At 44.2% G+C, this 115,343-nt stretch carries 98 protein-coding genes, 1 tRNA gene and 3 pseudogenes (1 of these 102 cut by a window edge); 24 read left to right on the forward strand and 78 right to left on the reverse strand.

The genetic code is table 11. The annotated features are described in order from the left end of the window. Positions 1 to 261 precede the first annotated feature (261 nt). Both V9W66_RS07695 and V9W66_RS07700 read left to right on the forward strand, forming a co-directional pair. On the forward strand, positions 262 to 456 hold the full coding sequence (locus V9W66_RS07695) for a DUF3173 domain-containing protein (RefSeq protein WP_011861908.1): 195 nt from the start codon (positions 262 to 264) through the stop codon (positions 454 to 456). Positions 457 to 492: 36 nt separating this feature from the next. Further along, complete coding sequence (locus V9W66_RS07700) at positions 493 to 1,677, forward strand: site-specific integrase (RefSeq protein WP_144092072.1); 1,185 nt, start codon at positions 493 to 495, stop codon at positions 1,675 to 1,677. A gap of 80 nt (positions 1,678 to 1,757) precedes the next feature. Here the strand turns inward: V9W66_RS07700 and guaA are convergent, their stop codons facing one another. Continuing rightward, positions 1,758 to 3,335 (reverse strand): glutamine-hydrolyzing GMP synthase, encoded by a 1,578-nt coding sequence (gene guaA / locus V9W66_RS07705; protein ID WP_144092074.1) that lies wholly within the window; start codon positions 3,333 to 3,335, stop codon positions 1,758 to 1,760. 171 nt (positions 3,336 to 3,506) lie between these two features. Between guaA and V9W66_RS07710 the strand changes: the two genes are divergently transcribed. Further along, a complete protein-coding gene (locus V9W66_RS07710) occupies positions 3,507 to 4,676 on the forward strand; it encodes a PqqD family protein (protein WP_243121560.1) in 1,170 nt (389 codons plus the stop codon). Beyond that, positions 4,666 to 6,435, forward strand: a complete 1,770-nt coding sequence (locus tag V9W66_RS07715; RefSeq protein ID WP_144092078.1) for a peptidase domain-containing ABC transporter — start codon at positions 4,666 to 4,668, stop codon at positions 6,433 to 6,435. Before V9W66_RS07710 ends, V9W66_RS07715 begins: the two co-directional genes overlap by 11 nt. 440 nt (positions 6,436 to 6,875) lie before the next feature. On the opposite strand, the gene V9W66_RS07720 is transcribed toward V9W66_RS07715, so the two are convergent. Continuing rightward, entirely contained in the window at positions 6,876 to 7,256 is a 381-nt protein-coding gene (locus V9W66_RS07720) for a hypothetical protein (protein ID WP_144092080.1), read from the reverse strand. Between the two features lie 272 nt (positions 7,257 to 7,528). Here V9W66_RS07720 and V9W66_RS07725 point away from each other — a divergent pair, with 272 nt between their 5' ends. Then, positions 7,529 to 7,993: a S24/S26 family peptidase gene (locus V9W66_RS07725; RefSeq protein WP_144092082.1), complete on the forward strand. Its 465-nt coding sequence runs from the start codon at positions 7,529 to 7,531 to the stop codon at positions 7,991 to 7,993. 2 nt (positions 7,994 to 7,995) lie between these two features. Here the strand turns inward: V9W66_RS07725 and V9W66_RS07730 are convergent, their stop codons facing one another. Together V9W66_RS07730 and tnpA are read right to left on the reverse strand one after the other, a co-directional pair. After that, positions 7,996 to 8,259, reverse strand: coding sequence for a PqqD family protein (locus tag V9W66_RS07730; protein WP_186289958.1), 264 nt, complete (start codon positions 8,257 to 8,259; stop codon positions 7,996 to 7,998). 111 nt (positions 8,260 to 8,370) lie between these two features. Further along, positions 8,371 to 8,775: pseudogene (tnpA, locus tag V9W66_RS07735) on the reverse strand (IS200/IS605 family transposase). A gap of 84 nt (positions 8,776 to 8,859) precedes the next feature. Between tnpA and V9W66_RS07740 the strand changes: the two are divergent. Next, on the forward strand, positions 8,860 to 9,999 hold the full coding sequence (locus tag V9W66_RS07740; RefSeq protein WP_144092087.1) for an RNA-guided endonuclease TnpB family protein: 1,140 nt from the start codon (positions 8,860 to 8,862) through the stop codon (positions 9,997 to 9,999). 190 nt (positions 10,000 to 10,189) lie between these two features. Next, positions 10,190 to 11,383: a nucleotidyltransferase domain-containing protein gene (locus V9W66_RS07745; protein ID WP_144092089.1), complete on the forward strand. Its 1,194-nt coding sequence runs from the start codon at positions 10,190 to 10,192 to the stop codon at positions 11,381 to 11,383. 33 nt (positions 11,384 to 11,416) lie between these two features. Here the strand turns inward: V9W66_RS07745 and V9W66_RS07750 are convergent, their stop codons facing one another. The 24 genes and pseudogenes from V9W66_RS07750 to trmB all read right to left on the reverse strand — a co-directional run bounded on the left by V9W66_RS07750 (position 11,417) and on the right by trmB (position 41,940). Continuing rightward, complete coding sequence (locus V9W66_RS07750) at positions 11,417 to 12,784, reverse strand: DUF4832 domain-containing protein (RefSeq protein WP_144100456.1); 1,368 nt, start codon at positions 12,782 to 12,784, stop codon at positions 11,417 to 11,419. Positions 12,785 to 12,842: 58 nt separating this feature from the next. Further along, positions 12,843 to 15,197 (reverse strand): hypothetical protein, encoded by a 2,355-nt coding sequence (locus V9W66_RS07755; RefSeq protein ID WP_144092093.1) that lies wholly within the window; start codon positions 15,195 to 15,197, stop codon positions 12,843 to 12,845. A gap of 12 nt (positions 15,198 to 15,209) precedes the next feature. Then, positions 15,210 to 16,262: a glycosyltransferase family 2 protein gene (locus tag V9W66_RS07760; RefSeq protein ID WP_243121561.1), complete on the reverse strand. Its 1,053-nt coding sequence runs from the start codon at positions 16,260 to 16,262 to the stop codon at positions 15,210 to 15,212. Then, positions 16,259 to 17,806 (reverse strand): lipopolysaccharide biosynthesis protein, encoded by a 1,548-nt coding sequence (locus tag V9W66_RS07765; RefSeq protein WP_243121562.1) that lies wholly within the window; start codon positions 17,804 to 17,806, stop codon positions 16,259 to 16,261. The genes V9W66_RS07760 and V9W66_RS07765 overlap by 4 nt, the downstream gene beginning before the upstream one ends. Before the next feature lie 70 nt (positions 17,807 to 17,876). Next, positions 17,877 to 19,175, reverse strand: a complete 1,299-nt coding sequence (locus V9W66_RS07770; protein ID WP_439362987.1) for a DUF4832 domain-containing protein — start codon at positions 19,173 to 19,175, stop codon at positions 17,877 to 17,879. Continuing rightward, positions 19,150 to 19,935, reverse strand: a complete 786-nt coding sequence (locus tag V9W66_RS07775) for a glycosyltransferase family 2 protein (RefSeq protein ID WP_144092099.1) — start codon at positions 19,933 to 19,935, stop codon at positions 19,150 to 19,152. The genes V9W66_RS07770 and V9W66_RS07775 overlap by 26 nt, the downstream gene beginning before the upstream one ends. Positions 19,936 to 19,958: 23 nt before the next feature. Further along, a complete protein-coding gene (locus tag V9W66_RS07780; protein WP_144092101.1) occupies positions 19,959 to 21,206 on the reverse strand; it encodes a glycosyltransferase in 1,248 nt (415 codons plus the stop codon). Continuing rightward, positions 21,203 to 21,523, reverse strand: a complete 321-nt coding sequence (locus V9W66_RS07785) for a hypothetical protein (protein WP_288631595.1) — start codon at positions 21,521 to 21,523, stop codon at positions 21,203 to 21,205. Before V9W66_RS07785 ends, V9W66_RS07780 begins: the two co-directional genes overlap by 4 nt. Positions 21,524 to 21,589: 66 nt before the next feature. Beyond that, positions 21,590 to 23,035, reverse strand: a complete 1,446-nt coding sequence (gene pelG / locus V9W66_RS07790) for an exopolysaccharide Pel transporter PelG (protein WP_144092105.1) — start codon at positions 23,033 to 23,035, stop codon at positions 21,590 to 21,592. A 23-nt stretch (positions 23,036 to 23,058) separates the two neighbouring features. After that, positions 23,059 to 24,525, reverse strand: a complete 1,467-nt coding sequence (gene pelF / locus V9W66_RS07795) for a GT4 family glycosyltransferase PelF (protein ID WP_144092107.1) — start codon at positions 24,523 to 24,525, stop codon at positions 23,059 to 23,061. 12 nt (positions 24,526 to 24,537) lie between these two features. Further along, the gene (locus V9W66_RS07800; protein ID WP_243121564.1) at positions 24,538 to 26,328 is read right to left on the reverse strand and encodes a DUF2194 domain-containing protein; all 1,791 of its coding nucleotides are present in this window, start codon (positions 26,326 to 26,328) and stop codon (positions 24,538 to 24,540) included. 219 nt (positions 26,329 to 26,547) lie between these two features. Then, entirely contained in the window at positions 26,548 to 27,711 is a 1,164-nt protein-coding gene (locus V9W66_RS07805) for an RNA-guided endonuclease InsQ/TnpB family protein (protein WP_439362988.1), read from the reverse strand. After that, a pseudogene (locus V9W66_RS07810) lies at positions 27,659 to 28,165 on the reverse strand (IS607 family transposase); the annotation flags it as partial. The gene V9W66_RS07805 and the pseudogene V9W66_RS07810, both read right to left, overlap by 53 nt. A 39-nt stretch (positions 28,166 to 28,204) precedes the next feature. Then, the gene (locus V9W66_RS07815) at positions 28,205 to 30,544 is read right to left on the reverse strand and encodes a hypothetical protein (protein ID WP_243125583.1); all 2,340 of its coding nucleotides are present in this window, start codon (positions 30,542 to 30,544) and stop codon (positions 28,205 to 28,207) included. A 20-nt stretch (positions 30,545 to 30,564) separates the two neighbouring features. Next, positions 30,565 to 31,473, reverse strand: coding sequence for a hypothetical protein (locus V9W66_RS07820; RefSeq protein ID WP_243121611.1), 909 nt, complete (start codon positions 31,471 to 31,473; stop codon positions 30,565 to 30,567). Further along, positions 31,458 to 33,647 (reverse strand): NAD-dependent epimerase/dehydratase family protein, encoded by a 2,190-nt coding sequence (locus V9W66_RS07825; protein ID WP_144093190.1) that lies wholly within the window; start codon positions 33,645 to 33,647, stop codon positions 31,458 to 31,460. The genes V9W66_RS07820 and V9W66_RS07825 overlap by 16 nt, the downstream gene beginning before the upstream one ends. Positions 33,648 to 33,822: 175 nt before the next feature. Continuing rightward, a pseudogene (locus V9W66_RS07830) lies at positions 33,823 to 34,269 on the reverse strand (RNA-guided endonuclease InsQ/TnpB family protein); the annotation flags it as partial. A gap of 520 nt (positions 34,270 to 34,789) precedes the next feature. Next, positions 34,790 to 36,217: an IS110 family transposase gene (locus tag V9W66_RS07835; RefSeq protein ID WP_144096022.1), complete on the reverse strand. Its 1,428-nt coding sequence runs from the start codon at positions 36,215 to 36,217 to the stop codon at positions 34,790 to 34,792. A gap of 100 nt (positions 36,218 to 36,317) precedes the next feature. After that, positions 36,318 to 37,055 carry an RNA-guided endonuclease InsQ/TnpB family protein gene (locus V9W66_RS07840; RefSeq protein ID WP_144100492.1) on the reverse strand — a complete coding sequence of 246 codons (738 nt, stop codon included), beginning with the start codon at positions 37,053 to 37,055 and terminating at the stop codon, positions 36,318 to 36,320. Beyond that, positions 37,003 to 37,434: a MerR family DNA-binding transcriptional regulator gene (locus V9W66_RS07845; protein ID WP_144100494.1), complete on the reverse strand. Its 432-nt coding sequence runs from the start codon at positions 37,432 to 37,434 to the stop codon at positions 37,003 to 37,005. Before V9W66_RS07845 ends, V9W66_RS07840 begins: the two co-directional genes overlap by 53 nt. Positions 37,435 to 37,545: 111 nt before the next feature. Then, complete coding sequence (locus V9W66_RS07850) at positions 37,546 to 38,577, reverse strand: Stealth CR1 domain-containing protein (protein WP_144095049.1); 1,032 nt, start codon at positions 38,575 to 38,577, stop codon at positions 37,546 to 37,548. 131 nt (positions 38,578 to 38,708) lie between these two features. Then, the gene (locus tag V9W66_RS07855; RefSeq protein ID WP_144095047.1) at positions 38,709 to 40,250 is read right to left on the reverse strand and encodes an alanine/glycine:cation symporter family protein; all 1,542 of its coding nucleotides are present in this window, start codon (positions 40,248 to 40,250) and stop codon (positions 38,709 to 38,711) included. A 547-nt stretch (positions 40,251 to 40,797) separates the two neighbouring features. After that, positions 40,798 to 40,870: transfer RNA gene (locus V9W66_RS07860), tRNA-Lys, on the reverse strand. Between the two features lie 413 nt (positions 40,871 to 41,283). After that, positions 41,284 to 41,940: a tRNA (guanosine(46)-N7)-methyltransferase TrmB gene (trmB, locus tag V9W66_RS07865; RefSeq protein ID WP_144095045.1), complete on the reverse strand. Its 657-nt coding sequence runs from the start codon at positions 41,938 to 41,940 to the stop codon at positions 41,284 to 41,286. Between the two features lie 328 nt (positions 41,941 to 42,268). Here trmB and V9W66_RS07870 point away from each other — a divergent pair, with 328 nt between their 5' ends. From V9W66_RS07870 to V9W66_RS07910, 9 genes are read left to right on the forward strand one after another with little or no spacing between them, the layout of a single operon-like run. Continuing rightward, complete coding sequence (locus tag V9W66_RS07870; protein ID WP_119239435.1) at positions 42,269 to 42,589, forward strand: hypothetical protein; 321 nt, start codon at positions 42,269 to 42,271, stop codon at positions 42,587 to 42,589. Positions 42,590 to 42,608: 19 nt separating this feature from the next. After that, positions 42,609 to 43,652, forward strand: coding sequence for a V0D/AC39 family V-type ATPase subunit (locus V9W66_RS07875; protein ID WP_144095043.1), 1,044 nt, complete (start codon positions 42,609 to 42,611; stop codon positions 43,650 to 43,652). 18 nt (positions 43,653 to 43,670) lie between these two features. After that, positions 43,671 to 45,611, forward strand: a complete 1,941-nt coding sequence (locus V9W66_RS07880) for a V-type ATP synthase subunit I (protein WP_144095041.1) — start codon at positions 43,671 to 43,673, stop codon at positions 45,609 to 45,611. A 38-nt stretch (positions 45,612 to 45,649) separates the two neighbouring features. Then, positions 45,650 to 46,081 carry an ATP synthase subunit C gene (locus V9W66_RS07885; protein WP_015525392.1) on the forward strand — a complete coding sequence of 144 codons (432 nt, stop codon included), beginning with the start codon at positions 45,650 to 45,652 and terminating at the stop codon, positions 46,079 to 46,081. 1 nt (position 46,082) lies between these two features. Continuing rightward, positions 46,083 to 46,391 (forward strand): V-type ATP synthase subunit F, encoded by a 309-nt coding sequence (locus V9W66_RS07890; protein ID WP_119239433.1) that lies wholly within the window; start codon positions 46,083 to 46,085, stop codon positions 46,389 to 46,391. A 12-nt stretch (positions 46,392 to 46,403) separates the two neighbouring features. After that, positions 46,404 to 46,991 (forward strand): V-type ATP synthase subunit E, encoded by a 588-nt coding sequence (locus V9W66_RS07895; RefSeq protein WP_144095039.1) that lies wholly within the window; start codon positions 46,404 to 46,406, stop codon positions 46,989 to 46,991. After that, positions 46,984 to 48,753: a V-type ATP synthase subunit A gene (locus V9W66_RS07900; RefSeq protein WP_144095037.1), complete on the forward strand. Its 1,770-nt coding sequence runs from the start codon at positions 46,984 to 46,986 to the stop codon at positions 48,751 to 48,753. Before V9W66_RS07895 ends, V9W66_RS07900 begins: the two co-directional genes overlap by 8 nt. A 15-nt stretch (positions 48,754 to 48,768) precedes the next feature. After that, the gene (locus tag V9W66_RS07905) at positions 48,769 to 50,151 is read left to right on the forward strand and encodes a V-type ATP synthase subunit B (protein WP_015525388.1); all 1,383 of its coding nucleotides are present in this window, start codon (positions 48,769 to 48,771) and stop codon (positions 50,149 to 50,151) included. 12 nt (positions 50,152 to 50,163) lie between these two features. Beyond that, complete coding sequence (locus V9W66_RS07910) at positions 50,164 to 50,787, forward strand: V-type ATP synthase subunit D (RefSeq protein WP_144095035.1); 624 nt, start codon at positions 50,164 to 50,166, stop codon at positions 50,785 to 50,787. A gap of 657 nt (positions 50,788 to 51,444) precedes the next feature. On the opposite strand, the gene nagB is transcribed toward V9W66_RS07910, so the two are convergent. The 6 genes from nagB to V9W66_RS07940 form a co-directional block, all read right to left on the reverse strand. After that, the gene (nagB, locus tag V9W66_RS07915; protein WP_144095033.1) at positions 51,445 to 52,188 is read right to left on the reverse strand and encodes a glucosamine-6-phosphate deaminase; all 744 of its coding nucleotides are present in this window, start codon (positions 52,186 to 52,188) and stop codon (positions 51,445 to 51,447) included. 104 nt (positions 52,189 to 52,292) lie between these two features. Next, the gene (locus V9W66_RS07920; RefSeq protein ID WP_144095031.1) at positions 52,293 to 53,603 is read right to left on the reverse strand and encodes an alpha-L-fucosidase; all 1,311 of its coding nucleotides are present in this window, start codon (positions 53,601 to 53,603) and stop codon (positions 52,293 to 52,295) included. Positions 53,604 to 53,633: 30 nt separating this feature from the next. Further along, on the reverse strand, positions 53,634 to 54,479 hold the full coding sequence (locus V9W66_RS07925) for a carbohydrate ABC transporter permease (RefSeq protein WP_243121808.1): 846 nt from the start codon (positions 54,477 to 54,479) through the stop codon (positions 53,634 to 53,636). Between the two features lie 20 nt (positions 54,480 to 54,499). Next, entirely contained in the window at positions 54,500 to 55,420 is a 921-nt protein-coding gene (locus V9W66_RS07930; RefSeq protein WP_144095029.1) for a carbohydrate ABC transporter permease, read from the reverse strand. A gap of 90 nt (positions 55,421 to 55,510) precedes the next feature. Beyond that, positions 55,511 to 56,866, reverse strand: coding sequence for an ABC transporter substrate-binding protein (locus tag V9W66_RS07935; protein ID WP_144095027.1), 1,356 nt, complete (start codon positions 56,864 to 56,866; stop codon positions 55,511 to 55,513). A gap of 64 nt (positions 56,867 to 56,930) precedes the next feature. Beyond that, on the reverse strand, positions 56,931 to 58,295 hold the full coding sequence (locus V9W66_RS07940; RefSeq protein WP_279231615.1) for an alpha-L-fucosidase: 1,365 nt from the start codon (positions 58,293 to 58,295) through the stop codon (positions 56,931 to 56,933). A gap of 245 nt (positions 58,296 to 58,540) precedes the next feature. Here V9W66_RS07940 and V9W66_RS07945 point away from each other — a divergent pair, with 245 nt between their 5' ends. Beyond that, positions 58,541 to 59,605 (forward strand): LacI family DNA-binding transcriptional regulator, encoded by a 1,065-nt coding sequence (locus V9W66_RS07945; RefSeq protein WP_144095023.1) that lies wholly within the window; start codon positions 58,541 to 58,543, stop codon positions 59,603 to 59,605. Positions 59,606 to 59,608: 3 nt separating this feature from the next. Continuing rightward, positions 59,609 to 60,625 carry a LacI family DNA-binding transcriptional regulator gene (locus V9W66_RS07950; RefSeq protein WP_144095021.1) on the forward strand — a complete coding sequence of 339 codons (1,017 nt, stop codon included), beginning with the start codon at positions 59,609 to 59,611 and terminating at the stop codon, positions 60,623 to 60,625. Positions 60,626 to 60,811: 186 nt separating this feature from the next. Here the strand turns inward: V9W66_RS07950 and V9W66_RS07955 are convergent, their stop codons facing one another. From V9W66_RS07955 to trxB, 11 genes are all read right to left on the reverse strand, one after another. Continuing rightward, positions 60,812 to 63,295, reverse strand: coding sequence for a transglutaminase domain-containing protein (locus V9W66_RS07955; RefSeq protein ID WP_144095019.1), 2,484 nt, complete (start codon positions 63,293 to 63,295; stop codon positions 60,812 to 60,814). Then, the gene (locus V9W66_RS07960) at positions 63,295 to 64,041 is read right to left on the reverse strand and encodes a copper homeostasis protein CutC (RefSeq protein ID WP_144095017.1); all 747 of its coding nucleotides are present in this window, start codon (positions 64,039 to 64,041) and stop codon (positions 63,295 to 63,297) included. The genes V9W66_RS07955 and V9W66_RS07960 overlap by 1 nt, the downstream gene beginning before the upstream one ends. A 28-nt stretch (positions 64,042 to 64,069) precedes the next feature. Further along, a complete protein-coding gene (locus V9W66_RS07965) occupies positions 64,070 to 64,831 on the reverse strand; it encodes a DeoR/GlpR family DNA-binding transcription regulator (protein WP_144095015.1) in 762 nt (253 codons plus the stop codon). Positions 64,832 to 65,251: 420 nt separating this feature from the next. Next, the gene (locus V9W66_RS07970) at positions 65,252 to 66,565 is read right to left on the reverse strand and encodes a M28 family metallopeptidase (RefSeq protein WP_144095013.1); all 1,314 of its coding nucleotides are present in this window, start codon (positions 66,563 to 66,565) and stop codon (positions 65,252 to 65,254) included. A gap of 205 nt (positions 66,566 to 66,770) precedes the next feature. After that, positions 66,771 to 67,460 carry a C40 family peptidase gene (locus tag V9W66_RS07975; protein ID WP_144095011.1) on the reverse strand — a complete coding sequence of 230 codons (690 nt, stop codon included), beginning with the start codon at positions 67,458 to 67,460 and terminating at the stop codon, positions 66,771 to 66,773. 426 nt (positions 67,461 to 67,886) lie between these two features. Further along, positions 67,887 to 68,744 carry a YitT family protein gene (locus tag V9W66_RS07980; RefSeq protein WP_144095009.1) on the reverse strand — a complete coding sequence of 286 codons (858 nt, stop codon included), beginning with the start codon at positions 68,742 to 68,744 and terminating at the stop codon, positions 67,887 to 67,889. Positions 68,745 to 68,922: 178 nt separating this feature from the next. Further along, entirely contained in the window at positions 68,923 to 69,765 is an 843-nt protein-coding gene (locus V9W66_RS07985; protein WP_144095007.1) for a Cof-type HAD-IIB family hydrolase, read from the reverse strand. A 160-nt stretch (positions 69,766 to 69,925) separates the two neighbouring features. Continuing rightward, positions 69,926 to 70,483, reverse strand: a complete 558-nt coding sequence (locus V9W66_RS07990) for an alpha-amylase family glycosyl hydrolase (RefSeq protein ID WP_243121807.1) — start codon at positions 70,481 to 70,483, stop codon at positions 69,926 to 69,928. Continuing rightward, positions 70,480 to 71,445 (reverse strand): PTS sugar transporter subunit IIC, encoded by a 966-nt coding sequence (locus tag V9W66_RS07995; protein ID WP_144095005.1) that lies wholly within the window; start codon positions 71,443 to 71,445, stop codon positions 70,480 to 70,482. The genes V9W66_RS07990 and V9W66_RS07995 overlap by 4 nt, the downstream gene beginning before the upstream one ends. A 361-nt stretch (positions 71,446 to 71,806) precedes the next feature. After that, positions 71,807 to 72,844 (reverse strand): LacI family DNA-binding transcriptional regulator, encoded by a 1,038-nt coding sequence (locus V9W66_RS08000; RefSeq protein ID WP_243121806.1) that lies wholly within the window; start codon positions 72,842 to 72,844, stop codon positions 71,807 to 71,809. Beyond that, positions 72,831 to 73,769, reverse strand: a complete 939-nt coding sequence (gene trxB, locus V9W66_RS08005; RefSeq protein WP_144095001.1) for a thioredoxin-disulfide reductase — start codon at positions 73,767 to 73,769, stop codon at positions 72,831 to 72,833. The genes V9W66_RS08000 and trxB overlap by 14 nt, the downstream gene beginning before the upstream one ends. A 168-nt stretch (positions 73,770 to 73,937) precedes the next feature. Here trxB and V9W66_RS08010 point away from each other — a divergent pair, with 168 nt between their 5' ends. Next, positions 73,938 to 75,710, forward strand: coding sequence for a DUF885 domain-containing protein (locus V9W66_RS08010; RefSeq protein WP_243121805.1), 1,773 nt, complete (start codon positions 73,938 to 73,940; stop codon positions 75,708 to 75,710). A gap of 10 nt (positions 75,711 to 75,720) precedes the next feature. Here V9W66_RS08010 and V9W66_RS08015 read toward each other — a convergent pair whose 3' ends face one another. From V9W66_RS08015 to V9W66_RS08025, 3 genes are all read right to left on the reverse strand, one after another. Then, on the reverse strand, positions 75,721 to 76,002 hold the full coding sequence (locus tag V9W66_RS08015; protein ID WP_186290098.1) for a hypothetical protein: 282 nt from the start codon (positions 76,000 to 76,002) through the stop codon (positions 75,721 to 75,723). Positions 76,003 to 76,007: 5 nt separating this feature from the next. Continuing rightward, complete coding sequence (locus V9W66_RS08020) at positions 76,008 to 76,421, reverse strand: acyl-CoA thioesterase (RefSeq protein ID WP_022426656.1); 414 nt, start codon at positions 76,419 to 76,421, stop codon at positions 76,008 to 76,010. A 66-nt stretch (positions 76,422 to 76,487) separates the two neighbouring features. Then, the gene (locus tag V9W66_RS08025) at positions 76,488 to 76,718 is read right to left on the reverse strand and encodes a hypothetical protein (protein ID WP_059086280.1); all 231 of its coding nucleotides are present in this window, start codon (positions 76,716 to 76,718) and stop codon (positions 76,488 to 76,490) included. A gap of 295 nt (positions 76,719 to 77,013) precedes the next feature. Between V9W66_RS08025 and V9W66_RS08030 the strand changes: the two genes are divergently transcribed. Further along, the gene (locus tag V9W66_RS08030; protein ID WP_144100615.1) at positions 77,014 to 78,222 is read left to right on the forward strand and encodes an IS110 family transposase; all 1,209 of its coding nucleotides are present in this window, start codon (positions 77,014 to 77,016) and stop codon (positions 78,220 to 78,222) included. Positions 78,223 to 78,311: 89 nt separating this feature from the next. Here the strand turns inward: V9W66_RS08030 and V9W66_RS08035 are convergent, their stop codons facing one another. Beyond that, entirely contained in the window at positions 78,312 to 79,037 is a 726-nt protein-coding gene (locus V9W66_RS08035; RefSeq protein ID WP_144092601.1) for a hypothetical protein, read from the reverse strand. A gap of 836 nt (positions 79,038 to 79,873) precedes the next feature. Between V9W66_RS08035 and V9W66_RS08040 the strand changes: the two genes are divergently transcribed. Beyond that, complete coding sequence (locus V9W66_RS08040) at positions 79,874 to 81,430, forward strand: CapA family protein (RefSeq protein WP_439362989.1); 1,557 nt, start codon at positions 79,874 to 79,876, stop codon at positions 81,428 to 81,430. A 149-nt stretch (positions 81,431 to 81,579) separates the two neighbouring features. Here the strand turns inward: V9W66_RS08040 and glgB are convergent, their stop codons facing one another. From glgB to V9W66_RS08065, 5 genes are all read right to left on the reverse strand, one after another. Beyond that, positions 81,580 to 83,466, reverse strand: a complete 1,887-nt coding sequence (gene glgB, locus V9W66_RS08045) for a 1,4-alpha-glucan branching protein GlgB (protein ID WP_144092599.1) — start codon at positions 83,464 to 83,466, stop codon at positions 81,580 to 81,582. Between the two features lie 211 nt (positions 83,467 to 83,677). Further along, entirely contained in the window at positions 83,678 to 85,081 is a 1,404-nt protein-coding gene (locus tag V9W66_RS08050; protein WP_144092597.1) for a polysaccharide deacetylase family protein, read from the reverse strand. A 226-nt stretch (positions 85,082 to 85,307) separates the two neighbouring features. After that, a complete protein-coding gene (gene tig / locus V9W66_RS08055) occupies positions 85,308 to 86,642 on the reverse strand; it encodes a trigger factor (protein WP_144092595.1) in 1,335 nt (444 codons plus the stop codon). A gap of 78 nt (positions 86,643 to 86,720) precedes the next feature. Continuing rightward, positions 86,721 to 88,220 carry a polysaccharide deacetylase family protein gene (locus V9W66_RS08060; protein WP_243121587.1) on the reverse strand — a complete coding sequence of 500 codons (1,500 nt, stop codon included), beginning with the start codon at positions 88,218 to 88,220 and terminating at the stop codon, positions 86,721 to 86,723. A 53-nt stretch (positions 88,221 to 88,273) separates the two neighbouring features. Continuing rightward, a complete protein-coding gene (locus V9W66_RS08065; protein ID WP_243121586.1) occupies positions 88,274 to 89,758 on the reverse strand; it encodes a polysaccharide deacetylase family protein in 1,485 nt (494 codons plus the stop codon). 252 nt (positions 89,759 to 90,010) lie between these two features. Here V9W66_RS08065 and V9W66_RS08070 point away from each other — a divergent pair, with 252 nt between their 5' ends. After that, complete coding sequence (locus V9W66_RS08070; protein ID WP_021653070.1) at positions 90,011 to 90,451, forward strand: type IV pilin; 441 nt, start codon at positions 90,011 to 90,013, stop codon at positions 90,449 to 90,451. Positions 90,452 to 90,550: 99 nt separating this feature from the next. Here the strand turns inward: V9W66_RS08070 and V9W66_RS08075 are convergent, their stop codons facing one another. From V9W66_RS08075 to V9W66_RS08115, 9 genes are all read right to left on the reverse strand, one after another. After that, positions 90,551 to 90,997, reverse strand: a complete 447-nt coding sequence (locus V9W66_RS08075; protein WP_144092593.1) for a DUF1934 domain-containing protein — start codon at positions 90,995 to 90,997, stop codon at positions 90,551 to 90,553. A 32-nt stretch (positions 90,998 to 91,029) separates the two neighbouring features. Next, a complete protein-coding gene (murI, locus tag V9W66_RS08080) occupies positions 91,030 to 91,851 on the reverse strand; it encodes a glutamate racemase (protein ID WP_144092591.1) in 822 nt (273 codons plus the stop codon). A gap of 56 nt (positions 91,852 to 91,907) precedes the next feature. Beyond that, positions 91,908 to 92,147 carry a hypothetical protein gene (locus V9W66_RS08085; protein ID WP_021653073.1) on the reverse strand — a complete coding sequence of 80 codons (240 nt, stop codon included), beginning with the start codon at positions 92,145 to 92,147 and terminating at the stop codon, positions 91,908 to 91,910. 105 nt (positions 92,148 to 92,252) lie between these two features. Beyond that, positions 92,253 to 93,938, reverse strand: a complete 1,686-nt coding sequence (locus V9W66_RS08090) for a GerAB/ArcD/ProY family transporter (protein WP_144092589.1) — start codon at positions 93,936 to 93,938, stop codon at positions 92,253 to 92,255. A gap of 5 nt (positions 93,939 to 93,943) precedes the next feature. After that, the gene (locus V9W66_RS08095) at positions 93,944 to 95,440 is read right to left on the reverse strand and encodes a spore germination protein (protein ID WP_022427304.1); all 1,497 of its coding nucleotides are present in this window, start codon (positions 95,438 to 95,440) and stop codon (positions 93,944 to 93,946) included. A gap of 135 nt (positions 95,441 to 95,575) precedes the next feature. Further along, on the reverse strand, positions 95,576 to 96,277 hold the full coding sequence (locus V9W66_RS08100) for a GntR family transcriptional regulator (protein ID WP_144092587.1): 702 nt from the start codon (positions 96,275 to 96,277) through the stop codon (positions 95,576 to 95,578). Next, positions 96,267 to 97,148: a 4-(cytidine 5'-diphospho)-2-C-methyl-D-erythritol kinase gene (ispE, locus tag V9W66_RS08105; protein WP_144092585.1), complete on the reverse strand. Its 882-nt coding sequence runs from the start codon at positions 97,146 to 97,148 to the stop codon at positions 96,267 to 96,269. Before ispE ends, V9W66_RS08100 begins: the two co-directional genes overlap by 11 nt. A gap of 90 nt (positions 97,149 to 97,238) precedes the next feature. Next, positions 97,239 to 98,807 carry a DUF3794 and LysM peptidoglycan-binding domain-containing protein gene (locus tag V9W66_RS08110; RefSeq protein WP_186289974.1) on the reverse strand — a complete coding sequence of 523 codons (1,569 nt, stop codon included), beginning with the start codon at positions 98,805 to 98,807 and terminating at the stop codon, positions 97,239 to 97,241. Positions 98,808 to 98,810: 3 nt separating this feature from the next. After that, positions 98,811 to 99,266 carry a protease complex subunit PrcB family protein gene (locus tag V9W66_RS08115; protein WP_114001930.1) on the reverse strand — a complete coding sequence of 152 codons (456 nt, stop codon included), beginning with the start codon at positions 99,264 to 99,266 and terminating at the stop codon, positions 98,811 to 98,813. 147 nt (positions 99,267 to 99,413) lie between these two features. Between V9W66_RS08115 and V9W66_RS08120 the strand changes: the two genes are divergently transcribed. Further along, positions 99,414 to 100,154: a lysophospholipid acyltransferase family protein gene (locus V9W66_RS08120; protein WP_015525341.1), complete on the forward strand. Its 741-nt coding sequence runs from the start codon at positions 99,414 to 99,416 to the stop codon at positions 100,152 to 100,154. Positions 100,155 to 100,209: 55 nt separating this feature from the next. On the opposite strand, the gene pflA is transcribed toward V9W66_RS08120, so the two are convergent. The 7 genes from pflA to V9W66_RS08155 form a co-directional block, all read right to left on the reverse strand. Continuing rightward, complete coding sequence (pflA, locus tag V9W66_RS08125; RefSeq protein ID WP_144092583.1) at positions 100,210 to 100,959, reverse strand: pyruvate formate-lyase-activating protein; 750 nt, start codon at positions 100,957 to 100,959, stop codon at positions 100,210 to 100,212. 8 nt (positions 100,960 to 100,967) lie between these two features. Continuing rightward, a complete protein-coding gene (gene pflB / locus V9W66_RS08130; protein WP_243121585.1) occupies positions 100,968 to 103,229 on the reverse strand; it encodes a formate C-acetyltransferase in 2,262 nt (753 codons plus the stop codon). Positions 103,230 to 103,727: 498 nt separating this feature from the next. Beyond that, positions 103,728 to 105,053, reverse strand: coding sequence for an IS4 family transposase (locus V9W66_RS08135; RefSeq protein ID WP_186290058.1), 1,326 nt, complete (start codon positions 105,051 to 105,053; stop codon positions 103,728 to 103,730). 184 nt (positions 105,054 to 105,237) lie between these two features. Next, positions 105,238 to 105,960 carry an amino acid ABC transporter ATP-binding protein gene (locus tag V9W66_RS08140; protein WP_144095655.1) on the reverse strand — a complete coding sequence of 241 codons (723 nt, stop codon included), beginning with the start codon at positions 105,958 to 105,960 and terminating at the stop codon, positions 105,238 to 105,240. Beyond that, positions 105,953 to 107,455, reverse strand: a complete 1,503-nt coding sequence (locus V9W66_RS08145; RefSeq protein WP_144095653.1) for an ABC transporter permease subunit — start codon at positions 107,453 to 107,455, stop codon at positions 105,953 to 105,955. Before V9W66_RS08145 ends, V9W66_RS08140 begins: the two co-directional genes overlap by 8 nt. Positions 107,456 to 107,470: 15 nt before the next feature. Next, a complete protein-coding gene (locus V9W66_RS08150) occupies positions 107,471 to 108,328 on the reverse strand; it encodes a PfkB family carbohydrate kinase (RefSeq protein ID WP_144095651.1) in 858 nt (285 codons plus the stop codon). 37 nt (positions 108,329 to 108,365) lie between these two features. Next, positions 108,366 to 109,334: an SIS domain-containing protein gene (locus V9W66_RS08155; protein ID WP_144095649.1), complete on the reverse strand. Its 969-nt coding sequence runs from the start codon at positions 109,332 to 109,334 to the stop codon at positions 108,366 to 108,368. 291 nt (positions 109,335 to 109,625) lie between these two features. On the opposite strand from V9W66_RS08155, the gene V9W66_RS08160 reads away from it, so the two are divergent. Then, the gene (locus tag V9W66_RS08160; protein WP_186290118.1) at positions 109,626 to 110,348 is read left to right on the forward strand and encodes a GntR family transcriptional regulator; all 723 of its coding nucleotides are present in this window, start codon (positions 109,626 to 109,628) and stop codon (positions 110,346 to 110,348) included. Between the two features lie 146 nt (positions 110,349 to 110,494). On the opposite strand, the gene V9W66_RS08165 is transcribed toward V9W66_RS08160, so the two are convergent. From V9W66_RS08165 to V9W66_RS08200, 8 genes are all read right to left on the reverse strand, one after another. Then, positions 110,495 to 111,490 carry a D-alanyl-D-alanine carboxypeptidase family protein gene (locus tag V9W66_RS08165; RefSeq protein ID WP_330575436.1) on the reverse strand — a complete coding sequence of 332 codons (996 nt, stop codon included), beginning with the start codon at positions 111,488 to 111,490 and terminating at the stop codon, positions 110,495 to 110,497. Positions 111,491 to 111,742: 252 nt separating this feature from the next. Further along, entirely contained in the window at positions 111,743 to 112,438 is a 696-nt protein-coding gene (gene rplA / locus V9W66_RS08170; RefSeq protein ID WP_015525334.1) for a 50S ribosomal protein L1, read from the reverse strand. Positions 112,439 to 112,533: 95 nt separating this feature from the next. Beyond that, positions 112,534 to 112,959 carry a 50S ribosomal protein L11 gene (gene rplK / locus V9W66_RS08175; RefSeq protein ID WP_015525333.1) on the reverse strand — a complete coding sequence of 142 codons (426 nt, stop codon included), beginning with the start codon at positions 112,957 to 112,959 and terminating at the stop codon, positions 112,534 to 112,536. 68 nt (positions 112,960 to 113,027) lie between these two features. Further along, positions 113,028 to 113,549 (reverse strand): transcription termination/antitermination protein NusG, encoded by a 522-nt coding sequence (nusG, locus tag V9W66_RS08180; RefSeq protein ID WP_015525332.1) that lies wholly within the window; start codon positions 113,547 to 113,549, stop codon positions 113,028 to 113,030. Between the two features lie 15 nt (positions 113,550 to 113,564). Continuing rightward, positions 113,565 to 113,771: a preprotein translocase subunit SecE gene (secE, locus tag V9W66_RS08185; RefSeq protein ID WP_118515828.1), complete on the reverse strand. Its 207-nt coding sequence runs from the start codon at positions 113,769 to 113,771 to the stop codon at positions 113,565 to 113,567. A gap of 25 nt (positions 113,772 to 113,796) precedes the next feature. Then, positions 113,797 to 113,946 (reverse strand): 50S ribosomal protein L33, encoded by a 150-nt coding sequence (gene rpmG / locus V9W66_RS08190; protein WP_044961412.1) that lies wholly within the window; start codon positions 113,944 to 113,946, stop codon positions 113,797 to 113,799. 256 nt (positions 113,947 to 114,202) lie between these two features. Next, positions 114,203 to 114,940, reverse strand: coding sequence for an SDR family NAD(P)-dependent oxidoreductase (locus V9W66_RS08195; protein WP_144095645.1), 738 nt, complete (start codon positions 114,938 to 114,940; stop codon positions 114,203 to 114,205). Between the two features lies 1 nt (position 114,941). Continuing rightward, positions 114,942 to 115,343, reverse strand: the 3' portion of a protein-coding gene (locus V9W66_RS08200; protein WP_144095643.1) for a thiamine pyrophosphate-binding protein. It continues 1,416 nt past the right edge of the window; the window shows 402 of its 1,818 coding nt (coding positions 1,417-1,818); its start codon lies off the right edge, out of view; its stop codon occupies positions 114,942 to 114,944.

Raw genomic sequence — 115,343 nt, forward strand, 5'->3', positions numbered from 1 at the left:
CGTACAGCCTTAGTCCGTGTGATGATGTAGCACCGCTGGCAAAGGGTACGGCTGGATGAGAACCATGCAGGGGTGAGATTCCCATGAGCTTTAGCGAAAGCTGTTCGGTTTGCTTAGATACCATTTGGAATTAGAATTTTTCATTCAAAATCAAATAACTATTTGCAGGAAATACAATCTTAATATTACTTTTGCCACAAAATCTGATATAATATAGACAGATATTGAGGGTTCCATATCTGGTCTATGGAAAGGAGGAACATGATTACAGTAACAAAAAAAGACTTAATAGAACTGGGTTATGGAACTTCATTCGCAGCAGACATCATAAGAGAAGCCAAAAAACTTATGATTTCAAAAGGGCATACCTACTATCAGTCACGCAAACTGGACAGGGTTCCCAGAGAAGCTGTGGAAGAATTGCTAGGGATTACTTTTACTGATAAATCAAACTGATTGTACTTCTTGCACATTTATGTAAGGAGTGAAATCATGGCAAAAGACCCTATTAAGAAAGCAGAAAACGGAACTTATTATTTTAGAGCAAACTTAGGTTTGCATCCGATTACCGGAAAACAGATTCAGAAATACAAAAGTGGATTCAAGACAAAAAAAGAAGCCAGAGAAGCATATTCAAAACTTATGCTGACATCCACAGAGGAATTAACAGAAAAGAAACAGCAGCTATCTTTTCAACAGTTTATTGAGGAAACTTATCTTCCTTGGTATAAAACACAAGTAAAGGAAAGCACCTATCTGAACCGCCGTTCTACCATTCAGAAGCATTTTTCATACTTTTACAAAATGACGGTGGATGAGATAGAACCCATTAACGTCCAGAACTGGCAGCTTGAACTCGCAAAAGAATTTAGTCCAAACTATATCCGTATTGTACAGGGTATGCTCTCTATTGCCTTTGACAGAGCAGTTGTTCTCGGTCTTGCAAAGAAAAATCCATCACGAATGATAGGAAACATCAAGAGCAAGAAAACAAAAGTGGATTTCTGGACACTGGATGAATTTCAAAAGGTAATTTCCCTGCTCTACAAGGGAGATTATTACGAACATTACCTTTTCATTTCATACTGGCTCCTGTTTATGACCGGAATGAGAATCGGAGAAGCCGCAGCCCTGCAATGGTCGGACATCAACTTTGAAACCGGACTTTTAAGTATAACAAAAACGCTGTACTATAAAACAATGGACGAATACAAATTTGTGGAGCCAAAGACACAAGCCAGTATTCGCACTATCTATATTGACACAGATACCATCAAAGAATTGAAAGCATGGCAGGAAGTACAGCAAAAGGTTTTAAAGGGCTGCGACCTTGTACTAAGCTACAATGGGATTCCCACCAGTAAGCACACCCTCCCACGGGCATTAGAAAAACTTGCTGGATTGGCAGGCGTACACCGTATCAAGATTCATGCACTCAGACATTCCCATGCTTCCCTGCTCATCAGTATGGGTGAAAATCCTTTATTGATTAAAGAACGTCTGGGGCATGAAAAGATACAGACTACGTTAGGAACCTATGGACATTTATATCCCAACACCAACGTGGAAGTTGCCAAAAAATTAACTGGTGTTCTCACTTATACTCCGGCAACAACCAGTGTTGCCGATTACACCAGCAATCAGCATACAGCAATCTATCACAGAACAGTTGAATAAAAAAATGCAATCAAAATGCAATTCTAAAAGGAAAGAGCCTCAAAACCCTTGAAAATAAAGGCTTTGAAGCTCTGCTCCAACTATTCAAACTCGATCGTTCCAGGCGGCTTACTAGTAAGATCATAGAATACGCGGTTTACGCCCTTAACTTCATTAATAATACGGTTCATCACCTTATTAAGCACTGCATAAGGAATCTCAGCAGATTCAGCAGTCATAAAGTCAATAGTCTTAACGGCGCGGAGCGCCACTGCATAATCGTATGTTCTGAAGTCTCCCATTACACCTACGCTTCGCATATTTGTAAGGGCTGCAAAGTACTGGTTCGGCATCCAGGATGGATCTTCTCCGTGTTCTTTTTTGTAGTCGGCGGCTGCATTGTCGACTTCTTCACGGTAGATGTAGTCTGCATCCTGTACGATGCGTACTTTTTCCTCGGTGACTTCACCGATGATACGGATTCCAAGTCCCGGGCCCGGGAATGGCTGACGGAATACCAGTCTTTCCGGAATTCCAAGCTCAAGGCCGGCTTTACGGACCTCATCTTTAAAGAGGTCGCGGAGCGGCTCGATGATTTCTTTGAAATCTACGAAATCAGGAAGTCCACCTACATTGTGATGGGATTTGATCACTGCGGATTCTCCGCCAAGACCGCTCTCTACAACGTCCGGATAAATGGTTCCCTGTGCAAGGAAATCTACAGCACCGATCTTCTTGGCTTCCTCCTCGAAGATACGGATAAATTCCTCACCGATGATCTTACGTTTCGCCTCAGGCTCTGTAACGCCTGCAAGCTTGTCATAATATCTCTGCTGTGCATTGACACGGATAAAATTCAGGTCAAACTGTCCGTTCGGTCCGAACACACCCTCAACCTCATCTCCCTCATCTTTACGAAGAAGTCCGTGGTCTACAAATACGCAGGTAAGCTGCTTGCCGATTGCTCTGGAAAGAAGTCCTGCTGCTACGGAGGAATCTACACCGCCTGAAAGAGCAAGGAGAACTTTTCCACCGCCGACTTTCTCACGGATCTCTTTGATCGTGTGCTCAACAAAAGCATCCATCTTCCAGTCTCCGGCACATTCACAGACACCAAGTACGAAGTTGGAAAGCATTGTCTTTCCTTCTACTGTGTGCAGTACTTCCGGATGGAACTGGATCGCATACAGTTTCTTCTCTTCATTCTGTGCAGTTGCTACCGGACAGTCCGCTGTGTGTGCAGCTATCTCAAATCCAGGTGCAGTCTGGGAAATATAGTCTGTATGGCTCATCCAGCAGATCGTTCTGTCGGATACATTCTTAAAGATTCTGGAATCCTTCTTATCAATAAGAAGCTCTGTCTTGCCGTATTCGCTGACATCTGCCTTCTCAACTTTTCCTCCAAGGACATGCATCATAAGCTGTGCTCCATAGCAAAGTCCCAGCACCGGAATTCCAAGCTCAAATAATTCTTTCTGATAAGTCGGTGAATCTGCCTCATAGCAGCTGTTCGGTCCACCGGTGAGGATAATTCCCTTAGGATTCATCGCTTTAATCTTCTCAAGATCTGTCTTATAAGAATAGATCTCGCAGTATACATTGCATTCTCTGACACGTCTTGCAACCAGCTGATTGTACTGACCGCCAAAATCAATGACAATAACTAATTCTCTTTTCAAGGCTTTCCTCCTGTTTTTTATAACATCTTTAGAATCTGTTACTCATTATAAATGAGTAACAGATTTTTTACAATGTCTATTTTCAACTCATCGAGAGATTTTGCTGATTTTTGTGTTATAATCTGTTTTGAAAACTTTGACTTTCAGAAAGAGAAAGGAAACCTTTTTATTATGTTCAGATGTCAACCCGGATATACCCTCCGGAAAATCAAAGATACCTGTTACCTGCTGCCATATGGCCAGCAGATCGCAGACCAGAAAAAAAGCTTTATCCTCAATGAGACCAGCTCATTTTTATGGAATATTCTGCAGCACAATGAAGAAGCAGAACCAGAGGAGCTGGTAAAACTGCTTGCCAGGGTTTATCAGCTGGATGAATCTTTTTTCCCTGAACTGCGCAGTGATGTGATGGATTTTCTTACACAGCTTACAGGCCTGGGAATGATCACAGAAGATCTCCATCCGATTTCCAAAGAACCTTCCGGCTCTATGGTCATTGCCGGGATCACAATGAAGCTATATGGTCCCCGGGAACTGTTTTCCACATGTTTCGAACCCTTTTATAAAAAGTTTTCTGCGGAACCAGATCAGATACTTGAGCTGATCACTGCACCTCCGGCCAGCCGCTGTTATGAGCAGGTTCTTCTGCAGAATTCCGAAATGACTATCTTCGAAAATTCTGACCGCTACGTTGTTCTTTTTCCTCAGATGCAGAATATTTACGAAGCTCACATGCTCAAGGATGGTTCCTATGTGCGGATCCACTGCCATGCCCAGGCAACTGAGCTTAATACAGACAACCTGTTCCACGCAATACGCCTGTTTTTTCTTTTTATTGCGCAGAAAAACGGGCTCTTTGCCATTCATTCCGCATCCATTCTTTACCATGATAAGGCCTGGCTTTTTTCCGGGCATTCGGGAATGGGAAAATCAACTCATACAGCTTTATGGCATGAGCTTTTTGGCACGCCGTATCTGAACGGGGATCTGAATCTTCTGGGATTCGAAGACGGTCATATCACTGTTTACGGAATTCCCTGGTGCGGAACCTCGGAGATTTTTACTACAGAACAATATGAGCTCGGAGGGATCGTGCTCCTGGGGCAGGACTCGCAGACAGACCGGCTGGAAAAATTACCTCCTTCGGAAAAAATCCTCCGGGTTATGCAGCGTATGATTTCTCCTGCCTGGAAAGAAATTCAGCTTACCAGAAACCTGTCCTTTGCAGAAAAAATCGCAGACTGCGTGCCAGTGCTCCATTTTCTGTGCACAAAAAATCCTTCTGCTGCCCACACTATGAAGAACGCCATTGACCTGCGGAGGAACTGCAATGAAAGATAAAATATTTCTGGTCTGGAAGCATCTGAAACAGGGCACCTTGAAAAAAATGTGGAAACAGACCTTATGGATCTATCAGTACGGCAAACGTTACTGGAAAGCTATGATCCTCTATACTTTGCTTGGAATTACCGGAACCGGCGTTTCCCTGATCTCCAGCCTGATCTCCAAAGATCTGGTCGATATCATCACCGGCCACCAGACCGGAAAACTTCTGAGTACTTTTGCTGCAATGATCGGTTTTTCCGTAGCCAATATCCTGGTTTCACAGGCTTCCGGATATGCCTCCACATTTATTAATTTAAAGGTGGATTCAGAGATCAAAAACGATATTTTTTCCAAAATGCTGGTGACTGACTGGGAATCTCTTACGGATTACCATACCGGCGATCTGGTGACACGGTGGAGCTCCGATGCTTCCAATATTTCCAGCGGAATCCTGAACTGGATACCAAACCTGATCATTTATACGTTCCGTTTTATCAGTGCTCTCGCAATCGTACTTTACTATGATCCTACCTTTGCGTTGTTCGCACTGCTTGGAATACCGTTCAGCGCACTGCTTTCCAGACCGCTTCTTCGGCGTATGCGGGATAATAACCAGCGAAGTGCTGCCATGAATGCAAAGCTCTACGGATTTAACCAGGAGGCTTTTTCCAATATCCAGACCATCAAAGCTTTTGACCTGATCCATTTTTACACGGATAAACTGAAATCTCTTCAGAAAGATTATATCGATATGAGGCTGGATTTCCAGAAAATGTCCATCCTGACCTCTGTCCTTATGTCCATTATCGGTTTTATCGTATCGTACAGCTGTTATGGCTGGGGAATTTACCGTGTGTGGAGCAATGCGATCAGTTACGGAACCATGACCATGTTTCTTTCTCTTTCCGGCACGCTGACAAGTGCAGTGAATTCCCTGGTCAGCCTGATTCCTTCTGCGATCTCGCTGACGATCTCTGCCGGCCGACTGATGGATATCGTGGAAATGCCCCAGGAGGATTACAGCCAGGATTCCGCTGTCCGAAGCTTCGAAAAGCAGTATCGGGAGGAGGGAATCGGTCTGAATATGCAGGATCTCAGCTATACTTATCATAACGGAACTTCTGTTTTTGCCAACGCTTCCATGGAGGCTTATCCTCATGAGATCGTTGCCCTGGTTGGGCCTTCCGGCGAAGGTAAGACAACTATGCTGCGTCTGATTTTGTCCCTTCTGACGCCACAGACCGGTTCTTTCCATGTCTGCGCGGGCAAAAATCACTCGAATATGCTGGATATGTCACCGTCTACCAGAAAGCTGTTTTCCTATGTGCCTCAGGGAAACACCATGTTTTCGGGAACGATTGCTGAAAATATGCGAAATGTGAAGCAGGACGCCACAGATGAAGAAATTATCGAGGCACTGAAACTGGCCTGTGCATGGGAATTCGTGGAAAAGCTTCCGGATGGAATCGAAAGCGTCATTAAAGAACGGGGCGGCGGTTTCTCAGAGGGCCAGGCCCAGAGACTTTCCATTGCCAGGGCACTCCTCAGAAAATCTCCGATCCTTCTGCTGGATGAAGCAACTTCCGCGCTGGATGTAGCCACAGAACGTAAAGTTCTCAGAAATATCATGCAGGATACTTACCCCAGAACCTGTATCGTGACAACTCATCGGCCTACGGTCTTAAATATCTGTACGCGGGTTTATGCGATACGGGATAAGAGATGCGAGGTGCTTGGGGATGGGGAGATTCAGAAGATGGTGAAGGAGTTCTGATCTGCGATGTATCAGCCTGATTTTTAATCTTTAACTTGTCAAATGTGTTAAAAAATCCCCCACAGAAATAGTTGCCTGTTTCTGTGGAGGATTTTTTATATTTGAATTAATCTTGATCTAATTAATCTGTAATGTGGATTATGAAGTATATCCTGCATCTGTAACAGAAACTAATGTCGCCTTCGTAACTCTTCATCGCCAATTCGACCTACAAGGCATACACACCCTCAGCCATCCCTGCATCAACAGAAACCACCGGTTTCTCGTATACCTTCACGTTAATCTTCCTCCCACATCTTACACGATCAAATAAAACAGATATTCACCATCCATCTCACTGAATATTCATAAATCCAATCTTTCAGCATTCGTGTCAAGTGAATAAAATCATCTGTATTCGATACATAGCTCTGCACCGAATAACTGATTCACAGATTCAGTTAGTTCACAGAATATGTAAATCCAGTCATCTTCAGATCATCAATATTTGTTCCGTGATTCAGATGAATTCCGATCGTCAGTGGATTCTTTGCTGTACTTGCGAATGTAAATGTCGCTGTCTTTCCTGACCAGGAAGTCTGTACAGATGCATCGTCTGTCTCTGCCTGATCCACAGTATCATTAAATGTAACATTCAGTGTGATCGTTCCGTTAAGATCAGACCAGTTGGCCATCGCAAGGCCTTTACCGCCATTGGTTCCCCAGCGATCCCATACACCATAATATGTTACATTCAGTGTACCCTTTGCACCGCTTGCCGCATATACACCTTCTGCCAGTCCCTCATCAACAGTTACTATCGGTTTTTTATACATTTTCATAGTTTATTTTCCTCTCTTATGCCATCAAAAGCTAGTAATTTATCTGTTTCATCTTTCCTTTTATAATATCTATCAGGCCCTTGAAAGTCAAGTATTATTATAAAAAATATCGTGCTATTTCTGACACGTTTCTGTCAGTTATTGTTGTTCTTTATTTACAGGAATGCTATAATACGCACTAGCCAGGCAGACAAAATTCTCTTCATTGAGCAGATAACTTGCCGGACACTACCAAACACACCAGTATTATACCAAATTTAAGGACGATCACCATGAACAATACATCCCAAACATCACCGAAAATCGATCTGGAACAGCTTCTCCGTGACGGAAATATCATCCGCATCAAACCACAGGGCTACAGCATGTACCCTCTTTTTATTCCCGGCCGGGATGAAGCCCTGATCCAGCAGACATCTTCCACAGACTGCCGCAGAAATGATGTAGTTCTTTACCGCCGTGACCGGAGTATCCTTGTGCTCCACCGCATCGATAAGATCACAGAAGAGGGATTTTTTATGGTTGGTGATAATCAGTGGGAAATTGAAGGCCCGCTTCGTTCTGATCAGATTATCGGAAAACTTGTAGCTTTTGTACGCAATGGACGGGAGATTTCCGCACAGAATCCTTTTTATCGTTTTCTGTCCTCTGTGTGGCTTCTGATGCTGCCGGTTCGTCCTTTCTGTTTTCGTTTAACTGCATTTTTTCGCCGGATCTTCCGAAAGCCAAACTCTTAGGCTCACAGAAGAATTCCTTTTTCCCGGAAAGTTTTTACCGCATTTTTCACATCCTCGTAAACCTCGGATGCTTCTATCCCATATTCGTTTCCAACCATCTGCGCCAGTCCTTCAATATCTTCTGCCTGATCTGCATGGATATAAATAAATCCTGCTGTTTCGCTTAAGGAGATCACCTCATTGACTTCCTCAGTTCTTTTTCCCACCGGAAGCACAATATACTCATCTTCCAGCTCTTTTACAATATATCCTTCTGTCTTTTTCATTTTCCCTTCCCCTTTATTTCCAAATATATTCATAAATAAATCCTTTCGTTTGTCATAGGCAGAAACCCACTGCCTTTAGGCGGTGGGAGGAGCCTTGTAAATCGTTATCTATTATCCCTGATTCTCAATATATTTTTGTATAGTTACTGATGACACTTCTCCAATGCTACAAGCAAAATAACCATCTGACCAAAATGTTTTTTTCTTCCAATACTGTTTTGATAAGACCGAATTATACTTTTACCATAAGCAGTAGGTTGTTTCCTGCTTTACAATTTTAACAATGTCGCATACTCTATCCGTTGCATCATAACTTAACAAAAAATGTATATGGTCTTTGTCTGTTTCCATAGCAATTATTTCGTAGCCACGAGTATTAGCTATATCGAGAATCTTTTGTTTCACATCATCAGCAATAGAGCCTTTTAGTAGTTGTTTGCGGTATTTGGTTACAAGAACTATATGTACTTTCAGACTGTATTTTCGTCTGTTATGACGATTATATCTATGATCCATAAATCACCTCTGATAGTTATTGACATTCACTAATCATTAGTATACACTATTATTAGTGAAGCATCAATGAGAGGAGTACATTTTATGGAACAGATAACTATAACTGCAAAAGTTCAGATAGTTGCAACTGATACAGATAAAGTTTTGCTTAATAAAACAATGTCTGTTTATTGTGATGCCTGTAATTATGTTTCAGATTATGTATTCCGCACACATGACCTAAAGCAGTTCTCACTCAATAAAATTTTGTACTCTGCTCTAAGGGAAAAGTTTAGTCTTAAATCACAAATGGCGCAGTCTGTTTTTAAGACGGTTATCGCAAGATATAAGACCATTCTTGAAAATCAGCATGAATGGATAAAACCATCTTTTAAAAAACCTCAGTACGACCTGGTTTGGAACAGAGATTATTCTTTAACTCAAAACTGCTTTTCCGTCAATACTCTTAATGGTCGTGTGAAACTTCCTTATTTTGCTGAGGGTATGTCTGAGTATTTTAAACATTCTATTTACAAGTTTGGTACTGCCAAACTTGTAAATAAACATGGTAAATATTATCTGCATATACCAGTTACCTATGAGGTTGAAGAAAGTAATATTTCTGATATTTGTAATGTTGTAGGTATTGACAGAGGTATCAACTTTGTTGTTGCAACTTATGACAGCAAACATAAGTCCGGATTTGTTAGTGGTAAAGCTATTAAACAGAAACGGGCTAATTATTCCAAGCTTCGTAAAGAACTTCAAATGCGACATACGCCATCCTCAAGACGAAGACTAAAAGCTATCGGTCAGCGAGAAAACCGTTGGATGCAGGATATTAACCATCAGGTATCGAAGGCACTCACCACCGGTAATCCAAAGCATACTCTCTTTGTATTAGAAGATTTGACTGGTATTCGCAATGCTACAGAGCATGTCAAAACAAAAGACCGCTATGTTTCTGTATCATGGTCTTTTTATGACCTTGAGCAGAAGCTGATTTACAAAGCAAAGCAGAATCAATCTTCTGTAATAAAGGTGGATCCTCGTTATACCAGTCAATGCTGTCCTGCTTGTGGACATACTGAAAAGTCTAATCGTAATAAGAAAATACATTTGTTTACTTGCAAAAACTGCGGTTATACGTCTAATGATGACCGTATTGGAGCTATGAATCTGTATCGTATGGGAATAAACTATCTTGCTGATAGCCAAGTACCTAATACAGTTGTAACAGAGTAAACTCTGCTACAAAGGGTGCTGTCAACCATCCAATGATGTAACGCCACTTTAGGCAGCAATGCCTATTGGGGATAAAAGGTCGGAGGCGTAAGCCGTTACTACGACTGGGCAGTTACAAGCCCATTACCTTTAGGTGATGGGTAGTTGACGATATACTTACTATTATTTTATACCTTTTCAGGAGATCAACATGGAGCAAATATACCAAACTTATCTGAACATAATAAAAAATATCTGCACGGATTCCAACGATCCTGTTTCTGTCACACCGGAGCAGCTTCCGGCTCTGGCGAACCTGGCACAGGAGCACTGTACCGTTCCCTTCGTGCTTCCCTGTCTCAGATCAGCTTCTGTTTATCCTTCCATGAAGCACCAGGTAAAAGAAATGATGCTGAATTACTATCAGATCGAACATTTTACCCGGACTACCGTATCTCTCCTGAGAGAGAACCATATTGACTGCTACCTTCTGAAGGGTTTAAGTCTTGCCGACTGCTATCCTGTCCCGGAGTATCGCAAGCTGGGAGATCTTGACCTTTATCTGGCCGAACCGGAAATGCTTTCTCAGGCACAGACTGTTCTGGAATCCAACGGATACATTCTCCAGGACGAGCTCAGTGATCATCATGTAACTTACTATTATACATTTCCAAAAACCGGACGCCGTTTTATCCTGGAGCTTCATTACAGAGTTGTCGGACAGTACCAGTACAGCCGAACCAATGAGATCGTAGATCTCGTTTATTCACCGACACAGCTGAAGAAATCATCTCAGATGATCCATGGATACAGCTATACAGTCCTGCCGCCAACAGAATACGTTTTTTACATGATCCATCACATGCTGAAACATTATCTGTACAGCGGATTCGGAATCCGGCTTCTCTGCGATTTCACTTTTTATCTGAAACGTCATGAATCCGAAATTGATTTTGACCAGATACATACATGGTGCAGGGAATCGCGGATCAGCCATCTCTATGAGATCATTCTGGAAAGCTGCCGGATATATCTCGACCTCCCGGATTCCATAGATCCCCAGACCCACTACGATACCTCTGACTGTCAGGATTTTATCACACAGATCCTGAAAGACGGTGACATGGGAACCGATGTTTCACAGACTCTGGTGGGAAGCAGCTCCTACCAGAAAGTCAACCTGTTTACCTATTTCCGTGAAGGTCATGTCCAGATGAAAGTCCGCTTCCCAAAAGCCAGCCACTTCCCGATCCTCTGGCCGGTACTCTGGGTGATCACTTTCGTCTGCTTCATCCGCAACACCTACAAAGTACGGAATACAACCTTCCTGCAGACACTTCGTAACTTCAAAAAAAGCAACCAGAAAACAAAACTTGTCAAAATTTTTGAAAACAGTGATTCCTGAGTGGGAGTCACTGTTTTTCACATTCTATAAAAATCACCACAGATAATTTCTTCCATTTTTATAACTGCATTTCATTGCCATGCGTACACTGGCCTTTCCTGTCATGGGATCTTCAATTCCAATACTCAAATCATATTTCTCGCCTGCAAGACCTGCCAGTTTTTTTGTATCAAGCCTGGTTTCTGTTTTTATGATTTCTCCAGGCAAAACTGATGAAAGCTGAATATCAATCTGCTTCTTTTCAACTATATTTCCATCTTCATCTGTCACATAGATCCATACCGGCCAATCTTTATAAAACGGAGCAGCTCCATCATTTTCCCAGATCAGCCTCAGCTTTGTTCCTGTAATCCTCTGTAAAAGAACAGCCCGGGAAACCCACAGGCGGTATCCCATATTTTTTAACACCTTTTCATATCCCTGCTGATATTTTTTATCCGCAATATTAGGACCTATAAATGTAATATGCGATTTTCTGATCAGTTCCACTGTCTGAAATATATCTGTATCCAGCATGTTCTCCATGGACAGTGAGCTGGTAAATTCACCGCCAACGGGAGCTGTTTTCCAAAAATCCGGCATGGAAACTATAGCATTTTTTTCATCTGTCTGACTGAAATTTCCGCCATTCTGAATTTCTTTAAGCCAGGATTCTGTCTCTCCCGAGTCACCAGTCATATCATTATAAAGCCCCATTCCATATTTGGAAGCATGGGAAAAAGGTCTTCTCATCAGCAACATTGCATCTGGAAAAGCCTCAATCCATGGAGCTACATACTTCTCCCGCACATCTTCTTTTGGAAGCCGCTGGATCCCTGCACTATAATTAACATGCCATTCTCCCCAGTGGCCAAGGCTTCCCAGTTCAATATAGCTGATCAGGCCATCTCCTCCCAGATGTTCCCCAAGAGCTTTTACTGCCCTGTCATGATAATAGATCATCTGTTCATTATTATAATCTGGTGCAAATCCCTTCCCAAATTCCACATCATACCAGGTTCCCGCATGGTCTGTTTTTTCATATAACCATTTGGGAATATCCATGTGTTTTTCTTTTCCAGGTACATCACAGACAAATCTCAAGACTATATGTTTGCCTTCTTTTCTCCAACGGCTAAGCTGATTTTCTTTTTCAATGCTTTCCCAGTCATATTCGCCCTCTTCCGGCTCCAGTTCTGCCCAGGTAATATCCATATACAACATAGATACGTCATCACTTACTGTATCATTCCACGCACACGGCACATATCCCATAAGAGGATTGCCAAAAATCTCCTCTGTTTTTTCATATTCTTTTACATTTTCTTTTAAAAACATATACGCGCCAGCTGCTGCCGCAAGTATGACAGCCAGAATGATCACACCTGCTGCCATACCTTTCCAGTATTTTGCCTTACTCATAATCTGCTCCTGTCTTCATCTGACACTGCAATTCGAAATTTTCGTTTCTGATATTTTCCTAATTGCTTAAATCGTACAACCGATCCGAATTCTGTCTTATTGCAAAACATATAAAATTATCATCTTCATAATATGTCTTGATTTCATTTGGAAAACAAGATTTAAAATTCATGCACCAGTCATATATTTCTGACTCCAGGATCTGTCGGTTTTTGATGTTTGAATATGCATCAGAAGCTTTTCCCATGATCGCAAGAGGTTCTCCCACCAATTTTTCTGAGATTTTACCATTCTTTATATCATTTCCCTGACTCAGAACAGCATTTAAAGTCTTATAGTATTTTGGATATTTGGCCTGAGCCAGCCATCTCGGTCCCGAAAAAAAATGATACTGTGCATAATAGATCGGCTTCTTTTCTATATAGAAAAAGAGATATTCTGTAGGAATATAATACTGGTTCTGTTTTGATTTATAATAAAAATCAAGAATTTCCTCATGCCGTCCGGATTCGATTGCCTGATATGTTTCCTCTGTTGTAGATATAATGGTATACGTATACTGCGGATATTCATCAATAATACTGTTTGTAAGTTCCACAACAGAATTGTAGCGTGTCAGCTCGTAATACAAATAGCCATGAAATACTCCAAAATAATTCGTTCCTGTATAAATGAAAGCTACTCCCAAAACACTCAGATACGGTGCCAGCCCTCTTACTCTTGTTTTTTCAAACAGGAAAAACAACTGGTCAACAGGAATCGCCATCATAGACAACAGTAATACCTGCTCTGTCAGACATAGACGGGCACCTGCAATGATCTCCGGCAGTCCTAAGAATGGTGCCGCATACAAAACCATAAAAAGTACAGATGCAAAAGTTATTCCCAGATACATTTCAAACGGAACTTTCCGGAATCGGATAAAATAAACAGCCACATTCAAAATACCAAGTGCCAGTGCGATCAGTGTAAATTTCATAAGCCAGCTGGCACGTGTTCCACCATAAAGCTTCGCATATCCATATTTATATACAAGCTTTACTTCATCGAGGATCTTCTGTACCCGGTCTTTCAGGGAGACCTTTGGCTGTACCTGCACACTGTCGGTACTTTGCTGAACATTTTCTCCGTCAGAAGATGTCTGTGACTGATTCTGCCCAGTTTCACTGCTACTCTCTAACAATTTCCGGGCAGCCTCATCCATACTGCTTTCATCGTTAATACTTTGTGCAACCTGTGTTCTTCCCTCTTTTGTATCTGTACCATTGATAATATTCATTCCCCAGTTCAGCGAGCCCTGAAGCGGGATTCCTGTTGCAAAAGCAAGTACCATCGGTATTGTGGAAATAACAACAGCTGCAATAACAGCAGCAATAAGTTTGCCGAAATTTTTCTTCTGAAAGATCTTCCTGATTCCAAAAACAGCAAAGGAACCGCACAGAAAAAATGCCATGATCGTAACATAAAAATGAATCGCAAGGGAAGCTGCCAGTGCCATCGTAAACAGAAACAGGTCGTCTTTTTTCTCTTTCGAATCCTGTTTTTTTCGCATAAAACGAATCAGATACATGGCGCACAAAAACTCTGTATACAGGCCAAATTCCTGCGGTATGGTATATTGCAGTCTGGATATACCGTAAATCTCATCAACACATATAACATCTACTGTCAGAAATGCAGTAAGAACAAGATAAACTGTATATTGGGATTTCATTACTTCTCTGAGCAGACAGTAAATTGCAATAAGGAAAGCACTTGTATGAATCTCTCCCAAAAATAAAAGACTGCTGTATACTGGTATTCCAAACAGAACATTCATCACATAAATAAAACAATGCATAGCTTCCGGATAAACACCTTCCAGAAAGATCTTTCCTTCTTGCAGCCCATAGATCCATGCATGATGAACATACATATCACCCCATCCATAGGAATGGCACTGAAATGCACCATAAGAGAAATACATAATGCCAAATATGATCAGTACCATTAGAATACTGTACTCTATTTTTCTGCCCTTGGTTTTTTTGTCCAACCATTTCAGGATATTTACTATAATATTTCTTACTGTATCGGCTAATCGGAACAAAAGAGATTTCCAGCCTAATGTTCCCGAAAAGAATGTCCGCACCTGTACCAAAAAGCTGCTACACAGCTCTTTTTTCTTCAGAACAGAGAGCGCAAATATCCCATAAAAAATACAGAAAATGATCCATCCCTTTAGTATATGAATCAATCCCAATCCAAGCACCACTGCATTGATCAGCAGAACGGAAACTATGGAACAGAATGCAAAACGATAAGTCAGGCTTTTCCCGGACAGCTTTTTTCTGAAGACAACAGACGGCCATAAATACATCAGAAAAATATATCCGATAAGAACCTGTATAAACTGACTAATCCAATATCCCATATTCTGCCTCTCCTATTCACGAAGTCCTGTATCAGATAATCTCTCATCTATTTTCAGATCGACCACCAGTTTGATCCCCACTGATAAAAACAAATACCACTGATGCTTCATTCCCAACGCAAATCCCCTGATGATGATCTTCCACAAAGGCTGTTTTAATTCTGACAATTTTCTTTTTTGGGAAAGTTCCAGAAAACTCTCTTTTCCAAGAGGCTCCTGACCATAAACTTTCAATACTTTCCGCACTGCCCACAAAGAATTATTATGCTGTATATATTCCATCTTACCATCAAAGAAAGAAGCAAAAAAAAGTGTATATTGCACCAAGCCTTTATACATATCCATATCTTTTTGCTTTTCTTCAATCCATTCTTTGATTGTATAAGCGATCTTCATCCAGCTTTTAGCTGAATTTGGATGATATTTCCATGAAATCGATTCCAAATTTCTACGGTAAACATAACCCTGTTTCTCAAGAAATACATATTTCGCATCACATACATAACACTGCATATTAAACAGCTTATCTTCTGCATAGGCACTATCTGTAAAAACAATCTGATTCTTTTCCAGAAACTCTCTTTTATATAATTTTCCCCATACATAAGACAAAGTTCCAACAGAAAAAAAGCCCTGAAAACGAAACGCTTCAGATAAAGGACTCGATAGTGCAAAAGTCTGTGTTCCCTGGGCCGGAAGCAGTTTTCCATCCCATAATCTTGCATAATTGCTGACAACAATATCCGCATTTATACTTTCCGTAATGCTGATATACTGATAAAACACATCTTCATCCGGAATATAATCATCGGAATCCACAAACACGATGTACTCTCCCTGTGCAGCTTCAAGTCCAGCATTTCTCGCCGGACCGGGACCTTTTCCAGGACTTTTTATCATATGGATCTCCGTATATTTTTCCTCATATTCCCGGATGATATCGGGGCTTTTATCTTCTGATCCGTTTTCTACAAGTATAATTTCCCAATTCTCATAACTCTGTTTTATAATACTGTCCAGAGTTTCCCTGATGTACTTTTCAGCATTATATACTGGTATGATCACTGAGATTTTTTTCCTGCAAAAACCCTTTTTATTATTCTTATCAGCAAGATCCATAATTCTCTCCATTCAACAGTCTTTCTGTAAACCAGCCATAACAGAATATTCGGTACTATCAGACAGATCATCAGCCTTAATACCAAAACAAAAAATGCCTGTCCTGAAATAAACCTGCAGCAATATTCGGTAATTCCCCATACTGCTGCCATCACTCCAAGATATCCGGCATACTTTATGAAAAATCCAGTCACCGGTCTTTCAAGTCTGTATTTATAGATCACATAAGGTTCCACCCATACAGAGGTAAGTACAGTGCTGCAAAATGTTCCCACAAACACTCCTGCCACTCCTAAATGTGTTACCAGCAAAACAGAAATCACCAGATTTAAGACAGCCTCTGCCACAGCTTTATAACGATCATACCAAAACAAGCCCATAGATTCTTTGAAGATCAGTATAGCACGCCTCATTCCATTGATAAAAAAGTTAATACAAAGAATCAGCACGATTTCTCTCGCAAACAGATATTTTTTTCCAAATGCAATCTCCACAAAAGGATTCAGAAGTTCCATAAGACAGATTCCCGCAAATCCGAATAACCAGTATCCAATAAAAAATAGCCTGTCAAAGATCTGCCCTACCTTTTCCTTATCTTCTGTCACGCCAAGGTTTCCCACACTTGCCGTAACCCCCAGCATAGCCTGATCCAATACCTGACGCACAGATCCTATAATCAGAAAATAATTGGAATAAATACCGGCTGTAACAACCCCAACAAAACTGGATATCAGAAGGTTATCAGTATTATTCACCACTACATTGCCAATCTTGTGCATAAGCATTGCTTTTACATTCTGAAAAATATCCCTTCTTTCATTCTGCGGAAGTTTATCCTTACAAGGCTCCTTCAAGTAAGGAAAAAGTCTGTCCGCTTTTCTGGACATACAAACATTTCCACTTATCGTACACACAACCGCAACAATAAGAAACAGGATAAAGTTCCCGGTCAGAAGCAATACAACGATCTGACAGATATCCTGCAATACAAGAAATCCATTATGATACATCACAGTAATATAATTCATCTGGTGAGCATCCACCAATGTCTTCTTGTAAATCAGCAAATAAGACACAACTGAATTCGTAAGATACAGAATATAGATCATGATCAGATGATCCACATCCGGCCTGTCCTTCATCAGAATATCCAGAAACGGAATCAGGCACAGTCCCGCCACCAGAACAAAACCTGCTGTCATTCTGTAAAAAGTACGGAACATCCGCATCAGGATCTGCTGTTTTTTGATATCATTTCTGGCAATTGGACCGTAAAGAGCATATGTAATTGCAGTTCCTACTCCAAGTTCTGATAATGATAATATGTTTAATATATCTGTAAACAGACCATTGATTCCTACATAACCTTCACTGAGCGTTCTCGTAAAAACGACCCTTGTAAAAAAGCCCATAAGAATTGCTGTTACCTGTGCAATAAAGGCTACCGTTGTATTCATGACAGAATACTCAGTCCTGGATTTCTGTTTCAAGCTTCACTTATCCTTTCTACTTTTGGTTATAATCATTATAATCAATTCATAATTGCATGTATAGATATTTTTAAAGAAGCCCGATGCAAAGACTTTCGTCACTGTTTTTATTTGAAAAATAAATACTTCGCCCGTCTGATCTTCTCCGGGCTTTCAGAAAAACTTTCCCGCGGGCAGGCCCTGTCACTGCTTTTCCACAGAGAACAGTTCCCGGCAATATTTTCCGCAGATCCATAGAAACCGGAACTTCTTTCTGCTGATCCTCATTCTCGATCATCAGAAATAATTCCGCATCCTGAAACAGCTTTCCAAATCCGGTATTTTCAATTTCAATGGTAAATTCTGCTTTTCCACGCCAGGTACGTTTCATCTGAACGCTTTTTACTGTCAGGCGATAACCAAGGTGGCTGCCTATATATTCATAAAGGCTTCGCCCCTGCCAGATCCCGGAGCCTGTATAATTTATTTGTTTCCACCGGTTAAGAACTTCCATATCGTAAGTACGGTCCAGATAAACAAGATGCATGTTCTTCAGTTCACTGATAATGAAATCCGCCTCTCTGACTTTCACGGCATCTTCTCCTGTACAGGAAGTCACCTCACCGCCACAGGGCAGGCTTTCTGTAAGCCGGCTGATAAAATCCAGCTCTTCTTTTCTGGTCCATGCACCGCGCCATCCTGCCGCCTCTTTTGTCATAGTACCGAATGTTCCAAGATGTGTCAGAGATCCCAGGATACCATCGTCAAACAATGACAGCCGTGAGTATTTTTTCTGCAAAAAATCCTCTTCACTTCTCAGGGTTCTCCACTGTGACGGCGTACGCACAGCCAGACAGATATCCTCTCCAAGGTACTCCCTCATACAGCTCCACATCTTATGAAGATGTTCCGGAGATAAATATTCGGAATCGTGCATCTCTCCCCAGCTGCCAACCAGCATTCCCTGAAAAATAAACACAGAATGTTTTACACTTTTCAATATTTCTCCAATCTGTCTCATGTGCTCCAGCACCAGTTCAAAAGCATCCGGCTCGCAGCTTCGTCCATTTCCTTCCCGGTCATATACAGGACGAAAAATCACATCCTTTTTGTATTGCATAAAAAAACTGAGAATGTTCCTGATATTTCCAAGGGCATCTTCATCCAGCAGCTTACTGCGATATGCGTGGATATCAAGCAGTACCAGTGCCATCGACTCCCCCTGTCTCAGACTCCATCTCAGTTCTCCCGGATCTATACTCTGTTCAACCATAAAAGTATAGATCCCGTACCATCCTCTGCCGGGATTTTCCGGTTCATCCAGACTCTCTGCGAGTTCTGCCTGCCGGAAATCCCAGCCATTTCTATTTATCATATTTTTCCAGAGCATGTATCTTACCTTCATCCATCTTGAGGATTTTTTCCCTGATCCATACTGCCAGAACGGAAAAAGTCATGCGGAACATATAGAGTATTGGCTTCAGCCCGGAATGCATGCTGATTCCTTCTGTTCTCATATGCATCACTGCCGGAATTTCCCTGACCCGGAATCCCAGAAGCAGCATCTGCATCAGCATATTTGCGTCTGGATATTTATCATCAAAGTTATCATATTTGGAATAAAAAAGAAAAGTTCTCCAGCTCAGCCCCTGCAGGCCTGTAGTCGGATCAGAAATGCTTCTTCCTGTTCCCAGTCTCAGCATTGTCCGAAACCACGCAAATGCAATTTTTTTCGCCGGAGATACCGGAAAATCTGTGCTTCCTTCCATAAATCTTGAACCCAGGACAATATCCGGTAGCTCACCGTTCTCATCTCTGGTCTGCAATGCCTCATAGATTTTCGGAATATTGCATACATCATGCTGTCCGTCTGCATCCATCTGTATCACATAACGGTAATCCTTTCGCACTGCATACTTATATCCAAGCTGCAGGCCACTTCCATATCCAAGATTAAAAACATGAGTCACAACATCATGTTTTCTCTCTTTTGTTACATGATTGGTTGCATCTGAGGATGCATCGTTCATAACCAGTACATCTGCGATCTGCGCGATTTCCGGCTGTTCCAGCTTTTCAAGCACTGGAACAATCGTTTTTTCTTCATTGTACGCCGGAATAATAATCAAAACTTCTTTTCTGTTTCCCATGGCTTTCTTTCTCTTTTCTTACGCTATATATATCGAACTTTTGTATTCCGCTCTGCTCCATTCCTGTCATTCCTGCTGCAGCAAAACAGTTTCATTTCATCCTCCTGATTATCTGAGATCCGACGAGAGGCATTTTTTCTGTACTGCATACATTTCTCATCATCTTCCAGCAGCTCTTTTATATTTCTGCTGATGTCTTCCGCTGACAGCTGACATAAGGATCCGTCTATTCCATCATTTACCTGTTCCCGGTTTCCGCTGCAGTCCGACACCAGGATCGCACAGCCAAGAACCTGTGCTTCCTGTACTGAAATGCTTTTTCCTTCAAAACGGGTAGCATGCACATACAGATCACACTGCTTATAATAGGGATAGGGATTTTCCTCTGCTCCCAGCAGGATAAAATCTCCGGTAAGCCCAAGACTGTCTATTTTCTGCTGAAGCTGCTCTTTCAGCTCACCTTCTCCCAACACATACCAGCGCACATTTACGCCCTGGTCTTTCAGAAGTTTCATTGCGTCAATAGCTGTTTCATAAGCTTTCTGAACAGTTAATCTTCCTACAGTCAGTATCCTTTTTCCGTTATATGTATCCTCAAAACCGCCTGGAAGTTCTGCTTTTCTTATGATTTCCTTCCTGTCGATCAGATTGTGGAAAATAAAGGTTCTGTCTGCACACTCGGGATATATTTTTTCAAAGCTTTCTTTTACTTCACCGGACACCGTAAAGACCCTGTCAAAATCCAGATAGCAGTTTTTATCCAGTTTTCTGCTGTAGCCTGCATACGAATAGTCCACATGCAAAAATGTGAACTTCTGCTTTGCCTTCACATGGTCATGGACAAAATATGTGGAACCGCCTTCCAGATAAGCGATCGCCATATCATACTCCTTATCCAGACTCATTCCGCTGTCTGACATAACACGCCACAGAAGCTTGTCTGCATGAATTTTCTTTTGTTTCAGCATAACTGAGATATTTTTTATCAGATACGGAATGTTTTTAAACAAAGCTCCTCTGGTAAACAGCCGCCTGAAAACCTTTTTATTCAGTTTCTTTTTTCCCTCTCTTGTAAGAACCGATTCTGCTGTATAATCTCTGTTCAGGATATTTACATACTCCGGCACCTGACTGATCAGTTCGCCCTGTTCAAGCAGTACATAAAGATCAGTCTGATACTGCTCCGGCGAAAATCTTTTCAGCAGCTCCAGAAGTGCTTTTTCTGCTCCGGCACCTCCAAGAGTGTTGATGACAAACAATACTTTTTTCATTTTTCTTTTTTCATTTTCTCCAGCTCTTTAAATATTTTCTCACAGTCGTTATTTAAAAGTGATATCTGCATGGCCATTTCCTGATTCCGTCTTTTCAGAAGGGATACCTGGGTGCTTATAAACCACAGTCCCCATAAAATTCCTGATACAACGATGATGATCAGGATCAGTCCTCTTGTGCTTATGTACCGATCCAGCTGAGACGGATTCAAAAGCACACCGGAAAGAATCATCAGCGCAGATAATAATACCCATGCAAGGCAAAATGGTTCTGTCATTTTTCTTTTTGCAAGTGACAGTACTGCTTTTACAAGCATATATGCTCCTGCCGCAATTACAAATAATCTAAGTATATCTCCTGAAGCCATTTTTTCGTTCCTTTCCTACTGCTCATATCTGTCAAATACTTTTGGCGATGGGCAGTCTCCTTTTTTCTTTTTCAGCAGATGTCCGTTGCAGAATATATGAAAATCCAGATGTTTTTCCATCCACTGAAGCCTCATATAGGCTACTGTCCATCCTGCGAAACTTCCTGCAACAAGTCCTGCACCATACCAGATCTCCGAAAAATGTGTGGAAATCATACTTCCTGCCATCGTGATCAGGCAGAATGCCAGTCCTGTCAGCACACAGCCTTTCATATCATTAAAATAATACATAAAAATAATTTCTGCATACATGAGAAACAGAATAAAATATCCTGCTGCCAGACACGGATAGATCCTCAGTGTCATTCCTCCGAAACCAAGCTGAGGAAGAAAGATCATACAGACCAGAAAGATCACCAGTGTAATAATAAACTGGACTCTTGCAAGGCTCATCAGCTCTTCTGAAAGAGTACGGAACATCCTTTTTTTCGTAATGGCGATATCCGCTCCTCTTCCGCCGATAACTGCCTCTGAATATGCCTTGTATCTGTCGTGAAAATACATTTCCACTCTGCTGATAAAGATAACACTTGCAGAGATATTTGTAAACATCGCAAGGCAGGTTGCCATATCATACGTTGTTACACATACAAAGGATTTTACCACTATCATGTGAAGATTTGTTGTCCAGAAAACAAAATTATGAATATAAAGTCCCAGTGTATACAGAAAATTCGTTACAACCAGCGGCCAGTATTCTCTGAAATATCCCAGAACCTCTCTGTACCTTCCGCTGTTTTCCCTGAAATAGCTTCGCACCACAGACATTTCCATACAGGCGATCAGCCAGAACCCGACAGCCAGTGAAAACAGCATTCCGTAGGTGATACTCCAGTGAAATATTTTTACAAGAAGCAATGACAGAAAGAAAGTAACTGTCATGCCTGCTGCAAAGAAAAACGAGATTTTTTTGTAATCCTTACAGATAGACAGATACAGCATGGAATAAAACACCAGGACAAGTGCTATATATCCGCAGTATCCTGTAAAAACATAAATGATATCTACCTTTCCCACGATCACCTCGCGAACACAGAATATAATTCCCAACACAGAACTGAGAAGAATATTCATGAACATTCCCACATAATAGCAGGGCAGGATATCCTCATATTTCTCTTCATAGATCACATCCGACATATATTTTGACAGTACAGAGTTAAACGGTGATGCTGTCAGCAATGAGAAAATAAAAATATACAGCACTGTACAGGAAAACAGTTCCCTTGTAATATAAGCTACAGAGGAAAAATCCAGAAAGTATTCCATAAGTACAAGTGCACCGATCACAACAAGCATTGGTGCAATGGTAACGACCGTACTGTATCCAACTCCTATGATATCTGTTGTCAGCGTATTCTTTTTGTATATGTTTGTCAGTTTTACACCTATTCCAGCCATGTATTCTCTCCGTCCTGAGATTATTATTCTCCTATACTGAAAGGCTCCTCCGTCCACTCAAGTCCCTGTTTATCAGCAAATCCCTTGTAAATGTCCTGATACACTGCTTTCATCTGTTCGATCCGGTAAAACGCATTTACACGTTTATAACCGGCTTCTCCCATACGCAATCTTTCTTCTTCCTGTGAGGACATCGTCACCATGGCATGGGCGATCTCCTCAATATTCATAATGTGTGTCAGTATCCCTGCTTCCCCGAAATCATCGTTGCTGCCATAGATCAGCTCCCGGCAGTTTCCTACATCTGTAGCTATGACCGGTTTATGAGCTGCATAGCTCTCAAGGATCGTCAGCGGCTGTCCCTCACTGATGCTGGTGAGCAATGTGAAATCCATTTTTCCCAGATAATCTTTTACATTAACTCTTCCTGTAAACTCGATATCTTTTGTTCCCAGGGACTCCACCAGATCATAACATTCCTGAGCGTATTTCACATCCTCGTCTGCAGGCCCCATGATCCAGAGTTTCAGATTTTTGACACTTTTTTTTGCAAAATCAAATGCCTGTATCATGGTCTTTACGTCTTTAATCGGGGTTACACGGAGAACAGCTCCCGCATTGATAAACTGCTGCTCTTCTTCATTCTTTCCCGGAAGATCTGCCAGTGCTTCTGTGTTGATACCATTGGGTGTTACTTTGATTTTTTCTTCCGGGCAGCCAAGCTCGATCTGAAGCTCCCTTGCGTGATCATACAGACAGGTGACAGTGTCCGCTTTCTCATAGGCCAGAAGAGACATCTTCTTAAACTGCTCGATCCAGATATTTTTATATACGCCCCTGACCCAGGCAGCCTTGATCAGCTCCTCCTCACGCTCTCTGGTGTAAATACCATGCTCAGATATCAGAAGAGAGCTTCCATGAAAATGTTTCGCCATACTTCCCAGGATCCCGGAATAACCGGTAGCTACACAGTGATATAGATCCGCTTTCGGCACATCCATCTTTAATGTCCAGAACATTGGCAGATAGATCGATCTCAGCGTCCAGAGAAAATCCGAAAAATTGATGTTTGAATAATTTCTGTTATAACATTCCCTGGCGATCATAAAAAAGTCCTCGTCCATAAGAAGATCATCTACAGAAAGACGTTTCTTATGAAACAGATCAAAGATCACGCCCCAGTCTGTTTTCCGGTTCAGGACCATGTTCAGAAGTTCCTCGTATTCTTTACGGGAAATATGAACTTTTTTTCTTCGTTTTCTCTTTCTGTCTCCGCCTTCCCACTCACTGTCCTCCAGATATACCTCATAAACCTGTGTAAGATTTTCCGGAAGCTCATAGACGAATTTTCCCCGAAAAGAACGGTTGGCTACAATTGCCAGCAATATAAATTCCACATTTGGAAATGACTTTATCAAACTGTTGATCCAGCCGGATACACCTCCGACTACATACGGATAACACCCTTCTGCCACAATACAAACTTTCATCTGTGTCCTCTCTTATTTGCTGTAATGGAGTCCTGCTGTTTTTACCTGGATCTTCACAGTTGTATCCTGTGCCTGGATCAGATAAACATTATCCTCCAGTTTTTTCTGTGTGCCGCCTTCGATTTCTTCGATTTCTTCTCCATGGGTTCTTAAGATAAACCAGCTTCCGCTCTCAGATGTTTTCAGAATGATCTCATCATCTGTCCTGGTCTCTGAAAAATCCAGATTCAGGAAGGTTCTTGTTCTGGTATTGCTCTCGGAAAGTGTAGTGCTGTCAAAACCGGTAAAATTTTTCCAGTAGGTGAGAAGATTGCTGGAAAAACGTTTCTGCATGATCTGCCAGCGGTCTTTTTTCCGTTCCGGCCAGAAAATCTTCTGCATATTCAGCATAACATTGGTATAGCCCAGTGAGCTCTGAATACTTCTCATACGGATATCATCGCTGTAGGTATAATTCATTCCGTCACTTATGACAGACTGCAAGGTTACAGAATCTGTACAGTAGGATATTACAGGCTCATCCTCTGTGTATTCACATACCAGTGTGCTTACATTCTTCATTAATTCAGTATTCATCAGAGCTTTGACGGTGTCCAGATCCTTTTCTTCTGTATAAGCTGCTCCGTATTTATAGCTGCTGTCAGCCTTCCGGAAAAACTCAGCATCCTGATTCAGTTTATCTCTTAATGATTCCGCATTTTTATACTGCAGGGACAAACCGGCTTCCGCATTCTGTTCTTTCATCTGTTTCAGATAAAATACCAGATCCCTGCTGGTCGGCTCTATTCCATCCTCGTAGTTTGTCTGCGGCTGCATAAAACAGGTCATCTTCAAGCCGCCTTTTTCGACAATGGATATAAGTGACGGCCACATGATATCTCTGGCCATTCCTGTTATGGACTGACTGTATAACTCCATCATCTGTTCATTATTCTCATCTGCAAATACAGGAAAATTGATCATGGAAAGATTCTGTGCATTAACTACCGGATAAATGTAATATGAAGATGCCTCTGCCACCATGCCATCCAGAAGACCCAGTGCCGTACTGTCTTTCATGTAATCTCCAACTACACAGAAGATGCTTCCGTTCCGGATTCCGTTTCTCCAGATCAGTGTGGGAAGTTCTTCATTTTCTACCGTTTCCTTCTGTTTGGACTGATCCAGGAGTCCGACCATATAGGTCTTGGTTCCGCTGCCAACCTGATACCAGGGCACATTAAGCTGCAGATCCTGTCGATCTCTTTCATCTTTATCTTCCGGCGTTTCATAAACTACTTCACCACCCAGAAGCAGCCCCTCGAAAAGCTTTACTCCTGTAATTTCTGTTTTTGCGGAAACAACTTTACAGATTCCCATAAAGTCCTGAAGTTCCTGATTCTTTTCAATATTCTCCGCATTTTCCAGACATCCGAAAACAATGATTACTCCTTTTTGTTCCAGTTCTTCTATTTTTTTCAGATTATCATCAAGTGCATACTTTTCGGACTCCAAGATCAGCATTCCCGGAAGATTTTTGTCATTCTCTTTAAATTTCTCCATGGAACTGCATTTTGAAATATCCCATTTTGCATAAGTACACCATCTGCTTACAGCCTCTGCCATATCAGAAGACGAATCACCTACAAAAAGTACATACCTTCTGTCCGTTGTTCCCACAGACGCAGGATCGAGTTCTTCGTTTTTCCAGACATTTTTTCCATCATTCTGTTTTGGTGCAAGATTTGAGTTAACATCATAGGTGTTCTGCCTGTCCCTCAGCACCATGGAAAACTGAAACAGAAACAGTAATACGAACATCATGATAGCTATGCTGAAAAATTTTCTTATGGAAACCATTATGTTAATTATTTTCCGTTACTAAAAACTTATAAAAAGTTATAAACTTCTATGTTTCATTCCTACTTCAACGAGTATGCTTTTGATGATATAAATATCTATCTACTCACAAGTTCTTGTACTCTCCATAGGCGTAAATTCCGGATTAACGTACCCGTACATATTTGCACTAACGTTTTAGTGTTAGCTTGCAAATCTTTCTCCATAAGCCTTGAGATTTATAGATGCCTGAAAATCTCTATCAATGACATTTCCACAATCACATTTATAAATTCTATCAGATAATTTCAAGTCTTTTTTAATGTTTCCACAGCAACGGCAAAGCTTTGATGATGGATAAAACCAATCAGCCACAATAAGCTGAATCCCTTTATCGCCGCACTTGTGTTCAAGCTGCTTTCTAAACTCAAAAAACCCCTGATTCTGAACTGCTTTTGATAAATGTCTATTTTTCATCATTCCACTAACATTCAAATCTTCAATACAAATAAATCTTGGTTTTCGACTTACAATTTCGGATGTAGTCTGATTCAAATAGTTCTTACGGATATTTGTTAATCTGTGATTTCGTTTTAATAAAAGTTTTTCCTTTTTGATTACATTATTTGTTTTGCAGTAACTTTCTCCTTTCTTATTTTTCTCGTAAGAGCGAGAGATACTACGCTGTAATCTGCGTTTCTGTTTTTCTAGTTTCTTTACTTTCTGACTTTTATTGATGTTCTTATACTTAGCTCCATCAGAGCAAATAGCCAGATCTTTGATTCCTAGATCTATACCAATTCCATCATCATTAAGTTTTTCTATGCAATCAGGAAATTCCACACATACGCTGATCCACCAGTTCAACCCATCAAAAGATATTCTCGGATTCATGTATTTAGCATCTGTAGGAATACGACCATGCTCTGCAAGTCTTACCCAATTTAGTTTTTGTTTATTTCTTTTCCTGCTCGAAGAAAATCCTTCAAACTTAACATGAGTATTGCTGAATTGTATCTTAATATTATCCTGATAGAACTTCGGCATTGATCTCTTTTTTGACTTGAATCTTGGGAATTTCTGCAAACCTTTGAAAAAGTTCTTATAAGCAGTGCAGGCATCTTTGATTGCCTGTTTGGTTACATTATTTGAAATACTCAATAACCATGCGTATTCATCAGAATGTCTAAGCTTTGTAAATTCTTTTCTGAGTTCTGCATCTGAAATGAATTTTCCGCCTTTTTCATAGTTTTCTATTTCCCTTGCCAAAGCCCAGTTATAAGCAAATCTTGAAGCACCTGCGTACTGAAACATCTTAGTTTTCTGTACATTGTTTGGTATCAACATTGCTTTTATGACTTTTACCATCTGCTTCCTCCTGTATCAGTTCCCGGATAAGTTTCTTGGCTTTATTCGCTCGTTTTCCTTGTAATTGGCAACTGAATACTGTGATCATCTGAACCAGATCTTCAACAAGTTCCTGCTGTTCGGATTTTTCAGTATTATCAATAATCTCAATCTCACAATTATAAAGCGAAGCGATATATTCTATCAATTCAAAACCAAATCGCAATAGCCGATCTTTATATAAAACAACAACCTTTTCAACCTGATCTTGAGATATTCGCCTGATCAATTCCTGGAGTCCTTTTTTCTTATAATTAATTCCGGAACCGATATCACTTATTATCTCAAATGGCTGTCCTTTTGCCAGAAGATATGTCTTAACATTATCAATCTGTCGTTCCATATCATCTTTCTGTTTATGGCTGGAAACGCGACAATATCCAATTGTAATGCGATTTTTAGGCTTTAATCTTATAAAACTCAACATGTACTTATATGATTTTATAATTTATATTTAACTGTTAATAGCCTCCTGTGTCTGAACCTGATTATATCCGTAATCTATAGCAAAATTATACTGATGATACATATTCTGAGGCATCACATAACATATAAAATCTTCGGATTCATAGTATACTTTCATATCATTTGGATATTTTTCCATAAATGCCTGTGCCCAGTAATACATTCTGGACATAAGGATCCATCTTCCTTCTCCCTGATACATGGAAATTCCACCTACATTTGGCAGACTCTGACTTGCCCCTTTTTTTGAGATGGATTGTCCACTTCCAGAATACACCACAGAATAATCCAACGGAATTTTTTCTATAAAGAAATATACATTCTTCGTAGGAATAATTACCTTGGTGTCCTTATCCATCTTTTCCAGCTTACGTAAAAAAGCAATTGTCTCATAATGCCATCCATGATCCAGGCCCATCTGAGTTTCATCGTTGGCTGATACAATAGTCCATGTCTTATCTTCATTTTCCCTGATAATATTTGTCAGACAGGTCAATGCTCCATTTGATACATAGCCGGACAAAAAATCTGGTGTTTTGATCAGATTCTGATGAATCATTCCTGCTACAGTTATCACTGTTAGTCCTAAAGCTGCTGCATTTCGAATGACTTTCAAAATCCTGGGCATAAATATCAGGTAAAGGATTCCATCTCCCAATAATGTCAGCGTCGCAACCAGAAGATATGCATAGTAAATACTGCATCTGGCCGGATCCATCAAAACCGGAAGGCCCAGATTTCCCGCACAAAGCAGTAAAGTCAAAATTCCCATGCAAAATCCTGCTGACATCAGCATTTCACCATAAGCAGTCCTGCGAAAAATAATAAACACCAATCCTAGCAGAATCAATACTCCAATTCCCGTCAGCACAGCATACGCACACCATTTCTCCGGTAAATTAATAATAAACTCCCGGAGTCGCTGAGCCATCATATTCCATGTATCTTTTATTTTCCCCGGAATTTCTCCGACTTTTTCCCCAAGTGACGGCTTCGGGGTTTCCGTTACAGTCGGTGTATTTTTTCCCGACTGTACAGACGCTGTACCGGTATTTTCTTTACTTTCCGAAGCCCCCTGCAGATTCGCAGCTATTTCCTCAATCGTCATATCCTGCGTAACAGTATTTTCTTCCTCTTCATTATCAGAGTTTCCGCCATTAATAACACTAAGTCCCCAGCCAAGCGAGCCCTGAAGAGGTGTTCCTCCTGCAAAAGCAATCGCCATTGGAAGCACAGCCAGAAATACACTGATAATTCCCGTCACCATAATACGCCGAAAATACTCTTTATTCAAGAAGCGAAACACATATCCAGCAGCAATTCCAATACAACACATTCCCGCGATCATAGTTCCGTAAAAATGAATGGCCAAAGTTAACGAAAACGCACATGCGAAACAACTAAGTGTTAATTTCGTTTCTTTTGTTTTTAAATTTTCTTTTTCTGTCTGAAAAAAACGAATCAAAAAATATATCGACGGGATCACAAAGATCATTCCAAACTCCTGCGGAAGTGAAGATCCAAACCGAAAATATGTGTTTCTTGCCCAGAAGCTTCCAAGAATATACATAAGAATTCCTGCATACGGAAGATACTTTGAACTGCACAACATTTTCAACATTGCAAGAAGTATCATATGAATAAAAAATACCTGCACAAGATAAAAAACACACAGGATTACATAAGTATCTACTCGAAAAACTGTATGCAAATAATATATCATACAATGAAATCCAAACGGATACACACCTCTTGTAAAAAGTTTCCCCCGACTCATCTGATTAATCCAATCAAGATGTACCGGAATATCAGATACACGATATCCATAAGTAAGGATCAGCTGTCTGCCGTAAACCCAGAAAAGCGCCGCAACAATTGCACCTGCCAATATCCATTGCAGGGTATTACATACCACTTCGCGATAAAAGAAACAGATTGCATATTTCAGCATTCGGATGAACTTTTGCCATACTCTGTATAAGGCTCCTTTTATTCCCATACTGCCCTGGAGAAGTTTTCTGCAAGCTTCTGCATTCTTTATGATAAGTTTTCTCAGAGAAATCCGGTTCACTCGGCTCCAGATCAGCACACTCAGAACCACAGTAAGCAGTACAAGTGTCTGAAAATTGGAAATATGAAGCAGCTGAACCGCAAATACAATATTTATAATATAGAAATTTCCAAATGTATAACACATCAGAAACTGCTCTGACAATCGTCTTCCTCTCAGTACTCTGCGAAACATAACTGCCGGAAGCAAAACTGTCAGACCTGTATAGGCAGCAAATATACCCACAAATTGTAATATAACCCAAGTTGTCATTGACATATCTGTTCACCCTTTTATTTCTACATAAACGTTCTGATCATTTCAAGTGTCTCATTATCAATAATAATATCCGAACTTCTTAATTCCTGCATGACCTGGAAAAATTTCTCTTTGTTTCCGCAGGAGAAACAGAGCTTCAACTGGCAGGTGTAACTGGAAAGAACTCTTGGATACTGTTCCATGGCTCTGTCGCACCACAGTGTACATTTTTCGTAGTCTTTGATTTCCAGCAGACGCTGGCAGACTTTTTCGTAGACTGTGCTGCTGATCCTGATCTTGTCCAGATCCCATGCTTTCTGCAGGACTTCCTGCATCTTATCTGTCATGGATTTCTGCTCAATATCTGTGAGTACCTTCTGTTCCAGGATGGGATTCATATACTCCACAAGATTCACGCAATTTTCAACCTGCTGCCCGTTTTCTTCCTGGCACAGAAGATATTTTTCCTGTACCTGGCTTCGGAAATTATTCAGCACGTCCTGGAGAATGGATGCTGCATAATGAGCAGTCTCAGAATCCTCACTGTTCAATGCCAGGTTAATAGAGGACAGGGAATTCTGGTAATCTCCTCTGATCACATTCAGCATCAGAGTACGGAGACTTTTTTTGTCTGTAACTTCCAGTGCTTCTTCAAGAGATACCATATTTCGCTCCATTTCTTCGTCCGGACGCAGGAAATTCTCTGTTCTGTCCTTACTGAACACAACATCCGAAAGATCCATTCCCTGTGATGAAAACAATTTAAACAGGATAAAAGAAAACAGCACAAACACAGGCCCGACTACAGGACACAGAAACATCATGACCGCCTTCATCCAGACACTCCGGAGATTTTCTTTTCTCCGGATATGATTCCAGACCAGATAGATCACGATAACAATTAAGTTTATGATCAGCAGAAAAATAAATAATTTCATTCTTTGTGACATACTGCCATCTTCTCCACACATTCTGTTTTATAACCGTTTTTCTCAAATCGTTCCTGTACGATCACAGCACTTTCTCTTGTTGTGTTTGTAAGCAGGATATAAAGATTTCCATCCGGCATGATTCCCAGATAATCGCTGTCTCGCAACTGTCCTGACATATGCTCATCGATCTCACGGTACTGTTCCTTTGGGATATCCACTTTTACAAGCACACATTCCACCAGGTTCTTACTCTCTGCATTCATATAAGCCTGTACCAGGGATTCAAAAGCATCCGGCTCCAGAATTTCAGAATCCCGGCTGTAACGCTGATCTTCCAGTGCCTGCATATATCTCTGTGCACGGAGCATCGCGTTCTGGATCAGATAGCTGACAACAGTTAAAAAATTTGCCTGGCCAAGAGTCATTTTTTCCCAGCTTAATCCCCAGAGCATGATGATCATCTGAACCCCGCCGCCCTCATAAATTCCTCTGGCCATCAGCGGGTAACGCTCGTCCATATTTTTGTTGATATATACCTTCTGCTCAGTCAGGGCATCGTATATCTCCGTCATTTCCTTATAACGGATAGAGTTTCCAAGACTTCTTGCCTTATCTGAGCTTGCGGAAAAAATACGGGCGTAATCTCTGTTGACTACATTATAAAGAGCTACATCCTTGGTCTGCATCAGCTTCTCCAGCATTTCTACCGCATAGAAAATAACTTCATCGGGCATACGCTGTTCCAGTCCTGCTGTGATGCTGTAGATCTTACCGATACTGTCTTTATGGTCGATCAGCTGCTGTTCCATGATTTCTTTTACACGGACATTACTCTCGTTGATATCGCGGATATCTGTAATCTGCCTGCTCAAATGTTCCTCCAGTTCCTGGCTCTCCAGACGCATGGTACGGATCTGGTCACGCATATATCCTACAACAAGTCCCAGGATAAACAGCTGAGCAATCCACACATAGGTATTGTAATCCACAAGTACCTCAAATCCGCTTCGCGTATACATCTGCCGGAACATATATCCTGCAACCGCCAGTATTGCAGAAAAAGTAGCCTGCTGCTGTCCGTACACAATGGCAAAAAGCAGCACATACAAAAGGAACGGATCAAGATTTGCAAAATACTCGCTTCCTACAGTCCGGTTATTCATCATAAAAAACGGAATAAAGCAGACCATGTTTTCGAAAAACGGGAAAAGCACTTTGATCAGCCATCTCCATTTCTCGATAAGAACCTTCCACCAGGGAAGCTTCAGCTCATCTTCATTCAGAAAAACATTTTTATGCCGCTGCATGTAAGCAGCCATATCCTTGATATTTTTTTCCAGATTTCCAAATGCATGAACACCGTATTCCTGTTCAAAACGTCTTCCTGACAAGACGCACCTTCCATTGCTGTCTGAGAACACTGCAATGTTGGATTCTGTTCCCATGGCTTCCTGGACCTTTGCAGCAAGCTCCACCTCACTGATCACATCATTGGAAGAAAGATTGTACCGACTGCGTTCGTGCTTTGTATTTTTTATAAGCTGATAAATATATTCCACTGCATCTTTCTCATAAAGAAGAGAAAAAACATGATCTGCTTTTGCCTTGATATGCCCGTCACGCAGACAGTCCAGACACATCCGGGCGCAGATGTTATTTATGTCTTTTTTCTCTTTGGGAATGCTGTAGAGATGATCCAGGCGCAGGGTCACGATATCCAGCCCCCGGTTTATCCTGAAATTCTCACAGATTTCCTCAGCCTGGGACAAGGCATCTGCCCGGATCCCAATTCCGGAAAATTTTTCTTCCTCTTCTATATCATCCTTATAATTTCCATTATAAATTTCATCTGAAGAAAGAAAGATCAGCCGCTTCTTATTTGCCATAGAATAAGCTACCAGAATATTTACCAGATGAGAAATAAAATGCACGGTTTCTCTTTCCTCCCCATTCCAGCGGTAATTGGTATCAAATGCCCCCATAAGAACGGTCACGTCTGCATTGACACTTTCCAGAATATCGTTGAGATTTTCGCAGTCATAGGCGAAGTCATATCTTTCAAATACTTTCTGATATTTATTATGTCTGTATTTATCTCCGGTCAGCAAAAAAACCCTGTGTCCCTCTTTCCGGAGCTTCAGGATCATGCTGTCCATCAGGCTGCAGGAGCCGCCCACCAACAGAATATTCATCTTTATGCCGTTACTGAAAACTTATAAAAAGTTATAAACTTCTATGTTTCATTCCTACTTCAACGAGTATGCTTTTGATGATATAAATATCTATCTACTCACAAGTTCTTGTACTCTCCATAGGCGTAAATTCCGGATTAACGTACCCGTACATATTTGCACTAACGTTTTAGTGTTAGCTTGCAAATCTTTCTCCATAAGCCTTGAGATTTATAGATGCCTGTAAATCTCTATCAATGACATTTCCACAATCACATTTATAAATCCTGTCAGATAATTTCAAGTCTTTTTTAATATTTCCACAACAACTGCAAAGCTTTGATGATGAATAAAACCGATCAGCCACAATAAGCTGGATCCCTTTATCGCTGCACTTGTGTTCAAGCTGCTTTCTAAACTCAAAAAAACCCTGGTTTTGAACTGCTTTTGATAAATGTCTATTTTTCATCATTCCACTAACATTCAAATCTTCAATACAAATAAATCTTGGTTTTCGATTTACAATTTCAGATGTAGTCTGATTCAAATAGTTCTTACGGATATTTGTTAATCTGTGATTTCGTTTTAATAAAAGTTTTTCCTTTTTGATTACATTATTTGTTTTGCAGTAACTTTCTCCTTCCTATAATGTCAAGCCCTAAAGTATTGATTTTACGGGCTTTTTCTTTAAATATTACCTCTCAAAACAGAGCTAAAGGTGTACGACAGTCATCGTATCCTGTACTGAACAGCCATAAAAGGGTATAGCTTATAAAGCGTCCTGGTAATGGGGCTTTTTAAGGCTATAATCCTCTGTTAGCTATGAGGGTGAACCTTCCGTGTCTAATGGGATCCTGTCCCAACTTCCTTCGTCCCACCTGTTCATACACCGAGTGCTTGCCAAGCTTTCTAACAGGGTCGTGCCCTATGGAGTGAACTACCGCAAGCTACAGCTCTTGTTTGTCGTTTGATTCTTACTGACCTTATGATTCTGCAAGGTGCGGTTTCCCGCGGACGCTTACCCTGCATCTCTCAACCAGTCGTTTCGTTATGATCCACGTTCCATGGATCTGGGTCAACAGGTTCTTTTCCAGAACCCTGCTCAATTTCAGAAGTTTCTGAACCTCAGCAGGATTCTGGAATACTGCTTTGCTTTATACTTCTTATGCAGCCAGGCTTTCCTGCCTGGATTCCCGCCGGATATCTTTTAACATCTTCCGGGGATCATACTTGATTCCCTTCTTCAAAATCGTAAAAATAATCCTGAGGAGTTTGCAGGCGATTGCTATTAATGACTGCATCTTTTTCAGTGGATTCTGCTCCCTGGTCGTATAATAGACATGCAATTTCTTGAATTCTTCCGCATGTGCTACAGCTGATTTTGCCGCCTGAAACAGCCAATATCTGAGGCGCTTACGCCCTCTGTGACTGATCCTGGTTTCACCCTTATGCTTGCCGGAACTGCTTGCCACAAGCCCAAGTCCGCTTAATTTCTGGATCTCCTTTACATCGTCAAATCTGGAAATATCTCCCATTTCTGCCACCATACCGGATAGGGTATTCTCCCCGATTCCACATATCTCCAAAACTTTATCCGTATGGGGAATTTCCAGACATTTCTGATTAATCTGCGTTTCTATCAATGCAAGCTCCTCATCCAGTTCCAGGATTTTTTGAACAAACCACTGTACAACCAGTTTCCCTGTTTCTTTTCCTTCACGGATGCCAACACTCGCCTTGGCGTACTCCAAGATTTCTCCAGCTCTGCTATACCCGCGTCCTCTAAGTTTCGCATTATGCCAGATCTGCCTGATTCCGTCTTCTTTCAAAGCTGCCAGATCATCCGGAAATGGTGCCTGCTTCAACAGTTCAAGGCTGAATGTGCCTTCTGTTTTTCCAAGTGCTTCTTTGTACTCTGGAAAATATATTTTCAGTTCCCGGTGCAGTCGGTTGATCGACCGGATCCTGTCCTCATTCAGCTGATCACGAAACATGGATAACCGTCGCAGATCTGCATAAAGCTGCTCTGGAAGATAAGGCATTCCAAAGTTTCCATCTTTTACAAGATTTGCAATCAGCTTAGGATCTTTTGTATCATCTTTCAGCTGGCTGTTATCCTCAAGTTCTTTTGTCTGCTTTACTGCATACGGATTTACCTGAACTACACTGATCCCATTTGAGATCATCCAGGTCGCAAGGCAGAACCAGTAATGGCCGGTTGGTTCAAGACCAAGAACAATCTGTTTTTTATCGTATTCGGCTGCTATCTTTACTGCCCATTCCTTTGCCTTGCTAAATCCATCTGCATTATTGCTGAATGAAAAAGCGGACTTACTGAGTTCTCTGCCTCTGGTGTCAATTGCCCTCAGATAGTGTGTTTCACTGCCTACATCGCATCCTAAAATAAGCATGTCATCACAGATAAAACTGAGTTTTGCATTCTTATCGAACTTCCCTTTGGTTTCCAACTCATGCCAGGTTGAAGCTGTTAAATTTTCTCTGACCACCTCGATTTTCTTCAGAAGCTCCTGCTGTTCAAAAATATTTGCATTTGATACTTGATTTTTCTTCTTTGTGCCGTTAAGATTCATGTTAGATACCTCTTGTATTCTCTGGATTTTACCAACCGGCCAAGTCAGTAATAATCCAAATTTACTTGAGGTATTTTTTTGTGTCAATCTCTTGCCCTATTTAAAGTATACAGGAAGCTTTCTTATTTTTCTCGTAAGAGCGAGAGATACTACGCTGTAATCTGCGTTTCTGTTTTTCTAGTTTCTTTACTTTCTGACTTTTATTGATGTTCTTATACTTAGCTCCATCAGAGCAAATAGCCAGATCTTTGATTCCTAGATCTATACCAATTCCATCATCATTAAGTTTTTCTATGCAATCAGGAAATTCCACACATACGCTGATCCACCAGTTCAATCCGTCAAAGGATATTCGCGGATTCATATATTTAGCATCTGTAGGAATACGACCATGCTCTGCAAGTCTTACCCAATTTAGTTTTTGTTTATTTCTTTTCCTGCTCGAAGAAAATCCTTCAAACTTAACATGAGTATTGCTGAATTGTATCTTAATATTATCCTGATAGAACTTCGGTGTTGATTTCTTTTTAGACTTAAACCTCGGATATTTTTGCAAACCTTTGAAAAAGTTCTTATAAGCAATACAGGCATCTTTGATTGCCTGTTTGGTTACATTATTTGAAATACTCAATAACCATGCGTATTCATCAGAATGTCTAAGCTTTGTAAATTCTTTTCTGAGTTCTGCATCTGAAATGAATTTTCCGCCTTTTTCATAGTTTTCTATCTCCCTGGCCAAAGCCCAGTTATAAGCAAATCTTGAAGCACCTGCGTACTGAAACATCTTAGTTTTCTGTATATTGTTTGGTATCAACATTACTTTTATGGCTTTTACCATCTGCTTCCTCCTGTATCAGTTCCCGGATAAGTTTCTTGGCTTTATTCGCTCGTTTTCCTTGTAATTTGCAACTGAATACTGTGATTATCTGAACCAGATCTTCAACAAGTTCCTGCTGTTCGGATTTTTCAGTATTATCAATCTGTCGTTCCAGATCATCTTTCTGTCTATGGCTGGAAACGCGACAATATCCAATTGTAATGCGATTTTTAGGCTTTACATTTATTACCTGGTTGAGTTGCTCGTCAGAATAATATCTATAGCCGCTTATTGTAGTATGATGCGGATGAAGTTTTCCATAGGCATCCCAATTTCGTAATGTCTGGGCGGATACGCCTATAATTTTTGAAAATTCATGTATAGAATAATATTTACTCAAAGCATCAACTCCTTTCAATAATATTCTGCTCTAATATCTTATAAAACTCAACATGTACTTATATGATTTTATAATTTATATTTAACTGTTAATAACCTCTCTTCCTGCTGTTTATAATTTGCGTTCGAATTCTGATTTTTCCGGAAGAATCTGATCCAGCGCGTTATTGATTTCTTCTTTGGCTTTTTCGAAATCAATTTCGTGATTGCTGTCATTGATGCAGATCATTTTTTTCTTATGCCCGGTAATGGTCTGTATCAGTTTTTCGTTGGTTTCTTCTACATCATAGTATCCGCAGAATTTCTGTATATTCTCCGGAAAAAAATCTCCGCTGAGCTTCTGATATTCTCTCAGCACATACTGATTAACATCTTCTTTATGCCGGAACGGATGTCTGCACACGTTTTCCAGCAGTTCCGGTTCCAGCTGCCACAGTTTTTCATAAGTACTCTTCTTAAGCGGTGACGGGCCATGTACTGTATAGAATCCAGTGAACCGGGGAAAAGCGATCTCCAGCATATTGTAAAAGAAATACATCGGCGGATACCCTATATGAAAATATGCCCCGGGCTGCTTCTTCATATTATCCCGTTTATCGAAATATTTCGCCAGGAGCATGGCGTTATTCAGATAAATATATGGCATGACTTCATCATCTGCATTGGCAACATCCGGTTGAAGAGCCATCATATCTACCGGCCTGCCGTTTCTGAAAAAGGCTTCAGCAGTTATCGGTTTTAATAAAAACATATCATCATTAAAATACACAAAATTTTCTGATAAATCTGGAATTCTATGAAAATTCCATTCAATAGTATGGGAGTTAAATGTAGGGCGGAATTCTCCGGGAATAAAATCTTCGTGTCTGACAATATTCAGTTTAGGATTCGCTGTATCCAGCCATGCCGGGATATGCCCCAAGGTAACAAAATGGATTTTCCTTACCCACGGTGCATACTTCTCAACTCCACGGAACCAATAATGCAGATTATCCCAATCCCGATAACGTTCCTTTCTGTCATCCACACTGAAAATTCCTTTTTGTATTCTGGTGTTTTTCTTTTCTTCCTGCCATTCCGGATCATTTCCATCAACCCAGGCAATAACAAAATCTATCCCCTGTTCTTTATCCTTTGCTCGCATAATTATTTCTCCACATGTTCACTTTAGGGTTAAGTATAACACATCTTTTTACTATGTTACAAACAAAAAGGAAAAACGCAGAAATCCCCTCACTACAGACACATTCTGCAATGAGGGGATCTGTTATTTTATTATTTTTTCTTTGCACGTTCATCCCAGTAAGTACAGTCATTTCTGCCGATTATTTCTGAGGTGAAGGGGGTTCCGTCATTCTTTTTGTAATGTCTTGTGGCACGGAAAACATATTTCGCACCAACATACACGATCGGAACATTGAAATATACGATCAGGATATTTCCCAGATCGGAAAACGCCCAGAGGTTTCCAAGTTCCAGTCCTGCAATATTGCACAGGATTCCAAATCCTGCAACAAAAAGTCCGATGCAGCGTACAAAATTAATACATATCTTATCCTTGCGGATACGGTTTGCCGCGATCTCGGAAAAGCTGATCATTCCAAGCAGACAGGTAAATGCAAACAGGCAGAAACATAAGGTTACAAGGAAAGTAACAATTCCGTTCATCGCAGTTCCTGGTGTGAGAACAGCGATGGATTCTGTATATTTAGGAAGTTTATCCAATGCCTGCCAGGCTTCCGCATCTGCTCCTGTCCAGCAATGTGCCATAACTACCACAAATCCGGTAAGCGTACAGATCACAATAGTATCAAGAAAAACTCCCAGAGAAGCGATCACGCCCTGCTCGCATGGATGCTTTGCGTCAGCTGCTGCCGCTGACATGGTAATCGTTCCCTGTCCGGCCTCATTTGACATCAGGCCTCGTTTTACTCCCTGTGCAAGTACAGTTCCAAAAACACCTCCAAAGAATGCCTCCGGTTTAAAGGCACCTGCAAACACACTTCCGAAAAAGTACGGAATCCGGGTAAAATTCAATATAATAAGAAGTAACACTACTACCATATAGAGCACTGCCATTACCGGGACCATCATATCTGTCCATCTGGATACTTTTTTGATTCCGCCAAATGCGATAGCTGCTGTAAGGATTACGATGATAGTTCCTACTATATAATAGAAGGCTGATCCGCTTACAATAGTCTTCCCTGTTATGATCTCTGCCATACGTCCCACAGAGGAAACAACATTGAATCCCTGTGCAGGCAGACAGCAAAGTGCATACAGAATATACAGTACAGAAAGAAAAATCCCGATCCATACTTTGTTTCCGAGAAGTTTCCTTCCATAGAAGGGAAGTCCTCCTACGAATTCATCATCTTTCTTCTCTTTAAAAATCTGGGCAAGCACGCCTTCCATGTATGCAACTGCCATTCCGAAAAATGCGGAGATCCACATCCAGAACAACGCACCCGGACCGCCTGCTGCAATAGCACCTGTTACGCCCAGAATGTTTCCGGGACCTACACGCATGGCCGAACTCAGGAAAAACGATGCCAGCGGGGAAATTCCCGTTTCCACAACACGTTTTTCCGTCATGGTTCTAATTCCTTTTTTAAAGTAAGTCACCTGCATAAAACCAATCCTGAAACTGAAAAAAACGCCGGATCCAAGAAGTAGTATGATCGCAAATGATATATTCCCCAGAATCGGAATACTGCTGTACCAGCCAAAATTCGTGGGAAATTCCCACAAAAAATCAGATAACGGACCGATAAAGCTGAACACACCGTTGATCGCCCCAAACACTCTCTCCATAATCAGTTTCCTCCCTATTTCTCTGAATACAGTCAAATGCCAGCTTGATCATGCTGCCGTTTCCAATTCAGATTTTTTATAATATGATTTATTATACAGGATGGTTATGGAAATGTCCTTATTATTTTTAATATATTTTTTGTACTCCGGGATTTTTCTGGATTTTTGATCGTTTCCTGTTCATTTACAGATCAGTCCAGACAAACATTCCTGAAATTTATAGGATCTTTAGATTTTTCTCACAGATTTTTAAAATGCTTCTCACAGTTCCATCACATTTTGGCGGTATATTATTAAGCAAATAAAGCACAAAGCTTTTTCATCTTATAGATCATTACTTATTTTTCTTTTCATACTCTGCCGGGTCCGTTCCAAGACCCGGCCCTCCTTTTTTTCGTGAGATTTTCTCTAAAATAATTTTCACATAAAAAAAACACCCCAAACTTTATCCGAGTACAGGGGGGGATTTCTATTCTTCTCTTATAAGGTTTAAACAACAAAAAACACCGTCCCCGCAGCTCTACATCTGCAAAAACAGTGCCTTTAGTGCGTCTTCAGGGGTTCGAACCCTGGACACCCTGATTAAGAGTCAGGTGCTCTGCCAACTGAGCTAAAGACGCTTATTAATTGTTTGTCTTTCGTTTCTTCCGTTCCTCAAGACATGTTGTATTATACGTTATGGTTCGAGTAAAGTCAACACCTTTTTTTAATTTTTTTTATTTTTTTCTTTTTTATTTTTTATATCTTCATTTGATGCAATTTTGTTCAGTGTTTTTTCTGTTTCTGCCAGCGAATTTCTGATCCGGACTGCCTGGTTTTTGATACTGCGGTTTACAATATTGAAATTTCGCCGTAATGAGCTGGATTTTCTTTTTTTCAAGCTTTAGCTTCTCCTTTTATTCATGCTGGTCAGGCCCCTGCTCCTGCAGAGTTTTAAATTTTTCCTGACTCAATTTTTTTCTTCTTTTTATTATATGAAAACAGGCCGATCTGTTTACAGATCAGCCCGATATCCTCCTGCATCTTGCTTCCTCTATTTCTGTTTCATTACCATCTTACAGATCGGGTTGCCCATGGAAGAAAACTTCTCTTCATACTCTGTCATCACATTTCCCTTCACCAGTTCCTCATCATGATGGAGATCAAAGGTACAAACCTCCAGGTTCCAGTCAGACTCCCGAACCTCTTCCAGAGAAAATTCGAACAGTCCCCTGTTATCCGTCTTAAATTCCACAACGCCATCTTTTTTCAAAACCTGCTCATATCTGGCCAGAAACTCTCTGGAAGTAAGTCTCCTTTTGGCATGTCTTGCCTTCGGCCACGGATCAGAGAAATTCAGATAGATTCCGTCAACCTCATCCTTTTCAAAAATCTCCGGCAGTAATCTCGCATCCACCCGGATAAACACCAGATTGGAAAAACTCTCTCCCTGCTCCTCAAGCTCCTCCCTCTTCTGCAAAGCGCGAAGAAGCACGCTGTCATACATTTCAATACCTATAAAATTTCTCTCCGGATGCAGCCGCGCCATATCCATCAAAAAGCGGCCTTTCCCCATGCCAACCTCAAGAAAAAGCGGCCTCTTTTCCCCAAAAACGCTCTCCCACTTCCCTTTAAACCTCTCCGGCTCATCAATCACCCAATCACACTCCAAAATCGCATCCTTCGCCCCGGGAATATTACGTAATCTCATAAATAACCTCCAAATTAATCTTCCTATAATATATAAATCAGATAACTACCTTTCGCAGTCCTCAAAAGCATCTGTAGTACCATCCCATGAATTAACAGAACTGCTGCAATGCTTCTCAATACTCAACTATACATGCAATCCCCACCCTGCCGCAAGCAAAAAATAAAAAACATCAACAAGACGACAGCAAACCGCCCTTATGTCCGTTTACCTACATTTCACTCAAAAGTTTGCAGAAAAACTAACATGATTTTAGTTGTTTTTACCATAAAAAAGGTGTATCATATAAAAATCAATTATAGACAATAAACAAAACAAGGAGGGCGCAATGGAACAAATCCTAAACAAGCTTTCGGAAATCGAAGCTACAGCCAATGCTATCATGCAGGACGCTGCGCGACAGAAACAAGCTCTCTCAGAAGAAGCCGAAAAACAGATCAAAGATTTCGATGCATCCCTGGAAACAAAAACCAGTGCCGAAATCCGGAAGATCCGTGAAGATCTGGCCCGCGAGAAAGACGCCCGGATCACCCAGCTTCGTGCAGAGACAGAAGACCAGCTATCCAGGTTGGATGCCTACTACGAAGCCAACCACGAGACTCTTTCCAAAGAGCTGTTTCAGAAAATAACAGGAATTACCGAAACCTGAAGGGAAAGGAAGTGATTCAATGGGCACTGTCCTCTCATACAGCGGACTCTCTACCAAGATCCGTGCCATGCAAAGCAGGCTTGTGACAGATGAGCAGCTGGAAGAAATCGTTCAGCTTCCCAATGTCCCCCAGGTAACAGCCTACCTGAAACGAACCCCGGAATATCAGAATATCTGGTCTGGTCTCGATGAGAATGATCTGCATCGAGGGCAGATAGAGAAACTTCTGAAGAAATCTATCTTCCGGAATTTTTCAAGACTTTACCACTTTGCAAACCAGGAACAGCGGACGTTCCTGACTCTTTACTCGAAACGCTATGAGATCCGTGTCCTGAAAGAGATTATGACGAATCTCTTCGACCACAGAGATACTGACCCCGTAGATATTTCCCCTTACCGCGATTTTTTCAGACTGCATTCCAGACTGGATATTGACAGACTTGCAGCCTGCGCCAATATGGATGAATTTGTCGCCGCACTAAAGGGAAATGATTTCTTCATTCCTCTGTCTCAGGTCAACGAACGGGGAAATGCCACGCTTTTTGACTTCGGCATGGCACTTGATCTTTCATATTTTTCACAGATCTGGAATATGCGGAAGAAACTTTTCAAGGGCAATGATCTGGCTCAGATCACGAAAGCCTACGGCGAAAAATTTGATATGCTGAACCTGCAGTTCATCCAGCGATCCAAACGCTGTTTTCGCATGGAACCAGCCGAAATCTATGCATTGCTGATTCCCATGAACTACAAGCTTCGTAAAGAAGAGATCACCGCACTTGTGGAAGCTCCCACATACGAAGAAGCCCAGCGTATTTTTGCCGGAACCTACTATGGTAAGAAATATGAGCAGCTGACTGCAGCCAACCTGGAGGAATTTTATAACTACATCCTCAGGAATGTGCTGGAACGGGAAGCACGCAAGGACCCTTACTCCGTAGCAGTCATTTATTCCTATTTATATCATAAAGAACATGAAGTCAACCGTCTGACCATTGCCCTTGAGTGCGTGCGCTATGGCGTGGATCCAGAACAATCCCTGCGTTATATACGCAACGGTTAATAACCAGGAGGTAGCAACGTGATTGAAAAAATGAATTTTCTGAGCATCACCGGTCCCAAAGCAGATATTGACCGGGTTGTAAACACCTACCTGTGCAAGTACGAAATCCATCTGGAAAACGCACTCTCTGAACTGACCACAGTAGAAAGCCTGACACCTTTCCTTGAGGTCAATCCGTATAGAGATGCTCTTAATTCCATCAATACCATTTACGAAGAACTGAAAAGTCCTCCTGCTGCTTCCAACCGAAGCACCGGTATTGAAAAAGCACTTTCCACAGTGAAGGAGATCCGTGGACAATCGGAGCAGCTCCAGCAGGAACAAACTGAATTAGAAGAAAAATGTTCCTCCCTGGAAGAATCCCTGCGGATCATACGTCCGTTCCGAAATATTGATTACGATATTTCCTCTATTCTGCACCTGAAATACATTCATTTTCATTTCGGACGTATTGAGAAACAGTATTACGAAAAATTCAAGAAATACATTTACGACAACCTGAACACCATCTTCCTGAAATGTGATGAAGATGACCAGTATGTCTGGGGAGTCTATTTTGTACCGAAGCATGAGGCTCACAAGATTGATGCGGCCTACTCTTCCATGCACTTTGAGAAGATCTTTGTACCGGATAATTACACCGGTACAGCCCAGCAGGCTTTTTCCAGCGTAAGCAAACAGTACGAGGATGCATTGAAGCATCTGGAAGCCCAGAAGCAGAAACGCCAGCGTTTCCTCTCTGACAGAGCCGGAGATATTGTTTCTGCCAGAGATACACTACATCAGTTTTCCAGAAACTTTGATGTCCGCAAGGCTGCTGCCTGCACCGGAAATCATGAGAATTTCTATATTCTCTGTGGCTGGATGACAGAATCTGACACACGGGCTTTTCAGGCTGATATCGCATCAGATGAACGGATCTTCTGCCTGGTAGACGGCGAAGATACCACATCACCGGAACATGATCCAAACCATCAGCCGCCAACGAAGCTGAAGAACCCGAAGCTTTTCAAACCATTTGAAATGTATGTCAAGATGTACGGTCTTCCCGCTTATGGCGAGATGGACCCAACCTGGTTCGTTGCCATCACCTACTCCTTCATTTTCGGAGCCATGTTCGGTGATGCAGGACAGGGACTTCTGCTTTTTATCGGAGGTTTCCTTCTGTACAGGCTGAAACATATCGACCTTGCCGGAATCATCAGCTGTGCCGGTGTTTTCTCAACCTTCTTCGGCCTGATGTTCGGCAGTATCTTTGGATTTGAAGATGTCATACCTGCTCTGTGGCTAAGACCTGTAGACAGTATGACGACCATACCTTTTATCGGAAAACTGAATACCGTATTTATTGTTGCCATCGGCTTTGGCATGGGAATCATCCTCCTGTGCATGGTTTTCAACATCATCAATTCCCTTAAGATGCATGACGTTGAAAAAACCTGGTTCGACACCAACGCTGTGGCAGGACTTGTATTCTACGGATCTGCAGTACTTTGCATCGGACTTTTTGTTTCCGGTCATGCAGTTCCCGGCGGAGCTGTTCTTGCCATCATGTTCGGTGTTCCGCTGCTTCTGATCTTCTTCAAGGAGCCGCTTACCAACCTGGTTGAGAAAAAAGCCGAAGTTATGCCAAAAGAAAAGGGCATGTTTATCGTACAGGGTGTCTTCGAACTGTTCGAGGTTATCCTGAGCTACTTTTCCAATACACTCTCCTTCGTGCGTATCGGTGCTTTTGCAGTCAGCCACGCAGCTATGATGGAGGTTGTGCTTATGCTTGCAGGCGCAGAGAACGGCAGTCCGAACTGGATCGTCATTATCCTCGGAAACCTTTTCGTATGCGCTATGGAGGGCCTGATCGTAGGTATCCAGGTACTCCGTCTGGAATATTACGAAATGTTCAGCCGTTTCTACAAAGGCAGCGGACGTAAATTCGAGCCGTTCTGCTCCAGGAATAAATAATAAAACGATTACTATTTAAGTTTAAGGAGGTCATCATCATGACAGTCATTACACAGATTACAATCGCAGTTGCACTTGTACTCAGTATCATTCTTCCATTCGGTTATTATCTTCTCGGCGAAAAAAGCCGTGGCCGCTACAAAACAGCTCTTGGCGTAAACGCATTTTTCTTCTTCGGAATCATGCTTGTTGCCATCGCCGTAACATTCGCAGGCGGAGCTTCCGTACAGGCTGCAACAGGTGCTGACGCAGGCCTTGCAACAGGTATGGGCTACATCGCAGCAGCACTCGTTACCGGACTTTCCTGTATCGGTGGTGGTATTGCCGTTGCCAGTGCGGCAAGCGCAGCACTTGGAGCAATCAGTGAGGATCAGAGCATCCTTGGTAAATCCCTTATCTTCGTAGGTCTTGCCGAAGGTGTTGCTCTTTATGGACTGATCATCTCCTTCATGATCCTGGGTAAACTTTGATATGAAGATGTACCTGATCAGCGACAATATTGATACTCTGACAGGAATGAGACTGGCCGGTGTAGAAGGTGTTGTTGTCCATGAACACGATGAGCTGAAGGAAGCTCTGGAGCGTACTATCGCGGACAAAGAAATCGGGATCATTCTCCTGACCGAAAAATTCGGCCGGGAATTCCCTGAGATCATCGACGATGTAAAGCTCCATCACAAAACACCTCTCATCATAGAAATTCCTGACAGACACGGTACCGGCCGCAGGCCTGATTTCATCACTTCATACGTGAATGAGGCCATCGGATTAAAATTATAGGCAGGTGATATTATGACAATCGAAGAAAAACTCACCCACTTCTATGATACCTCCGTGGAAGAAGCCCGCCGCCAGGCGGAAAAAGAGGTCCAGGAGCATAAAGAATCACTGGATGCCGCAATGGAGGAACATAAAAAAATGGCTCTGGAAAACGCTGCCAGTTCCCGGAAAGCCGAGATTGCAAACGCCCGGCGTGAGATCAACAAGGCACTTTCAGCCGAACAGCTGAATATCCGCCGTGACTGGACTGCCAGACAGAGCCGTTTAAAAGAGAAACTTTTTTCAGAGGTCAGAGAACAGATCCTGAAATTTATGGAATCCTCCTGTTATGAGGAATATCTTTGCAGCAAGATCGAAGAAGCTGTATGCTTTGCAGAACACGATGAGATCCAGATCTATCTTTCCAGGGAAGATGAACCCCGGCTGAAGTCACTTACAATCAAGACAGGGTTTCCGCTGAGGCTTTCCGGAGATTCCTTTATCGGCGGAATCAAAGCTGTGATCCCGGAGAAAAACATCCTCATCGACAATTCTTTTGAGGAAGGATACGATGCAGCATACAGAAATTTCAAATTCAACGGAGGTCCAGCACATGAGTAAAACAGGTATTATCTACGGTGTCAACGGTCCTGTTATCTACCTCAAGGGCGACACCGGCTTCAAGATCTCCGAGATGGTCTATGTAGGCCCTGAGAAACTTGTAGGAGAGGTCATCGGACTTAAGAAACATATGACGACTGTACAGGTTTTTGAGGAAACTACAGGACTGAAACCCGGAGAAACAGTCACCGGAACAGGAGACGCAATTTCCGTTCTCCTTGGACCGGGAATCATCCACAATATTTTTGATGGTATCCAGAGGCCTCTTGCAGAAATTGCAGAGGCCTCCGGAAAATATATTTCCCGCGGTGTCAGTGTTGATTCCCTTGACACTGAGAAAAAATGGAAAACACACATCACAGTAAAAGAAGGAGACGTGATCGGCGCAGGTACTGTGATCGCCGAAACACAGGAGACCGCCTCCATCCTTCATAAATCCATGGTTCCGCCAAACATCCCGCACGGAACCGTTATCCATGCAGTTCCGGACGGTGCTTACACTGTTCTGGAGCCTATTGCCACCATCCGTCTTGATGACGGCACTGAAAAAGAGCTGGCTCTTGCCCAGAAATGGCCGATCCGTGTTCCGAGACCGACCTACAAGCGTTTCCCGGCCAGCGTTCCGCTCCTTACGGGCCAGCGAATCCTGGATACCCTTTTCCCGATTGCCAAGGGCGGCACTGCTGCTGTTCCCGGCGGATTCGGAACAGGAAAAACCATGACACAGCACCAGATCGCCAAGTGGTCTGACGCAGATATCATCATCTATATCGGCTGCGGCGAGCGTGGAAACGAGATGACACAGGTTCTCGAGGACTTCAGCAAACTGATCGACCCGAAATCCGGAAACCTGATGATGGACCGTACCACACTGATCGCCAACACTTCAAACATGCCGGTTGCAGCCCGTGAAGCTTCTATCTATACAGGTGTCACACTTGCGGAATATTACCGCGATATGGGCTATGACGTAGCCATCATGGCAGATTCCACATCCCGATGGGCTGAGGCTCTCCGTGAGCTTTCCGGACGTCTGGAGGAGATGCCTGCAGAGGAAGGTTTCCCGGCTTACCTGGCTTCCAAGCTTTCCGCATTTTATGAGCGTGCGGGAATGATGCAGAACCTGAACGGAACAGAAGGTTCCGTATCTATTATCGGTGCAGTTTCCCCTCAGGGTGGTGACTTCTCCGAACCGGTTACACAGAATACGAAACGATTTGTCCGCTGCTTCTGGGGACTGGACAAGGTACTTGCCTATGCCCGTCACTTCCCTGCGATCCAGTGGCTTACCAGCTACAGCGAATATCTGGAAGACCTGACTCCATGGTACAGAGAGCATGTTTCCCCGAAATTCGTTTATGACAGAAACAAGATCATGGCTATCCTCAACCAGGAAAGCTCTCTTATGGAGATCGTCAAGCTGATCGGAAGCGATGTTCTTCCGGATGACCAGAAACTGACACTGGAGATTGCCAGAGTGATCCGTCTCGGATTCCTTCAGCAGAACGCTTTTCATCAGGAAGACACCAGTGTTCCTATGGAAAAGCAGTTCCTGATGATGGAAACCATCCTCTATCTCTACGAAAAATGCCGTGCCCTTGTAAACCGTGGCATGCCGGTTTCCGTGCTGAAGGAGGATAAGATCTTTGAACGTATCATCGCCATCAAATACGAGGTTCCAAATAAAGAACTGGAGCGTTTTGATGAATATCACAAAGATATCGACCGCTTCTACGACAATATACTGGAAAGAAACGGTTAAAGGAGGGATCAGTTTATGGCAATCGAATATCTTGGCCTGAGTGAAATAAACGGCCCTCTTGTTGTCCTTGAGGGTGTAAAAAACGCATCTTACGAGGAGATCGTGGAATTCCACATGGAGGACGGCACTCAAAAGATCGGCCGTATCGTGGAAATCTATGAGGACAAGGCCGTTATCCAGGTTTTTGAGGGAACTGACAATATGTCCCTCGGCAATACACACACACGTCTTACCGGACATCCTATGGAGATCGGGCTTTCTCCTGAGATCCTGGGACGTACCTTTAACGGTATCGGCCAGCCCATTGACGGGCTTGGCGAGATCACACCGGAGGTCAGCCTGAACATTAACGGGCTTCCGCTGAATCCGGTAACCCGTGAATATCCACGAAACTATATCAACACCGGTATCTCCGCTATTGACGGACTGACCACACTGATCCGCGGCCAGAAGCTGCCGATCTTTTCCGGTAACGGTCTTCCACATGATAAGCTGGCTGCACAGATCGTTCAGCAGGCTTCCCTGGGAGCAGACTCCGATGAAAAATTCGCCATTGTTTTTGCGGCAATGGGTGTGAAATACGACGTAGCGGAATTCTTCCGCAGGACCTTCGAAGAAAGCGGTGCGTCCGACCACGTTGTGATGTTTTTGAACCTTGCAAACGATCCGGTTGTAGAGCGTCTTCTGACACCGAAGATCGCCCTCACTGCCGCTGAGTATCTTGCTTTTGAAAAAGGCATGCATATCCTGGTAATCCTGACTGATATCACCTCCTTCTGTGAGGCCATGCGAGAGGTTTCCTCCTCCAAGGGTGAGATCCCTTCCCGAAAGGGTTATCCCGGATATCTGTACAGTGAGCTTGCAACCCTTTACGAGCGTGCGGGAATCGTCCGTGGCGGCACCGGTTCTGTAACCCAGATCCCGATCCTGACCATGCCAAACGACGACATCACACACCCGATCCCCGACCTTACCGGATATATCACAGAAGGCCAGATCGTACTGGACCGCCAGCTTCACGGTCAGGCGATCTATCCGCCAATCAATGTTCTGCCATCCCTGTCCCGTCTGATGAAGGACGGTATCGGTGAAGGCTTCACACGTGCTGATCATCAGGATGTTGCCAACCAGCTCTTCTCCTGCTACGCAAAGGTAGGCGATGCAAGAGCTCTGGCATCCGTTATCGGTGAAGATGAGCTTTCTCCGCTGGATAAACAGTATCTTGTATTTGGTAAAGCATTCGAGGCTGAGTTCGTAGGACAGTCTGAGACTGAGAACCGAAGCATCATTGAGACTCTGGATAAGGGATGGGAGCTTCTTGGCCTTCTTCCAAGAGAAGAGCTCGACCGTATCGATACCAAAGTTCTGGATCAGTATTACAGAGAAACCGTCCGTTAGTGAGGTGATTTTATGGATCCGAATACCTTTCCCACCAAGGGAAATCTCATACTTGCAAAAAACTCTCTGGCTCTTTCCAGACAGGGCTATGAGCTTATGGACAAAAAGCGTAATATCCTGATCCGTGAAATGATGGAGCTGATCGATCAGGCAAAGGATATCCAGTCCCAGATCGATGAGACCTTCCGTACCGCTTACGCGGCTCTTCAGAAGGCAAATATGGAAATTGGAATCGCTTTCGTAGACCAGATCTCTCATACCGTTCCTGTGGAAGATTCCATCCGGATCAAAACCAGGAGTGTCATGGGAACCGAGATCCCTCTTGTGGAATATGACAAAAAAGCAGGCAACACGCCGACCTACGCCTACTACAGCACCAAGCTGTCCCTGGACGAAGCCAAGGCAGCCTTCGAGCGTGTAAAGGAGCTGTCCATCCAGCTCTCCATGATCGAAAACGCCGCCATCCGTCTTGCCACCAACATCAAAAAAACCCAGAAGCGTGCCAATGCGCTGAAAAACATCACCATCCCCAGATATGAAACTCTCACCAGAGATATCACCAATGCTCTGGAAGAAAAAGAGCGTGAAGAATTTACACGTCTGAAGGTGATCAAACGTATGAAACAAAACCGTTAAAAAAATCCTCCGCAGATCTTTCCAGTTCTGCGGAGGATTTTTTAGTTATCCACATTTATCCACACCTGAAAATGACTTTTCAACACCTTGCAGTGATCGTTTTAACTGGGCACTGTTCCTTTTTATCCTCATTTCCATACATCCGATAGTCTCCCTTTTAAATAGATTAGTTTTTCAAGAATTCATTTATTATTATCTGATTATTTGTTTTTATTCTTTTATATTATGTCTTTTTTGCAATAAATTTTATGATATTTAGAATTTAAAAATGTCAATAGTTTTAAAAACTTTTTTCCCATTTTTTACAATTTTATCATTTTACACAAAACATATGTTTAAATTTATTTATGTAAATCAGGTCATCCACATGATTATCCTTGTGGATAATGTGGATAAATTTGTGCATAACTTGATTATTGGCGGATTTGCGGATTTTTGTCATGTGGAAAACTTCTTGGAAAGTTTTTCACTTATCCACCATGGTTCGACAGGTTTTGTGCATATTGCCATAATGGTATTTCGGAGCTGCTGATCCCTTCATCTGCATGTTTCCGGACGTTCTCAAAATACGTCCGGAAAGTATCAAAAAAGCTCCGGTCCTTTCTCACAATGAGAATTGGATCGAAGCTTTTTCTTTTGATCAGGCAGATATTTATCTTACAGCAGTCCCTTCTCACGGATCAGCTTTAAAGCGCCTTCATCGGCCACTATCGTCACATCCGGGTGAAGCTGCAGGATAGATGCCGGCACGTTGGGCGTGATCGGTCCGTAGAGAGATTTGTAAAGAGCATCTGCCTTTGTCTCTCCGGTAGCGACCAGAAGGATTTTCTTTGCAGTCATGATGTTTTTGATACCCATGGTATATGCCTGCTTCGGCACATCATCCATAGTCTCAAAGAATCTTGCATTTGCCTTGATGGTGCTCTCCGTAAGGTCTACGCAGTGAGTCTCCTTCTCAAATGCTGCACCCGGCTCGTTGAAGCCGATGTGGCCATTTCCGCCGATTCCAAGAAGCTGCATATCGATACCACCCACGCTGCGGATGATCTCATTGTAATCCGCGCAGGCTTTCTCACTGTCCTCTTCCAGTCCGTTTGGCACATAGGTTCTTGCCTTATCGATATTTACATGGTCAAACAGATTTGTATTCATAAAATAACGATAGCTCTGATCGTTATCTCCGGAAAGTCCTTTGTATTCATCAAGATTTACGGATGTGATCTGCGAAAAGTCCAGATCTCCTTTTTTGTACCACTCGATCAGCTGCTTGTACATTCCCACCGGTGTGGAGCCTGTAGCAAGTCCGAGAACAGCATTTGGCTTCATAATGATCTGTGCAGACATGATGTTTGCCGCTTTTCTGCTTACGTCATAGTAATCTTTTCCTGTATAAATGATCATAATCTTTTTCCTTCTCCCTATGGTAAAAAAGAACAACCGGATAACTGAGATTCACATATCTCCTGCTTTTCCTGTTGTTCTTTTTTATTATTAATTCGGTTTTTTTACTCAGCCATCTCTACTTCAAGAACATAGTCTACCGGGTCCGGAAGTACCGGGTCAGGTCCCAGATCAACGAATGCGATATCCGGGTAATCGCTGTGCATCCATGCGTTGGAGATCGGCACCTCATGTCCGTCATCCAGCGCACGCACCTTCACGATCTTATCCTTATCAAATCCCAGAAGCGGAAGTGGTCCCAGTGTATTCTCATAAATATGCACATAGTATTTGTTTCCGTTTCTGGTGATACGTCCGTAATCCGGCTTCGGAATGTTTTCAGCCGGTACACAGCCGTAGATACTGTCATGATTTTTATCCATCCAGCGGCCGATCTCAGCCAGGATCGCAGAAGATTCCTTCGGGAATTTGCCCCTGGCATCCGGTCCTACGTTCAGGATCATATTTCCACCCTTGGAAACACACTCTACCAGCTTCTTGATCAGCATGGAAGCCGGTTTGTAATAATGATCGTTTGCACAGTATCCCCAGTTGTTGTTCATGGTGAAGCATGCTTCCCAGACCATCGGGTTGCCTTCCTTATCGCAGATTCCTTCCGGCGGGATGATCTGCTCAGGGCTTACGAAATCGCCATGGTACGGTGTCGGATCACACTCATACAGGGATCCTCTTCCCTCTCCGCTGGCTTCCAGACGGTTATCGATGATAACCTGCGGCTGTAAGCTGCGCACCATGTTGATCAGCTTGGTTGCGCCCCATTTTTCCCCTCTCATATCGTCGTAGGAGAAGTCAAACCAGATGATATCGATCTGTCCGTAGTTTGTACAGATCTCTTCTACCTGATTATACAGATATTCTGTATAACGTGAGAAATCACGATTCTCATTTCCGCACTCTTTGTGGTTTCTCATCGGATGGATACGGTCTCCGTAATGCGGATAATCCGGATGATGCCAGTCAAGCAGTGTGAAATAGATTCCAACCTTAAGGCCTTCCTCACGAAGTGCCTCTACATACTCCTTGATCAGGTCTCTTCCTGCCGGTGTATTTGTTACCTTGTAATCTGTGTATTTACTGTCAAATAAGCAGAAGCCGTCGTGATGCTTCGCTGTCAGGACTACATATTTCATACCTGCAGCCTTGGCCTCTTTTGCCCACTGCTTCGGATTGTAGTCTCTTGCATCAAATTCTTTCATAAACGGAAGATATTCTTCCTCAGGTATTTCCTCTATGCTTCGTACCCACTCGCCTCTTGCAGGGATAGAATATAATCCCCAGTGGATAAACATTCCAAAACGGGCATCCTGGTACCACTCCATACGTTTTTCATATTCTTTTCTGTCAAACTGATACATGATTTTTTCCTCCTGTTTAGATTAAAAGCATCATCCTTTGATAGCTCCGGAAAGCATACCTTTTTCAATCTGTTTATGGAACACGATATAAATGATAAGCATCGGAATTACGGACATTACTACATATGCAAACTGACTTCCGATCTCCTGTGTATGTGCGGAAGAGAAGTTCAGCATCGCACGTGAAACTGTGAAATATTTGGTATCTGTCATCAGGATCATGGAGAATACAAGTTCACTGTATCCATAGATGAATACGAAGATCGCCTCTGTTGCGATGATCGGCTTGCAGACAGGGAAAAGGATCTTCCACAGCAGCTGCCAGTTGTTACATCCGTCAATGATCGCCGCCTCATCCAGGTTCCTGGAAATTCCATCCATGAATCCTGTATAAAGGAAGATCGCCTGGGACATACCAAACGCAACATAGATCAGGATCAGGAAGAACAGGTTGTTCTTTGTATTTAATGCTGTTGCAATGTTGTTGATCGGGATCAGTGTACAGTGAACCGGAACCATTACTCCGATCATAAAGAATACATATATCCATTTCAGGAATTTGTAATCTTTTCTTGATAAGATGTATGCTGCCATCATTCCGACTACCGTATTAAATACAGTTGTCAGAGTCGCTACAACCAGTGAGTTCTTGATGGTATTCAATGCATCCGCTGTTTTGTTTGCGCTGATATAGTTCTGGAACATAAGCTTCTTAGGGAAGCTTAACAGGTTCAGGTAAATCTCTGAGTTTGTTTTGAAGGAAGCCAGTACGGTCACTACTACCGGGAACAGTGTAACAACTGTCCACAGGATTGCGATAACGTACAGTGCTATCCTTCCTCCGCGCATTTTCTGTTTATTAGCTGTTTTTTCCATATCGTCTCTTCTCCTTCCGCCTACATTGCAAGATCTTTATCTTCACGGAACAAATGATTGGTCACAAGACTCAGCACAATACCCAGCACTAACAGAATAACGCCGTATGCGCTGCTTCGTCCGAACAGCTTATAGGAGAATCCCTGTGTATAAAGCATGATTGAAGGTGTGGAGCTGATATCGTTCGGGCCTCCTCTTGTCATTGCCCAGATGATATCGAATACTTTCAGACATCCTGTAATACACAAAATAGAGAATACCTTGAAGGAGTTTTTCATCAGAGGAAGGATGATATAGCGGATCCTCTGCCATCCTGTAGCACCATCCAATGCTGCAGCCTCATTTAACTCATCCGGTATCGCCACCAGACCAGCTGCAAAGATCAGCATGTTATATCCGGCATACATCCATTCGTTTACCAGAACAACGATCCAGACGTTTACAGTCTTTATCGTCAGCACATCCGGGATCGCACCATGAAGGCCGAAAATATTTTCAATGGTATTAAAGATACCAAAGTTGGGATTTAACATAAATGTCCACATCAGGGCTACTGCTGTTGTTCCTAACATATTTGGAAGGAAGTAGCAGGTTCTGAAGAATCCGGTTCTCTTGATCTTTGCAGTTACCAGCATTGCAAGTCCAAATGAAAGCGGCATCAGGATAACGAAACCACCGATCATAAAGTACACACTGTTGAGCATTGCATTCCAGAACAGATTATCTGAAAAAATCTTCTGATAGTTCTCAAATCCTACCCATTGCCTTGCCGCACCAAACATACCGTTCCATTTACGGAATGATAAGCCTACAGTATCAAAAACAGGGTAGATGACAAAAATAACAGTTATTAAAATTGCCGGAAGAAGAAACGCTAAAGAAAGCACAAGATCTTTTTTGTCCAGCTTCTGTTTTACCTTTGGTACAGATTTACCTGCCATATGTATACCTCCGTAATAAACAAGGGGAAGCAGATGAGGCTTCCCCCTGTTTCTCTTATCCACACATCATGCGTTCAGTCAAAATTCTCTTTATTCGTAAGCAGACATTTTGTCAACGATATCGTCTCCAACTTCCTGTGCACTTGCGCCTGTCGCTAATGCCTGAAGAGAATTACGGATTGTATCCATAGCTGCTGTGTTGCTGTCATATGTAGGAATCTCAAGTTTAGACTTTGTATTCTCAGCCATGATCGCATTTACATCGTCAAGCAGATAGTTACCTGTATCGATCGTAACCTTCTCAGCATATGTTGTCGGACTGGATTTGCACATTTCGTTGATGGAATCTACACTTGTAAGATACTTGATAAATTTAACAGTTGCTGCGATTTCCTCATCACTCTTGTTTAATGTGGTGATGTAGTATGTATCAGAACCGCCGCCCATCTCTACAGTCTTGTTTGCTTCGTCGATATAAGGAATTCTTGTAACACCGATCTTCTGAGCATCAAAGAGAGTTGTATCGGAATCATTCTGGAAGTTACCGCAGTTCCATGTTCCGTCAATTGTGAATGCAGCTTTTCCTGCCTCGAACATATTTCTCTCTGTGTTGAAGTCTGTGCTGAGAATTCCGTCTCCCCAGTATCCTGCATCGATCATATCTTTCATCTTCTGATAGATTGCTACCATCTTCTTGCCGTTGTAAGCCTCTTTGTCGCTTGCAAGATCATCTGCGATGCTTGTTCCGTAAGCTTTCAGAGCAAGAGCACTCATCAGATGCTCGAAGTGATAGTTATCTTTGTCAGAGTAGTTAAATGGCTGGATTCCTGCTTCTTTTAATTTCGCGCAGGCATCAACAAGATCATCCCAGGACTCCGGAACATCTACACCAACCTGATCAAGGTAATCTTTGTTGTAGTAGAGGCAGAGCTGATAAGCGGACCACGGAATACCATAGGTTCCTTCAATACCGTCAAACTGTGTTGTCTCCCATGCAAAATCCTGAACTCCCTCTTTCCATTCCGGATACTGCTTGAAGTATGGTGTCAGATCCAGTATATATCCTGCATCTACATACTCTCTTGTACGGCTTCCGCCATACTGAAGGAATGCGTTCGGTACATTACCGGAAGCAAAATCTGTTGTGAGCTTCTCTTCATAATCAGACTCCGTAGAAATACTCTCATCTGTTACATGGATCTTTCCTTTGTTCTCTTTGTTGAACTCATCAAGTGCTTTGTAATACCATTTACCCTGTCCGTCTGTATCAGATCCGTTGTTAAATCTGAATGCTACACGAAGCTCAACGTTTTTAAAATCCATATTGTCTACATCGTAGTTTGTGTCACCCTTTGCAAATACGGCGCTTCCTGTTACGCCTACTGTTGACATTGCTGTTATACCGGCGAGACACAGTGCTGCAACTTTTTTCATTCGTTTTTTCATGAATAAATCCTCCCTTAATATGATTTTTTATTATATAGTTTTCCTATTGATGTTCATAAATTGATCAATCGATGATCGCCTCAAAGATCGGCTCTTCTTCCTCAAGCTCCAGGCATACACAGTAGTTCTTTGCCCCCTGAAGCTTCTCCGGAAGCTCTACCTCTATCATCGAGTTTCCTTCGCAGCACTTTAATGCGCGGCACGGAAGCTTTTCTCCTGTGCTTACCACATATGCACCCTTTAACTGGTTACCGATGTTCAGTAACTCAACACGATATCTCGGTGCAAGTACATGTACATAAAGCTTATGTGGTCTCTTTGTAAATTCGATGCCTGGGATCTCATACGGATAGATACCAACGTTCTTGGTTCCGTAGATCGCTTCTGCATTCTCAGTTACGTATTTACCAACCTCATTCATGACCTCGACACAAGCTTCCGGAACAGTTCCGTCTGCCATTGGTCCTACGTTCAGCAGATAATTTCCGCCTCTGCCGACGATCTTGAGAAGAAGGTTCAGGATATCATCCGGTTTCTTCCAGTTTGTATCGTATTTATTGTAACCCCATGTATCATTTACAGTTGCCGGCACTTCCCAGTCACCGTCGTATGGAAGACGTGGGATAAAGTTATCACCGGTGGTCATGTAATCGCCCTTCTGGTGTCCGATACGTCCGCTGATGATGCAGTCAGGCTTAATACCCTTAACCCAGTCTCTTAATTCCTGCGCTTCGTCTGCGGTCATTCCCATCGGAGTATCAAACCAGATCAGGGAAATGTTATCGTAATTCTCAAGAAGCTCTTTTAACTGCGGCTTGCATTTCTCATCGAAGTATGTACGGAATTCCGGCTTCCATTCGTTCTTGTCTTCGTAATCCTTCTTATAGGCATTGTCATCATCCCAGTCCTGAGCCTGTGAATAATAGATACCCATTGTCATATCGTATTTCTTACAAGCATCGGAAAGCTCTCTTAAGATATCTCTTCCTGCAGCCTTCACTACATTAAAATCACTGACCTTGGAATCGTACATTGCGAATCCCTCGTGATGCTTGGAAGTAAGAACGATGTATTTAACGCCCCACTGCTCTTTCGCTCTTTTCACAAACATGTCCGCGTCAAATTTGTCCGGATGAAACTCATCTTTCAGCTTTCTGTAATCTTCCTTGTCAATGTTGAGATTGTTCTCGATCCACTCTGCGATACGGTCTGTCTTGGTAACCTCGCCGGTCTTCGGATCTTTCCACTCTCCTGCAAGGATGGAATAAAGTCCCCAATGGATGAATAATCCGTATTTGGCATCTTTATACCACTGCTGCTTTGTGTCTGCCATAACCTTCTCCTTGTTTCGTATAGCTGATTTTCTTGTTATGTAAAACGTTTCGTTTTTTGTTAAGACTATCTTACCGCATCCGAAGCAGCTTTTCAAGTAAAATCATAGGTTAAAAATCATTTTTTCATATTTTTTACAATTATTCTATCTTGTTTTTGTGTATTTTTTCATATCAGGTTTTGTTAAACGTTTCATTTTTATCAATTTTCTGTACAATATACTCGTTTTTTCTGATATTTTATGTGTAAAAAATACCTTGTGTGTTGAGGCGTTTTCTTTTTCATGATATAATATGAAAATACTCTATATATCTGTAAATGTATCAGAACCGGAGGTTTTCCATGAACGTTACAATCAATGATATCGCCCGTGCGACAGGCCTGTCCACCGCAACAATCTCCAAATATATAAACCACAAAAAAATACGGGAAGAAAACCGCGTCCTTATAGAAAAGGCAATCCAGGAGCTTGGATATACCCCAAACCGGAATGCCCAGCTTCTCCGTGCCAAAAACACACATACCATCGGTATCCTGATCTCAGATCTTGGTAATTATTTCTGGGGCACGCTTGTCAATTCCATTATCAAGCATTTCACGGATCGTGGTTATACAGTTATTGTCTGTTCTTTCTTTTTTGAACATCAGAAGGAGATCGATACGATACAGGATATCATCTCCCAGCACTTTGACGGAGTTATCATGCTCCCATCCTGCTGGCATGATGACCTGTACCAGCTTTTGCAGAATGCCGGTATACCGGTTGTACTGCTTGATCAGATTCCCGCTTCCATGAGACATTTTCCTGTAGACTGTGTTATTTCTGATAATTACAAGGGTGGTGCACTGCTGGCAGAGCACCTTCTGGAAAAAGGCCACACAAAAGTCCGGATCATGGAACAATATCTGGACTCCTACACGATCGATCAGCGGATCCAGGGCTTTGTAGATGTATATCAGCAGAATGGCATTGACCTTCTGAAACAGCAGAATTCTTTTCCCCCTGTTTCTTTTGGTCCCACTACAGAAACTGTCGCCCAGAGCAACCGGCATTTCCAGAAGCTTATTGATTCTTCTGATCCCCCTACTGCTGTTTTTTTTGACTGCTATCTGTCCGCAATGGGCGGCTTAAGCGCTGCCAACCAGGCACGGATTTCCGTTCCTCAGGATATTTCCTTTGTGTGCTTTGATGATGATACGCTTTTCAGGACCATGAGCGCGACTATGACCTGTGTCTCACAGGATCTGACAAGCATGGGGAAACATGCTGTGGAATTACTTTTAAAAAGGATCCATGGAGACTATACGGATTTTCCAAAAATAGACATGCTGGATGTTGTATTCCACCTGCGACGCTCCGTAAAAGACCTGTCCGGGCACAACAGTACAGCATCCGGAAAGGATTGATTTATGAGTACAACCATCAAGGACATTGCCAGAGAAACCGGTCTGGCATTGGCCACCATTTCAAAATATATCAACGGCGGAACTGTACGGCCGCAAAACAAAAAACAGATCGACGAAGCGATCCGGAAACTGAATTACGTTCCACGAAACACGGCCCGGGGACTTCGTTCCTCCAAGACTTACCGTATCGGTCTGGTATGCGGTCCTCCCAATAATCCGCATAATGCTTTTCTTCTGAGCAAAATAGAAAACATCATGCGCGCCCACGGTTATTCCCTCACATTTATGAGCGGCGACAAATATAAGGAGCATGTCAATAAATTCGTCCCTCACATGCTCCGCTCCGGGATCGACGGCCTTATCATTACCTCTTTCAGTCTGAACCAGGACATCTGTTCTGCTGTGGAACACGCCAAAATCCCTGTTGTGGAGCTGGAAGAGCACAGTAATTTCCACCGTACCGACTATGTACAGACCAGCTGTACCTCCGGAGCCTACGAGATCGTGGAGTATCTGATAAAAATGGGGCATCAGAAGATCGCACTTGTCAACGGTTCCCCTGCATCCTATACCGCATGCGAACGAAAAAAAGGCTATCTCCGGGCACTGGAAGACTACAATATTCCTGTTAACCCCGATTATATCATCGCTGAAAATTACGCAAACGACTTTGGATATCAGGCAATGCAGAAATTATGGAATCTTCCGGAACGTCCGACTGCCGTATTTTCTGCGAACTATACACTATGCCTCGGTATCTATGAAGCGATCTACAGCCTTGGCATCCGGATCCCGGAAGACCTGTCCGTTGTCTCCTTTGATGATTTTGAACTGTCCATGCTGCTTTCTCCTCAGCTGACCGCTGTCCGTCAGCCGCTGGCCGGCCTGGCAGAGCAGGCCTGTGGTCTGCTGCTTCGCAGAATGAACGGAGACTACAGCGATTTTCCAAGGACGATCCGCCTGAAGCCGGAATGTATCTACCGGGATTCCGTGCGTGATCTCTTTTCTGATGCTAAGTAATGCAAAGCAACTTTTATTACGGCAATTTCGAAAAGCACAACGGACATTCTCATTTCGATCTGCCTTCATATTCTGAGTATCTGAACCACTGCAATAATTCACAGCATTTACAGGGGGGGCACAGACCATCACCGACACAGTCGATGATACGGCCTGTGTTCCTTCTGTATATATCCGATATATCTGTCACATCAGTCTCAGCAGCATATCTCCGGTTCCCACATTGTATCCGCTGGTTGCATAGATCCCATTCAGGCTTTTGTTTGTCACAATGATCAGCGGAAGCTTATCCGGATCCACGTACATTCTTCTTCCCAGTGTATTGATGATCTCTGAAAAATCATCATATAAGATCTGAACATTTCCAAGCTTGCCCAGTGCTCTTGAAAGGGTAGGGGTCTCCAGCGCTTTTTTGCTTTTTACTACAAAAATGATCCTCTTCGCATATCGGGAAAAAGCTTCTTCCTGCTCCATCATCTCATTTAAGATATGCTCCGTCGGTTCTTTCTCCTCTTCCAGAAACGCCAGGATATGCTTCCCTTCTGCCGTCAGTTCTGACGCCTTCACGGTGCTTCCATCCTCTTTTCTGAGAGTAAATTCCGGTATGGAGATATTCTCCAGCATGTCTTCCAGGTTTGCATTTCGAAATGCCAGCTCCACCCTCTTCATTTCTCCGATCTGAACCTCAAAATAATACTCCGCTGCAAATATATTTCCATTTGGCAGTCTGTTTGAGGTAAGGATCCTGTAATTTCCCGCTTCCAGCGGCAGCTTCATCACCTGATCCCTGAAATTTTCGGCCTCCAGCTTCCGTGTGATATATTTTCCGGCTTCCAGTTTTGCGATGCTCCAGTTCTGGAAATATTTCCACTGTGTATCCGCACTTGCCTTCAGAAGGATCGATGCCTTTTTCTCCATTTCCGCAGATACCGGGACGAATTTTCCGTTTTTCATATACTCCATGGAACGGTCATGAGGGTTCAGGCGTGCCGGAATCCCCAGTGTTCTCGCCATTGCCACAAAAAGGATCTTCTTCGACAGAAGGCTTCCGGTTCCCGTTTTCAGGCATCCGGACGGCGTGGTGATCACACTGCTGCGTTCTTTCTCCGGGCTGGAAACGATCTTATCCTCAATCCACTTCCAGATCTTCGCCGGTTCCTTTTGCAGCATATTTTTTTCTTCTTCCGACAGCTGCTCAAGAATCGCTTTTCTGTATTTCTGCAAAACTTCATCGTCAACTCTCGGGTTCAGTACATATGGTACAAAAATATCTGCATCCATGTTTTTTTCATACGGCAATGCAAATTTCAGGTGCTCCTCCAGAACCTGGCTGATACAGTCTGTTCTGTCTTTCTCTGTGAGGACTTCAAGGAGTTTTTTTCTCATTGAAGAATCTCCGGTTTCTTTTTCCAGGAATTTCCGACACTCCGGATTGCTCAGATTCCTTACCTTCTGTTCCCTGTAAGCGTTTGCCTCTGCCAGACGTCTGCTGCCTCTTTCCTTCTGCTCCGGTGTTGGCATATCTTTATTTACAGGTGCATCATGAGGTGCGATCATATCGATCTCCGTCCACTCCTCATAAAAAATACCCTTTTCCTTTCCTACGGGCATCAGACAGATCTCACAACAATCCTCTGTTTTTGTATCCATGCTGCTTTCTGCATGCAGCCATTCTCCATCTGCATACATCCTTGCAGAAATATGGATACTTCCAAGCCCTGTTGTCAGGCTGACTTTTCCCAGACTGTCGGTTTTCAGTTCTGCGATCGGGGCATATTCCGAATAATTCAGCACCTCAAAAGAAACTTCTGCACCTTCTGCCGGTTTTCCATGGGCATCCTTTACGGACACAGTGATCTCTTTTGTCAGCGCATATCGTTTCAGCTCGTTGAGCATAGTCACCATACCATCTTTGCCGATCACTTCTCCCTCCGGGATCCTGGTATCAAAAACTCTTGAATGGACCATCATAGCCCTTGAGGAAGCGTTGGTAAACCATCCCTTATTCAGGATTTCCTCCGGCTCACAGGCTCCCAGAAAATACCAGCTTCCATCGCACCAGATTTCCACCCAGGCATGATTGTCATCACAATGAGACCACTTTGGTGCATATACCTGACGGGCAGGTACACCAACACTTCTCAGTGCATTGACGGTAAATACAGATTCCTCTCCGCATCTTCCGTTTCCTCTGCGGTATACGGCAAGTGCAGACAGGGTACGGTCATCTGTACAATGATAGGTAGCCTCCTGTGCACACCAGTAGTTCACATCCAGGGCAGCTTCCCGGAAGCTCATTCCCTCAGTTCTCTCTCCGATCTCCCTGCGGAAAAATGTACGGCAGGGTGCGATCTCCTCCTCATTTACTCTGTGAAACAGCACATAATTCAAAAAGATTTCCTCCGGCAGCTCTGCCACCCCGGAGTTTTCCTTCCATAAATATACGCCATTCTCCGCATAATCCAGAAATACTTCAAACGCGTAATTTCCGATATCACTGTACGGCATGAACGCATATAAATATTTGCACGCCAGAGACACTTCGTCTGTGCATTCCGCAAGCTTTTTATCAATCTCCGCAAAAGCCTGCGGCAACCCCATCGCCTGCTCCCGATATTTTTTTTCGATCCGATCACGGTTTTCTTTCAGAAAAATCTTCCCCTCAGCCATTATAATTCCTCCAGAACTTTCTTTGCAGCACGAACATTTTCAATATCTGTACGCCATATCTCATATTCACTGAATGTCGGAAGTCCCATATTGACACCTTCCTTGCGAAACTGCATCGCACTGTCCGTTACAACCTTGCCGCTCATATGATAAGCCTTGATCCCGGTAAGGGGATAAAGCTGGCGGATCACTTCCGCACCGACGCCACTCCCCGCCTGGATGGTGATACGTCCCTGACTCCTGGTTTCCAGTTTCTTCAGAAGCTCCGCACCCTGAAGGCAGGTATTCTTCTGTCCGGAGGTAAGGATCGTATCGATTCCCAGCGAGATTGCCTGTTCCATAGCCTCGATCGGATCTGCGCACACATCAAAAGCCCTGTGCAGCGTAACAGACATATCTCCCGCCGCACCCATCAGCTCTTGCATCTGTTCCATATTCAAGGTGCCATCCGGTTTCAGGATACCTACCACAACACCCTCCGCTCCCATTTTGCGGAAATCCTTTACGGCATTCCTTATCATGGAAAATTCCGCATCTGTATAACAGAAATCTCCAAACCGCGGACGGATCAGCGCATGGATCCTGATATCCGAACGCTTCCTTATTTCCTCAAAAAGCCATGGGCCGGGAGTTGTTCCCCCGATGATCAGATTGCTGCAAAGCTCCAATCTGTCCGCACCACCCTCGGCTGCTGCCATGGCGGATTCCACAGAATCCACACAGGTTTCCAGAATATAGTCTTTCATGTAAAAATCCCCCTTTATTACTGTCTGCTCAGAGTAATTTCACTCCGGTATTCCTCAGTATGTTCACAATGGTATCATCCGGAAATTCATCGGTAATGATCCCGCTGATATCATCAAAATGTGTATATTTATAAGATTCGTTAAAATAAAACTTCTCTCTCTCCATAACCACATATTTATGTCTGCTGCTCTGCGCTGCCGCCTTCTTGGTCAATCCATCCTCCACTCCGGATGTAGTAACTGCAAAATCTGTCATATCCACGCCACAGCTTCCCAAAAATGCCCGGTCAAAGCTGTACTGCTTGATCACCTCAATGGCCGCAGCTCCCATAAATCCGTTCACCGAACGGTACATAGTTCCCCCTGTGCCTATGGCCGTGATGGACGGATTCGCAGCAAGAATCTGCAGGATATCGATCATATTGCTGACAACCACAATATGCATACCCGACGAAGCGATAAGCCTTGCCAGCTCTATATTTGTAGTGGAAACATCCAGAAAGATCGTTTCGTTATTTTTGATCAGCCTGAAGGCTTTCGCAGCGATCACTTTCTTCTTATCAAGATTGTACATACGCCTGTCTACTACGTTTCTCTCCAGAGGATACTCCTGTGACAGGATCGCTCCGCCGTAAGTCCTCTTTAATCTGCCTGCATTTTCAAGGATCTTGAGATCCTTGCGGATACAGTCCTCCGTAACCTGAAACATCTCGCTTAATTCTTTGACCCTGACTTTTCCTTTTTCGCGGAGACATTTCTCTATTGCATTCTGTCGTTCTTCTGTAAACATGGTCCTATCTCCTCATTCCTGATTTTTCTGTGATAAAAGTTCCAGAAATCAATACTCCGCAAAACAATATCCGGCGCATTGATCCCTGGAAAGCCTGTGATTTCAGTATAACAGTTCGATATCTTACTGTCAATTATTTTGTATTATTTTTTATTGTTTTATCGTGTTTCGATCAAATCAAGTAATTCCGCTGATTCAATTGCGAACCTCCGCTTGCCCCCTGTTACGCGAATCCCTTACAAAGCTGCAAATATCCTCCTGACTTTAAGCCACATGTTCCCTTGCGGAATTATAAAGGTCAATAAACATTGAAAATATTGAATAACTTATGAGGACTTGCCTGTACTCTTCCCGAAACAGACAAGTCCCCAAAGTTCCATAACAAATATCCAGTTATGAGCAGATAAAATCAGATTTTTACTATCTGTACATATATTCGTCCAGCTCTCCGATAAATTTCTCCGGCATCTTTCTCTCAAACGGGAAAACCTCCGCATTCCCCAGTTCATCTGCAATACATCCCAGAAGGATCGCACTTCTCTCCAGCGACCAGGCAGACAGCAGATCAATCGTATCATAACGGGTATGCATGCCAAAACCATCCCGATTCAGAGTCATGGCCGGAATTCCCTTCCATGCAAAAGAATTGGAATCACTTCCCCAGATCTGATTCTTCACAGACGCTCCGATCCCTGCTCCGTCAGCGATCTCAAGAAGCTTATCACAAACAGAAGCCTCTCCCGTCACTCCCAGAACATTTCCTCCGATCAGCTGCCCGGCCAGATCTACATTCATATTAAAACGATGCGCTCCAAGCTCACTCTCATGAACTCTGATATAATCCCGGCTGCCCAGCAAGCCCTTCTCCTCAGCACCAAACCACACAAATTCCATAGTCCTGCGCGGTCTATACTGCTGAAAATATCTGCAAAGCTCCATGATGATCGCCGCCCCAGCCATATTATCATAGGCCCCCGGTCCCTCCGGCACCGAATCATAATGCGCCGTAATTGTCAAGATCTCATCTTTCTTATCCGTACCTTCGATCCTCGCCACTACATTACGGGATCTGCACGCCGTCACATCCTGTTCCACAACCAGGCACACCTCAGACGCACCCTCCGTCACCAGCTCCACTGCATCCTTATAATGAAGATTCGCTCCCGGAATCCTGCCACTATATTTTTCCTGCATCTCGTGAATATCCTCTGCAGACTCCGACAATCCTTCTGTCTCTTCTGCTGCATCCCCCGGAAAGATCATCGGCAGGCTGCGCTGACAGGGAACCCTGTCCACTCCTTCATCCAGCGGAGAACCCTCCACACTGATAAAACCAACAGCTCCGGCGCTCACCAGTCTCTGATACACATCACCACTCACCCGGCCATTCACCATAACGATCTTACCCTTCGCCCGTGAAAGACTGACAGCATCTCCATTCTCCACATACAAAAAATCCGCTTTCAGACCTTCTGCCCCAGTATTTCCACATCTTCCATACCCGGTCACCACATACTCCTTCTGATAAGGCTCCACAACCTTAAGCACCGCTCTGTTGATCCGAAACCCCCAAAAATCAAACTCCTCCATCCGATTCTTCACTCCGAAGCTGTCCAAAGTATCCCGGATCATCTTCGCCGCCTTCACTTCCCCCGCAGTACCCGCTTCTCTGACAAAATCAAACCCGGCCAGAAACTCCATCTGCCGCCTGCCGCTGATTTCCTTCGTATTCATAACCCCACAACCTTTCTGAATTTTTTCCAAGTCCCACCCGCTGCTTATTGCTTTTCGCAACCCGCAGGAGACTTACTTGATTCGGTTAAATTATACACTATTTTTCTGCAAAAAAACTGCCTGCAGCTATTTTTCAGCCTACCCGGCCAAAAAATCTCCGCAGACAGTTTATATTTCACATCTATAAATCAACCGTGTCTTTATCCTACTCCACAAACGAACCAACCGCAGCCGGAGCCCGGTAATCATAGTCAGAAACCTTGATCCCTGTAGCCGCTGTACTGGCGTGAACGATCTTGCCATCACCAATATAAAGAGCCACATGATCAATACCACCATCACCATAAAAAACCAGATCACCAGCCTCAATGTCCGCAACACTCTTCTTCTCAGAAGCCGAACACTGAGCTGCAGCAACACGGGGAAGCTCATACCCAAACTCCGCAAACACAGACATCACAAACCCCGAACAATCCGCCCCGTTAGTCAGACTCGTACCACCATAAACATAAGGATTCCCCACAAACTGCAGCGCAAAATCCACAATCCTCTGCCGCATCTCCAGACGCGCAGCCTCAGCAGCCTTACGCTCCTCTTCCGCCTTACGCGCAGCCTCAGCAGCCGCTTCAGCCTCAAGCCTCTCCTGTGCGATCACCTCAGCCTCAGCCTTCGCCTCCTGATACCCCTGAACCTCAGAAACCGTCTTATCCGCCAGAGCACTGGCAAAAGCAGAAATAGAATCCGCACCATCCGAAAAATCATCCTCAATAGAAAGCTCCTCCACATCCCCATCAGACACAGCACTGACACCATCCACATCCGCAAAAACAACAGAAGGAATCACACCCACAAGAACAGCACTCAGAACAACAGCAGCAAATTTCTTATAAAACATAAACAATAAAACTCCTCTCAGAAAACCACGCAGCAGCACAATCCATCCATTCAGACAGACATTCACAATCCACTTCGCCACGCTCCTCGCTCGCTAATTTGTTACAACTTTATTAAATTTGTTACGTAAGTGTGTATCCTACCATAAAAACCCCCACCTGTCAAACCCTTTCACAAAACCTTCACACACCAATCAGCCATCCAGCCCTCATCAATCCCCACTTCCGCCAGTCGCCTCACACCCCCACCACTACCTCCCGCCCGGAACCGAACACCCGTCTCCCCGGCGTCCGCCATCCACCACAAAAAAGAGCGCCCCGCAGCCCATCCAGCCCGCAAAGAACGCTCTCCTAATTTCCATCAGCTTACAATCATACACAATCACCTACGATCAGCATACAATCCCATACGATCCCATACGATCGCATCAAATATAACTCATAAACCCCTTCCCAACAACCTCACTACTCTTAGTAACCATCAAAAACGCCTGCGGATCCACCTCATCAATAAACCTCTGCAGAAGCACCGCCTGTCTCACATCAACAACCGTCAGAATAATCTTCTTATCCTTATGCGAATAAACACCCTCCCCATGATAAACCGTAGCACTCCGATCCAGCCCATTCATAATAAACTCACAGATCTCATCCGGCTTACTGGAAATGATCGTAAAATACTTATTCAGCTTCATCCTCTCAATAGACTTATCGATCAGCAACGTCTTAGCCATAAGCCCCAGTACAGAACAAAGCCCCGTAGTAAGATCAAACACCATAAACGAAACAACAACGATCACACAATCCACCGCAAACAATGCACCCGAAATATTCATCGTAGAATACTTCTTAATGATCATCGCCACAATATCCGTGCCACCACCCGAAGCATTCTCAAAAAACAGCAGCGCCGCAGCCAGCGCCGGCAAAATGATCGCAAAGCAAAGCTCCAGCATAATATTCCCCGTCAGCGCCCTGTCCATAGGAAAAAACTTCTCAAACACATTCAGAAGCAAAGAAGAAACAACCGTAACATAAGCCGTCTTCACTCCAAAATCCCGGCCAAGAACAATAAACCCGATCACCAGCAAAATCAGATTGATCACCAGGTTGATCTGCGCAGACGTCATCGGAATAAAATGCGAAAACACAACCGCCATACCCGAAACACCACCAAAGGAAAAATTATTCGGAAACTTAAATACATAAATCCCCACATCCATCAGAACAACAGCAAACGTGATAATAATATACTCCATCACACGCTTTGGCATCAGATTTTTCATTAAAAAATATCCTCCTAATCTCCTCAAATAATTTTCACCGGTAACTACCGGTCAAAACCAGCAATCCCCGCATCCTCTTTGTTTATCATACCTTATATCACCAAAAATGCAAATAAAAAAAGACAGAGAAAAATACATTTCCCTGTCCCTTATATCAACGATCACGATCAACCACCGCTTACAGCCCGAAAAACCTCTCCAGAAATTCCGCCACACCATCATGATCGTTATCTCCGGTCACCTCATTCGCTGCATCCTTTACATACTGTTTGGAATTGCCCATAGCAACACCGATGCCTGCACCCTCCAGCATTTCCAGATCATTCTCATTATCTCCGAAAGCGATCACATGCATCCGGTCAATACCAAGCTTTGTGCGAAGCATGGCAAGACCCACACCCTTGTCCACGCCTGCTGCATTAAACTCCGCATTGCCGCTGATGGAAGTAGTCACTGCCACATCATCCAGATCCTTCCATTTCTCGCGAAGTGCCCTGCTGGTCTCCATATCCTCAAAATAAATATTGATCTTCTCTGCCTGATCCAGAATATCTTTCTGATGATAAAAATCCTTAACATATACATGTCTGCTGAGGAAATAATCTACAAAAGTTTTTTCCAGCAGATCTTTATCCGCTACAGATGCCACATAGTCTCTGGCATCCGCATCAGAATAGGCAATTCCGTTTGCATAAACCTCTGCGATCCAGCCTTTTGCGTCGCTGTTTTCCACATCCTTCAGGATTTTGCTTACCATTCCTTTGGGCATGGTTTTTCGCCAGATCATCTCATTTTTATCGTAATCCCAGACAACACAGCCGTTTTCCACGATTCCCCATTTCACACCCCGGAGCACAGAAAACTCCCGGGGGATCAGCTCTCTGGTCCTTCCGGTTGCAGGCACCACATAATGTCCGTCATCGATCAGACGCTGCAGAACATTTCTGTTCCTTTCAGAAATCTTATCCTCACTGTTCAGAAGAGTTCCATCCATATCCACTGCAATGATATATTTTTCCATAATTTCCTCCTGTTTGTCTTTTCCCCACAGGCAAAAAGCGCATCTGCACTGCACCCGGATATCCTTTGGCAGTACAGATACGCACAAATACTCATACCTGCTCTCTGTAAAGCGGAGACTTTTCTTCCACTTTACTACTACATATACAACAGCTCAGGAATCACCGGATCCTCATCATAAACGCCTCGTACGGTCTTAAGTCCGCTTTGATTCCTGTTCTGTCCTTATAGTTTGCAATCTTAATATCCTCTTTATCGGACACATATTTCACAAGACCTTCTGTACTTACCATATCCTCAGAAAGGTTTGCCACCACGATCCACTGCTCTTTGTCGGAAGTTCTTAAATATGCAAAGATCTTCTCGTCTTCCGGAAGAAGGAGCTGATAGTCACCTTCTGTGAGAAGCTCTTCCTCATGACGAAGACAGATCAGATCCTTATAATAATAAAACATGGAATCATTTTTTTCCAGAGCTTTTTTTACATTGATCTCCTGGTAACGATCAGAAAGGCGGAACCATGGCTTACCGGTCGTAAATCCTGCATTTTCGCTGTCATCCCACTGCATAGGAACCCTGGCATTGTCACGACTCTTATTCCATACTGCCTTGCGGAAATCATCCTCAGAAATGGTTTTGTTCTTAACGACAAGATCCTGATATGCATTACGAACCTCGATATCCTCGTACTCCTCCAGCGGAAACTGCACGTTTGTCATACCGATCTCCTCTCCCTGATATACATAAGGAGTTCCCTGCATACCATCTTGTTATCCCAGAGCATCTTCATCAACATTGCCATACCTACTGCCGGAAGAAGTCCGCCGCAAACTGTCAGACCATTCATAACAACATCCGGGATGGCATCCAGAAGTGCACTGACTGCATCAGATCCGAACAGGATCCCGAAAAATGCGAACAGGGAATATAAAAACCAGTTTACAGCCCAGAGCCCATAGTGAAGGGCAACGATCTGTTTTTCTTTTCCTTCTGCCGCCAGACGGTCGAAGGTTTTTGCAAACATACCTACAATAAAAATGTAGAGAACGGTCTTGATCTGAAGACCAAGGATACCGATTGGAAGTGCAAGTGTCAGGGCAACCTGTCCGTGGATCAGACGGTCATCTACACGAAGTGCGGTGATCTTTGCTGTGGAATTGTCATAGGACTGGGGAGCCAGAGCTTTTTTCGGTGCGGACTTTTTTGCATACGATGCAGCACCTTCTGAAATCTGCGCAGTATTTTCGATACCCTGTGCAGTATCTTCTTCAGCATTTTTTTCAAATGTGGATTTCTTTCCACCGCCAAAGTCCACTACCTGAAGCTCTTCTCTGGCATCATCGATAAACTCCTGGATCTCATCCTCTGTCACATCGTCATCTGCCATCAGGACCTGCATCAGGACCGGAAGGTTGGTTCCTGTGATCAGCGTAACATTTTCTTTCTGGCTGTATCCCAGAAGCTTCTGATTTACGCTTCCTTCCATCAGATCTGTGAAAGCGAAAATCCTGTCGTTTTCATGCTGTGCGAAATATTCTTCAAACTTTTTCTCCACATTGTCTTCCGGTGTCACATAAGCGTCGATGGTTGTGATCTCATCCATTTTTCCAACGATCAGCTCTGCTGTATAACGAATGCCGGAGGCCATTTTTCCATGTGTGGCGATCAGAATCTGTTTCATCTGGTATTCACTCCTTCTGTACTCTTTCCCTTTGGTTATGTACATAACTTATCATTGTAACAAGTTCAAAATCATGGTTTTGTGCAGGTTTCACATAGAACAGCAAATGCTTATTATCCACATCTTCAGCACGAACCTACACAGGATAACTCTTCTACGATTTCAGGTAAATTTACAAAAAGCCGAAAATACTCTGACTGTCAGACACTGACAGTCAGAGTATTTTCGGCTTTTGATATTTTTATATCTCAGATTCTCTGTACTCTTACTATATTGAAAGTCCCGATTTTCTATTTTTCACAGTTCTGCAGTGACTTCTCGTATCTACCCCCTGATCAGATCAGGTACATTCTCTGCAGACTTACTTTTCCTCATGCTGCGGCTGTACAGATCTCCTGAGGATCAGCGTGACCGGAAGCATGATCTCATTTTCACGCTCTTTTTCCACTCCATTGATCCGTTCCATCAGAATTTCCACTGCAAGAGACGACTTCTGCTCCACATTCTGACTGATAGTAGTCAGACGAGGCACGGAAAATTCCGCATAGCTGATGTTATCGTATCCTGCAATTCCGATCTCCTCCGGAATCTTTACTCCACGACTGCTGAAAAAGCTGATAGCCTCCAATGCATAGAGGTCCGACAGGAAAAACAGTGCGGCCTTTGGTTTTTTCCGCTGGAGCAGCCACGCATAGCTTTCTTTTCGTTTGGCGTAGTTCATTCCAAGAGCGGTAAACTGCACCTTCTGCTTTTTCTTTGCAAAATCCTTCGCCGCCCGCTGAGCGCCCATGTAACGAAGATGATCCACACCATTATCACGGCCTGCACAAACCTGGATATGCTCATAGCCGCATTCCAGAAGATATTTTGTCATAAGATAGCCGCCACTTTCGTCGTCCAGTCCGATATTCAGGACATGGTTTTCCTGTCCTGCATCAAGCTCACCATATGCATCAATAGAAACGATCGGTTTGTTGATCAGCTGATAGATTTTTTCGCAGTTGCTTTTGCTGAAGGAAATGGCAATAACCCCATCTACATCCCAGCCCATGACCATCTGGAATATCTTATCTGTATCCTTTGCGGAATACAGCATCAGATAATATCCCAGTTCCTGCACGTATTTCTCGATAAAACCGATGATCTTTCCATAAAAAGGATCTCCGATGACAGAATCCTTGAAGTCTTTATGATAATTGATCACAACTGCGATCAGCTGGGATTTTTCTTTATTCAGAACTCTCAGTCCCATTTTCTGGACATACCCCATCTCCCGGATAAGATTCTCGATCTTCTGAATATTGGCAGGAGATACTTTTTTTGTTTTTCCATGTATGACGTTGGAAACAGTTGTTGTACTCACGCCTGCTCTTTGTGCGATTTCCTTAATCGTTGCCATTATCTTTCCTCCAGAGATATTTCTGTGCGGAAGACACTGCATTGGCTCCGTCTGAAACAGCAGTTACTATCTGGCGAAGTGCCTTGGTACGAATATCCCCCGCTGCAAAAACCCCAGGTGCGCTGGTAACACCCTCTTCTCCTGCACAGATATATCCATTTTCATCCAGCTTGAGCTGGTCCTTTACAAGTGTCGTATTAGGAACGATCCCCACAGCAATGAAAACACCTTCTGCGGTCAATTCCCTCTCTTCATTTGTTTTTATATTACGGATCTTAAGACCGGTCACTTCATCCTGTCCCAGGATCTCAAGGGGAACACTGTCCCACACCATTTCTATATTCTCACAGGCAAAGACTTTCTCCTGAAGTGCCTGATCTGCTCGAAGCGCATCACGGCGATGAACAAGATATACCCTTTCACAGAGGCCGGAAAGAAAAACTGCATCCTCTGCTGCCACGTTTCCTCCCCCCACTACCACTGCGGTCCGATCCTTATAAAAAGCTCCGTCACAGGTAGCGCAGTAGGAAACACCAAGGCCGCTCAGATCATCCTCTCCCGGGATATCCAGCTTCCGGTGCTCTGCCCCAAATGCAAGAATCAGGGCTTTCGCCTGATATTCATGCTTTTTTGTACGAATCGTCTTGATCTCTCCGGAAATATTTTCCAGGGAAAGAATCTTCTCTCGCTGCGGTTCCAATCCCAGCTTCCGGGCATGCGCCCCAAAGGCTTCTCCGAGATCCATGCCCGATATCCCCGGCATTCCCGGATAATTATCCACCGCATAGGTAGCTATGACCTGACCGCCCGGTGCAAAGTTTTTATCGATCCATATGGTATTTAACCTGGCCCTGGACGCATAGATCGCTGCCGTGATCCCAGCCGGACCTCCGCCTAAAATTGCAAGATCATAAATATCACTCATGTTATTTCTCCATTTTTGTATATTTCCGCTCACATAATATCATAGATTCCGTAATTTTCCAATATGATAGAACAAAGCGCCACTCTGAAAGGACGTTACTGTTTGCTTCGAGACCATCAGCACTCTCCACATGGTATATGTCTGTAAACAGTAATGAAAGACTGTCTTATGTCTCTTAAAATCAGAAAAAATAAATCTCCTATTTTCATCACTCTGCTTCTTATCCTGGCACTTCTCACCGGCCTTACTGCCGGTTATTTTTCCACTCACGGGATCACAGAAAACGGAAAATTCGAAGCCTTTTCCGGAAAAGTTTTTCAAAATGAAGTTTCCGGCAGCACCCTTACCCTCCATTATACCCTGGCACATCCGGAAAAACAGGGTATCCGGAGAAAAAAAGCTTCTCTTGGCACTGTCCCCACAGATATGAAAAATACATACCAGATCTGCAGCCAGTACGAAAAAAAGCTGAAATCCTTCCGCTACAGCCGCCTTTCCACGGAAAATCAGCTGACGCTGGACTCCATGCTCCTCTATTACCACACGGAAAAATCACTGGGCGACAATTATCTGCTTCAGGAGCCTCTTGGCCCAAGTCTTGGTATTCAGGCTCAGCTTCCGGTTCTTCTGGCGGAATATGCCTTTTATGAAGATCGTGATATCACCGACTATCTCACTCTTCTCACCACCATCCGCCCATACTTTCGGAGCATCCTGGAATTTGAGAAAAAGAAATCCGAAGCTGGTTTTTTTATGAGTGACACCACACTGGACCGGATCCTGGCACAATGCAGTTCTTTTATCCGGAATCCCGACAACAGCTATATGCTGAATATCTTTCAGAAAAAACTCTCTGAATACGGAAAGCTTTCCGTGCCAGAGCAGAACGCTCTGCTCCTGTCCCACCAAAATCTTATGAAAACAGAAGTCATCCCAGCCTATCAGGAACTTATGACCGGTCTGGAAGCTTTGCGTGGCACAGGAAAAAACACTCGTGGCCTGACTTATTTCAAGGGAGGAAAAGCCTACTATCTCTATCTTCTTCAGAGTCAGACCGGCTCTTACGTTCCTGTAAAGCAAATGGAAAAACGACTCTCCAGACAGCTTTCCGACGAGATCGGCATCGCAGGAACCATACTTCGACAAAATCCGGAGCTTCTGACTACTCTCAGCCGGGGAATCACTTTCAGAAAAATAAAGCCTGCCCAGATGCTGAATGCCTTGCAGCAGAAGATCCAAACAGACTTCCCACCTCTCACAGATGTCACCTTTGAGCTCCGCACAGTCCACGATTCCATGAAAGAATATCTAAGCCCCGCCTTTTATCTCACCCCACCTATGGATACCGGAACCCCCAATGTAATCTACATAAATCCGGCTGCCAGCTACCAGGGCCTGGAACTTTTTACCACACTGGCACATGAAGGATTCCCGGGGCATCTTTACCAGACTGTCACCTTCCAACGCCAAAAATCCTCCAACATCCGAAATCTTCTCTGCACCTCCGGCTTTGCAGAAGGATGGGCCACCTACATCGAACCCTATGCCTACCAGTACGCCGCCGATTATATTCAGGATCCTTCTGCCACAGAGCTTGCCAGGATCTCCTGGCTGAACCGAAGCATCAATTTATGCATGTACTCCCTTCTGGACATTGAGATCCATTACAACGGCTGGACTCAGGCCGAAGCCGCCAGCTTTCTGAGAGCCTTTGGTATCGAAGACAGCGCCGTTGTCTCCGAGATCTACCAGTATATCCTGGAAACCCCGGGAAATTATCTGAAATACTACTGGGGCTACTTAAGCCTTCTGGACTTACGCACCTCCGAACAGAACCGCCTTGGCCAGGACTTTGATCTGAAAGCCTTCCACAGCCAGATACTGAAGATCGGCGGCGTACAGTTCCCGGTGCTGGAGAAGTATATTGATGCGGAATTTTGAAACTGTTTTTTCACTCCAACCCAGCAAAAAACAGTTCATAAAAATCATCCTCACCCTCAAGCATCGGAGAATTCTCTCCACCGCCATTGGTACTCCTCTTCATCGCTGCATAAAATTCCTCACCAGCTGCGATCAGATCCATCTCATAAACCGGAACCCCAAGCTCCCGGCACTTCTTACAGAAAGCAGCCAGCGGCTCTTTCTCCCTGCGGGTAGCAAGCAACATCTCCCGAAGCGCCGGGTCCCTGTGGGCCTTTTCCTTCAGATTATCAAGCATCTCCACAACTTCCATCAGACTCAATCCCCCTTCACACAGCTTCTGAACAGCACATCCAGTTCCGGAATCTCTTTTTTCAGAGAAACCAGCTCCCCATTCCTGGTAAAACAATGCTTCGAGGAAGCCTCTGTACAAACCTCACCTCTGGTCACATTAAAAAACTCATAAGCCAGCTCCAGAACCACACCACTGTACTTCTTCACCGAAACCGAAATCCCAACTACATCATCAAAAAGCACCGGCTTCTTATAAGAAACTGAAACCCCTGCAACCGGAGAAACAATCCCCCGCTTCTCCACCTCACCATAACCAAAGCCCAACTCCTTCATGAAATCGATCCGGGCCTCTTCCATCCATTTCACATAATTGGAATGATGGATGATCCCCATCTGATCCGTCTCATGATACTGTGCCTTACGCCTGTAAACACCCATGTTTATATCCTCTCTTCTGTAAAAATCTGACATTTGTCGCCAGTAACAAAATATCCTCTTTATTTCTCACAAACCATACTCTTTATACAACTCCCTGCAAGCCTCCGCACTGTCTATGATTTTCCCAATCTCATCCATTCGACCATCCGCGATCAAACGATTGATCAACATCCTCATCCTCGTTTCTCCAATAGCCTCGCCCTCTGCTTTTCCTTCTGCTTTTCCAATAATTTTCCCACGTGCTTCTCCCAGCTCAAACAAGCGTTCCGATTCCAACTGTAAAACCTTTCCACCCATAACTTCATCTACTCCTTTCTACTACAATATATTTATGGTTAATATCCCTTACAGCCAGTAAGGAATTATCCATCTTGTTGCTTAAGCTGTATAATGATGGAGCAATTGGTATATCGTCCCTTTTCTTGGACATCGCGTCCGCAATTAAGACTGATAACCAGCTCCTCATTCGCAGCGTTCGTTTTATGCAGGTTGAATCGCCATAGGTGCATTCGCGTCACACCACAGTAGATTGAATAGGCAATGAGTAAAACTGGTATTTATCCATTGCAATAATCTTAAGGAGTGACAATTTATGAACGCAGTAGGTATCGATGTTTCAAAAGGTAAAAGTATGGTTGCTATCATGCGACCATTCGGTGAAATTGTTTCCACACCTTTTGAAATCAAACACACGGCCAGTGACATCCGTTCACTTGTAGAACTAATCAATTCTGTTGAAGGTGAGTCCCGAATCGTGATGGAGCACACAGGACGTTATTATGAAGTCCTCGCTCATCAGCTTTCAGAGGCAAATCTTTTCGTCAGTGCCATTAACCCAAAACTTATCAAAGACTTTGATAATGATTCTCTTCGTAAAGTGAAATCTGATAAAGCGGATGCTGTTAAGATTGCCCGATATGCTCTTGACAAATGGCAAAATCTTAAACAGTATAATGTTATGGATGAATTACGTAATCAGCTCAAAACCATGAACCGTCAGTTCGGCTTTTACATGAAACACAAGACGGCTATGAAAAATAATCTTATCGGCATCCTTGACCAAACCTATCCTGGTGTTAATACTTACTTTGACAGTCCTGCACGCAGTGACGGCAGCCAGAAATGGGTTGATTTTGCATCTACATACTGGCATGTGGACTGTGTCCGTAAAATGTCCCTGAATGCCTTTATCGACCATTATCAAAACTGGTGCAAACGCAAGAAGTACAACTTCAGTCAGTCAAAAGCTGAAGAAATCTATGGAAAAGCAAAGGAACTTGTTCCTGTACTTCCAAAGGATGCCATTACAAAGCTTATTATCAAGCAGGCTGTAGACCAGCTTAATAGTGCCTCTACAACTGTTGAATCACTACGCACTCTCATGAATGAAACTGCATCCAAACTCCCGGAATATCCTGTCGTTATGGCTATGAAAGGGGTTGGAACTTCACTTGGTCCTCAGTTGATGGCTGAGATCGGAGATGTTTCCCGTTTCACTCACAAAAGTGCTATTACTGCATTTGCCGGTGTAGATCCTGGTGTTAATGAATCCGGAACCTATGAACAAAAAAGTGTTCCTACCTCAAAACGAGGTTCCGCTGATCTTAGAAAGACTTTATTTCAGGTAATGGATGTCCTGATTAAAACGCATCCTCAAGATGATCCTGTTTATCAGTTCTTAGATAAGAAACGTGCTCAAGGCAAGCCTTACTATGTCTATATGACTGCAGGTGCTAACAAGTTTCTAAGAATCTACTACGGACGAGTGAAAGAATATCTTTCATCTCTTCCAGAATCTTAATTATCCACTAATATTTTCAGACCAGCACTGGTGTGGTGGTCTTATTTTGATACCCAATTTTCAACCTGTATAAAATTTTCAATGTTCTTTCAATTTAGCCTTGACTTTTTATTTGCAGGCTTGATTTTTTCTTCTTTTCGGAAAATGTAATCTGATATCCTTACAATCAATCTATTCAAATCTGTATATAGATCAGACCTTCCAGACATCGAAAGCTCTTTCTCCAGATTCATCCGTATAGTTTCATATTCATTCAATAATCTTCGTAGTTTCTCAGAATCCTCCCCTATTATATGCGCCGACTCCTCGTATCTCATTACATAAAACGGAAGTAACATCAGTAAATTCTTCTCAAAAATGCTATCCTTTGTATAACGCTCCACCTTCACCGTCGGAACACGATATACACACACCTGCCCATCCGGAAGCAGCAGTTCCACTTCCTCAACATCCGGCGTATTCTTCGTAGATCTTAAATAGATTACACATGATCTCGGAAACTCCACATAAAACTTCCGTCCTACTCTCCGCCTACTCTCCAAAGCAATCGCAAAATCATACTCAAACATTCGGATTGCCATCGTAGTATCATCCGTACTCTGACACTCAATATGATACACCTTATCCCCGATCAAAAGCTGGGCATCCGTGATCAGTTCCCCGTCCTCCAGCTGATGCTCATTCCGAAGATGCACGATCTTCACATCCTTCGGATATGAGGTATGAAACACCTCGTTGATAAGCGGAACGAGCAGGTAAGTCATCTTCTCCACCATTGTCCGGAAAACATCGTCAAATATAGTATTGTTATTCATTAACACTCCTACTGATATATAAATTATACCACACAAAGAAAACATAAAAACCCCATAAAACGGATTTTCATAACCTTCACAGTAACAAAAAATGGAAAACGCTTCAGAACCCGAAGCTCCAAGAATGTCCATACAGACAAAAGATCTTATAAGATATACCAACCATACCATACACCAGAAAAAAAATCACGCAAAACCCATCCAAAAATTCCACCACAATTCGACACACTCCCAGACGACAGCGAAGCGCCTCGACACACTCCCAGCCGACAGCGAAGCACCTCGACACACTCCCAGCCGACAGCGAAGCGCCTCGGCCCACCCCCTTCCTATCAAACCACAAGGAAACTCAGCCTTTCCTCCACGCCGTCCAGCGCAGCGCTGACGGCTCATCCAACTCCCGCCCAGCCACCCTAGCCCTACCGCCTTGAACCTCACAGCCCGAGCCGGGGATGCTGTCTGGTCTGCCTCTGCAGGAGGGGAGCTGATTCTTGGCTGCCCCCGACGAAGCCGCAGACCAGACAGCATCCCCGGCTCGGGCGTACGTTCACCCCCACCACCCTCTTCCCACCAAAATAAAAATCTGCTATAATACAACCACACAAGAAAAATCAAAAATAACAGAGCGAACAATCACCAATCAATCGCATTCAAAATCCAAAGAAAGACAAGGTAAAACATAAATGAAATTTCCACCCAACATCAAAATCCCCGACTCCCTCAAAGGAGTCTTCAAAAAAAGCTCCACCCCGGAGCCCCTCAGAGAAACCCGGCGCAACCCCAAGGACAACATCCCCCTGAACTTCCGCGAACGCAGCAATGCCCGCGTAAGTCTTATGGCATCCGTCATCGTCCTTGCGATCCTGGTCCTCTTCTTCAATCAACTGGACTACCGCCTCATCCGCAAACCAGCCATAGACGCCCAGAAAAAAGCCGCGGCAGTCAAAGCCAAGGCTGATCAGGAAGCAGCCGACACCACTGCCGAAACTACCACTGCCGAAACTACCACTGCCTCCGTCATCGCAGTAGGCGACAACCTCTATCACCAGAGTCTCATCGACGCAGGCGCATCCTCTGACGGCAACTGGAACTACGACAAGATCTACACCCACATCCAGGACGCCATCAAGGACGCAGACATCAAAATGATCGATCAGGAAACCGTCTTCACAACCGACCATGACAGCGTAAGCTCCTACCCATCCTTTGCAACACCCACAGAAGTAGGAGACGCCATTATAAAAGCAGGATTCAACGTAGTAGAATCCGCCAACAACCACATCGATGACTTCGGAGAAGGCTTCCTCACAGACACACTGAACTTCTGGAAAACCAAATATCCGGATGTCACACTTCTGGGGATCCACGCCTCCCAGGAAGATGCCGACACCGTCAAGATCCGTGAAGTAAACGGTATCAAGATCGCATTTCTGGATTACACCTACGGCACAAACGTAGGCGGCATTGAAGGAAAAGACTACATGATCGACATGATCCGCAAAGACAAGATCACAGCCATGATCCAGAAAGCAAAACAGCAGGCCGACTGCATCATCTTTGTAGCACACTGGGGTACCGAAGACGAAACCATGCCAAACGAATACGAAAAACAGTGGGCAGCCTACCTTATGGAGCAGGGCGTAAATGTCATCATCGGAGGACATCCACATGTACTCCAGCCATATGGCCGCCTTACTGATGACAAAGGCAATGAAACTGTAGTCTTCTACTCTCTGGGAAATTTCGTATCCACCCAGCAGAAGCTGGAAGAACTTCTCGGCGGAATGGCAAAATTCACCATTCAGAAAACCGTACAGGACGGCAAGACCTCAATTGAGATCCTGACCCCTACAGTGGAACCTCTGGTCATGCATTACAACAGCGATGCCGGTGAATTCGGACCATATATGCTTTCCGATTACACAGAAGAACTTGCATCTCAGAACGGTGTACAGTCATACATTGGCTCCGGTGTATTCACTCTTGACAACCTGAAAAAGAAGTTCAACGAGATCATGTCCATGAATGTCACTCCATCCACAGGAACCAACCTCCTGGATGTGACCATTGACACAGACCTGAACATGATCGATGCATCCGGAAATGTCGTAGAAGATACCGACTCCATCACAGCAGAAAAATATTACGCAGATAAAGGCATTGACATCACTTCCGAAGACTTTAACTCTGCTGATAATAACTCAGGCAGCACAGACGACTCCTCAGATGACGACTCCTCGGATGACGACTCCTCGGATGACGACTCCTCAGATGACGACTCCTCGGATGACGGTTCCTCGGATGACGGTTCCTACGACGACAGTTATTCTGACGACGGTTCCTACGATGATGGTTCCTACGATGATAGTTCCTACGATGATAGCGAAGAATAGCGATAACTTTTCGTAACCAGTTTACACCCAGATCCATAAAATACCGGAGATCCGGCACCTCTGAAGCCAACACTTCAAAGGTACACAGATCTCCGGTATTTTTATTTTATCTTTTATATTTTCTTTCAAAGATTTCACTATACAGAATATCAGTATGTAAATACACCAACTCCATAAGCTTCCAACGGATATGCAAAAGAAAATTCCCGGTTATCACAATTTTTCTTTTCGGCTTTAAATACCTTGCCCTTTGGAAGAAGCCCCTGCTCATCCATGATCAGTTTGTACTGTTTTTTCTTCGGAACACCTACACGGTAATCCGGACGTGCTACCGGTGTAAAGTTGCATACTATCAGGATATTATTACGTCCTGTAGGAGATTTTCTCACAAAGCTGAAGATACTTCTGTCGCCATCGTTGGCATTGATCCACTCAAATGCAGATGGATCATTATCTGCACCGTAAAGTGCCGGATATTTGCGGTAGATATGCAGAAGATCACTGACATACTGCTGCAGCTTCTGATGATTTTCCTCGCCAAGAAGATACCAGTCAAGCTCTCTGGCCTCACTCCACTCACGCAGCTGTCCGAAATCCTGTCCCATAAACAGAAGCTTCTTACCCGGATGCCCGAACATAAAAGTATATCCGGCCTTCAGGTTCTTGAATTTATCATCCAGCTCTCCTGGCATCTTCTCCAGCATAGAACACTTCAGATGTACTACCTCATCATGAGACAGAACCAGAACATATTTCTCACTGTATGCATAAGTCATAGAAAATGTCATCTTATTATGATTAAATTTACGGAAATATGGATCCAGCTTCATGTATTCCAGGAAGTCGTTCATCCAGCCCATATTCCACTTCAGAGAGAATCCAAGCCCGTCGTCTTCTGCCTTACCTGTTACCATCGGCCATGCGGTAGATTCCTCTGCGATCATGACAGTTCCATGATTTCTTCCGAGAACAACGGTATTCAGATGCTTAAAAAATTCAATAGCCTCCAGATTCTTGTTTCCGCCGTATTTATTGGCGATCCACTCACCGTCTTTCTTACCGTAATCCAGGTAGAGCATGGATGCAACCGCATCTACACGAAGACCATCGACATGGCATTCCTCTACCCAGTAAAGAGCGTTTGCGATCAGGAAATTCTTCACCTCCGGACGTCCGTAATTGTAGATCTTGGTTCCCCAATCCGGATGCTCACCCTGTCTCGGATCTGCATGCTCATATACAGCAGTTCCGTCAAAGTTAGCCAGTCCGTGTGCATCCTTCGGAAAATGTGCCGGTACCCAGTCAAGAATGATACCGATTTTCTGACGGTGAAGATAATCCACCAGATATTTGAAATCCTGCGGTGTTCCGTAGCGGGAAGTCGGTGCGTAATAGCCGGTTACCTGATAGCCCCAGGAACCGTCAAAAGGATGCTCTGCGATACCCATAAGCTCCACATGGGTGTATCCCATTTTTTTGACATACTGTGCAAGCTTCGGTGCCAGTTCTCTATAGGAATAGAAACCATCCTCATCCTCTGCTGTCTGCGGATGCTTCATCCAGGAACCCGGATGCACCTCATAGATAGACATGGCACTTGTGTCCGGATCAAAGTTCTCACGATTTTTCATCCAGGTATCATCTTTCCATTTGTAGTTGGTGATATCTGTAATACGAGAGGCTGTTCCGGGACGCATTTCAGCGGCATTGGCATATGGATCTGCCTTGTAAAGTTCCTCACCATGTGCACCTGTAATGTAAAATTTATACAGCTGTCCGATCTTTGCTCCCGGTACAAATGTCTCATAAACGCCAATGGGTCCAACTTTTTTCATGGGATTCTTCTCCGTATCCCATTCGTTGAATTCACCTACAACAGAAACCGCCTGTGCATTAGGTGCCCACACTGCAAAATAAACCCCTTTTTTCCGGTTCTGCGTGTCTGGATGTGCTCCCAGCTTCCTGTAAATATCATAATTCGTGCCCTGACCGAAAAGATACTGGTCAAGCTCCGTAAATTGTAATTTCTTTCCCATTTTCAGGTACCTCCCTTTATAGTTCTGCCACCGTCCATTCCCCAATTTTAAGTGGAGCTTTTTATTCTATAATTATACCAATCCCCATATTTTCAGTCAAGGAAAAACCCGCTCCGGCTAATATGTGTCTATTATCCGACAGTGTCAGATAAAGTCAAAAAAGAGACCTGAATGACGCACATTTTGTCATTCAGGTCTCTCCTGTTATTTTTTAATATTCTTCGCTTCCATCGTCATAAGAGTCATCGTTGGAACCGTCATCATAGCTTCCATCATTGAAAGATCCATCAGAAGAATCACTTTCGTCAGAGCCATCGGAATCACCTTCATCGGAAGATCCGTCACTGACATCAGATCCGTCGGAAGAATCGCTTCCATCGGAGCCATCCTCAGAGGAATCCTTTGAATCGCTGGAATTTCCTGCATATCCTGCAACACGACCAGCCTGAAGAGAGCTGTCCCAGAAGTCAGAATAGGAAGCACTCTGTAACGTAACATCCTTCGCTTCTGCAAGCTCGCTGACTGTTACAAGCTTATATCCCTGGTCGATCAGTGCCGGGATCAGCTTCTCTGTGGCACACTTCACAGATGGTTCATGAATATCATGCATCAGGATGATAGAACCGTCTCCCAGTGAGGAATCATTCATGATCTGGTTATAATCTGCATCCGCATCCATCAGCTTCCAGTCCAGAGAATCCGTAGACCACATGAAGAAAGGCTTGCCAACTGCACTTATCTGCTCATCTGTGATCGCGCCATACGGTGCACGACATACCGTTGGTGCCTGCCCACAGGCTTTTACCAGTGCATCATCCGTCTTCTGGAACTCCTGCATAACAGAATCCAGATCCATATTCGGCAGCGTCTGTTCCGGATGATCCCAAGTATGGTTACCGATCTCGCAGCCAAGCTTTAACATTCGCTGTATGGTAGATTCATGGCCCTCCACATTCTGTCCCAGCATAAAGAACGTAACATGGATATTGTATTTCTCAACAGTATCAAGAAGTGTCTCTGTATACTCTCCAGGACCATCATCAAAGGTCAGAGCGATCATCGGGCGCTTCTTGGAAGGATCATAAGAGCCATCCTCATTAAAATAATAGTCCTTCACACCTTTCTCCACCCATCCGGTCTGCATGTATCCCTTTTTATCAAAGCTGTATGTTGTTCCGTCAATATCCGCAAAACCATTTACATAATATGTACCATCTGGATTCTGATACCACTTTCCTGTAGAATCCTCATGCCATCCCGGAGTCATAACAGAAAGCCTTTCGCCTGCTGCACTGCCCTTTACCGGCATCACCGTTGCATCCGTACCGGAATCCGCGCTGTCTGTATCCGAAGCAGCCGTATCCGTCGATGCCGTACCGTCCTTCGTACTGCTGCCTGTGGAAGCTCCGGCGGTATTTGCCTGGACATTTACTGTCTCCGCATCCTTATTGCTTCCGCCGCCTGCATGGTTGACGATGGGAAGAATTACCCCTCGAACAACAAAAACCAGCAGAAGAATCGCCGCAACTACACAGGTTATCCGCTTCATCATCCGCCGCCGTCTTAACTGCTGCTGTTTTCTGCGCATCCTCTCACGCAAAACTCTTTTGTCCATTTTTTACATCCCCGTTTATATACTCATATCTTTCTTTGATATTTAATGTCTGTCTTTAATCATACCGCATTTAACGCTTAAATACAATGGAAATTCCCGAAAGAATCTCTTAATTTGTTACTGTTCACTCCGTTCTCAGTAACACGCTTCGCGATGCACATGTAAAAAAGTGGTACCCGAAACACATTCCGGGCACCACACTTTTTTAGCCACTGATACTGTCAGATCACTTCTGACCCGCTGCATCCTGATCCACCTCGCCGTCTTCCGGCACCATATCTGTAGCCTCTGCCGCCTCCAGCTCTTCATCCACGGTACCTTCCGCACTGCTTCCGTCCGAGGAAGGATCATCTCCGTTTACTCCCTGGGTATCACCGGCAGAAACCTTCTCCTCAACCGTTGCATTGTCCAGGATAAAATCTTCCACTCTGAGAAGTCCGATGGATTCATCCACGGCTGCCTGTCCGTATTTATCTACCAGCGCAGCCAGATCCTTCACACTGTATGCTTTGATCAGTTCATCCTGGATACGGAGAGATTTTTTGTCTTCAAGTGTCATATTCTCCGCATCCATGATCCCCTGTACGATCAGGTTCTGCTTTACTTTAAACTCCGCATACTGACCGCTCTGCTCCTCAAAATCATCCATGGAGATTCCCTGAGCTTTTACAAAATCCTCCAGCGTCATATCACCCTGTTTTGCATAATTCTCATACAGACTGCGAAACTCTGTCTTGGCTGTATCCAGATCCTCCTGTGGATATTCCTTCACTTCAGATGCTGAGAGCACTGTGTTCCATGCAGTTTCACGCAATGTGTTCTGTGCACTTGTCTTCGCTTCATCCTCCAGTGTAGTACGGATTTCCTTCTTGTACTCATCCACACTCTTGCAGTCTGTATTCTTGGCTACCCAAGTATCGGTAAGCTCAGGTGCACGCTTAAAGCTCTGCAGAGTGACCTTAAATACCACTTCCTGTCCGGCCAGCTCTTCCGAAGAGTATTCCTTCGGGAAAGTCAGATCGAGATTCTTAGTCTCACCTTTTTTCATTCCGATGATCCCGTCCTCAAATCCGTCGATAAACGTTCCGGAGCCTATGGTCAGCTCATAATTATTTGCAGTACCGCCGTCAAAAGCCACTCCGTCCTTGGTTCCCACATAATTAATGGTAACCACATCTCCGTTCTGAACACTGCCTTCCGTTACTTCCTCAGCCTTGTTCTGAAGCTCTTCCTTGATCCTTCCGTCAACCATATCATCGGTTACGGCTTCTACGGTGTTATCAAGAGTCAGCCCCTTATATTCTCCGATGGTCACATATTTGCTCACATCATCCACGGAAACAAGTCTTGTGTCTCCGGAGGCTGCCTCTTCGCTGTCTTTATTGGAATCCGTTTCTTCTGACTCTTTGGAATCTGCAGATCCGGAATCTTCTTTATCTGTTGTATCCTGCGCTTCTGCTGCAGGTTTTTTGTCATCTTTCTGGTCTGTTGATGTGCCACATGCAGTGATCGCCAGTGCCGCACACAGTGCAAGAACCATGAGATATGCTTTTTTCTTCATAACCTACTCCCTTCATCAAGTACTGTCGGTTCGATTATAATCTTTTTTTATACAGATTTGTAAAGTGTGTTTGCTGTCTTACATTTCCGGTACCGGTGTCGGTCTGGAAGAATCCCACACCTCCGATACATCAAACAGGTCACTGAGCATATCCGGATTGTAATACATTCTGTATCCATCCAGATTCCGTCTTCCCTGACGGAAATATTCACTTGTGATCTGCACAAAATACTGACTGGAATCTACATTGCAGAAATAGCGGTAGCCACGGCTCTTGTAATACTCATACTTCTCATTATCCGAGGTGTATCCTTCCCAGTCGCCGATATCCGCACCAAAGGCAAAAATGATCATATCGGTTTTTCCGAGGATGGGTGCCACATATTTTTCCCATTTTTTATTATCGGTCTTCAACTCCGCTGCTGTGGAGCTTGTAGCGTTTCTGTGACCCCAGGTATGGCTTGCAAATTCCCACCCGTCCTTTTTCATGGCCTTCGCCACTTTTTTGGCTGCTTTTACTTCTTTATCATAGTCAAAATCCGGATTGGCCTTGAGAAAAGCCTTCTGGTCATCCTGAAGATTCTTCTTGGTCTTATATGCCCCATCTGTACGGTAGCCCAGAACACCATTATAACCGGTCATTGCCAGAATACCCTTTCTTCCATGATAGGAAAAATCCGGATGTTCTTTGACAAAGGAATCCAGGATCGGCACCACATCGTAATCTCCGGTCACAACTGTACCGTCTGCCTTCTTATACTCGCATTTGATATCTCCGTTGTCGTCGATCACCAGCTTTGTGGCAAATCCGTCTCCGTCCATATAATGATAGTAGCTGACGTCATCCTCTGAAAGAACAAAAGGAATCTTGCCTTCCGGCAGCATGATCTTTCCCCTGCTCATGGTTCCGTCATCATTGATCACAGCCATATCATGAGGACTCACCAGTACGTAACCCTTATCATACATAATCTGGAGCATTTTTTTGAACTCGCTGACTGTGGTCATCATCTGATTATATCCGGCCTCATCGGAATCTCCGTCAAAGGCCAGTGAAGTATTCACGATCAGGGAATGAAAAAATACATGGGTGATATTCTCAAGTGGATATTCCACACAGGCATCTCTTTTTTTCATGTAGGCTGCTGCTGCTTCCTGCATCTTGTCACTGGTGGCAAATTTCCAGTTGTTTTTCAGCACGGAGATCGCGCCGGTGTAATCATACTGCTGTGCCAGTTTTTTGGCTTTTTTGAGAAGTGTTTTTTCGTCTGAGGAAGTACTGTCGGAGCTGTTCTCGACAGCTTCCCTTTTCTGTGCTTCTTTTTCTGCCTTTTTTTCTTCCTTCGGTGTCTCGGTAGCTGCCGGCTGATCCTCCGGGTCCGCTGCTACTTTGGCTTCTTCGGACTGTTCTTCTTCGGCTTCCGCAGCATCTGCTTCCGCTTCATCAGACTGTGTATCCTCGTCATCCTGTGTCCCGGAGATCATATTGTCCACCTGAACAGTGACCGGATGGTTTCCGCCCACAAGAAGTGACGCCGCAAGTACTGTTGTCAGTACACCTACAATTTTTTTCTTCATAATAATATATATGCCCCTTTCTAAAAGTCCCCTCGTATCTCCGGATATGACCGTTACATCGGCGGTACCGGTGTCGGTCTTGCCGGATCAAAAACATCTTTTACGTCAAAAAGATCGGATAACAGTTTCGGATTATAATACATACGGTATCCATCCAGATTTCGTCTTCCCTGACGGAAGTACCGATCCCGGATCTGTACATAATACTGGCTGGAATCCACGTTGCAGTAATAATTATATCCCTGCCCCTTCAGATATTCGAATTTATCCCCGGAATACTCCTGGTCATTGGTAATGTCGGTTCCAAAAGCAAAAATGATAACATCCGTTCCCCCGATCAGCGGATCTACATTTTTCTTGAAACGTTCGGTATCTGCCTGAAGCTTCTCCAGTGTGACCTGTCCCACATTCTGATGTCCCCAGGTATGGCTCGCAAATTCCCAGCCTTCTGCCTTCATGGCATCGGCAACCTTTTTTGCGGCTGCCCGTTCTTTTTCCAGGCTGAAATCCGGATGTGCATCCAGCCACTGTACTTTATTTTTATCCAGATCTGCCGGACGGGTCTCATAGCTTTCGTCAGTCCGGTATCCCAGGATCCCGTTGTATCCGGTAAGTGCCAGGATTCCTTTTGCACCGCGGTATGAGAAATCCGGATGCTTTTCCACAAAACGGTCGATCAGCGGAACCATGTCGTAATCTCCCACGGAGACACTTCCGTCATCTTCCACATATTCATTGCGGATCTTTCCTTTATCATCCACGATCAGCTTCGTGGCATAGCCGTCACCGTCCATGTAATGATAATAGCATACATCATCCTGTGAGAGGACAAACGGCGTTTTCCCAGGCGGAAGAAGGATCTCTCCCTCTGTGATATTCCCGTTGTCGTCTGCCTTTGCCATGTCCTTGATGCTTACCATCACATAGCCCTTGTCATACATGATCTGCGTGATCTTGTTAAACTCATCAATGGTTGTCATAACCTGATTATAATCTGCTTCTTTGTAGTCTCCGTCAAACGCTTTGGATGGATCCTTGATCAGAATATGATAAAAGACATGTGTCACCTTTTCAAGGGGCCATGCCGTACAGGTTGCTTTTATGTCTTCGTATTTTTTTGCAGCTGTCTGCATCTTCTTATCAGAATCATAGGACGGAGCCTTTTTCAGAAGATCGATAGCTTTGTCATAGTTATACTGACTGGCCAGAAGCTCTGCCTCTGCGAGAGTATCTTTGGAAGCGGTCTCTGTATTTTTAGTACCTGCTTCTGAAGCTTTTTCTCCGGAAACAGTCTGTTCTTTCTGTTTGTCAGAAGAAACCATCTTCTCTTTTGAAGCCCTCTCACTTCTGCCCTTCAGTACACCGCCCCCTACGGATGCCCCGACTGCGACGATCATTGCCACTGTTATGATGGCCAGACGTTTTCTGCGTTCCTTCAGCTGGCGCTTTCTGCGGCGTTTCAATACCTCTTTCCGCCATTCTTCGTACTCCGGAGTCCCCATTTCCGGTCGGGTACCCCCGGGCTTTTTCTCTTTCATATAATATTTCCTCCATCTCTGGTTTATCCATTACATATGTTAACTCAAAGATAGTTATATCCTGTATTCTCTGCAGCATACACAGATGAACTGCATCGTAATCATTATAACTGGTAACTGCTGAAATTTCCACCGTTCCACCTGTCTTTTTCACTTTTTTTTAATTGCCTTTTTGACGAAACAATGCTAAAATGTTGTTTGCGTAATGTAACCGATTGCGAAACAAATATATATATACAGGGGGATTCTCAAATGAGTACAGTTACCATCGTTCTTCTGGTCATCCTCGTTATTCTGATCGCAGCAGTGATCGCACTCTATTTCTTCGGAAAAAAAGCTCAGAAAAAACAGGACGAACAGCAGGCTCAGATCCAGGCTAACAAGCAGACAGTTTCCATGCTGGTCATCGATAAAAAACGGATGCCGCTGAAAGATTCCGGACTTCCACAGATGGTCATCGACCAGACACCTAAGCTTATGCGTCGGTCCAAGCTTCCGATCGTAAAAGCCAAAGTCGGTCCGAAGATCAACATCCTTATTGCAGATGAAAAAGTTTTTGATCTGATCCCGGTCAAAAAAGAGATCAAAGCTGAAGTCAGCGGCCTTTACATCGTTGGCGTAAAAGGAATCCGTGGTTCTCTCGAAGCACCACAGAAGAAGAAAAAAGGCTTCCTCGCAAGATTCCGTAAATGATCAGAATCCAAAACAGCCGCCATGCTTTCAGAAATTCCCCTGATGCATGGCGGCTGTTCTTATGTAGTGTAATTACATATCTTTTATTTTCTGCAGGATCTATAAAACAAAATCCTTGCAGTCTCGTGGCTGTACCTGGATCGCCAGATAGCAGTCTGCCACATGTTCTTCATTCATATCCAGCGCATAATCTGCTTTGATCTGAAGGTTCTCTTCGCTTTCCGTCAGCTCCAGATTCGTAGCTGAGATTCCCATCTGAAGTGTTCCGTAAGGGGTAGTATAATAGGTCATGTTTTTTTTGCCCTGTTCAAATACCATGTGTACATTGACCAGTCCCTTCTTGCTGACCTCCAGACCCGTTCCGGATACTTTTATGTAATTGATGGTGGGTTCTGCTGTTTCATCCAGCAGTTCCTCATATCTGAGATAATGAGAACCGTTGCGGAAATAATACTGTCCCGGAACAATGATCTCTATAGGTTCCTGATCCCCCTGTGCATCCATCATCTGAAGCCCTCTTACATGGATCAAAACTTCTTTCTGCATTCTTTTCTCCTATCATTTATGTACAGATCTGTTTAATATTTTTCGATATCGATCTTCTGTGTTTTTTCTACGTTATACGGCAGGATGGAATTGGCAAAATCCTTAAACTTCTCTGCAAGATCACTTACATAAAAGCGATACGGGAATTCCTCCTGTGCTGCCTCATTGCTGGCAAGATCCAGTCTGGAGAGTAACTTTTTAAGCTCCAGCGCCGTCTCATATGCAGGATTCACAAGGCAGACCTCCTCACCCATGATCTTGCGGATGGTAGATCTTAAAAGAGGATAGTGCGTACATCCGAGGATCAGTGTATCGATTTCCTGCTCCTGCAGCTCCTTCAGATATCTTCTGGCAACTTCCTCGGTGACCGGATCATGATACCAGCCCTCTTCTACCAGCGGAACAAACAGCGGGCACGCTTTTCCGATCACGGTGATCTCCGGATCCAGTTCCCTCAGATAAGAGGCATGGATACCGCTTCCTACCGTGCCCACCGTTCCGATAATGCCTACCCGTTTATTTCTGGTTTCCTGGGCAGCAACTCTGGCACCGGCCTCGATCACTCCAAGGATCGGGATATCCAGTTCATCCTTCACCGCATCCAGAGCAAATGCACTGGCTGTATTACAGGCCACCACAATGGCCTTCACCTTCTGTTCCTGCAGAAAATGAATGATCTGGCGGGAATAACGGATCACCGTTTCTCTGGATTTGCTTCCATAGGGAACTCTGGCTGTGTCTCCGAAATATACGATTTTTTCCGATGGGAGATTGCGCATGATCTCCCGGGCTACTGTCAGTCCTCCGATACCGGAATCAAACACACCCACCGGTGCGTTTCTGTCTATATTCATTGATCTTATCTCCTGAAATAATTAATCGAACGTGATTGGTCCGTTGAAATATTGTATCACCAATCCAGGGCTTGCGCAAGCCAGAAGGATATCTTCACCGGCTTATTTTCCCCGTTGTCCTCTGCTTTTTCAAAGCAGAATTCCGGGTAGATCGTTCCCCACCAGGCATAAAACTGTGGCTGCCGATCACCGGCAGTTCTTCTCTCCCAGGTACTCCCTGCAAGGATCACTGCCGTGAGCAAAAGGAACCCTCCTGCTTTTTTTAATACATGCTTCTTCATTTTTATATGCTCCATGAGCAAGCCCTCCTGTCAAAAATCTTCTGATGATCTTATCCAGAGATATACTGTACGATTTATCGTACTGATCATCATCTGTATTATTAACAGTCCGGCTCCCATTTATTCATTACTGCCGTAATCCACTTCCAGAAGCTCACCTTCCACCCATATCTCCGGAAGCCAGGGCAGCGTTCCATCCTGACAGAACTGATGATATACCTCCCGCAGAGTCACACCCTTCTTCTGCTGCCCGGATGTGCGGTTCTCCTGGATTCCCTGAAGGTATTCCCCTATGGAGCTTTCCCGGGCTCCTTTCCAGTGAAAAACATCTCCCAGCATATCCGTCCGGAACACGTAGACATCCTCTCCGATATGCTCTTCCTGCTTCAGATATCCGATCAGTGCTTCCCGGGATCCCTCTTCCAGGATCTGTTCATCCAGGATCAGCACTTCAAGATGACCCAGATCCAGAAATTTTTCCTGAGACCGGTTGTAGACTGCCTCGATCTCCTGGAAGTCCCGGCCGGAAAGAGTCAGCACAGAAATCGGATCTTCGTCCGGTTTTTCCTGTCCGGTAGCTGTACTCATATCCGGCATTGCATATTTCAGCACAAAGCCATTCTCTGAAACACCGGCCCCCAGTGCCAGCGGATAAACTCTTTTTTCCGGTTCTACTGCCGCACAGCCTGATCCCGTCAAAGTGATGATCAGGACAAATCCTGCCACAGTTACTTTTTTCTTCCGTCTTCCCCGGTTTTCCGTACTGAGAAAAAGCTGTATCACAAGCAGAAACGGCACATAGATGTACCCCAGATACCAGCCATAATACTCTCGGATTCCCATCCCGTTTCTCTCATACAGGGAAAGCAGCCAGCCTGCTGCCGGGATCCAGTACCGACCGGTCCCGAATCCGGTTTTTTCTGCGATCTGATTTCCGTAATGAAACAAACTTCCCAGAGAAAACAAAAGTCCGAATACCAGAAACCCCATCCATATCACATCAAATCTCGCCAGTACGTTTCCCGGAAGATCTGCACCCTCCAGAAGAGGCAGTACCGGACAGATCTCATTTTTAAGGCGTGCACCTCCAAAAACTGCCGGAAGAAGGAGCTGCATTCCAAAAATGATCCCGCAGACTGTAAGAAAAGCCAGGATCACAGGTTTTCTGGCACTTCCCTGTTTTTTTGCATACTCCAGCCCGAAGGGAAGAAGTCCTGCTCCTGAAAAAGCACACAAAAGTGTATACAGATCACGGAGCCATCGCTCTCCTGTAAATCCTGTTTCCGGATCTTTCATCACTTCCATAAAGTACTCTGTTTTTGCCTGCCCTGCACATAAAAGCATCAGAAGAAGGATCCCTGCCAGAAAAATCCTTCCGGACACCTCAGCGATCCGCCCTCTTCTCTGCATTCCGCGATGCGTTCCCAGACTACAGGCTGCAACTGCAAGAAGAGACAGCCATTTTCCGGAAATCCCGCTGATCAGACTTTCCGGGATCACCTCCTCCAGAAGGCCCGAAAGAAATGCCGAACTTGCGATCACATATGTCAAAAAGAACAGGCCAATAAATCGTACAGTAAAACTTTCTGTCCTTTTGGAAAGCTCTCCATATGCAGGTGTCAGACGTATCAGCCAGATTACATAAAAAGAGAGCACTACGGCCGCAGCAGCTGTCCCTGCCATGGCACTGATGCCCAACATCGCTCCATTCTTAAACAGGCACAGCAGAAACGGCGCCGGAAACACCAGTATGATCTGCCGAAAAAGCTGTCTGTGGGAAATCCTGTTATTCTCCGCAAATCTCATAACCTTTATCCTTTCCGGCTCCATGGCCTTGTCCGAAGCCTGCGTTTCTGGGCATTTCTGGCATACAGCGGCCGGAATTTACGCTTCCGGAAGGGCTGTCGCAAAATCCTTCCACCGGTTTCCGCCTCACTGTTCTTCTCTACAAAAGGTACCAGATATGGGACACCGAAGCTTAAAAGTCCTGCCAGATGCGCCATGGTGAGATACAGTCCCAATACGATTCCGAATATACCTAGAAATCCTCCCAGAAACAGAAAAGCGTACTTCAGAAGCCGGAATGCAGAAGCAAATTCCTCATTAGGTATAGCCAGTGATCCCAGTGCTGTCAGTGCCACGATGATCACTACCACCGGGCTGACAAGATTGGCCTCCACCGCAGCCTGTCCGATGATCAGTCCTCCTACGATCCCAATGGCATTTCCAAGAGCTCCCGGGATCCGCACACCAGCCTCCCGTATCAACTCAAAAGACAGTTCCAGGAACACCAGCTCCACTACACTGGAAAATGGAACGCCCTCTCTTGCCTGTGCAAAGGAAAGGATCAGATTCGCCGGAAGGATCTGTGTATGAAACCGGATCACAGCCAGATAAAGTCCGGGGAGCAGCGTTGCCACAGCCATGGCCAGATACCGGAGCACCCGCAGGAAGGATGCCATCTCAAAACGGTTGTACCAGTCTTCACTGCTTTCCATAAAACTGTTGAATGCTCCGGGAACCACCAGTGCCACCGGCGAATTGTCACAGAGCAGAACTGCTTTTCCATTCAGCAGCTCCTGGGCAGCCCGGTCCGGCCGCTCCGTTGTCTGAAACTGAGGAAAGGGAGAATACCATGCTTCTTCTGTCAGCTGTTCCAGCATCCCGCTGTCCAGGATCCCGTCCACTGCAAAAGATTCCAGGCGCTCTTTCACAGCAGTCAGAAGCTCCTCATGGACCAGATCCTCCACATAAAGAAGCTGTACCACCGTATTGGAGCGTACACCGATGCTGCTCTGCTCCACCTTCAGCCTGGTATCCCGGATCCGCTTTCTCACAAGGGCCGCATTGGTTTTTACACTGTCACAGAACCCCTCCTTGGAGCCTCTGAGGACCTTTTCCGTTTTCACCTCTGATACAGCCAGCCCCGGATATCCTTTACTGGAAATTTTCATTGCTTTGTCGTATCCATCCAGAAAGAAAACTGCATTTCCCGAAAGAATGGCACCAAATACCTCCTCCATGGAAGACAGCTCCTTCACATCTGCAATTCCAAGGCTGTTTCGGCGGATAAATTCCCGGATCTTTTCCTCCGGGATCTCCCAGAAATGATTGATCATTTTTCCGATAGCAGAATCATCCAGCATCATGTTTGAAACCGCAACCTCAATATAGACCATCAGACAGTCCGCCTTATGTCCCTCACCAAGGCGCATGGGCCTGATCAGGATATCATCGCAGTTTTCACACCGTTTCCGGATATACGATTCATTTTCATGAAGAGATATCGATATCTTCCTTGTTTCCATAAAGCCACCATCCTTTACAGCAAGTTCCCCCACTGCTTATTGCTTTTCGCAATTGAAACAGGGGACTTACTTGATTCGGTTAAAAAAAGAGATGCCACAATGACATCTCTCTTAATATTCCCGCATATCCGGTTCTTATTCTTTTTTCTCGGCCTCTTTGGTCTCATTCTCCGCACGGATAGTACGGATGATCGCTTTTCGTTGATTCTCCAGATGATGGAAAGAAATATCCTGCGCCTTTTGCACATCTCCTTCACGGATGGCCTTTACCAGCTCTTCATGCTCACTGACCAGAAGATTTCTTGTCTGCTCCTCCTTCAGATACTCTACACGATAGCGATACATCTGCTCACGGAGATTATTCAGGACCTGATTCAGACGCTTATTATCAGAAGCCTGATATATGATCTCGTGGAAAGCCACATCGGTTTCCGCCAGACGGACCAGATTTCCCTCTGCTTTTGTTTTTTCAAATTCCTTGGCTGCCACCCAGAGCCTTCCCAGCTCATCCTCTGTGATCAGCTTGCACGCTTTTTCTATGGCAACATTTTCGAGGGCGATACGCACCTCCAGAACATCGTTCAGATCCTTCTCTGTGATGCTGGCTACCTGCGCACCTCTGCGTGGGATCATCGCTACAAGACCTTCCTGCTCCAGCTTGCGCATAGCCTCACGCACCGGTGTTCTGCTCACGCCAAGACGCTCTGCAAGGGCGATCTCCAGAAGTCTTTCGCCCGGCTTCAGCTCTCCCTTCAGGATTGCCTGCCGCAAGGTGTTAAAAACAACATCCCGAAGCGGCAGATATTCATTCATATCCACAGAAAAATCACTTGTCATTTGTAACTCCTCCATCTCTATTGTAAATATCCGTGGCAAATACAGTCTTTGCAAGCCCGCTCTTTCTGAGGCTTCTGGCTGCCGCGGCCATCTTATCTCTGTTATCAAAGATTCCAAACACAGTAGGACCGCTTCCGCTCATCACGGCTTTCAGCGCACCTTTTTCTTCCATGAGGTTCTTGATATTGCCAATCACGGGATACTGTCGGATGATCCCCGGTTCAAATACATTCTCCATTCTGGATGCCATGGCATACAGATCATTATTTCTGATAGCTCCGATGAGTCCATCAATGTCCGGATGTTTTCCGATCCCTTCCAGATTCAGATTCTCATAGGCTGTTTTTGTGGAAACATTGATCCCCGGTTTTCCTATCAGAACATAACATTTCGGAACTTCCGGAAGTCTGGTCAGCTTCTCTCCGATTCCCTCCGCAAGAGCTGTTCCCCGCATGATACAATACGGAACATCTGCTCCGACCTTTACTGCACGTTCCATCAGCTGTTCTTCGGTAAGCCCTAAATGGAACATCCGGTTCACACCCACAAATGCGGCCGCTGCATCGGAGCTGCCTCCTGCCATGCCTGCTGCCACCGGGATAATTTTACGAAGCTTGATGGAAAGTCCCTCTTCAACATCGAACTCCTCCATCAGCATCTGTGCTGCCTTATATACAAGATTTCTCTGATCTGTAGGAATAAACGGAAGATTGGTCGTCAGTACGATCCCCGGCCGTCTGGTCTTTCTGATATCCAGGATATCATACATACGGATGGTCTGCATGATCATGCGTACCTCATGATAACCGTCCTCTCTCTTTCCCAGAACATCAAGTCCGAGATTGATCTTTGCCATTGCTTTTAAACGCATAAGCCCCTCCATTTGTACTTTGTATACAGTATTTATACATGTATTTTATATGATTTTTACATTCTTTTCAACAGCAAAATATTCCACTTTTTATTTGATCTGACCTTCCACTTTTTTCACAACAAGAAGCGGAGTTCCCGGAGAGGGTTCCTGATTTTCCTTGAGAGCATTGATCGTCCGGATCTCCTGGATAGATGTGTGATATTTCCTTGCGATATCCCACAATTCATCTCCCGGTTTTACCATATAAACCAGGATTCCCGGCATAGCCTGGAGTTTTTTCATATCCAGTGGTTTTTCCTCTACTTTCTCAATGATAAATACCGGTTCTCTGGCAACTGCCAGAAGCTCCAGTCCTACAGTTGCCCGGATCTCGATCTCGTTTCCATCTGCCATGGCTGCGGAAAGCTGCTCCAGCTTTGCTTTTAACTGATAACAGCTGTCCTGCCGGATCCCTCTTGCTTCCACCATATGGGAAAACGGTATCATTGCCTCCATGGAATAAAACGGCATATCATCATTTCCAATAATGTACAGGATTTTCAGCATGACCACGCCATCTGCCTGCACACCGTTCTCTACGATCCTGGTCTTATCGATCTTCACTTTTCCCTGACTGTGACACAGCTGGAGGACTTTTCCCTGAGTCTCCTTTACCTGGATCCTGTCACTGATCCTGCATCTGGAAAAATTACGTACCAGAAGCCGTTCCAGTACCTCATTCTTTCCTTCCGGAACACATTCACGGATCGGTGTATACACATCGGTAATGAGATCATATTCCTCTTCCCTGAAAAATTTCATATCCAGCTCCAGCACAACATCCGAAACAAGGATCCGTTCTTCCCCATCGACATCCGGTTTGGCCTCCAGACTCTGATGCATCACCGAAGCTTCGATCAGCGGGATCAGTTCCTCCGTGCAGTCCGGACATTCCACTTCTCCGGAAAAAGGCAGCGAATATTCCAGCCACTGCACCGGGGCTTCTGTATCTTCTGCTCCGTACAGCACAAAAACGGACAGCTCTCCCCTTGCCTTTACCACATTTTCCTCCGGCTTCAGATCCAGTCCCCGTACATCCATAGTATACCAGATCAGGCTGGCGATATCCGGACGATTGGAGGCAATGGTATACTCATCCTTGATCCGGAGTGTATCTTTTTTATGTACGGTAAGTCCCAGAAAACGGACTGTTTTTTTTCTGACGGATACCTCTTCTGCATCCAGCGCCACCGGCAGGCGGATCTGTTCCGTTTCATCCACAGTCGCACAAAAAGTTACCAAAGCTTTAATATTAAGCTTTCTGGAATGGATCAGGCGGATCGTAAGATCTTCAATTTCCCACTTCAGACACATTTTATCCCCGTTTATGATATCCTTCAGGTTCAAGGTTTCCTCAAATGGAAGTTTTGCAGTAAGACTGCTGACGATCCCTCTTTCTTCCCCCACGTAAAGGATATCTACCTGCAGATTTCCCGTAAGAATACCTTTCCCGTCAGTAAGACGGACATCATCCATAATGATCCTGCCCTTATTCTGGATCAGTCTTCCTGCATCCGGTTTTGCATCCGGTACATTAAAATCCTCATCAAAAGTGACCTGACTTTTTGCCCTGCTTTTTTCCTTTAATATCTGCATGCTTTCTTTTTTTAATTCCACAGTCTATTCCCCTTTCTCCGACTCTTTTTTCACCGGACTGCTGCTTTCCCGGAACGTTACCGGCTTTTCCTGTTTCCGGGTTTTTATCACAATGCAGGGATAGGACGGAACTCCTGCCTCCTTAAGATCCTCCGGTCCAAGAAGTTTTGTAACAAAAAATATCCCATTCGAGGATTCTCCAAGCTCCTCTACCTGGATGCTGTATCCGCCACTCATCTGCCGCCCGTACCCTTTGGCCAGGTAAAGATCCTCTCCGGTTTCATAACTTAGCTGAAATTCCTTTTCCTTTTTTTCTTCCATAAGCCTGGAAAGCTCCTCCGGGATATCCCGGCGTTCCACAACGGTGTAATCTACCGGTTTTCGTTCTTCTTCCTCCACCCGGACAAATCGACACCCGGAAAGCAGCAGTGCCAGCACGGCAGCTGTCAGCACGATCCGCAGAAATACTGCTTTTTTCATAATATAAGCCACCTGCATTATTCAGTATTTATTCTATGTGAGCAGGGAAAGATTTATTGCAACTATCGGATTTTCTTCGTATAATATAAAAATACCATCTTACTGCGGAACTCTCCGCAAGTATCTATAACAGAAAGGACAAAAGACATGATTCGATTCATACTTGTCTGTATCGTGGTGATCGCCTATCTGGTGCTGACCATTCCGGTTCTCCTTGTAGAATGGATCATCGGGAAATTTTCTCCCATGACTAAGGATATCAGCTCTCTGCGCATGGTACAGGCCATATTCAAATTCATCCTGTGGATCACAGGCGCCAAAGTCACCGTCATCGGCGAAGAAAACGTTCCAAAGGATCAGGCTGTTCTCTATGTAGCAAACCACCGGAGCTATTTCGACATCCTGCTCACCTACAGCCGCTGTCCGATCCGCACCGGCTATGTTGCCAAGAAGGAAATGGAGCATTATCCGCTGCTCTCCAACTGGATGCGCAATCTCTACTGTCTCTTTCTCGACAGAGAGGATATCAAGCAGGGTCTGAAAACGATCCTCCAGGCCGCAGACTATGTGAAATCCGGCATTTCCGTATGTATCTTCCCGGAAGGAACCAGAAATAAGAATGCTGATGAAACAGAAATGCTGCCTTTCCATGACGGCAGCTTCAAGATCGCAGCCAGAGCCAAAAGCCCGATCATTCCTATTGCGATCAGCAACTCTGCCAATATCTGGGAGGCCAATTTCCCGAAGATGACACCTACACACGTAGTGATCGAATATGGCAAGCCTATCATTCCTTCAGAGCTTGACCGGGATACTCAGCGCCGCTTAGGTTCCTATACACAGGATATCATCAAAGAAATGCTGATCAAAAACAAAGAACTGGTGTGAACATCAAAAAAACCATATCTATGTCTGTTTTTCGACATAAGATATGGTTTTTTTATTACTGTGTACCTGCTCCCAGGATTTTTTCCGCATTTTCGATCCGTTCTTTCGTTGGCGGATTGATTCCCTTCAGCGGATAATCAATATGCAGATTTTCCCATTTAAAGATTCCGAGTGTGTGATATGGAAGAACCTCCACTCTCTCAACTGTCTTCAGTGTTGCGATAAAGTCAGCCAGCCGGTGGAGATAGTCATCCCGGTCATTGCGTTCCGGAACCAGTACGTGACGGATCCACATGGATACGCCCATATCGGAAAGCTTCCGGGCCATGGCAAGAATATTTTTATTGGTACATCCTGTGAGGATCTTATGCTGTTCCTCATCAATGTGCTTGATATCCAGCATGACAAGATCTGTGTACTTCATCAGCTCTTCCCATTTTTCATACCACGGACCCTCTTCTGTGTAAGGGTTGCCGCTGGTATCAAGTGTTGTGTGGATCCCAAGTTTTTTTGCTTTTCTGAACAGCTCAGTGAGGAAATCGATCTGTAACAGTGGCTCGCCTCCACTCACAGTAATACCGCCCTTACTTCCCCAGTAAGAGCGGTATCGACAGGCTTTTTCAAGCAGCTCATCTGCTGTGTACTCCATCCCTGTTTTCATTTGCCAGGTGTCCGGATTGTGGCAGAACTGACAGCGCATGGCGCAGCCGCTCAAAAAGATCACATACCGGACTCCTGGTCCGTCAACAGAGCCGAAGCTCTCCAGTGAGTGGACGTAGCCAGTGATTTTTTTCTGGTCGTCCATATTTTTTACTACATCCTTTCGTGGCAGGTTCTTGCGATAACGTCAAGCTGCTGCTCTCTTGTAAGGTCGATGAACTTAACAGCGTATCCGGAAACACGGATTGTGAAGTTTGCATACTCCTCTTTTTCCGGATGCTCCATAGCATCGATAAGTTTCTCTTTACCGAATACGTTTACATTGAGGTGATGTGCACCACGGTCAAAGTATCCGTCAAGTACATTTACAAGATTCTCTGTACGCTCTTCCTCAGAATGGCCAAGTGCATCCGGGTTGATCGTCTGAGTATTGGAGATTCCGTCAAGGGCATCCTCATAGTCAAGCTTTGCAACAGAGTTCAGGGAAGCAAGAAGTCCGTTCTGCTCTGCGCCGTAAGACGGGTTTGCTCCCGGTGCCAGAGGCTCGCCGGCTTTTCTTCCGTCCGGAAGAGATCCTGTAGCTTTACCATAAACAACGTTGGATGTGATGGTAAGGATGGATGTGGTTGGCTTGGAATCACGATAGGTATGGATGTGTTTCAGCTTCTCAAGGAATGTGGAAAGCAGAGTTGTTGCGATCTCGTCTGCTCTGTCATCATCGTTACCATAACGTGGGAAGTCACCCTCAACCTGGAAGTCTGTTGTGATTCCGTCCTCGTCACGGATTGCTTTTACTTTTGCATATTTGATAGCGGAAAGGGAATCTACTACGTGTGAGAATCCGGCGATACCTGTTGCGAAGGAACGGTCAACCTTTGTATCGATAAGTGCCATCTCAGCTGCCTCATAGTAGTATTTATCATGCATGTAGTGGATCATGTTCAGTGTTCCAACATACAGATGTGCAAGCCAGTCCATCATCTGATCATATTTTGCGATTACTTCGTCATAGTCAAGGTACTCGGAAGTGATCGGCTGATACTGCGGTCCTACCTGCTGTTTTGTCTTCTCATCAACACCGCCGTTGATCGCGTAAAGAAGGCATTTTGCAAGGTTAGCACGAGCGCCGAAGAACTGCATCTCTTTACCGGTCTCTGTAGCAGATACACAGCAGCAGATGCTGTAGTCATCGCCCCATACCGGACGCATAACATCATCGTTCTCATACTGGATGGAACTTGTTGTAACAGAGATGTCTGCTGCATATTTCTTGAAGTTCTCAGGCAGTCTTGAAGAATAGAGAACTGTAAGGTTCGGCTCCGGAGCCGGTCCCATATCCTCAAGTGTATGAAGGAAACGATAGTCGTTCTTTGTTACCATGGAACGTCCGTCCTGTCCCATACCTGCTACTTCCAGAGTTGCCCATACCGGGTCACCGGAGAAGAGCTGGTTGTAAGACGGGATACGAGCGAATTTAACCATACGGAATTTCATTACGATATGGTCAACAAGCTCCTGTGCCTCTTTCTCTGTAAGAGTTCCGTTCTCAAGGTCTCTCTCAATATAGATATCAAGGAATGTGGAGATACGTCCAACACTCATTGCAGCTCCGTTCTGAGTTTTGATCGCTGCAAGATATCCGAAGTACAGCCACTGGAATGCTTCCTTTGCGTTCTTAGCCGGCTGGGAAATATCAAAGCCATAGATCTGAGCCATTTCTTTCATCTTCTTCAGAGCACGGATCTGATCTGCGATCTCCTCACGAAGCTGGAAGTCATAACGTCTCATACCCTGACGGTCGCATGCTGCGAAATCTTTCTCTTTACCTGCGATCAGATGATTGATTCCGTAAAGAGCTACTCGTCTGTAATCACCTACGATACGTCCACGTCCGTAAGTATCCGGAAGTCCTGTAAGGATCTTGTTGTGACGTGCTCTCTTCATCTCCGGTGTGTAGATATCGAATACACCCTGGTTGTGTGTTTTGAACTCATAGTTGTTAAAAACATCTTTGATCTTGTCGCTTACATGGTATCCGTAAGTCTCACATGCCTGCTCTGCCATTTTGATTCCGCCGTATGGCATGAAAGCACGTTTCAGAGGTTTGTCTGTCTGAAGACCTACAACCTGCTCAAGATCTTTGAGCTCCTCATCGATGTATCCAGGACCATATGCTGTGATACCTGTAACTACCTCTGTCTCCATATCAAGAACGCCGCCTTTTGCACGCTCCTCTTTCTGAAGTTCCTGAAGCTTGCCCCAGAGTTTGTCTGTTGCCTCTGTTGGTGCTTCCAGGAAGGAAGCATCTCCATCATATGGTGTATAGTTCATACTGATGAAATTACGAACATCGATCTTCTCTTTCCAACGATTACCCTTAAAACCATTCCACTGTTCAAAATCAACTTTTGCCAATTTGTTACACATCCTTTCCTGTTGTCTCAATATTTCGTTCACTGCCCGCGCAGTTAGTAATATATAACATTTCTCATGACGACCATAAGATAACAGATTCCGGATTTAAAGTCAACAGATTGGAAGTATGTTCTTTATAATATACAAGTAATTGTATTATTGATAAAAATAATGAGAAAATTGTACCAGATATTGTACAATGTCGGGCGTCTGACGGACGCTCCTGGCGGAGGGCTTTTCCTTTCCAGGGGGGACACTTTGGCAGTGGGCAGGTTTCCCTTTCTGGGGGACACTTTGGCGTGGGGAGGGGAAACGGGCCAATGCCATTTAGATAGAACATTTTGTAGATGATTCTTTATGTTACATTCTGTAATGTTTTGATATTTGGAGTGCTTTGAGAGGAAAAAATACGCAAACTTCCCCTTTGGGGTAGAAATCGTACTTTTATCCTTTAAATAACTTGTGTTTTTATCCAAAAAAAGTTATAGTATTCTTATATTAGGACACTCGGTATGCAAAGCTTACAAAGCCTTTCCTCTTTTTGGTACGGGGAAATTTCCGGCCGGGCTTGACCGGGACCAGGTAGCGTAACAGGAGTGTCTCGATATGAGGCGAGATCGTAGGACTGCTTTTTTGAAGGAAAGCTTTACAGATATGTACAGCCATGGTGAAGTTCACCTGGTAAGCGTATTTTGTTTTTTTCTGATGAGTACTTACATGTGGGGTAACGGATTCACAGAAATTATACAGAATGACGCGCGCGTATATCTCCTGTTCTACGTATCCCGCCTTTTTTGAATGAAGCTGGGAAAGCCCCAGGCTATACTTTAATTTTCGGAATGATGTTTCGATTCCCCATCTCAAATGGTATAATTCCTTGATCCTCCACGGAGGGAATGCTTCTCTTTCAAGATTCGTAACGATACATTCGTATCCACCGGTATCCAGTAAAAACCGTACCATTCTTAATCTCATAGGATAGACTGCCTGTTTTCCGTCTTTTTCCAGATCCAGGAAATCAAACACGGAGCTTGAGGAAAGTTTTTTATAGTGGACAGGATCTTTTTTTGAATGTACCGTGCTCCGTGTGATAAAAAAATCCAGGTCTTCGTCCAGTTCCCTGTCAGGCAGCCGGAAACCATACGAGATCCCTCCCCTGCGGGAGATATCCTTTGTACGGATAACAAAAGACAGGCCTTTTGCCATGATATGGGCAAAAACGTGATAAGTTTCATATCCCCGGTCAGCCAGTATGATCGTTCTGGCAGGGGTGCTGATATTTCCCAGCATCTGTACCAGGGCACGGGATTCATTGCTGACCATTGTCTTTTCGATCCGTATATCTGTGTATCTTTTATTACAAAGATCATACAGCGCATGGAGATGGAGCTGGTTGGAGCCTCTTTTTCCATTGCCGGAAGGTTTACAGCTTTCTTTGTCCGCAGGGTCATAACAGATGTTCAGATCAGATCCGTCACAAGCCAGGAGCTGAAATCCATCATAAGTATGTCCTGCCGGAAGTTTCTGTGTAAAATGATAAAACAGGTAATTCATGGCATCTGGAAGAAGCTTGGCCCTTTGCTGGTGGATAGCGGAAAGAGAAGGGATATCAGCAGGAAGCCTGTGCTGGAAAAAGTCATGGGATGTAGTAGAAAGAGAGCCACCCTGCATGGTTAAAAGAGAGAGGATCGTATCCCGAAAAGAAATCTTACGTTTTCTCGAAAAATCAACGCCAGGGTGAAGGACAAAAGAATCCTTCTGAAGTTCTAATTCAGAAATAGCAGACAGGAGCAATTCATAACTGGAAGCAAAAGTAGAGTTCATAAGCGAGCCTCCTTTTGTATAAAAAAAGATTGCAATGTATAATTCTTTTTTACCATACATTGCAATCTTTTGGAATACTATGTTCTAACTAAATGGCATTGGAAACGGGCTTCGCGACTCCGAGTGCCTCCCCTCCCCACGAATTTCCCCGCTTTTTCAAAGCAGAACTTTTCCACGAAAAACCCTACAACACTTTGGAAAGAAACTCCTTCGTCCTTTCCTCTCGAGGATCCCCAAACAGTTCTTTCGGATTTCTATCCTCAAGAATCACCCCATCATCCATAAAGAGCACTCTGTCACTGACTTCTCTTGCAAAGCCCATCTCATGGGTAACCACCAGCATGGTCATGCCTTCTTTTGCAAGCTCCTTCATAACCTCAAGAACCTCTCCGACCATCTCCGGATCAAGAGCTGATGTCGGCTCGTCGAACAGAAGCACCTGGGGATTCATTGCAAGGGCTCTGGCAATGGCAACCCTCTGCTTCTGTCCGCCTGAAAGCTTTCCGGGATAGACATCGGCTTTTTCTTCAAGGCCGACTCTTTTCAAAAGAGCCCTCGCCTTCTGATCAGCTTCCGCTGCATTCCATTTGCCAAGGCGCACCGGCGCAAGGGTGATATTTTTCAATACTGTCATATTGGGAAACAGATTAAAATGCTGAAAAACCATTCCCACATTTTCCCTGAATTTATCTACATCCAGATTCGGATCCAGAAGCTGCTGTCCGTTTACGGTGATCTCGCCTTCCTCCGGTTTTTCCAGAAGGTTCAGGCAGCGCAGAAATGTAGATTTTCCGGAGCCGGACGGACCGATGATGCAGATACACTCACCCTTGTTTACGTGAGTTGTGATTCCCTTTAATACGTGTACGTCCCCGAAGGACTTTTTCAGATTTTTAACATCAATCACTTTCTCTCAGTCTCCTTTCAAATCTCTTCAGCAGAAGGCTCAGGCACTTCACGATCAGATAGTACATGATACCTGCAACGATCAGCGGTATGAACATCTGATAAGTACGGGAAGAAACATAGCTTGCCGCCTTTGTCAGATCCATGATACCCACATAGCCCAAAATAGAAGTCTCCTTGATCAGCTGGATAAACTCATTACCCATTGCCGGAAGGATGGTTTTTACAGCCTGCGGAATGATAATGAAACGCATGGTATCCTTATACCCAAGGCCCAGAGAACGACCAGCCTCGCTCTGGCCCTTGTCTACAGATAAAATACCTCCGCGGATAACCTCGGAAACATATGCACCGCTGTTGATACCGAAGCTGATCACTGCTGCCACATATCCCAGCCTGCTGTGGAACACTGCAAAATAGATGATCATCAGCTGAAGGACTGACGGTGTTCCACGGATCACATCAACATAAATATCCGCGATCGTGGAAAGAATGGTTCTTCTGCCTTTTTTCGCAGCTCCAAGCCGTACCAAAGCCACTACAAGACCGATCAGGATACCTACGATCACTGACAAAAGGGAAACGATCAGCGTAATCCCAAGACCGTTAATATAAAACTTCCAACGATTATCCTGAAGGAAAATAAAGCTTAAAAGTCCCAGAAAACCATCGGTTGCTGTTACATCTGTCACATCCTCGCTGTTTTCAAGTGTATCCACAAAATACTTCTGATAAAGATCATCATATTCCCCGGATTTTTTTACTTTTGCAAGCCCGTCATTGATGATCTGGACAAGCTCTGTGTTTCCTTTTTCAATACAGAAAACCGTATCCTCTGCTGTACTTGGCACGGACTCATACTGCAGGTCTGAGTTCTGTTTGCAGTAGATCTCAGCCATGATATTGTCGATCAGAACTGCATCTGCTCCACCGTTTTTCAGCTCCATGACTGCACTGGAAGCGTTTTTAAATCTTTTTACTTTGGCATCCTTAACTTCACCGTAATCGGTAGTCTCGCCGGATGCGATCATATCACTCTGTGCACCCTCCAGAACTGCAACGGTTTTTCCGGACATCTCCTCAAAATCCTTGATCGGATTATCCTTACGACTGATGATGCACTGTGTACCGGTATAATAAACATCGGAAAAATCAACGCTTTTTTTACGGTCCTCCGTAGGTCCGATCCCGGCTGCGATCACCTGTACATCACCAGCCTCCATGGAACCCATCAGGGAATCGAAGGGCATATCCTTCCATACCAGCTTTACGTTTTCTTCCTTGGCGATCGCCTCCAGAAGATCGTAATCAAAACCTGTAATATTTCCATTATCATCCAGGTATTCAAATGGTGAATACTCTGCGTTCGTTCCTATGATAATGGTCTGCTGTTCTGCCGCTTTTACTGCCACTGCACTGCTGAAATATACCGGCAGAGCCATGATCATACACAGTACAAAACAGATAAGAGCTCTGCTTTTTCCATTGCGTCCCATTATTTTCCCCTCCTGCTATTCATATTTTTTTCCGTAGCCAAAAGCACCTTCCATGCCACAGATGCCCGCTGCAAAAGCAGCTGCCTCTTCAAGACTTTCACAGATCGCGGTTTCCTCCGCCATGCCGTTTTTCATTCTTCCGATATACCCGGTAAGGAAAGATGCGATCAGTGAATCCCCGGCGCCAAGAGTATCTTTTACTTCCGTAAGCGGCGCTGCCGGCTGCCGGTAAAAATTCCTTCCGTCATAAAGAATGCAGCCCCTGGCTCCTCTGGAGGCCATGGCAAGCTTCGGCCCCATGGAGATGATCTTTTTCAGATGCTCTTCTGCCTCCTGGTCGGTTCCGTCAAAGGAGCAAAATGCGTAAGTAACCTCCGGTGCTGTTTTTTCATAATATTCCTCTGTGGAATCATCAGAAAAGTCAAAAGAAACCGGAATTCCCGCCTCTTTGATCTTATGCAGCTCTTCCTCCGTAAAAGAGTAATTTCCGCTATGTACCACATCAAAGCCTTCCATATATTCCAGATCAAAACGATCAAGGATATACGGTGTTTTTCCACGGATACCACCATCATTAAAATCCAGGAACTCACGGTCTCCGTCTTTTAATGTGATCCTGGAATAACCGTTCTCGCCGTGCAGCTGTCTGCACTTTACGGTTTCCACGCCGATTTTTTCCAGTGTATCCATGATCAGCTCTGCTCTGTCGTCATCTCCGAAATATCCCATATACGCTGTTTTTTCACATCCGGCCATCTTTCCGTAAACACTGACGTTTACGCAGTTTCCGCCTGGATACATGGTTTTCAGATGATCATAGATATCCACTACATTGTCTCCGAAGCCAAGAAGCCTTGTACTGTATTTACTCATATTTTCCCTTTCTTTGTGCACAGGCACAGCAACACCTTTAGTACTCTACAACGCCCATATATCTTCTCATATCCAGCGGATGGCGGCGTTTGTCCTGGAGAGCGGTACGGTAAACGGTTGTCATGGTATAGAACAGCATCGGGGTAAAATATTCCACACAGCTGTCATCAATCGCTTCCATACCAAGCTTATCCGCATCGATCACTTCGTATTTCTTTCCGTATTTTTCAAGGAAAGTCAGCACACGCGCATCCATCATACGGTTTCTGCCCCGGCTCATCATAAGGATATAAAGATGATCCTCATCCGTTACCTCAAACGGTCCGTGGAAATATTCCGCACTGTTCAGATAACCGCAATCCATCCACTGCATTTCCTGAAGTGAGCAGATCGCAAAGCCATATGCCTGAGAATAGGAAGCTCCCGATGCCATGATATAAAGGTTCGGTTCCTCTGAATATTTTTCTGCAAAAAGCCATGCTGCATTCTGCTGATCCTTCACTGCAGCTGCAATAACATCATCGATCTTTTCAAAGCCTTCCACGATCTTATCGTAAAGCTTATATCCCGGCTCCTGTACCTTCATCAGCTCATTAAGAATACGAAGTACGATTCCCTGAGGCTTCTCTGCTTCCTTTACCCCCGGTGCCCAGTCGTATACAACGGAGATCCATTTATCGGTATCACATGGGGAACCTGGCGCATGTGTCATTGTAACAACAGCCGCACCTGCATCCATTCCCGTTTTTGCTGCCTCCAGACACTCCTTTGTCTTGCCACTGTGGGAGCAGATGATCAGAAGACTGTCTTTTCCCAGCTTCTTCGGCGGTGTCAGTGCAAACTCTCTTGCAGGGATCCACTGTGCATCTATCACTGCGGATTCCGCACGGACAAAATAATATCCCGGATACAGATCCACAAGAGATCCTCCGCATGCAAGAAAATACACATTTTTGATTGTTCCATGCTCTTTGTTGATCTTATTTACAATTTTTACTGCGTCCATTTTCATCCTCCGGTTTTCGTGGAAATTCGTCTGGTAATCCTCTGAATCCATTGAAAATACAGGATTTTTCGGATTTTCAGATGAATTTTTCCTTCTTGTACTTTTGCATTTTACCTTTTTGAAGAATATAACATATTATAACGTTATAGTAAAGAGTATATTCATGATTTATGATTAATTATTCATCCAATGTCCCTTCTGACGCACTGCAGAGGTTTGTCCCTTACTGGACAAATACATCCGCACTATAGTAAAATATCTTTTATGAACAACCTCAGAAAGGATATTTTCATGTTAAATAAAAATTCGATCCAGCCGCTTTACAAGCAGCTTATGGATATCATCACCCAGCAGATCAAAAACGGTACTTATAAGCCCGGAGAAAAAATCCCTCCTGAGCCGGAGCTTGCCGATCTTTACCATGTCAGCCGGATCACTGTCCGACGTACCGTGGAGGAGCTTTGCACACAGGGCTATCTTATCAAGCATCAGGGAAAAGGAACCTTTGTAAAATCCCCCATGATCTTCCGGAAATTTGAATCCCAGAAAAATATGAGCTTTTCCGAATCCTGCCGTCAGAATGACCGGATTCCGGAATCTCACGTACTGTCCTTCTGCAAAAAACCTGCGAACAGCGTAACCTCTGATTTTCTGCAGCTTACTTCGGATGAGGAAGTTTTTTTCCTGGAACGTCTTCTTCTGGCTGACAGTATTCCGGTTATTGATGTTCACACCTGGCTCCCCACACGGCTTTTCCCGGATTTTGATCCGAACGCTGTAGAAAACGGTTCTTTTTTTGAATATCTCAAAAACACCTACCGCTGTACGATCGCAGAATCCAGCCGCAGCACTATTTCTGTTACTGCAGCTTCCCCGGATATGGCAAAAACTTTGCGTCTGTCTTCCGGCGATCCCGTGCTGATCCTGGATTCCTATATGGAAGCTCCTGATGGAAATCCGCTTTACATCAGCCGTGAATACATTGCAGGTTCCCGCTATACGATTTCATTTTGAAGAATCAAAAAAACGGCACAGAAGTGTTATGCTGCCAATACAGCAGCATACACCTCTGTGCCAGTGTTTATTTATCCAAAGATATTACTGTTCACTCCGTTCTCTGCAACACGCTTCGCAATACACAAAATTTATCCTTTATCTTTTCAAGACTCCGATCCATCACTGCCTGTCATCTGTGCCTCAATGGCCTTTCCAAGGCGGTTATAGATCGTCACCGCATCCTTCACATGGAGTGGGCTTCCGGTATTTCCCGATGCGCCTGCCGTTACCAGTATGTATTCCCTGTCGTAGATCTCTGCAAAGCTTGCAAGACACAGCCCCGCCTCGCTGGTATATCCTGTCTTGCCGCCCAGGATCTTGCCGCCGGTAACGGAAGGGTCAGAAAGATTTTTGAACATGGTACTGTAATATGTGATCCCGCTGGGATGGAGATTCGTCACTCCTGTGGAATGCCGCGGGCTCTCAATGATCTTTCTGAACGTATCGTTCCGAAGCGCATACCTGAGCAGCACCGCAATATCTCTCACTGTACTGTAATGATCCGGATCATGAAGCCCTGTCGTATCACAGAAATGTGTACCATTCATTCCAATCCTCTGTGCCTTCTTATTCATCAGCTCCACAAATCCATCCCTGGAACCGCCTACGGTATCCGCCAGTGCGATACAACACTCCGCACCGGATGGCAGCATAGCACCATAAAGAAGGTCGATAGCCCGCACGGTCTCACCGGGCTGAAAGCCTGCCTGGGTGGCATCCTGCTCATAAAGCCCCTGGAACATTTCCTGGGTCAGAGTGATCTCCTGATCCAGATCATCCAGGTTCTCAATAGCCACGATCACCGTCATGATCTTCGTCATGGAAGCCGGATAGATCTTCTCATCGCCCTTCATATTTCCGATGATCTTTCCGCCTTTTACCTGCATCAGCACTGCATAGGGACTGTTGATACCGCTCATCTCAAGCTTACGGACAACCGGTCTCTGCAGAGACTCCATCCAGTCACCTATCCCTTTATTCCAGCCGATGATCACTACAAGTGTCAGGATCACGATAGCCTCTACCACCAGGCAGAGTATCATTTTTATTTTGTTTACCTGTTTTTTTATTTTCTTCGCTTTACGCTTTTTTGATCTCAATTTATACTCCCTGTTCCGACAAATTCATCTGTAAGTTTTACTTACAGAAACGTTTTCCCCATCTTTTTTATATTAACATGATTATTATTTTCTTCTGTAAAATCTATATGAAAAAGCTCTGATGAGCTTTCGGTCTGTTACAACTCTGTTTGTGCCTTATTGTAGGATTTTTGCCCCAAAAAATCAAGGTGTATAAATGTATAAAAAAATACCCCATACAAAGTTTCCTCTGTACAGGGTATTTAAAATTTATTACTGAGCTAATTTAATCGGGTTAAGCTTAACACCAGGTCCCATTGTCGGAGCGATTGTAACGCTCTTCAGATACTGACCCTTCAGTGTGCTAGGTCTAGCCTTTGTGATAGCTCCCATAAGCGTCTGGAAGTTGTCGCTTAACTGCTCCTCGGTAAAGGAAGCCTTTCCGATCGGAACATGGATGATGTTGGATTTGTCAAGACGATACTCGATCTTACCTGCTTTAATGTCGTTAACAGCTTTTGTTACGTCCATTGTTACAGTACCAGCTTTCGGGTTTGGCATTAAACCTTTCGGTCCAAGTACACGACCAAGACGACCTACAACGCCCATCATGTCCGGTGTTGCAACTACAACGTCAAAGTCAAGCCATCCCTCGTTCTGGATCTTCGGAATGAGGTCCTCAGCTCCTACGAAGTCTGCTCCTGCTGCCTTTGCCTCTTCTGCCTTAGCATCTTTAGCAAATACAAGTACACGAACTTTTTTACCTGTTCCGTGTGGCAGAACAACTGCTCCACGGATCTGCTGATCTGCGTGACGTCCATCGCAGCCTGTACGGATGTGAACTTCGATGGTCTCGTCGAACTTAGCTACAGCTGCTTTTTTAACAAGGCTGATAGCCTCTGGTGCATCATATAATGTTGCGCGGTCTACTGCTTTCGCAGCTTCCACATATTTCTTTCCTCGTTTCATTTCTATAACCTCCTGTGGTATTTGCGGGGAAAAGCCCTCCCACTTGAAAATTTCACTTTTTCTACGGGAACCCCGAACTTAAGCTTCGGTATTTATTAGTCTACGACTTCGATTCCCATACTTCTTGCTGTACCGGCGATCATGCTCATAGCAGCCTCGATGGATGCTGCGTTGAGGTCTTTCATCTTCAGCTCAGCGATCTCCTGAACCTGTGCCTTAGTAACTTTAGCTACTTTGGTCTTGTTCGGTGTACCGGAACCAGATTTGATGTTTGCAGCTTTCTTAAGAAGAACTGCTGCCGGCGGAGTCTTGGTTATGAAGCTGAAACTTCTGTCAGCGTAAACAGTGATGACAACCGGGATGATAAGATCTCCCTGATCAGCTGTTCTTGCGTTGAACTCCTTAGTAAACTGTACGATGTTTACACCATGCTGTCCAAGAGCCGGACCTACAGGTGGTGCTGGAGTTGCTTTACCAGCCGGAATCTGTAATTTGATATATCCTGTTACTTTCTTTGCCATTTTCGGCACCTCCTATGTGGTATTGGCGGGGGTGTGTCCCTCCCACTTGCTGTTACCTTGTTTTTGAATTACTCAGCTTTTTTGATTTCTGTGAAACTTATTTCTACCGGTGTTTCACGACCGAAAAGCTCAACATTGATCGTTACCGTCTGTTTCTGCATGTTGATACCTGTGATCACACCTGCGGTATCTTTCCATGCACCACCGGTAACGACTACCATGTCGCCCTCTGCGAAGTCCACTTCGATATCCGGTTTCTGGATACCAAGCGGCATCATTTCCTCTTCTGTAAGAGGCACAGGCTTTGATCCCGGTCCTACGAATCCTGTAACACCGCGGGTGTTACGGACAACATACCAGGTATCGTCATTCATCACCATATTGAGAAGCACATAGCCTGGAAACATCTTTTTCTGAACCTGTCTTGAGGTTCCGTTCTTCATCTCCACTACATCCTGCAGCGGAACACGTACCTCCAGGATCTGGTCTTCCAGGTGTCTGTTCTCGATCGTCTTTTCAATGTTGGCTTTTACCTTGTTCTCATACCCGGAATAGGTATGGACAACGTACCATTTTGCTGCTTCTGACATATAATCACCTTGTCCTTACTTCATTAAGAAATTAATGCATTCCAGAATTCCGGAATCCATTACACTGATAACCACTGCCAGGATGATCGTGATGATCACGACCACAACAGTCTGCTTTGCCAGTGTGGGACGGTCTGTCCAGACAATCTTCTCAAATTCTGACTGAAGTCCCTGAAACCAACTTTTCTTCTGCGGCTTATCCGCAGATTTCTGTTTTTCCATAGCATAACCTCACAAATCTCTGTGATTACTTTGTTTCCTTGTGCAGAGTGTGTGTATGACAGAACTTACAATATTTCTTGGTCTCCATTCTCTCAGGATGGTTCTTTTTCTCCTTCGTCATATTGTAGTTACGCTGCTTGCACTCGGTGCATGCTAATGTAATCTTAACGCGCACAACTTCCACCTCCAGTGTTTTCATTTGCATGGTCTTCTATGCCGCCCGGAACGTATATCCGTCGTCATTTTCGGGCATAAAAAAAAGACCTAACTTCCATGTCGCTCGTCAATTTTATCACAGAGCATAGGTACAAGTCAAGCCTTTTTCGCTTAAATATAAAGAAAGATAAAGAAAGTCATAAGAAGCCCCTTATGTGCAGGCACAACGTATCTTCTTCTGTCTTCCTGTGCACTTTCAACTGATAGTCAAGCGGTTAAAAGTAGTCATAACCACCGTGAATATCCACCACACTGCCGTTCATATATCCGTTAGACAGCACTGCATAAGCCATATCCGCCACTTCCTCCACAGTTCCAAACCTGTGGAGTGCGATCTTCCGGTTGATACGGTCATAGCTCTCCTGGGTGCGGGCGCTGTGCCACGGAGTTTCGATAAAGCCAGGTGCAATAGCGTTGACTGTGATGCCCTTTGGCTCAAATTCCTTTACCAGGGATCTTGTCAGGAAATGGATGGCTGCCTTGGTGACTCCATATACAAGGGAGGAAGAATACGCCTGCTGTCCTGCATAGGAACCGGTAAAGAGCACACTGCCGCCCTCTACCATCATAGATCTCAGCTCTTTGACCATAAATACAGGTACGGAAAGATTGGTGTTTACGATCCGCGTCCACTCCTCAAAGCTGTAGTCTTCATATTTTGCGTAGGTACTGATGCCGGCATTGCTTACAAGCCAGTCAATATGGTCTGTCTGCTTTTTCAGCTCCTCCACAAAAACCATCATCTCTTCATAGGAAGACATATCTGCCTTTATCAAAGTCACCTGAAATCTTTTTTCCTCAGGAAGGCTCTCCTGAAACGACAGTGCCTTCTTCTCATCATGTCCATATGTTACGAAGATCCTGTCAGCTTTTGCTGACTCTGCCAGGATCTTTTCGGCGATTCCTCTTCCGATTCCGGAGGTACCGCCTGTGATCACAGTTATTTTTCCCATTTTACAGCTCCATCAGTTCATCAAATATCGGTTTCGGTATATAAGGCTGCTGATTGTGGATCGGCTCACCCAGACAGGTCTTCGGGTATGCGTAGGTTCCATGCTCCAGCATGATCTCCAGAAGCTCCGGTCCGTTCTGCTCCAGGAATCCACCGGCATATTTTTCCACGTCTTCTCCCTGGATGCGCTTTGCAGGAATTCCGTAGGCCTGCGCCACATCTGTAAAATCGCAGGATGAAAATCCGCTGCCATCGGAGGTATCCGCATATACACAGTCAAAATAATCTCTCTGAAGATGACGGATCATTCCCAGCGCCTCATTATTCATTACGATCATCTTCACCGGAATATTCTCGCGCTTCACCCACTGCAGCTCCTGGATATTCATCTGGAAGGCTCCGTC

Origin of the sequence: Blautia massiliensis (ex Durand et al. 2017) (assembly GCF_051861785.1) — a bacterium.
Classification (GTDB): domain Bacteria; phylum Bacillota; class Clostridia; order Lachnospirales; family Lachnospiraceae; genus Blautia_A; species Blautia_A luti_A.

What these genes read in the sequence shown, in the direction of transcription:
- V9W66_RS07695 (WP_011861908.1), top strand. Translation starts at nt 262, where the DNA reads ATGATTACAGTAACAAAAAAAGACTTAATAGAACTGGGTTATGGAACT.
- V9W66_RS07700 (WP_144092072.1), top strand. Translation starts at nt 493, where the DNA reads ATGGCAAAAGACCCTATTAAGAAAGCAGAAAACGGAACTTATTATTTT.
- V9W66_RS07710 (WP_243121560.1), top strand. Translation starts at nt 3,507, where the DNA reads ATGTTCAGATGTCAACCCGGATATACCCTCCGGAAAATCAAAGATACC.
- V9W66_RS07715 (WP_144092078.1), top strand. Translation starts at nt 4,666, where the DNA reads ATGAAAGATAAAATATTTCTGGTCTGGAAGCATCTGAAACAGGGCACC.
- V9W66_RS07720 (WP_144092080.1), bottom strand. Translation starts at nt 7,256, where the DNA reads ATGAAAATGTATAAAAAACCGATAGTAACTGTTGATGAGGGACTGGCA.
- V9W66_RS07725 (WP_144092082.1), top strand. Translation starts at nt 7,529, where the DNA reads ATGAACAATACATCCCAAACATCACCGAAAATCGATCTGGAACAGCTT.
- V9W66_RS07730 (WP_186289958.1), bottom strand. Translation starts at nt 8,259, where the DNA reads ATGAAAAAGACAGAAGGATATATTGTAAAAGAGCTGGAAGATGAGTAT.
- V9W66_RS07740 (WP_144092087.1), top strand. Translation starts at nt 8,860, where the DNA reads ATGGAACAGATAACTATAACTGCAAAAGTTCAGATAGTTGCAACTGAT.
- V9W66_RS07745 (WP_144092089.1), top strand. Translation starts at nt 10,190, where the DNA reads ATGGAGCAAATATACCAAACTTATCTGAACATAATAAAAAATATCTGC.
- V9W66_RS07750 (WP_144100456.1), bottom strand. Translation starts at nt 12,784, where the DNA reads ATGAGTAAGGCAAAATACTGGAAAGGTATGGCAGCAGGTGTGATCATT.
- V9W66_RS07755 (WP_144092093.1), bottom strand. Translation starts at nt 15,197, where the DNA reads ATGGGATATTGGATTAGTCAGTTTATACAGGTTCTTATCGGATATATT.
- V9W66_RS07770 (WP_439362987.1), bottom strand. Translation starts at nt 19,175, where the DNA reads ATGCTCTGGAAAAATATGATAAATAGAAATGGCTGGGATTTCCGGCAG.
- V9W66_RS07775 (WP_144092099.1), bottom strand. Translation starts at nt 19,935, where the DNA reads ATGGGAAACAGAAAAGAAGTTTTGATTATTATTCCGGCGTACAATGAA.
- V9W66_RS07780 (WP_144092101.1), bottom strand. Translation starts at nt 21,206, where the DNA reads ATGAAAAAAGTATTGTTTGTCATCAACACTCTTGGAGGTGCCGGAGCA.
- V9W66_RS07785 (WP_288631595.1), bottom strand. Translation starts at nt 21,523, where the DNA reads ATGCTTGTAAAAGCAGTACTGTCACTTGCAAAAAGAAAAATGACAGAA.
- pelG (WP_144092105.1), bottom strand. Translation starts at nt 23,035, where the DNA reads ATGGCTGGAATAGGTGTAAAACTGACAAACATATACAAAAAGAATACG.
- pelF (WP_144092107.1), bottom strand. Translation starts at nt 24,525, where the DNA reads ATGAAAGTTTGTATTGTGGCAGAAGGGTGTTATCCGTATGTAGTCGGA.
- V9W66_RS07800 (WP_243121564.1), bottom strand. Translation starts at nt 26,328, where the DNA reads ATGATGTTCGTATTACTGTTTCTGTTTCAGTTTTCCATGGTGCTGAGG.
- V9W66_RS07805 (WP_439362988.1), bottom strand. Translation starts at nt 27,711, where the DNA reads ATGGTAAAAGTCATAAAAGCAATGTTGATACCAAACAATGTACAGAAA.
- V9W66_RS07815 (WP_243125583.1), bottom strand. Translation starts at nt 30,544, where the DNA reads ATGTCAATGACAACTTGGGTTATATTACAATTTGTGGGTATATTTGCT.
- V9W66_RS07820 (WP_243121611.1), bottom strand. Translation starts at nt 31,473, where the DNA reads ATGTCACAAAGAATGAAATTATTTATTTTTCTGCTGATCATAAACTTA.
- V9W66_RS07825 (WP_144093190.1), bottom strand. Translation starts at nt 33,647, where the DNA reads ATGAATATTCTGTTGGTGGGCGGCTCCTGCAGCCTGATGGACAGCATG.
- V9W66_RS07835 (WP_144096022.1), bottom strand. Translation starts at nt 36,217, where the DNA reads ATGAATCTTAACGGCACAAAGAAGAAAAATCAAGTATCAAATGCAAAT.
- V9W66_RS07840 (WP_144100492.1), bottom strand. Translation starts at nt 37,055, where the DNA reads ATGGTAAAAGCCATAAAAGTAATGTTGATACCAAACAATATACAGAAA.
- V9W66_RS07850 (WP_144095049.1), bottom strand. Translation starts at nt 38,577, where the DNA reads ATGCGAGCAAAGGATAAAGAACAGGGGATAGATTTTGTTATTGCCTGG.
- V9W66_RS07855 (WP_144095047.1), bottom strand. Translation starts at nt 40,250, where the DNA reads ATGGAGAGAGTGTTTGGGGCGATCAACGGTGTGTTCAGCTTTATCGGT.
- trmB (WP_144095045.1), bottom strand. Translation starts at nt 41,940, where the DNA reads ATGAGATTACGTAATATTCCCGGGGCGAAGGATGCGATTTTGGAGTGT.
- V9W66_RS07870 (WP_119239435.1), top strand. Translation starts at nt 42,269, where the DNA reads ATGGAACAAATCCTAAACAAGCTTTCGGAAATCGAAGCTACAGCCAAT.
- V9W66_RS07875 (WP_144095043.1), top strand. Translation starts at nt 42,609, where the DNA reads ATGGGCACTGTCCTCTCATACAGCGGACTCTCTACCAAGATCCGTGCC.
- V9W66_RS07885 (WP_015525392.1), top strand. Translation starts at nt 45,650, where the DNA reads ATGACAGTCATTACACAGATTACAATCGCAGTTGCACTTGTACTCAGT.
- V9W66_RS07890 (WP_119239433.1), top strand. Translation starts at nt 46,083, where the DNA reads ATGAAGATGTACCTGATCAGCGACAATATTGATACTCTGACAGGAATG.
- V9W66_RS07895 (WP_144095039.1), top strand. Translation starts at nt 46,404, where the DNA reads ATGACAATCGAAGAAAAACTCACCCACTTCTATGATACCTCCGTGGAA.
- V9W66_RS07900 (WP_144095037.1), top strand. Translation starts at nt 46,984, where the DNA reads ATGAGTAAAACAGGTATTATCTACGGTGTCAACGGTCCTGTTATCTAC.
- V9W66_RS07905 (WP_015525388.1), top strand. Translation starts at nt 48,769, where the DNA reads ATGGCAATCGAATATCTTGGCCTGAGTGAAATAAACGGCCCTCTTGTT.
- V9W66_RS07910 (WP_144095035.1), top strand. Translation starts at nt 50,164, where the DNA reads ATGGATCCGAATACCTTTCCCACCAAGGGAAATCTCATACTTGCAAAA.
- nagB (WP_144095033.1), bottom strand. Translation starts at nt 52,188, where the DNA reads ATGATCATTTATACAGGAAAAGATTACTATGACGTAAGCAGAAAAGCG.
- V9W66_RS07920 (WP_144095031.1), bottom strand. Translation starts at nt 53,603, where the DNA reads ATGTATCAGTTTGACAGAAAAGAATATGAAAAACGTATGGAGTGGTAC.
- V9W66_RS07925 (WP_243121808.1), bottom strand. Translation starts at nt 54,479, where the DNA reads ATGGAAAAAACAGCTAATAAACAGAAAATGCGCGGAGGAAGGATAGCA.
- V9W66_RS07930 (WP_144095029.1), bottom strand. Translation starts at nt 55,420, where the DNA reads ATGGCAGGTAAATCTGTACCAAAGGTAAAACAGAAGCTGGACAAAAAA.
- V9W66_RS07935 (WP_144095027.1), bottom strand. Translation starts at nt 56,866, where the DNA reads ATGAAAAAACGAATGAAAAAAGTTGCAGCACTGTGTCTCGCCGGTATA.
- V9W66_RS07945 (WP_144095023.1), top strand. Translation starts at nt 58,541, where the DNA reads ATGAACGTTACAATCAATGATATCGCCCGTGCGACAGGCCTGTCCACC.
- V9W66_RS07950 (WP_144095021.1), top strand. Translation starts at nt 59,609, where the DNA reads ATGAGTACAACCATCAAGGACATTGCCAGAGAAACCGGTCTGGCATTG.
- V9W66_RS07955 (WP_144095019.1), bottom strand. Translation starts at nt 63,295, where the DNA reads ATGGCTGAGGGGAAGATTTTTCTGAAAGAAAACCGTGATCGGATCGAA.
- V9W66_RS07960 (WP_144095017.1), bottom strand. Translation starts at nt 64,041, where the DNA reads ATGAAAGACTATATTCTGGAAACCTGTGTGGATTCTGTGGAATCCGCC.
- V9W66_RS07965 (WP_144095015.1), bottom strand. Translation starts at nt 64,831, where the DNA reads ATGTTTACAGAAGAACGACAGAATGCAATAGAGAAATGTCTCCGCGAA.
- V9W66_RS07970 (WP_144095013.1), bottom strand. Translation starts at nt 66,565, where the DNA reads ATGAATACGAAGGAAATCAGCGGCAGGCGGCAGATGGAGTTTCTGGCC.
- V9W66_RS07975 (WP_144095011.1), bottom strand. Translation starts at nt 67,460, where the DNA reads ATGTTTTATAAGAAATTTGCTGCTGTTGTTCTGAGTGCTGTTCTTGTG.
- V9W66_RS07980 (WP_144095009.1), bottom strand. Translation starts at nt 68,744, where the DNA reads ATGAAAAATCTGATGCCAAAGCGTGTGATGGAGTATATTATTATCACG.
- V9W66_RS07985 (WP_144095007.1), bottom strand. Translation starts at nt 69,765, where the DNA reads ATGGAAAAATATATCATTGCAGTGGATATGGATGGAACTCTTCTGAAC.
- V9W66_RS07990 (WP_243121807.1), bottom strand. Translation starts at nt 70,483, where the DNA reads ATGACAAACGTGCAGTTTCCGCTGGAGGAGTACGAGGATATCGAGGTT.
- V9W66_RS07995 (WP_144095005.1), bottom strand. Translation starts at nt 71,445, where the DNA reads ATGAAACAGATTCTGATCGCCACACATGGAAAAATGGCCTCCGGCATT.
- V9W66_RS08000 (WP_243121806.1), bottom strand. Translation starts at nt 72,844, where the DNA reads ATGGCAACGATTAAGGAAATCGCACAAAGAGCAGGCGTGAGTACAACA.
- trxB (WP_144095001.1), bottom strand. Translation starts at nt 73,769, where the DNA reads ATGAGTGATATTTATGATCTTGCAATTTTAGGCGGAGGTCCGGCTGGG.
- V9W66_RS08010 (WP_243121805.1), top strand. Translation starts at nt 73,938, where the DNA reads ATGTCTCTTAAAATCAGAAAAAATAAATCTCCTATTTTCATCACTCTG.
- V9W66_RS08015 (WP_186290098.1), bottom strand. Translation starts at nt 76,002, where the DNA reads ATGGAAGTTGTGGAGATGCTTGATAATCTGAAGGAAAAGGCCCACAGG.
- V9W66_RS08020 (WP_022426656.1), bottom strand. Translation starts at nt 76,421, where the DNA reads ATGGGTGTTTACAGGCGTAAGGCACAGTATCATGAGACGGATCAGATG.
- V9W66_RS08025 (WP_059086280.1), bottom strand. Translation starts at nt 76,718, where the DNA reads ATGGGTGGAAAGGTTTTACAGTTGGAATCGGAACGCTTGTTTGAGCTG.
- V9W66_RS08030 (WP_144100615.1), top strand. Translation starts at nt 77,014, where the DNA reads ATGAACGCAGTAGGTATCGATGTTTCAAAAGGTAAAAGTATGGTTGCT.
- V9W66_RS08035 (WP_144092601.1), bottom strand. Translation starts at nt 79,037, where the DNA reads ATGAATAACAATACTATATTTGACGATGTTTTCCGGACAATGGTGGAG.
- V9W66_RS08040 (WP_439362989.1), top strand. Translation starts at nt 79,874, where the DNA reads ATGGCATCCGTCATCGTCCTTGCGATCCTGGTCCTCTTCTTCAATCAA.
- glgB (WP_144092599.1), bottom strand. Translation starts at nt 83,466, where the DNA reads ATGGGAAAGAAATTACAATTTACGGAGCTTGACCAGTATCTTTTCGGT.
- V9W66_RS08050 (WP_144092597.1), bottom strand. Translation starts at nt 85,081, where the DNA reads ATGGACAAAAGAGTTTTGCGTGAGAGGATGCGCAGAAAACAGCAGCAG.
- tig (WP_144092595.1), bottom strand. Translation starts at nt 86,642, where the DNA reads ATGAAGAAAAAAGCATATCTCATGGTTCTTGCACTGTGTGCGGCACTG.
- V9W66_RS08060 (WP_243121587.1), bottom strand. Translation starts at nt 88,220, where the DNA reads ATGAAGAAAAAAATTGTAGGTGTACTGACAACAGTACTTGCGGCGTCA.
- V9W66_RS08065 (WP_243121586.1), bottom strand. Translation starts at nt 89,758, where the DNA reads ATGAAAGAGAAAAAGCCCGGGGGTACCCGACCGGAAATGGGGACTCCG.
- V9W66_RS08070 (WP_021653070.1), top strand. Translation starts at nt 90,011, where the DNA reads ATGAGTACAGTTACCATCGTTCTTCTGGTCATCCTCGTTATTCTGATC.
- V9W66_RS08075 (WP_144092593.1), bottom strand. Translation starts at nt 90,997, where the DNA reads ATGCAGAAAGAAGTTTTGATCCATGTAAGAGGGCTTCAGATGATGGAT.
- murI (WP_144092591.1), bottom strand. Translation starts at nt 91,851, where the DNA reads ATGAATATAGACAGAAACGCACCGGTGGGTGTGTTTGATTCCGGTATC.
- V9W66_RS08085 (WP_021653073.1), bottom strand. Translation starts at nt 92,147, where the DNA reads ATGGAGCATATAAAAATGAAGAAGCATGTATTAAAAAAAGCAGGAGGG.
- V9W66_RS08090 (WP_144092589.1), bottom strand. Translation starts at nt 93,938, where the DNA reads ATGAGATTTGCGGAGAATAACAGGATTTCCCACAGACAGCTTTTTCGG.
- V9W66_RS08095 (WP_022427304.1), bottom strand. Translation starts at nt 95,440, where the DNA reads ATGGAAACAAGGAAGATATCGATATCTCTTCATGAAAATGAATCGTAT.
- V9W66_RS08100 (WP_144092587.1), bottom strand. Translation starts at nt 96,277, where the DNA reads ATGACAAGTGATTTTTCTGTGGATATGAATGAATATCTGCCGCTTCGG.
- ispE (WP_144092585.1), bottom strand. Translation starts at nt 97,148, where the DNA reads ATGCGTTTAAAAGCAATGGCAAAGATCAATCTCGGACTTGATGTTCTG.
- V9W66_RS08115 (WP_114001930.1), bottom strand. Translation starts at nt 99,266, where the DNA reads ATGAAAAAAGCAGTATTTCTGCGGATCGTGCTGACAGCTGCCGTGCTG.
- V9W66_RS08120 (WP_015525341.1), top strand. Translation starts at nt 99,414, where the DNA reads ATGATTCGATTCATACTTGTCTGTATCGTGGTGATCGCCTATCTGGTG.
- pflA (WP_144092583.1), bottom strand. Translation starts at nt 100,959, where the DNA reads ATGGACGACCAGAAAAAAATCACTGGCTACGTCCACTCACTGGAGAGC.
- V9W66_RS08135 (WP_186290058.1), bottom strand. Translation starts at nt 105,053, where the DNA reads ATGAACTCTACTTTTGCTTCCAGTTATGAATTGCTCCTGTCTGCTATT.
- V9W66_RS08145 (WP_144095653.1), bottom strand. Translation starts at nt 107,455, where the DNA reads ATGGGACGCAATGGAAAAAGCAGAGCTCTTATCTGTTTTGTACTGTGT.
- V9W66_RS08150 (WP_144095651.1), bottom strand. Translation starts at nt 108,328, where the DNA reads ATGAGTAAATACAGTACAAGGCTTCTTGGCTTCGGAGACAATGTAGTG.
- V9W66_RS08155 (WP_144095649.1), bottom strand. Translation starts at nt 109,334, where the DNA reads ATGGACGCAGTAAAAATTGTAAATAAGATCAACAAAGAGCATGGAACA.
- V9W66_RS08160 (WP_186290118.1), top strand. Translation starts at nt 109,626, where the DNA reads ATGTTAAATAAAAATTCGATCCAGCCGCTTTACAAGCAGCTTATGGAT.
- rplA (WP_015525334.1), bottom strand. Translation starts at nt 112,438, where the DNA reads ATGAAACGAGGAAAGAAATATGTGGAAGCTGCGAAAGCAGTAGACCGC.
- rplK (WP_015525333.1), bottom strand. Translation starts at nt 112,959, where the DNA reads ATGGCAAAGAAAGTAACAGGATATATCAAATTACAGATTCCGGCTGGT.
- nusG (WP_015525332.1), bottom strand. Translation starts at nt 113,549, where the DNA reads ATGTCAGAAGCAGCAAAATGGTACGTTGTCCATACCTATTCCGGGTAT.
- secE (WP_118515828.1), bottom strand. Translation starts at nt 113,771, where the DNA reads ATGGAAAAACAGAAATCTGCGGATAAGCCGCAGAAGAAAAGTTGGTTT.
- V9W66_RS08195 (WP_144095645.1), bottom strand. Translation starts at nt 114,940, where the DNA reads ATGGGAAAAATAACTGTGATCACAGGCGGTACCTCCGGAATCGGAAGA.